The sequence below is a fragment of the Burkholderia sp. FL-7-2-10-S1-D7 genome, from assembly GCF_001524185.1.
GTDB lineage: Bacteria > Pseudomonadota > Gammaproteobacteria > Burkholderiales > Burkholderiaceae > Burkholderia > Burkholderia diffusa.
Genome location: NZ_LOWY01000011.1, coordinates 57,672 through 172,218, shown reverse-complemented (window position 1 = coordinate 172,218; position 114,547 = coordinate 57,672). Strand labels below are relative to the sequence as shown.

At 67.7% G+C, this 114,547-nt stretch carries 99 protein-coding genes and 4 pseudogenes (2 of these 103 only partly in view); 56 read left to right on the top strand and 47 right to left on the bottom strand.

Annotation, left to right across the window (positions count from 1 at the left end; all coding sequences use genetic code 11):
• Positions 1–558: the 3' portion of an SDR family oxidoreductase gene (locus WS75_RS03565; protein ID WP_059679189.1), read on the top strand. It extends 180 nt beyond the left edge of the window; the window shows 558 of its 738 coding nt (coding positions 181–738); its start codon lies off the left edge, out of view; the stop codon is at positions 556–558.
• Positions 559–589: 31 nt separating this feature from the next.
• Here WS75_RS03565 and WS75_RS03560 read toward each other — a convergent pair whose 3' ends face one another.
• Complete coding sequence (locus WS75_RS03560) at positions 590–1,567, bottom strand: LysR family transcriptional regulator (protein WP_059679292.1); 978 nt, start codon at positions 1,565–1,567, stop codon at positions 590–592.
• A gap of 133 nt (positions 1,568–1,700) precedes the next feature.
• On the opposite strand from WS75_RS03560, the gene WS75_RS03555 reads away from it, so the two are divergent.
• The 5 genes from WS75_RS03555 (at position 1,701) to WS75_RS03535 (ending at position 5,189) form a co-directional block, all read left to right on the top strand.
• Positions 1,701–2,417, top strand: coding sequence for an SDR family oxidoreductase (locus WS75_RS03555; RefSeq protein ID WP_059679188.1), 717 nt, complete (start codon positions 1,701–1,703; stop codon positions 2,415–2,417).
• Positions 2,418–2,689: 272 nt separating this feature from the next.
• Positions 2,690–3,025, top strand: a complete 336-nt coding sequence (locus WS75_RS03550) for a putative quinol monooxygenase (protein ID WP_059679291.1) — start codon at positions 2,690–2,692, stop codon at positions 3,023–3,025.
• A complete protein-coding gene (locus WS75_RS03545) occupies positions 3,022–4,179 on the top strand; it encodes an iron-containing alcohol dehydrogenase (RefSeq protein ID WP_059679187.1) in 1,158 nt (385 codons plus the stop codon). The genes WS75_RS03550 and WS75_RS03545 overlap by 4 nt, the downstream gene beginning before the upstream one ends.
• 84 nt (positions 4,180–4,263) lie before the next feature.
• The gene (locus tag WS75_RS33265) at positions 4,264–4,572 is read left to right on the top strand and encodes a hypothetical protein (RefSeq protein ID WP_156429697.1); all 309 of its coding nucleotides are present in this window, start codon (positions 4,264–4,266) and stop codon (positions 4,570–4,572) included.
• A 32-nt stretch (positions 4,573–4,604) separates the two neighbouring features.
• Positions 4,605–5,189 carry a putative glycolipid-binding domain-containing protein gene (locus WS75_RS03535; protein ID WP_059679185.1) on the top strand — a complete coding sequence of 195 codons (585 nt, stop codon included), beginning with the start codon at positions 4,605–4,607 and terminating at the stop codon, positions 5,187–5,189.
• A gap of 12 nt (positions 5,190–5,201) precedes the next feature.
• Here the strand turns inward: WS75_RS03535 and WS75_RS03530 are convergent, their stop codons facing one another.
• Together WS75_RS03530 and WS75_RS03525 are read right to left on the bottom strand one after the other, a co-directional pair.
• The gene (locus tag WS75_RS03530) at positions 5,202–6,194 is read right to left on the bottom strand and encodes a sulfonate ABC transporter substrate-binding protein (protein WP_059679184.1); all 993 of its coding nucleotides are present in this window, start codon (positions 6,192–6,194) and stop codon (positions 5,202–5,204) included.
• A gap of 211 nt (positions 6,195–6,405) precedes the next feature.
• Complete coding sequence (locus tag WS75_RS03525; RefSeq protein ID WP_059679183.1) at positions 6,406–6,813, bottom strand: DUF427 domain-containing protein; 408 nt, start codon at positions 6,811–6,813, stop codon at positions 6,406–6,408.
• Between the two features lie 264 nt (positions 6,814–7,077).
• Between WS75_RS03525 and WS75_RS35185 the strand changes: the two are divergent.
• Positions 7,078–7,149: pseudogene (locus WS75_RS35185) on the top strand (phage protein NinX family protein); the annotation flags it as partial.
• Between the two features lie 16 nt (positions 7,150–7,165).
• On the opposite strand, the gene WS75_RS03515 reads toward WS75_RS35185, so the two are convergent.
• The 4 genes from WS75_RS03515 to WS75_RS03500 all read right to left on the bottom strand — a co-directional run bounded on the left by WS75_RS03515 (position 7,166) and on the right by WS75_RS03500 (position 10,639).
• Complete coding sequence (locus WS75_RS03515) at positions 7,166–8,155, bottom strand: ABC transporter substrate-binding protein (RefSeq protein WP_059679290.1); 990 nt, start codon at positions 8,153–8,155, stop codon at positions 7,166–7,168.
• Positions 8,156–8,252: 97 nt separating this feature from the next.
• A complete protein-coding gene (locus tag WS75_RS03510; RefSeq protein WP_257129313.1) occupies positions 8,253–9,407 on the bottom strand; it encodes a LysR family transcriptional regulator in 1,155 nt (384 codons plus the stop codon).
• 24 nt (positions 9,408–9,431) lie between these two features.
• Positions 9,432–10,160 carry an aspartate/glutamate racemase family protein gene (locus WS75_RS03505; RefSeq protein ID WP_059679181.1) on the bottom strand — a complete coding sequence of 243 codons (729 nt, stop codon included), beginning with the start codon at positions 10,158–10,160 and terminating at the stop codon, positions 9,432–9,434.
• Positions 10,157–10,639 carry a cytosine permease gene (locus WS75_RS03500; RefSeq protein ID WP_059679180.1) on the bottom strand — a complete coding sequence of 161 codons (483 nt, stop codon included), beginning with the start codon at positions 10,637–10,639 and terminating at the stop codon, positions 10,157–10,159. The genes WS75_RS03505 and WS75_RS03500 overlap by 4 nt, the downstream gene beginning before the upstream one ends.
• Before the next feature lie 198 nt (positions 10,640–10,837).
• Between WS75_RS03500 and WS75_RS31410 the strand changes: the two genes are divergently transcribed.
• Positions 10,838–11,131, top strand: coding sequence for a hypothetical protein (locus WS75_RS31410; RefSeq protein ID WP_156429695.1), 294 nt, complete (start codon positions 10,838–10,840; stop codon positions 11,129–11,131).
• A 196-nt stretch (positions 11,132–11,327) separates the two neighbouring features.
• A complete protein-coding gene (locus WS75_RS03495; RefSeq protein ID WP_059679179.1) occupies positions 11,328–11,876 on the top strand; it encodes a DUF3005 domain-containing protein in 549 nt (182 codons plus the stop codon).
• 51 nt (positions 11,877–11,927) lie between these two features.
• Here the strand turns inward: WS75_RS03495 and WS75_RS03490 are convergent, their stop codons facing one another.
• Positions 11,928–12,692: a DUF4397 domain-containing protein gene (locus tag WS75_RS03490; RefSeq protein WP_059679178.1), complete on the bottom strand. Its 765-nt coding sequence runs from the start codon at positions 12,690–12,692 to the stop codon at positions 11,928–11,930.
• A 385-nt stretch (positions 12,693–13,077) separates the two neighbouring features.
• On the opposite strand from WS75_RS03490, the pseudogene WS75_RS03485 reads away from it, so the two are divergent.
• Positions 13,078–13,353, top strand: a pseudogene (locus WS75_RS03485) (cytochrome C); the annotation flags it as partial.
• 214 nt (positions 13,354–13,567) lie between these two features.
• Positions 13,568–13,900 (top strand): hypothetical protein, encoded by a 333-nt coding sequence (locus tag WS75_RS03480; RefSeq protein ID WP_059679176.1) that lies wholly within the window; start codon positions 13,568–13,570, stop codon positions 13,898–13,900.
• Between the two features lie 111 nt (positions 13,901–14,011).
• On the opposite strand, the gene mmsB is transcribed toward WS75_RS03480, so the two are convergent.
• The 3 genes from mmsB to WS75_RS03465 all read right to left on the bottom strand — a co-directional run bounded on the left by mmsB (position 14,012) and on the right by WS75_RS03465 (position 18,084).
• Positions 14,012–14,902, bottom strand: coding sequence for a 3-hydroxyisobutyrate dehydrogenase (gene mmsB / locus WS75_RS03475; protein WP_059679175.1), 891 nt, complete (start codon positions 14,900–14,902; stop codon positions 14,012–14,014).
• Between the two features lie 211 nt (positions 14,903–15,113).
• Positions 15,114–16,640 carry a CoA-acylating methylmalonate-semialdehyde dehydrogenase gene (locus WS75_RS03470; protein WP_059679174.1) on the bottom strand — a complete coding sequence of 509 codons (1,527 nt, stop codon included), beginning with the start codon at positions 16,638–16,640 and terminating at the stop codon, positions 15,114–15,116.
• A 124-nt stretch (positions 16,641–16,764) separates the two neighbouring features.
• Positions 16,765–18,084 carry an MFS transporter gene (locus WS75_RS03465; protein WP_059679173.1) on the bottom strand — a complete coding sequence of 440 codons (1,320 nt, stop codon included), beginning with the start codon at positions 18,082–18,084 and terminating at the stop codon, positions 16,765–16,767.
• Positions 18,085–18,240: 156 nt separating this feature from the next.
• Here WS75_RS03465 and WS75_RS03460 point away from each other — a divergent pair, with 156 nt between their 5' ends.
• Positions 18,241–19,194, top strand: a complete 954-nt coding sequence (locus WS75_RS03460; RefSeq protein ID WP_059679172.1) for a LysR family transcriptional regulator — start codon at positions 18,241–18,243, stop codon at positions 19,192–19,194.
• A gap of 122 nt (positions 19,195–19,316) precedes the next feature.
• Here WS75_RS03460 and WS75_RS03455 read toward each other — a convergent pair whose 3' ends face one another.
• Together WS75_RS03455 and WS75_RS03450 are read right to left on the bottom strand one after the other, a co-directional pair.
• A complete protein-coding gene (locus tag WS75_RS03455; protein WP_059679171.1) occupies positions 19,317–20,039 on the bottom strand; it encodes a haloacid dehalogenase type II in 723 nt (240 codons plus the stop codon).
• A 319-nt stretch (positions 20,040–20,358) separates the two neighbouring features.
• The gene (locus WS75_RS03450; RefSeq protein ID WP_059679170.1) at positions 20,359–20,997 is read right to left on the bottom strand and encodes a hydrolase; all 639 of its coding nucleotides are present in this window, start codon (positions 20,995–20,997) and stop codon (positions 20,359–20,361) included.
• A gap of 234 nt (positions 20,998–21,231) precedes the next feature.
• Between WS75_RS03450 and WS75_RS03445 the strand changes: the two genes are divergently transcribed.
• Together WS75_RS03445 and WS75_RS03440 are read left to right on the top strand one after the other, a co-directional pair.
• A complete protein-coding gene (locus tag WS75_RS03445) occupies positions 21,232–22,125 on the top strand; it encodes a LysR substrate-binding domain-containing protein (protein WP_059679169.1) in 894 nt (297 codons plus the stop codon).
• A gap of 244 nt (positions 22,126–22,369) precedes the next feature.
• A complete protein-coding gene (locus WS75_RS03440; RefSeq protein ID WP_059679168.1) occupies positions 22,370–24,619 on the top strand; it encodes a putative bifunctional diguanylate cyclase/phosphodiesterase in 2,250 nt (749 codons plus the stop codon).
• A 4-nt stretch (positions 24,620–24,623) separates the two neighbouring features.
• Here the strand turns inward: WS75_RS03440 and WS75_RS03435 are convergent, their stop codons facing one another.
• The 3 genes from WS75_RS03435 to WS75_RS03425 form a co-directional block, all read right to left on the bottom strand.
• Positions 24,624–25,724: a diguanylate cyclase domain-containing protein gene (locus WS75_RS03435; RefSeq protein ID WP_059679167.1), complete on the bottom strand. Its 1,101-nt coding sequence runs from the start codon at positions 25,722–25,724 to the stop codon at positions 24,624–24,626.
• A 55-nt stretch (positions 25,725–25,779) separates the two neighbouring features.
• A complete protein-coding gene (locus tag WS75_RS03430) occupies positions 25,780–26,784 on the bottom strand; it encodes a chemotaxis response regulator protein-glutamate methylesterase (protein WP_059679166.1) in 1,005 nt (334 codons plus the stop codon).
• Between the two features lie 393 nt (positions 26,785–27,177).
• Complete coding sequence (locus WS75_RS03425) at positions 27,178–27,402, bottom strand: hypothetical protein (protein WP_039357299.1); 225 nt, start codon at positions 27,400–27,402, stop codon at positions 27,178–27,180.
• 337 nt (positions 27,403–27,739) lie between these two features.
• Here WS75_RS03425 and WS75_RS03420 point away from each other — a divergent pair, with 337 nt between their 5' ends.
• The 4 genes and pseudogenes from WS75_RS03420 to WS75_RS31405 all read left to right on the top strand — a co-directional run.
• Positions 27,740–28,429, top strand: coding sequence for a DUF969 domain-containing protein (locus WS75_RS03420; protein ID WP_059679165.1), 690 nt, complete (start codon positions 27,740–27,742; stop codon positions 28,427–28,429).
• Positions 28,426–29,376 carry a DUF979 domain-containing protein gene (locus tag WS75_RS03415; protein WP_059679164.1) on the top strand — a complete coding sequence of 317 codons (951 nt, stop codon included), beginning with the start codon at positions 28,426–28,428 and terminating at the stop codon, positions 29,374–29,376. The genes WS75_RS03420 and WS75_RS03415 overlap by 4 nt, the downstream gene beginning before the upstream one ends.
• Before the next feature lie 55 nt (positions 29,377–29,431).
• Positions 29,432–30,454 carry a DUF2891 domain-containing protein gene (locus WS75_RS03410; protein ID WP_059679289.1) on the top strand — a complete coding sequence of 341 codons (1,023 nt, stop codon included), beginning with the start codon at positions 29,432–29,434 and terminating at the stop codon, positions 30,452–30,454.
• A 12-nt stretch (positions 30,455–30,466) separates the two neighbouring features.
• Positions 30,467–30,601 (top strand): annotated as a pseudogene (locus WS75_RS31405) (aldehyde dehydrogenase family protein); the annotation flags it as partial.
• A 45-nt stretch (positions 30,602–30,646) separates the two neighbouring features.
• Here the strand turns inward: WS75_RS31405 and WS75_RS03405 are convergent.
• Positions 30,647–32,884, bottom strand: a complete 2,238-nt coding sequence (locus tag WS75_RS03405; RefSeq protein ID WP_059679163.1) for a TonB-dependent receptor — start codon at positions 32,882–32,884, stop codon at positions 30,647–30,649.
• Positions 32,885–33,207: 323 nt separating this feature from the next.
• On the opposite strand from WS75_RS03405, the gene WS75_RS03400 reads away from it, so the two are divergent.
• Positions 33,208–34,272 carry an asparaginase gene (locus WS75_RS03400; RefSeq protein WP_059679162.1) on the top strand — a complete coding sequence of 355 codons (1,065 nt, stop codon included), beginning with the start codon at positions 33,208–33,210 and terminating at the stop codon, positions 34,270–34,272.
• Between the two features lie 81 nt (positions 34,273–34,353).
• Here WS75_RS03400 and WS75_RS03395 read toward each other — a convergent pair whose 3' ends face one another.
• Positions 34,354–35,328, bottom strand: a complete 975-nt coding sequence (locus WS75_RS03395) for a LysR family transcriptional regulator (protein WP_059679161.1) — start codon at positions 35,326–35,328, stop codon at positions 34,354–34,356.
• A gap of 154 nt (positions 35,329–35,482) precedes the next feature.
• On the opposite strand from WS75_RS03395, the gene aspA reads away from it, so the two are divergent.
• Both aspA and WS75_RS03385 read left to right on the top strand, forming a co-directional pair.
• Complete coding sequence (aspA, locus tag WS75_RS03390) at positions 35,483–36,889, top strand: aspartate ammonia-lyase (protein WP_059679160.1); 1,407 nt, start codon at positions 35,483–35,485, stop codon at positions 36,887–36,889.
• Positions 36,890–37,002: 113 nt separating this feature from the next.
• Complete coding sequence (locus WS75_RS03385) at positions 37,003–38,508, top strand: amino acid permease (protein ID WP_059679159.1); 1,506 nt, start codon at positions 37,003–37,005, stop codon at positions 38,506–38,508.
• 33 nt (positions 38,509–38,541) lie between these two features.
• Here WS75_RS03385 and WS75_RS03380 read toward each other — a convergent pair whose 3' ends face one another.
• Together WS75_RS03380 and WS75_RS31400 are read right to left on the bottom strand one after the other, a co-directional pair.
• Positions 38,542–39,231, bottom strand: coding sequence for an alpha/beta hydrolase (locus WS75_RS03380; RefSeq protein WP_059679158.1), 690 nt, complete (start codon positions 39,229–39,231; stop codon positions 38,542–38,544).
• Positions 39,232–39,400: 169 nt separating this feature from the next.
• Positions 39,401–39,628 carry a hypothetical protein gene (locus WS75_RS31400; RefSeq protein WP_082729479.1) on the bottom strand — a complete coding sequence of 76 codons (228 nt, stop codon included), beginning with the start codon at positions 39,626–39,628 and terminating at the stop codon, positions 39,401–39,403.
• Positions 39,629–39,685: 57 nt separating this feature from the next.
• On the opposite strand from WS75_RS31400, the gene WS75_RS03375 reads away from it, so the two are divergent.
• The 6 genes from WS75_RS03375 (at position 39,686) to WS75_RS03350 (ending at position 45,828) form a co-directional block, all read left to right on the top strand.
• Positions 39,686–42,079: an MCP four helix bundle domain-containing protein gene (locus WS75_RS03375; RefSeq protein WP_059679157.1), complete on the top strand. Its 2,394-nt coding sequence runs from the start codon at positions 39,686–39,688 to the stop codon at positions 42,077–42,079.
• Between the two features lie 2 nt (positions 42,080–42,081).
• Positions 42,082–42,822, top strand: coding sequence for a methyl-accepting chemotaxis protein (locus WS75_RS34860; protein ID WP_082729493.1), 741 nt, complete (start codon positions 42,082–42,084; stop codon positions 42,820–42,822).
• On the top strand, positions 42,819–43,403 hold the full coding sequence (locus tag WS75_RS03365; RefSeq protein WP_059679156.1) for a hypothetical protein: 585 nt from the start codon (positions 42,819–42,821) through the stop codon (positions 43,401–43,403). Before WS75_RS34860 ends, WS75_RS03365 begins: the two co-directional genes overlap by 4 nt.
• A gap of 22 nt (positions 43,404–43,425) precedes the next feature.
• Positions 43,426–44,394: a chemotaxis protein CheX gene (locus WS75_RS03360; protein ID WP_059679155.1), complete on the top strand. Its 969-nt coding sequence runs from the start codon at positions 43,426–43,428 to the stop codon at positions 44,392–44,394.
• Positions 44,395–44,435: 41 nt separating this feature from the next.
• A complete protein-coding gene (locus tag WS75_RS03355; protein ID WP_059607780.1) occupies positions 44,436–44,801 on the top strand; it encodes a response regulator in 366 nt (121 codons plus the stop codon).
• A 232-nt stretch (positions 44,802–45,033) separates the two neighbouring features.
• Positions 45,034–45,828: an enoyl-CoA hydratase gene (locus WS75_RS03350; protein ID WP_059679154.1), complete on the top strand. Its 795-nt coding sequence runs from the start codon at positions 45,034–45,036 to the stop codon at positions 45,826–45,828.
• 168 nt (positions 45,829–45,996) lie between these two features.
• On the opposite strand, the gene alr is transcribed toward WS75_RS03350, so the two are convergent.
• On the bottom strand, positions 45,997–47,118 hold the full coding sequence (gene alr / locus WS75_RS03345) for an alanine racemase (protein WP_059679153.1): 1,122 nt from the start codon (positions 47,116–47,118) through the stop codon (positions 45,997–45,999).
• A 303-nt stretch (positions 47,119–47,421) separates the two neighbouring features.
• Here alr and WS75_RS03340 point away from each other — a divergent pair, with 303 nt between their 5' ends.
• From WS75_RS03340 to WS75_RS03305, 8 genes are all read left to right on the top strand, one after another.
• A complete protein-coding gene (locus tag WS75_RS03340; protein ID WP_059607783.1) occupies positions 47,422–47,793 on the top strand; it encodes an MAPEG family protein in 372 nt (123 codons plus the stop codon).
• Positions 47,794–48,467: 674 nt separating this feature from the next.
• Entirely contained in the window at positions 48,468–49,220 is a 753-nt protein-coding gene (gene glnH / locus WS75_RS03335; RefSeq protein ID WP_059679152.1) for a glutamine ABC transporter substrate-binding protein GlnH, read from the top strand.
• A gap of 67 nt (positions 49,221–49,287) precedes the next feature.
• Complete coding sequence (glnP, locus tag WS75_RS03330; RefSeq protein WP_059607785.1) at positions 49,288–49,944, top strand: glutamine ABC transporter permease GlnP; 657 nt, start codon at positions 49,288–49,290, stop codon at positions 49,942–49,944.
• Positions 49,941–50,669 carry a glutamine ABC transporter ATP-binding protein GlnQ gene (glnQ, locus tag WS75_RS03325; protein ID WP_059679151.1) on the top strand — a complete coding sequence of 243 codons (729 nt, stop codon included), beginning with the start codon at positions 49,941–49,943 and terminating at the stop codon, positions 50,667–50,669. The genes glnP and glnQ overlap by 4 nt, the downstream gene beginning before the upstream one ends.
• A gap of 20 nt (positions 50,670–50,689) precedes the next feature.
• Positions 50,690–51,739 (top strand): C45 family autoproteolytic acyltransferase/hydolase, encoded by a 1,050-nt coding sequence (locus WS75_RS03320; protein WP_059679150.1) that lies wholly within the window; start codon positions 50,690–50,692, stop codon positions 51,737–51,739.
• A 15-nt stretch (positions 51,740–51,754) separates the two neighbouring features.
• The gene (locus WS75_RS03315; protein WP_059679149.1) at positions 51,755–53,089 is read left to right on the top strand and encodes an aspartate aminotransferase family protein; all 1,335 of its coding nucleotides are present in this window, start codon (positions 51,755–51,757) and stop codon (positions 53,087–53,089) included.
• A 25-nt stretch (positions 53,090–53,114) separates the two neighbouring features.
• A complete protein-coding gene (locus WS75_RS03310; RefSeq protein ID WP_059679148.1) occupies positions 53,115–53,669 on the top strand; it encodes a carboxymuconolactone decarboxylase family protein in 555 nt (184 codons plus the stop codon).
• Between the two features lie 424 nt (positions 53,670–54,093).
• A complete protein-coding gene (locus WS75_RS03305) occupies positions 54,094–54,789 on the top strand; it encodes a hypothetical protein (RefSeq protein ID WP_059679147.1) in 696 nt (231 codons plus the stop codon).
• A gap of 114 nt (positions 54,790–54,903) precedes the next feature.
• Here WS75_RS03305 and ahpF read toward each other — a convergent pair whose 3' ends face one another.
• Together ahpF and ahpC are read right to left on the bottom strand one after the other, a co-directional pair.
• A complete protein-coding gene (gene ahpF / locus WS75_RS03300) occupies positions 54,904–56,502 on the bottom strand; it encodes an alkyl hydroperoxide reductase subunit F (RefSeq protein ID WP_059679146.1) in 1,599 nt (532 codons plus the stop codon).
• Positions 56,503–56,627: 125 nt separating this feature from the next.
• Positions 56,628–57,191: an alkyl hydroperoxide reductase subunit C gene (gene ahpC, locus WS75_RS03295; protein WP_059679145.1), complete on the bottom strand. Its 564-nt coding sequence runs from the start codon at positions 57,189–57,191 to the stop codon at positions 56,628–56,630.
• A 320-nt stretch (positions 57,192–57,511) separates the two neighbouring features.
• Here ahpC and WS75_RS03290 point away from each other — a divergent pair, with 320 nt between their 5' ends.
• From WS75_RS03290 to WS75_RS03280, 3 genes are read left to right on the top strand one after another with little or no spacing between them, the layout of a single operon-like run.
• Positions 57,512–58,468, top strand: a complete 957-nt coding sequence (locus tag WS75_RS03290) for an ABC transporter substrate-binding protein (RefSeq protein WP_059679144.1) — start codon at positions 57,512–57,514, stop codon at positions 58,466–58,468.
• Between the two features lies 1 nt (position 58,469).
• The gene (locus WS75_RS03285; protein ID WP_059679143.1) at positions 58,470–59,774 is read left to right on the top strand and encodes a dicarboxylate/amino acid:cation symporter; all 1,305 of its coding nucleotides are present in this window, start codon (positions 58,470–58,472) and stop codon (positions 59,772–59,774) included.
• Positions 59,775–59,784: 10 nt separating this feature from the next.
• Entirely contained in the window at positions 59,785–60,486 is a 702-nt protein-coding gene (locus WS75_RS03280) for an aspartate/glutamate racemase family protein (protein WP_059679142.1), read from the top strand.
• Between the two features lie 24 nt (positions 60,487–60,510).
• Here the strand turns inward: WS75_RS03280 and WS75_RS03275 are convergent, their stop codons facing one another.
• Positions 60,511–61,404: a LysR substrate-binding domain-containing protein gene (locus WS75_RS03275; protein ID WP_059679141.1), complete on the bottom strand. Its 894-nt coding sequence runs from the start codon at positions 61,402–61,404 to the stop codon at positions 60,511–60,513.
• Between the two features lie 177 nt (positions 61,405–61,581).
• Here WS75_RS03275 and WS75_RS03270 point away from each other — a divergent pair, with 177 nt between their 5' ends.
• The 3 genes from WS75_RS03270 to WS75_RS03260 are packed head-to-tail and all read left to right on the top strand — an operon-like array spanning position 61,582 to position 64,554.
• Complete coding sequence (locus WS75_RS03270; protein ID WP_059679140.1) at positions 61,582–62,748, top strand: branched-chain amino acid ABC transporter substrate-binding protein; 1,167 nt, start codon at positions 61,582–61,584, stop codon at positions 62,746–62,748.
• 17 nt (positions 62,749–62,765) lie between these two features.
• Positions 62,766–63,305, top strand: coding sequence for an L-2-amino-thiazoline-4-carboxylic acid hydrolase (locus WS75_RS03265; RefSeq protein ID WP_059679287.1), 540 nt, complete (start codon positions 62,766–62,768; stop codon positions 63,303–63,305).
• Positions 63,298–64,554 carry a Zn-dependent hydrolase gene (locus WS75_RS03260; protein ID WP_059679139.1) on the top strand — a complete coding sequence of 419 codons (1,257 nt, stop codon included), beginning with the start codon at positions 63,298–63,300 and terminating at the stop codon, positions 64,552–64,554. The genes WS75_RS03265 and WS75_RS03260 overlap by 8 nt, the downstream gene beginning before the upstream one ends.
• A 21-nt stretch (positions 64,555–64,575) precedes the next feature.
• Here WS75_RS03260 and WS75_RS03255 read toward each other — a convergent pair whose 3' ends face one another.
• The 10 genes from WS75_RS03255 to WS75_RS03210 form a co-directional block, all read right to left on the bottom strand.
• The gene (locus tag WS75_RS03255; RefSeq protein ID WP_059679138.1) at positions 64,576–65,412 is read right to left on the bottom strand and encodes a c-type cytochrome; all 837 of its coding nucleotides are present in this window, start codon (positions 65,410–65,412) and stop codon (positions 64,576–64,578) included.
• Positions 65,413–65,671: 259 nt separating this feature from the next.
• Positions 65,672–66,970 carry a hypothetical protein gene (locus tag WS75_RS03250; protein WP_082729492.1) on the bottom strand — a complete coding sequence of 433 codons (1,299 nt, stop codon included), beginning with the start codon at positions 66,968–66,970 and terminating at the stop codon, positions 65,672–65,674.
• Positions 66,970–68,793, bottom strand: coding sequence for a glutamine--fructose-6-phosphate transaminase (isomerizing) (gene glmS / locus WS75_RS03245; RefSeq protein WP_059679137.1), 1,824 nt, complete (start codon positions 68,791–68,793; stop codon positions 66,970–66,972). Before glmS ends, WS75_RS03250 begins: the two co-directional genes overlap by 1 nt.
• Before the next feature lie 118 nt (positions 68,794–68,911).
• Positions 68,912–69,400 carry a hypothetical protein gene (locus WS75_RS03240; protein WP_059679136.1) on the bottom strand — a complete coding sequence of 163 codons (489 nt, stop codon included), beginning with the start codon at positions 69,398–69,400 and terminating at the stop codon, positions 68,912–68,914.
• Positions 69,378–70,649: a poly-beta-1,6-N-acetyl-D-glucosamine synthase gene (gene pgaC / locus WS75_RS03235; RefSeq protein ID WP_059679135.1), complete on the bottom strand. Its 1,272-nt coding sequence runs from the start codon at positions 70,647–70,649 to the stop codon at positions 69,378–69,380. The genes WS75_RS03240 and pgaC overlap by 23 nt, the downstream gene beginning before the upstream one ends.
• Entirely contained in the window at positions 70,646–72,739 is a 2,094-nt protein-coding gene (pgaB, locus tag WS75_RS03230; RefSeq protein ID WP_059679134.1) for a poly-beta-1,6-N-acetyl-D-glucosamine N-deacetylase PgaB, read from the bottom strand. Before pgaB ends, pgaC begins: the two co-directional genes overlap by 4 nt.
• Before the next feature lie 14 nt (positions 72,740–72,753).
• A complete protein-coding gene (pgaA, locus tag WS75_RS03225; protein ID WP_059679133.1) occupies positions 72,754–75,534 on the bottom strand; it encodes a poly-beta-1,6 N-acetyl-D-glucosamine export porin PgaA in 2,781 nt (926 codons plus the stop codon).
• 54 nt (positions 75,535–75,588) lie between these two features.
• A complete protein-coding gene (locus WS75_RS03220) occupies positions 75,589–76,323 on the bottom strand; it encodes a hypothetical protein (protein ID WP_059679132.1) in 735 nt (244 codons plus the stop codon).
• A 75-nt stretch (positions 76,324–76,398) separates the two neighbouring features.
• Complete coding sequence (locus tag WS75_RS03215) at positions 76,399–76,821, bottom strand: hypothetical protein (protein WP_059679285.1); 423 nt, start codon at positions 76,819–76,821, stop codon at positions 76,399–76,401.
• Between the two features lie 651 nt (positions 76,822–77,472).
• Positions 77,473–78,468: a LysR substrate-binding domain-containing protein gene (locus WS75_RS03210; RefSeq protein WP_059679131.1), complete on the bottom strand. Its 996-nt coding sequence runs from the start codon at positions 78,466–78,468 to the stop codon at positions 77,473–77,475.
• 794 nt (positions 78,469–79,262) lie between these two features.
• Between WS75_RS03210 and WS75_RS03205 the strand changes: the two genes are divergently transcribed.
• From WS75_RS03205 to WS75_RS03175, 7 genes are all read left to right on the top strand, one after another.
• Complete coding sequence (locus tag WS75_RS03205; RefSeq protein ID WP_059679130.1) at positions 79,263–80,678, top strand: circularly permuted type 2 ATP-grasp protein; 1,416 nt, start codon at positions 79,263–79,265, stop codon at positions 80,676–80,678.
• 64 nt (positions 80,679–80,742) lie between these two features.
• The gene (locus WS75_RS03200; protein WP_059679129.1) at positions 80,743–81,684 is read left to right on the top strand and encodes an alpha-E domain-containing protein; all 942 of its coding nucleotides are present in this window, start codon (positions 80,743–80,745) and stop codon (positions 81,682–81,684) included.
• Positions 81,685–81,692: 8 nt separating this feature from the next.
• Complete coding sequence (locus WS75_RS03195) at positions 81,693–82,667, top strand: transglutaminase family protein (RefSeq protein WP_059679128.1); 975 nt, start codon at positions 81,693–81,695, stop codon at positions 82,665–82,667.
• Positions 82,668–82,760: 93 nt separating this feature from the next.
• Positions 82,761–86,195, top strand: coding sequence for a transglutaminase family protein (locus tag WS75_RS03190; RefSeq protein ID WP_059679127.1), 3,435 nt, complete (start codon positions 82,761–82,763; stop codon positions 86,193–86,195).
• A 203-nt stretch (positions 86,196–86,398) separates the two neighbouring features.
• Positions 86,399–89,005 (top strand): circularly permuted type 2 ATP-grasp protein, encoded by a 2,607-nt coding sequence (locus WS75_RS03185; protein WP_059679126.1) that lies wholly within the window; start codon positions 86,399–86,401, stop codon positions 89,003–89,005.
• Positions 88,999–90,039: a transglutaminase family protein gene (locus WS75_RS03180; RefSeq protein ID WP_059679125.1), complete on the top strand. Its 1,041-nt coding sequence runs from the start codon at positions 88,999–89,001 to the stop codon at positions 90,037–90,039. Before WS75_RS03185 ends, WS75_RS03180 begins: the two co-directional genes overlap by 7 nt.
• Positions 90,040–90,235: 196 nt before the next feature.
• Positions 90,236–90,508: a hypothetical protein gene (locus WS75_RS03175; RefSeq protein WP_059607812.1), complete on the top strand. Its 273-nt coding sequence runs from the start codon at positions 90,236–90,238 to the stop codon at positions 90,506–90,508.
• Positions 90,509–90,567: 59 nt separating this feature from the next.
• Here WS75_RS03175 and pip read toward each other — a convergent pair whose 3' ends face one another.
• Entirely contained in the window at positions 90,568–91,500 is a 933-nt protein-coding gene (gene pip / locus WS75_RS03170) for a prolyl aminopeptidase (RefSeq protein WP_059679124.1), read from the bottom strand.
• A gap of 352 nt (positions 91,501–91,852) precedes the next feature.
• Here pip and WS75_RS03165 point away from each other — a divergent pair, with 352 nt between their 5' ends.
• Positions 91,853–93,004 carry an acyltransferase family protein gene (locus WS75_RS03165; RefSeq protein ID WP_059679123.1) on the top strand — a complete coding sequence of 384 codons (1,152 nt, stop codon included), beginning with the start codon at positions 91,853–91,855 and terminating at the stop codon, positions 93,002–93,004.
• Positions 93,005–93,032: 28 nt separating this feature from the next.
• Here WS75_RS03165 and WS75_RS03160 read toward each other — a convergent pair whose 3' ends face one another.
• A complete protein-coding gene (locus WS75_RS03160; RefSeq protein WP_059679122.1) occupies positions 93,033–93,848 on the bottom strand; it encodes a hypothetical protein in 816 nt (271 codons plus the stop codon).
• Between the two features lie 363 nt (positions 93,849–94,211).
• Here WS75_RS03160 and WS75_RS03155 point away from each other — a divergent pair, with 363 nt between their 5' ends.
• Positions 94,212–94,877: a hypothetical protein gene (locus WS75_RS03155; protein WP_059679121.1), complete on the top strand. Its 666-nt coding sequence runs from the start codon at positions 94,212–94,214 to the stop codon at positions 94,875–94,877.
• A gap of 528 nt (positions 94,878–95,405) precedes the next feature.
• Positions 95,406–95,789 (top strand): annotated as a pseudogene (locus tag WS75_RS03150) (ATP-dependent protease).
• A 39-nt stretch (positions 95,790–95,828) separates the two neighbouring features.
• Here the strand turns inward: WS75_RS03150 and WS75_RS03145 are convergent.
• From WS75_RS03145 to WS75_RS03110, 8 genes are all read right to left on the bottom strand, one after another.
• Positions 95,829–98,342, bottom strand: coding sequence for an EAL domain-containing protein (locus WS75_RS03145; protein ID WP_059679120.1), 2,514 nt, complete (start codon positions 98,340–98,342; stop codon positions 95,829–95,831).
• Positions 98,343–98,755: 413 nt separating this feature from the next.
• Positions 98,756–99,820 carry a 2-aminoethylphosphonate aminotransferase gene (locus WS75_RS03140; protein ID WP_059679119.1) on the bottom strand — a complete coding sequence of 355 codons (1,065 nt, stop codon included), beginning with the start codon at positions 99,818–99,820 and terminating at the stop codon, positions 98,756–98,758.
• Positions 99,820–101,001, bottom strand: coding sequence for a phosphonopyruvate decarboxylase (gene aepY, locus WS75_RS03135; RefSeq protein WP_059679118.1), 1,182 nt, complete (start codon positions 100,999–101,001; stop codon positions 99,820–99,822). Before aepY ends, WS75_RS03140 begins: the two co-directional genes overlap by 1 nt.
• Positions 100,998–102,683: a phosphoenolpyruvate mutase gene (gene aepX, locus WS75_RS03130; protein WP_059679117.1), complete on the bottom strand. Its 1,686-nt coding sequence runs from the start codon at positions 102,681–102,683 to the stop codon at positions 100,998–101,000. The genes aepY and aepX overlap by 4 nt, the downstream gene beginning before the upstream one ends.
• Entirely contained in the window at positions 102,680–103,447 is a 768-nt protein-coding gene (locus WS75_RS03125; protein WP_059679116.1) for a phosphocholine cytidylyltransferase family protein, read from the bottom strand. Before WS75_RS03125 ends, aepX begins: the two co-directional genes overlap by 4 nt.
• Before the next feature lie 36 nt (positions 103,448–103,483).
• Complete coding sequence (locus WS75_RS03120) at positions 103,484–104,485, bottom strand: HpnL family protein (protein WP_059679115.1); 1,002 nt, start codon at positions 104,483–104,485, stop codon at positions 103,484–103,486.
• Positions 104,482–105,291: a HalD/BesD family halogenase gene (locus tag WS75_RS03115; RefSeq protein WP_059679114.1), complete on the bottom strand. Its 810-nt coding sequence runs from the start codon at positions 105,289–105,291 to the stop codon at positions 104,482–104,484. The genes WS75_RS03120 and WS75_RS03115 overlap by 4 nt, the downstream gene beginning before the upstream one ends.
• A complete protein-coding gene (locus tag WS75_RS03110) occupies positions 105,288–106,046 on the bottom strand; it encodes a CDP-alcohol phosphatidyltransferase family protein (RefSeq protein ID WP_059679113.1) in 759 nt (252 codons plus the stop codon). Before WS75_RS03110 ends, WS75_RS03115 begins: the two co-directional genes overlap by 4 nt.
• A 635-nt stretch (positions 106,047–106,681) precedes the next feature.
• Between WS75_RS03110 and WS75_RS03105 the strand changes: the two genes are divergently transcribed.
• Positions 106,682–108,196 carry an acetyl-CoA hydrolase/transferase family protein gene (locus tag WS75_RS03105; RefSeq protein WP_059679112.1) on the top strand — a complete coding sequence of 505 codons (1,515 nt, stop codon included), beginning with the start codon at positions 106,682–106,684 and terminating at the stop codon, positions 108,194–108,196.
• Between the two features lie 37 nt (positions 108,197–108,233).
• Here WS75_RS03105 and WS75_RS03100 read toward each other — a convergent pair whose 3' ends face one another.
• Positions 108,234–109,769, bottom strand: a complete 1,536-nt coding sequence (locus tag WS75_RS03100) for an MDR family MFS transporter (protein ID WP_059679111.1) — start codon at positions 109,767–109,769, stop codon at positions 108,234–108,236.
• 135 nt (positions 109,770–109,904) lie between these two features.
• Between WS75_RS03100 and WS75_RS03095 the strand changes: the two genes are divergently transcribed.
• Entirely contained in the window at positions 109,905–110,345 is a 441-nt protein-coding gene (locus WS75_RS03095; RefSeq protein WP_059466290.1) for a MarR family winged helix-turn-helix transcriptional regulator, read from the top strand.
• A 172-nt stretch (positions 110,346–110,517) separates the two neighbouring features.
• Complete coding sequence (locus tag WS75_RS03090; protein ID WP_059679110.1) at positions 110,518–110,943, top strand: helix-turn-helix domain-containing protein; 426 nt, start codon at positions 110,518–110,520, stop codon at positions 110,941–110,943.
• Between the two features lie 87 nt (positions 110,944–111,030).
• On the opposite strand, the gene WS75_RS03085 is transcribed toward WS75_RS03090, so the two are convergent.
• Together WS75_RS03085 and WS75_RS03080 are read right to left on the bottom strand one after the other, a co-directional pair.
• Entirely contained in the window at positions 111,031–111,909 is an 879-nt protein-coding gene (locus WS75_RS03085; RefSeq protein ID WP_059679109.1) for a helix-hairpin-helix domain-containing protein, read from the bottom strand.
• A gap of 186 nt (positions 111,910–112,095) precedes the next feature.
• Entirely contained in the window at positions 112,096–113,655 is a 1,560-nt protein-coding gene (locus WS75_RS03080) for a sigma-70 family RNA polymerase sigma factor (RefSeq protein WP_059679108.1), read from the bottom strand.
• Positions 113,656–113,956: 301 nt separating this feature from the next.
• On the opposite strand from WS75_RS03080, the gene WS75_RS03075 reads away from it, so the two are divergent.
• Complete coding sequence (locus WS75_RS03075) at positions 113,957–114,382, top strand: hypothetical protein (RefSeq protein WP_059679107.1); 426 nt, start codon at positions 113,957–113,959, stop codon at positions 114,380–114,382.
• 33 nt (positions 114,383–114,415) lie between these two features.
• Positions 114,416–114,547, top strand: the 5' end (the start) of a protein-coding gene (locus WS75_RS03070; protein ID WP_059679284.1) for an SH3 domain-containing protein. 636 nt of this gene lie beyond the right edge of the window; only the first 132 of its 768 coding nucleotides appear in the window; the start codon lies at positions 114,416–114,418; the stop codon falls past the right edge of the window.

Here is a 114,547-nt window from a genome sequence, read left to right as displayed (position 1 = left end):
GTCGCGGTCGCGGACATCGCGGACCGGGCTGCCGTGCAGCGCGTCTTCGAACCGATGACGCGCGTCGATCATCTGGTCGTCACGGCCGGACGATTCATCGCGGGCAAGCTGGCCGACGCCGATCCGGACCACCTGCTCGCCGCGCTGCAGGAGCGTATCGCCGGGCCGGTCTATGCGATCCGCGCCGCGTTGCCGCTGATGGCCGAGACCGGCTCGATCGTGCTCACCGGCGGACAGCTGGCGGACCGTCCGTCCGGGCAAGGCACGTCGGTCATCGCGGCCGCCGTGCGCGGCGTCGAGGCGCTGGCCCAGTCGCTTGCGCTGGAGCTCAGGCCGATTCGCGTGAACGTCGTCGCGCCCGGTTTCGTCGACACGCCGCTGTACGACGCATTCGGCCCGCAAGCGCGCGACGCGATCCTCGGCGGGGCCGCGTCGTCGTTGCCGGGCGGCCGCGTCGGTCGCGCCGATGAAGTCGGGGAAGCGATCGCGTTCCTGCTGGGCAACCGCTTCATGAATGCCGAGATTCTGCACATCGACGGGGGCGGCCGGCTGGTGTGAGGCGCGGGTGTTGCGTGCGGATCGTGATGCTTCAGTCGGCGGCGCCGGTTTTCGTGCCGCGCGCCCGTGCGCGCGGTGCGCGGGCCGCCGGATACGCGCGTTTGCACACGTCGATGACGACATCGCGCAGGCGGCGATGCACGGGGTCGTGCTGCATCCGCGGATGCCAGAGCGCGGAGATCAGGATCTCGGGCAGCCGGACCGGTATCGCGAAGCTGCGCAGCCCGAGCGCGTCCACGAGCCCCGGCGTGAATGCGTTGCCGAGGCTCGAGCGCGGCACGAGCGCAATCAGGTCGGTGCCGGCCGCGACGCGCATCGCATCGGGATAGCCGGGCACCACGACCTGAACGATGTGGGCGGGCGCGAGCGTGTCTGCCGGACCGTTCGCCGGCCCGCCGAAGTCGCCGAGCTGCGACGCGATCACATGACGGCAGGCCGCGTAGCGCGCAGGCGTGATCCTGGCCGCCGCGAACAGCGGATGCCCGGCGCGTGCCACCGCGACGTGTCCGTCGTGAAAGAGCTCGCGCGTGTGCAGTTCGGGCGCGTCGTCGCCGCGCTTGCCGATTTCCAGGTCGACCCTGCCGTCGCGCAGCGGCCCCGGATCGCGGTCGAGCCTGGCGACGAAACGCACGCGCACACCGGGTGCGATTTCGCCGATCGCGGCGACCACCGGGCCGGCCAGCATGTCCATGAACGACGCCGCCGCACGGATGGTGAACGTGGACGACAGCGTGGCCATGTCGGGATCGGCCGTGGCCGGACGAAGCACGGCACGGGCATCGCTCGCGATGGCATGCACGCGATCGCGCAACGCCGATGCGTGCGGCGTCGGCACGAGCCGGCGTCCGGCGCGCACGAGCAGCGGGTCGCCCGTGGCGGTGCGCAGCCGCGTGAGCGTGCGGCTCATCGCGGAGGTGCTCAGTCCGAGCCGGCGCGCGGCGCCGGTCACGCTCCCTTCGGTCAGCAGCACGTCGAGCGCGGTGACGAGGTTCAGGTCGATGTCTTCCATCCGGACAGCATACGGCATCGCACGCCATGACAGGGCGTTCGATGCAACTATGGATTGTGTTCGGTGCGTCTGGTGCATGTGATGGTGCGCGCCTATAGTGGCCGGATGACGAACGCCGGCAAAGGTGAAATCCATGCAATCGACCGTATCGAACCAAAGGGCGCCCTCGATCCTGCTCGTCGCGGCCTCGCGCGGCCTCGGGCTCGCGATGGCGGAACAGTTCCTGAACAAGGGCTGGCACGTTATCGGAACCGTGCGCGCGGCATCGGGGCGCACGCAGCTGCACGCGCTCGCCGAACGCTTCGACGGAAGGCTCGAGGTCGAGACGCTCGACATCTGCGAGCCGGAACAACTGGCCGCGCTGCGCGTGCGCTTGTCGGGCCGGCGCTTCGACATGCTGTTCGTGAACGCCGGCACGACCAACGATCCGAACGAAACGATCGGCGAAGTCACGACCGACGAATTCGTGCGCGTGATGATCACGAATGCGCTGGCGCCGATGCGCGTGATCGAGGCGCTGCAGGATCTCGTGACCGCGGACGGCCTGATCGGCGCGATGTCGTCGGGGCAGGGAAGTGTCGCGAACAACGTGAGCGGAATGCGCGAGGTCTACCGCGGCAGCAAGGCCGCGCTGAACCAGTTCATGCGCAGTTTCGCGGCGCGCCAGGCCGGCACGCCGCGCGCGATGGTGCTGATGGCGCCGGGCTGGGTCCGCACGGAACTCGGCGGGCCCGATGCGCGATTGACGATCGACGAAAGCGTGCCGAGCCTCGTGAACGTACTGATCGAGAAACAACGGCGCGCGGGGCTCGAATACCTCGATTACCAGGGGCGCACCGTGCCGTGGTAGCGGCCGGAGCAGCGGCGTGCGTGACGCGCGCAAAGCCGGCCGGCCAGGGCATCGCGCCGGCATGCGACGGACCTGCCGCGAACCGATCGCGCGAAGCGCTGCCGTCGCGTGCATGACGATGCGCTGCGCGCACGGCGCCGATTCAATACAATGCGACGTCTGGGCGTCGGCATCCATCGTGTCGGGCCGCCGACCGCCACCTTCGACGATCAACCTCGCATTGTGGAATGGCGACCCGTCATGACGGGCCGCTGGCGAATACGGAGCGCAGCATGAACGAACCTTACCTGCAGGTCATCGCGCATTACTTCGCGAAACCCGGCAACGGCGACCGCGTGATCGAACTGCTGGCCGAGCTCGCGCCAGCCACGCGCACCGAGCCGAAAAACCTCGACTATGCGTACTTCCGGTCGCCGGTCGATCCCGACCACATCGTGATCCTCGAGCGCTACCGCGATGCCGACGGCCTCGACGTCCATCGGGAAACGCCGCATTTCCAGCGGATCGGTGTCGGCGCGATCTTTCCGTTGCTCGATCGTCGCGACGTGACGCGCTACATGGTGCAGCCGGACACCGGCACGGCGACGCCACCGGGAGACGCCCGATGAACCCGTTTCAATTCCGTACCGTTCCGACGCAAATCGTCGAATTCGGCGCCGCGCGCCGGCTCGGCCCGCTGTTGCGCGAACGCTTTCCGGCGCTCGCGCGGCTATGCGTCGTCACGGACGCGTTCCTGCATCGCAGCGGCGTGCTTGCGCCCGCGCTGGAGAGCCTCGCCGCGCACGGCTGGCAGGTGACCGTGATCGACGACGTGATCGCCGATCCGCCCGAGCACGTCGTGCTCGAGGCGACCGCGCGGGCGGTGGCGGCCGATGCGGAAATCGTGCTCGGCCTCGGCGGCGGTTCGTCGATGGACGTCGCGAAGCTGATCGCGGTGCTCGCGCCGGGGCGGCAGGCGCTGGCCGACATGTACGGCGTCGACAAGGTGGCAACGTCTCGGCTGCCGCTCGTTCAGATGCCGACGACGGCCGGCACCGGCTCCGAAGTGACGGCCGTGTCGATCGTCACGGTCGGCGAGGCGCGCAAGATGGGCGTCGTGTCGCCGCACTTGTTCGCGGACGTCGCGATCCTCGACGCCGAGCTGACGCTCGGGCTGCCGCGCGCGGCAACGGCCGCGACGGGCATCGACGCGATGGTGCATGCGATCGAGGCCTATACGTCGTCGAGGCTCAAGAATCCGGTGTCCGACATGCTGGCCGTGCAGGGATTGACGCTGCTGTCGCGCAACCTGCTGAAGGCATGTGACGACGGCCGCGACCGGCACGCGCGCGAAGCGATGCTGGTCGGCGCGATGTTCGCCGGCCAGGCTTTCGCGAACGCGCCGGTCGCGGCCGTGCATGCGCTGGCCTATCCGGTCGGCGGCATTTTCCACGTGCCGCACGGGCTGTCGAACGCGCTCGTGCTGCCGCATGTGCTGCGCTTCAACGCACCGGCTGCCGCGCCGCTGTATGCGGAGCTCACGGCGATCGTCGCGCCGTCGGCGAGCGGTAGCGACGAAGCGAGGACGCAGGCGCTGATCGACGAGATCGATCGCCTGATCGTCGCGACGGGCATTCCGCGCACGCTGCGCGAGGTCGGCATCGGCGAGGGCGACCTGCCGAGGATGGCGTCGGACGCGATGCTGCAGACGCGCCTGCTCGTGAACAATCCGCGCGAAGTCACGGAAGCCGATGCGCTGGCGATCTATCGGCAGGCGTGGTGATGCGGCGCGCGTGACTTGCCGTGCGCGCGCGCATTGACGCGGGCCGGTGCCTGCACGACGCCGAGGCCGCCGCCGGCCAGGATCGTGTCGAACATCGGGCGCCAATGGCTCGTCGTCGTCACTGTCTGGATCCGCGCTGATTCGAGCGTATTCGCGCGTCTTGTCTTGGCTTTGCAGCGGCAACTGCTCTTTCGCGAGGATGCCCTTGACGCGGATGAACGGGTGCTTCACCAGATCGGCCTTCGTTTCGATCGGGCCGAAGCGGTCAAGACAAGTGTGGGCGGCCACGAGCATGCGGTCGACTGTGCCGAGCGGATGCGCGACGAACCGATACTCGGTATTGGTTCGTCGGCACGCGCCAGAGGCGCATCAGATCACCGACACCGTGAGTGAAAATCCGGTTCATGCAATCGACGGGAGGCGACATGACGCAACGTGACGAAGCACCGCGCACGCGATGCGTCGCGTGGCAGGTCACGCAGACCTGGCACGCGGCCGAATGGTGCCGGCTCGTCGAGACGCGCGCGGGCATCGACCTGTCGGGCGCGGTGGCGGGCGCGATCGACGGCACGCCGTTTCGCGTCGACTATACGATCGCGTGCGGCGCCGACTGGCTGACGCGATCGGTGCACGTGACGGTCTGGCTCGGCGCAGCGCCGGCCCTGCGATTCGCAATCGAACGCGACGCGGGGCGCTGGACGATCGACGGCGTCGACGCGCCGGCCCTCGCGGGCGCGACCGACATCGATCTCGGCTTCAGTCCGTCGACCAATACGCTGCCGATCCGGCGTCTCGGGCTGGCGGTCGGTGCGTCGGCCGTCATCCACACGGCCTGGCTGCGATTTCCCGCGTTCGAAATCGTGCGCGGCGAGCAGCGCTATGCGCGCACGGCGGAGCACGTTTACCGCTACGAGAGCGGCACGTATGCGGCCGATATCGCGGTCGACGATGCGGGCCTCGTTACCGATTACGACGAGTGGCGGCGAACCGGCGCGACGTGTTCGCCCTAAAGCGACGCAGCGTCAGCGTGCGTTGGCCACCGTCACCTTGCCGGGAATCAGCTTCAGTGCGCTGAACGCGTCTGCGATGTTCTGCTGATACGCGAGCGTCGCATCGGTGATGGGCTGCACGCCATAGCCGGTGCGCTTGAGCGCGACTTCGAGCGTCGGCGCGTCGAGGCCGACGAGTGGCGACAGTTGCGCGGCGACTTCCTGAACGTGGTCGCGTCCCCAGCGATCGACCGCGTCGACTTCGTCGAGCAGCGTGCGCAGCACCTGCGGCTGCGCGGCGGCATACTTGCGCGCCGCGAGGTAGTACTGCGTGTTGCGCACGAGCCCGTCGCCGTTCGCGACCACGCGTGCGCCGAGCTGCCGTTCGGCGGCCGCCAGGTACGGATCCCAGATCACCCACGCGTCGACGTTGCGCTGCACGAACGCGGCGCGCGCGTCGGCGGGCGTCAGATAGATCGGCTGGATGTCGGCATACGTGAGGCCCGCATGCTCCAGCGCCTTCACGAGCAGATAGTGGACGTTCGAACCCTTGTTGAACGCGACCTTCTTGCCGCGCAGCTGCGCGACGGTTCGGATCGGCGAATCGGGCAGCACGACGATCGCCTCGCCTTGCGGCGCGGGCGGTTCGTTGCCGAGATAGACGAAGTCGACGCCCGCGGCCTGCGCGAAGATCGGCGGCGTCTCGCCGACCGTGCCGACGTCGATCGCGCCGGCGTTCAGCCCCTCGAGCAACTGCGGGCCGGCCGGGAACTCAAGCCATTGGACCGTCACGCCCTGGCTCGCGAGCCGCTTCTCGAGCGTGCCGCGCGCCTTGAGCACGACGAAGTTGCCGTATTTCTGGAAACCGATGCGCAGCCGCTTGTCGCTGCCCTGCGCCAGTGCAGGCGTGCCCGCGAGCGGGCCGAGCGCGAGCCCGGCCAGTCCGGCGGCCGCGCCGTGCAGCCACTGGCGGCGTCGCGGATTTGCCGGGGTCGTTTCAAGATCTGCGTGCGGTGTGTCGTTCATCGAGGCGTCCTGCTGGCGGGTTCATGGGAGCGCACTTGCGGCGCGACCGGCACAGGGCGCAGCCGGGTGCGTACGCTGCGCGCGGCCGGCCGGCCCGCGCCGGATGCACGACGATACGGCCGCGCGAATCGGCGGCCAACCAATGAATCCGCATATGCAAATCAGCGGCCGGACGATACGTGAACGACGAGCCGGCAGGGCGCCGCCGTATTCAATCGGTGCCGAGTGGGCTTTCCTCGATCGAGTCGACGCGATCAGGGTAAAACGCGAGGTGCGCGCGAATCGATTCGACGGCCGGGTGCGGGTGCTCGTACGTCCACACCGCGTTGGTCGCGCGTTCGCCGCCGACGGGAATCGAGTAATACGCGCAATCGCCCTTGTACGGGCAGTACGTCGTATGGTCGGTGCGTTGCAGCAGCGCCATGTCGGCGTCCTCGCGCGGAACGTACAGCACGACCGGATAGCTGGCCTCGCGCAGCGCCAGCGCGTGGCGCGTATCGGCGACGATCTTGCCGGCCACCTTGACCACGACGCGCGATGGATGCGGTTCGATCGTGATCGGGTGATCGGGGCCCGGAGACTTCACCGGACGAGAGGGCGTATAGGGGCTTTTCGACATCGTGGGTCCTCCAGGAAGGGGGTGCGCGCCGACGGGCACGCCGCGCCGCAACGCGCACGCGGGCGAATCCCCGCGCGCCGGTGCTGGCGTTGACGAACCGATACGATGCGCCAATTCCGGAGAACCTGCAGGGGGCCGGAAGACCGTGCGCGAATGGCGTCGCTGCATGACGCGGAACGGCGGTGCATGGCAGCCGGAATTCGCCCGCATGTCCTCGGCGCGCGCGCGGATACTTTCATGCAGCGGCAGCGGGATGCGTCCGTCGCGATGCGCACGCTGGTCGCGTCGACGTTCGGCGACGACGTGCCGGATCTCGACATGTCGAAGCCGCGTTGAGCGCGCGTGAAGCCGGTCATGCGGCCGACAGGTTGCGCACCGCGATCGACGCGACGTCGACGCGCTTTGGCAGGATCGCATCCGCGGCTGCGCGGTCGGCGACACGCTGCAGCACGTCGATATCCGCGCCGGTGACGCCGCGCTGCGCGAGCGCCGCCCGGCGCACGATGTCGGCGGCCGCATCGCGCGGCAGGCGCGTGAGCGACGCATAGACGGCCGCGTAATCGACAGGGTGCGACAAGGCCCACTGGCCGGCGCGAGTCAGCCGCGCAAGCACGTCCGACAGCGCCGCGCGCTTCGATCGATCGTCGAGCGTGTCGACCGGCGACGTGAGGAACGCGAGCCCCGAATTGATCCCGCTGCCGTCACGCACGATGCGCGCGCCGCGCCGCACCACGTGCCCGTAATACGGATCGAAGGTCGCCCAGATGCCGATCTGCTTCGCCTCGAACGCGGCGAACGCATCGACCGGCAGCACGAAGCGCACGTCGACGTCGCCCGGTGCGAGGCCATGTTCGCGCAGCGCGCCGTACAGCTGGTATTGCGAGATGCTGCCGCGCGCCGACGACACGACGACGGTGCGCCCCTTCAGGTCGGCGACGGTGCGCACCGGCGAATCGGGCTGCACGACGATGCCGAGCGACGCCGGTGAGCCGACGCGCGTCGCGACGATCCGCAACGCCGGATCGCCGAGCGCGGCCGTGAGGACGGGCAGGTCGCCGGCCGGCGCGAGATCGATCGCGCCCGCGCGCTGCGCTTCGAACAACGGTGCCGCGCCCTGGAAATTCGCCCAGCGAAACCGGTACGGTACGCCGTCGAGCACGCGAGAGGCGTCGGCCAGCGCGCGCAGGCCGCCGGCCTGATCGCCGAGCACCAGGGTGACGTTCGACAGATCGGGGCCGGCCGCGCGCACGGGCAGTGCGGCGGTGCCGAGCAGCGGTGCGGCGGTGAGGGCGGCCACGCGCAGCAGGGCGCGGCGGCGGGCCGGGGCGGGGGAAGAAGTCATCGACGGCGGGTCCTCGGTGATCCGCGCGCACGCCGCGCGGCTGCCGGGCAGGTTACGGAATCGGTTTCGCGCCGGCAAACATCGAATCGCGAAATACTTATTCGTTTGTTCGCGTGAGTGCGGTGCGTGGCGGCGGGGAGAAGCCAAGGTCGCGGCCGCCCCGGCGCCGTTCATGTCGAGCCTGCTGGCCGGCGATCGGCGCGTTCGTTCGCGTGTCCGCATCGGCATCCGCGTCCGAGTTCGCGGCGACCGCCACAACGGCCGGCTGTGCAGCCTCCGCGTCGAGCCAGCTGCGCGTCGCTTCGGCGATCAGTGCGCGCAGCCAGCGCACGCCGTCGACGCACGATCCCGATTCGTTCCACGTGATCCGGTACACGATGTCGGGCGGCTCGGCCGGCAGCGCAACCGCGCCGAGCGGCAGCAGCTTCGCGTAGTGGCGCGCGAGCCGGTGCGTGGTGGTCAGTATCAGATCGGAGCGCACCAGCGCATGCGCGGCGAGTTCGAAGTGCGGCAGCGTGACGACGATCCGCCGCTGCAGGCCGACGCGTTCGAGCTGCCGGTCGATCGCGCCGGATGCTTCGAGCCACGACGGCGTCGGGCACAGCTGCGGCGCCTGCGCGAATTCGGCGGCCGTCATCGCGCCACGCCGCGCGAACGGATGCGTCGCACGCATCAGGCACACGACGCGATCGTCGAACAGCTCGTCCTGCCGGAACCGCGACGAGCGGGCAGGGCGGTTGTCGATCACGACGTCGAGCTCGCCGTCGGCGAGTGCCCGTTCGTCGTCGAAGCCGTCGCCGAGCGGATGGAACACGAGCTGCGCGTTCGGTGCGCGTTCGCGGAACAGCGCGACGAGCTTCGGCACGAACAGCACGTTCAGGTAGTCGGGGCAGCCGATCCGGTAGGTGCGCACCGACGTGCGCGCGTCGAAGGTCGGCTGCTGGATGCGGATGAAGTCGATCACGCGCAGCGCGTTGCGCAGCGGCTCGATCAGCCGCGCGCCGAACTCGGTCGGCACCATCCCGTAGCGACTGCGCACCAGCAGCGGGTCGCCGAGCAGCGTGCGCAGGCGCTTGAGCGCCGCGCTCGTCGCCGGCTGCGACATGTTCAGCCGCACGGCTGCGCGCGACACGGTGCGCTCGGTGAGCAGCACGAGCAGGATGCGCATCAGCCGCGCGTCCAGCACGTCGAGCGCGCCCGTTGCGTCGGACGCGTCGAGGGCAAGGCCGTTCGGTTCCGGTGCGTCCCGCATGTCGCTACGCGTTCGCGCGGCCGGTCATTTAGCGAAGGTGCCCGACCAGCCGACGATCCGCTTCGGACGCGGCGGCGCATACGTGCGGACCTTCGACGTCTTCAGCTTCAGTCGCACCAGCGACTCGGCGAGGGCGACTGCGGCCGACACGCCGTCGACGACGGGCACGCCCGTGCATTCCTCGATCTGCCGGTCGAGGCCGGCCATCCCGCCGCAGCCGAGGCAGATCACTTCCGCGTGATCGTCCTTCACCGCGCGCGCGGCCTGGTCGACGATCGACTCGATCGCGCGGGCCGGGTTCTCCTCGAGTTCGAGCACCGCGAGACCGCTCGCGCGCACCGACGCGCAGCGCGCATCGAGTCCGGCGAGCTTCAGGCGATCTTCGATCAGCGGCACCGTGCGGTCGAGCGTCGTGACGACCGAATAGCGGTGGCCGAGCAGCATCGCGACGCTCGCGGCCGCTTCGGTGATGTCGACGACGGGCACCGTCAGCAGTTCCTGCAGCCCTTCGCGGCCGTGTTCGCCGTAGCCGGCCTGGATCACCGCGTCGTAGGGCTCGTCGTAGTTCAACACGCGGTCCATCACGGCGATCGCCGCGAGGTAGCTCTCGAAGTTGCCCTCGACCGACTCCGCGCCGAAGCGCGGCGTCAGCCCGACGATCTCCGTGCCGGGCGATGCGGCGGCGCGCGCCTGCGCGGCGATGGCGTCGGTGATCGATTCGGTCGTGTTGACGTTGACTACCAGGATTCTCATCGGTGCACTCCGTATGCTGCGTTCAGTGTCGGGCGCAGGCGACCGCGATGTGTTCGCCCGAGCGCTCCTCGTATTGCCGTTTGCGATCGGCCGTCAGCCAGTACACGCTGCCCGCGACGGCCGCGCCGAGCAGCCAGGAGAACGGCGTCATCGCGCTGAACCATGTAGCCGGTGAGGTTCATGAAGCAATACACGAGCACGGCGCCGATCGCGAGCGACGCGAGCATCTGCCAGCCCGACAGGCCGAGCGCGAACAGGCCGATCGCGAACGAGTAGTTCGCGATGTTGTGCACGTCGTTGGTCCACAGCGCGAAGATGCTGTAGCGGCCCCAGGTGCGGCCCTCGGCCTTGGTCGGCGCGAGATCGGAATTGTGTAGTCGCGGGCTCAGCGCGGGATCGCGGGCGGCCGTATCGGTTCGATGCAATGCGTCGTCCGCGCCGAGCACGATGTCCGCGCGGTGGGTGGCTTCCAGTTGCACGCCTTGTCTCCTTCCATGCGCGGCGCGCGAACCGGCAGCGTGTGCACGCAGCGCGGGTCCGGCCGCCGTGGACGTTATGTCTCGGATTTGTTCGCGAGTATGGGCGGCGGGCACGGCGATGGGAAATCAAATATTCGGCTGGGCGTCATTTGAAAAATGAATGGGGCTGGATCGGCGGCGAGGCACGCGAATTGCGAATTGAAGGGTTCCATCCACATCGACATCAGCGGAGGTGTCATGCAGCGATATTCCATTCGTCACGTATCGCGGGCCGTCTTCGCCGGCATCCTGATCGCCGGTCTGGCAGCGGGTGCGGGTTGTCAGAAAAAGAGCGACACCGGCACCAGTGCGAGTTCGGACACGAGTGCCACCGGCGGCATGGCGCCGGCGCCGTCCACCGCACCGTCGGCCATGCCGGGCAGCGGCGCGGCCGGCGGCGAGGCGAGCATGCCGGGCGCGGCATCCGCGCCAACGGGCGCAAGCGGTGGTTGATCGGCGGGTGCGCGCGGCGTGCGCGGGCGGGTTGCCCGTGCCCGGCCGTGACGGCATTCCGGCTCGGTACGTGCGTCCCACGCCGCGCGCGGACGGTGCGCTGCGCGTGAAAGATTTGCAAGGACCGTTGTAGCGATTCCCGGCGCGGCGCCGGCCTTGTCATGCCGGCGCATGCCGTCGGGACCAAGGAGGTGCGATGCAGAACGCGGAATCGAATCCAACCCCGCAACAGCAGCGGGAACAGATCGAGAAGAGCCCGGTGAAGACGCCGGCGGCCGGCGACATGCCGGATGCGGCGACCCAGGCTGCCGAGGTCGCGAAGCGGCCGCTGACCCCGGAGGCGGTCGCGGCGAAAATGCCGACCGGCCTGCCGCCGATCGACGTCGACGCACATCCAGTCGACAGCGGCGACCCCGTGCGTCGCGCGGCCGGCCGGATCGTCACGCTCGACAACGCGAACATGGCGATGACCGACAACACGGTCGACGTCGACGGCAAGGGCCTGGAGGCACGCGCAGGCGCGACCGAGTGGCACGACAACGTGATCTATTCGAACGCGTCGCTCGATGACGCGGTGGACACGCCCGACGAAGGGCTCGGCGGGATCGAGAGCCGGCCGAGCGGTAACGTGCCGCAGATCGCGACGCGGCCGGGCTGGCGCGTCCGGTACGTCGGCGACGTCAATGTCGAGCACGGTAACGGCTCGCGCGCCGAGCACGTGATCCGCCTCGAGCGGACCGACTGACGTATCGACGGGTGCCGGGCGGACCGCCGGCCGGCGGTCCGCCGATGGCCATTACTGCGGGCCGAGTTCCTGCGCGGACGTGTCCGCATCGTTGCCTTGCGCGACGAGCACGTGGATGTCGTTCGGTGTCACGTCGCCGATGCCGCCCGACGGAATCGTCACCAGCAGCCAGTCGGCGTTGTTGTTGATGCTCACGGGCGCGGTCTTCAGGATCGGCGACTTGCTGCCGGCCGTCGTGACGATCACCTGGTAGCTGCCGCCGTTCAGGTAGATCGAATCCTGTCCGGATGCCGGCACGGCGTTCTGATACGCGGCGCCCGCCAGCGTCGGGCTTTGCGTGTTGATGTCGGTGCCGGGAGGCACGACGTACACGTCGACGTTCTGCGCGTTCGGCGACGCGTTGAAGCTGCGCACGCGCGCCTTGTCGGACAGGAGCTGCTTGTCGAACGGATCGTCGATCACCGAAATCGCCGACGACGTGCTGGGCAACGCGATCGTGGTGTAGTGATGGCCGTTCGCCGCGCCGAATGATTGCGACGCGACCGTCGCGGTCGTGCCCGAGATGTCGTAGCTTGCGGTCGTCGTTCCCGAGTCGATGTCGTGATAGCGGGTCACGCCCTTGTACGCGACACCCGACGCATCGACCTTCGCATTCAGGTAGTAATCGAGATTCGGGCCGGCCGGCACCGCGTTGATGAAGCGCGCCTGCGGTTTCGAGATGCCGAGTTCGGTGCCGACGTCGTTGCCGTCTCCGCCGCATGCCGCGAGCACGGAAATGACCGAGCACAGGGCCGCTATCGTTCGAATGGATTTCATTGTTGTCCTCTCGCTCAGGGAGCCTGATTGCGATGCGGTGTCGCCGCGCGAGGCATCGCGCGGTACGCAGCGCCGGATTGAAGGAAGGAACTGCCGTCCGCCGGGGCGGCGGGCGCATGGATGTCGCAAGCGACATGCCCACGCGACGGAATCGGCGCGGGCGCCCGTATGGCGAAGGTGTGGCACGCCGGGCAGTTGCGTGCCGTGCCGGATCGTGCGAGTCGGCGTTGCATGCTTGTAAAAAGGCGATGCAACCAGCGAGACAGCGACGCGCGCAGCAAGAGCGTTTCAAACGTCGACCGTTGTGCGCCGCGGGCGACGACGTTCGCGCATATCGTTGCGTGCGCATCGATATGAGGAGAATCGTGCGGTCGCGCGACGACGTGGCGTCGCCGGTGATTTCGGCGTGCGTCCGCTGATGGGGCTCAACACGAGCGTCAGCGACGCGGTGCCCGACAACCTGCTGCGTGTGCTGCACGACGGGATCGATCATCCGGCCACCGACGCGCTCGGCGACATGCCGGGCTTGCGCGACGCGTTCGAATACCGGCAGATGGCCGAGCTTGCCGCATATATCCGCGCGCGCTACGCGCCCGGTCAACCGGCGTGGCAAAACCTGGCGGAAGCCTCGGCGAGAATCCGGCGGGCGCGCTCGCATTGACCGGCGCACGTGACGAAGCCGCTCGGCGGCCGGGAAAGGCGACTCACGGGGCAACGCCACGCGCGATGCGGCCCGTAAATCTTGCCGGGATCACCCATCGTTTAACCATTCGAAACAATGTGTTCACCGAAAAGGGCATGATCTTCGGCAATCCGGCAGGCATACTGTCGCCTATGTTGCTCAATGCCGTCGAATCGACGTGCGCTTGCCCCCCATGTCTATCCCTGTACCTTTTCGATCCCTGCGAGGGTTGACCATCGCGGCTGTTGCATGCTTGCTCGCCGCGTGTTCGACCGCTTCCGACGTGACCACGACGTCGAACCCGAATGTCTTCACCGTGACGACGCGCACGCTCGGCGTGTCGACGACGTGGGCCGACGCCCATGAAAAAGCCGTCAACGAAGCGACCAACTACTGCACGCAGCGCGGCATGCGCGCGAGCCTGAAGCAGGAGTCCGTGACCGGCGGCCGCCGCGTCGACGCGCGCTCGGAACTCGCGTTCGAGTGCCATCCGACCTTCGAGACGGCGTCGAACCCGCGCGGATAAGCGCCGCGTCGCCCGTGCGGCCGCGGCCTGCGCGCCCGCGCTGCTCCGGAAGTGAATCGACCCGCGATGCCGTGAAGGGCATCGCGGGTCGGCGCACGTCCGTCGGCCGCGTTACGCGGGGTGCGCCTCGTACAGCTTCACGCAGGCGGAGAAGTCGAGCGCGCCGAGCCCCTGCTGGCTCATCGACTGATAAAGCTGCTGCGCGAGCGCGCCCATCCATACCGGCTGCCGTGCGCTGCGCGCGGCTTCGGTCGCGAGCCCGAGATCCTTCAGCATCAGGTTCGCGGCGAAACCGCCCGAGTAGCCGCGCGCGGCGGGCGCCGCGTCGTTCACGCCCGGGTACGGGTTATATGCGTCCGAGCTCCAGCAGCGGCCGGTCGATGTGTTGATGATGCCGGCCAGCACGGCCGGATCGATGCCGAGCGCGGCGCCGAGCGCCATCGCTTCCGACACGCCCATCATCGAGATCCCGAGCAGCAGGTTGTTGCAGATCTTCGCGATCTGCCCGGTGCCTGTGCCGCCGCAGTGCACGACGTTCTTCCCCATGTCGAGCAGAACGGGGCGGATGCGCTCGAACAGCGCGCCTTCCGCGCCGACCATGAAGGTCAGCGTGCCGGCCTGCGCGCCGCCGGTGCCGCCCGACACGGGCGCATCGGCGAGCAGGAAGTCGCGTTGCGCGGCGGCGTCGGCCACTGCGCGCACGGTGCCCGGATCGATCGTGCTGCAGTCGACGAACGTTGCGCCGGCGCGCGCGCCGGCCAGGACGCCGTCGTCGCCGAGATAAACCGCGCGCACGTGCTGCGCGGCCGGCAGCATCGTGATCACCAGCGCCGCGCGGGCGGCTGCGTCACGCGGCGACGCGGCCGCCGTCGCACCTGCGCGTGTTGCGGCGTCGACTGCGTTCGCGTCGAGGTCGAACACCGTCAGCGCGTGGCCGGCCTTGAGCAGGTTGGCGGCCATGGGGCCGCCCATGTTGCCGAGTCCGATGAATGCAATTTCCATGTACAGGCTCCAGTGTCGACCGGACTTGGCGCTTCAGCGCCTAGTCCGGTCCCATGCTTCGCGGTCGACCGGACTTGGTGCTTCAGCGCTTTGTCCGGTCCCATGCTTCGCGATCAACCGAACTTGACGCTTTAGCGCTCGGTCCAGTCCCATGCTTCGCGATCAACCGAACTAGACGCTTAAGCGCTTCGCCCGGTCCCATGCTTCGCAATCAGCGCAGCGCGATCGTCGTGTTCACGCCGCCTGCCGTCGCGTCGTCGTCGAACCAGCGCGCGGTGACCGTCTTCGTCTGCGTGTAGAACTGCACGACCTGCTTGCCGTACGGGCCGAGATCGCCGAGCTTCGAGCCGCGCGAGCCGGTGAAGCTGAAGTAGGGGACCGGCACCGGGATCGGGATGTTGATGCCGACCTGGCCGACGTCGATCTCGCTCTGGAACTTGCGCGCGGCCGCGCCGCTCTGCGTGAAGAGGCCGACGCCGTTGCCCATCGGGTTGCGGTTCACGAGCGCGATCGCTTCGTCGAGCGTGTCGACTTCCATCACGACCACCACCGGCCCGAAGATTTCTTCCGTGTAGATCGACATGTCGGTCGTCACGCCCGAGAAGATCGTCGGGCCGACGAAGTTGCCGTGCTCGTAGCCCGGCACCTTCACGTCGCGGCCGTCGAGCAGCAGCGTCGCGCCTTCCTTCACGCCCGCGTCGATCAGCGACAGGATGCGCGCCTTCGCCGCCTTCGACACGACCGGGCCGACGTCCGTGCCGGCTTCGGCGCCGGCGTTGACCTTCAGCGCCTTCGCCTTCTCGACCAGATCGGGCAGCCAGTCGCGCGCGCGGCCGACCAGCACGACGACCGACGTCGCCATGCAGCGCTGGCCGGCCGCGCCAAAGCCCGCGCCGACCAGCGCGTTGATCGCCTGCTCGCGATGCGCATCCGGCAACACGACTGCGTGGTTCTTCGCGCCCATCATCGACTGCACGCGCTTGCCGTGCTGGCTGCCGAGGTTGTAGACGTGCGTGCCGACGCGCGTCGAGCCGACGAACGAGATCGCCTTGATGTCCGGGTGCGTGCAGAGGCGATCGACCACCGTCTTGCCGCCGTGCACGACGTTCAGTACACCTTGCGGAACGCCGGCCTCGATCGCGAGCTCGACGAGCTGCATCGTCGACAGCGGATCCTGTTCAGACGGCTTCAGCACGAACGTGTTGCCGCACACGATGGCCATCGGGAACATCCACAGCGGGATCATGCCGGGGAAGTTGAACGGCGTGATGCCCGCGCACACGCCGATCGGCTGGCGCAGCGTGTAGGTATCGACGCCGCCCGCGACGTTCTCCGCGAACTCGCCTTGCTGCAGCGTGCCGATCGAGCACGCATGCTCGACCACTTCGAGGCCGCGGAAGATGTCGCCCTGCGCGTCAGGCAGCGTCTTGCCCTGCTCGGCCGTCAGCGTGTGCGCGATCCGTTCGAGATTGCGGCGCACCAGATCCTGGAACTTCAGCATGATGCGCAGCCGCGCGCCGATCGGCGTCGTCCTCCAGGTCTGGAAAGCGCGCTGGGCGGACGCGATCGCGGCATCGACCTCGTCGAGCGTCGCGTACGGCACGCGGCCGATCACTTCCTGCGTCGCGGGGTTGACGATGTCGCCCCATTCGGCGCTTTGCGAATCGACGAACGCGCCGTCGATCAGCAGCTTGGCGGTGGGCAGGGCGAGGGTGGTCTGGGGAACTGCGGCGTTCATGGAACTCTCCGGAAAACGATGGTGCGACGAAAAAGAGGTGGCTTGCGTCCGTCGCGCGTGCAGCCACGGCGGACGGCAAGTCGAATGGAAACCGGGTAAGGACGGGCCGGCGTGCGTCGATGCGTCAGGGACGTGCCGGACGCATCAGCGCGGTGCACACGAGCGCGAATACGCCGAAGCCGACGAGGTACGCGATCACGTAGTGCGGCTGGCCGCCGCCGGCCTTGAGCAGCGACGTCGCGATCATCGGCGCGAAGCCGCCGCCGATCACGCCGGCGAGCTGCACCGACAGCGAGATGCCGCTGTAGCGGATCTCGGCGGGGAACTGCTGCGCGAACAGCAGCGACTCCGGCGCATAAAGAATCGGGAACACGACGCCGAGGCCGAGCACGATCGCCCACCATGCGTACGACGTCTGCTGCGTGCCGAGCATCATGAAGAACGGTGCCGCGAACGCGCACATCAGCACGAGGCCGATCGCGAACATCCGGCGCTGGCCGATGCGGTCGCTGAGATGCCCGCACAGCGGCATCGTGACGAGCGACAGCGCCGCGCCGGCCGTGATCGCGTGCAGCATTTCGGCCTTCGGCAGACGCAGCTGCTGCGTTGCATAGGCGAGCGCGAACGTGACGACCATGTAGAACCACGTGTTCTCGGCGGCGCGCGCGCCGACGATCGTCAGCACCTCGCGCGGATGGCGACGCAGCGCGGCCGTCACCGGCGACTTCTCGGCCTTGCCCTGGCGCTGCATCTTCTCGAAGTCCGGCGACTCGGGCACCTTCGCGCGGATGAACCAGCCGAGGCCGACGAGCGCGATGCTCGCGAGGAACGGCACGCGCCAGCCCCACGACAGCATGTCGGCTTCCGGCAGCGCGGCCACCGCGGCCATCGCGAGCGACGAGAGGATCAGCCCGAGCCCGACGCCCGTTTGCGGCAGGCTGCCGAACAGCCCCTTGCGACCCTTCGGCGCGTGTTCGACGGCCATCAGCACCGCGCCGCCCCATTCGCCGCCGACCGCCATCCCCTGCAGGAAGCGCATCGCGATCAGCAGGGCGGCGGCCCAGTAGCCGATGCGGTCGTACGACGGGATCAGCCCGATGATCATGCTCGGCACGCCCATCAGCAGCAGCGTGATCATCAGCATCGACTTGCGGCCGATGCGGTCGCCGAAGTGGCCGAATACGATGCCGCCCATCGGCCGCCCGATGAAGCCGACCGCGAACGTGCCGAACGCGGCGAGCGTGCCGACGACGGGGTCCAGCGACGGGAAGAAGATGCGGTTGAACACCAGCGCGGCAGCCGTGCCGTAGAGGAAGAAGTCGTACCACTCGATCGTGGTGCCGGCCATGCTGGCCCAGCCGGCCAGCAGGTAGTGCTTCGCGGTGCGGGCGGGGGCCGGCGCCGCGACGGCTGCATGCTCATCGAGGGTGGATCGTGTCTGCATGGTGTCTCCGTATTGATTGCCCGCGGCTCATGGTCCTCAGGTCACGGTCGAGTATAGTTATGCGCAGATCCACAATGTACCGACAAGAAAACCGGTTGGATGTGCATTTATGCATATCGACGGCCGGCCCGGAGATTCCTGCCCTTTTTCCCGCAAATGCGACATGCCACCGAGCCGGTTTCCGGCAACCTGAACTGGGACGACCTGCGCTTCTTCCTCGAGGTCGCCCGCACGCAGCGCGCGAGCGGGGCGGCGAAGCGTCTGGGCGTCGACTACACGACCGTCGCGCGGCGCATTCGCGCGCTCGAGGCCGCGATGGGCACGCTGCTGTTCGACAAGTCACGCTCCGGCGGTTTTACGCTGACGGCCGAGGGGCAGCGGCTCGTCGCGTATGCGGATGCGATGGAGACGACCGTGCAGTCCGCGTGCGATCAGGTCGCGAATACCGGCGAGGCGCTGTCGGGCCACGTGCGGATCGGTTCGACCGAAGGGTTCGGCTGCTTTTTCCTTGCGCCGCAGCTTGCGCGGTTTCGCGTCGCGCATCCGCACGTGACGGTCGATTTGCTGCCGGTCCCGCATTTCGTCAACCTGCCGAAGCGGGAGGCCGACCTGGCGATCACGCTCGAGCGGCCCGAACGCGGGCCTTACGTGGTCACGAAGCTGTGCGACTACCAGTTGCGGCTCTATGCGACGCGCGACTATCTGGCGAACCACGCGCCGATTACCTGCACCGACGATCTCGCGCACCATGCGTTCATCAGCTACGTCGACGATCTCGCGTTCAGCAGCGAGCTGCTGTACCTGGAGCGCGCGGTGCCCGGCGCGACCGCCGGATTGCGCACGACGAGCGTGATCGCGCAGGTGTTCGCGGCGTTGCAGGGCGGCGCGCTCGCGATCCTGCCGTGCTTCATGGCGGCCACGCAGCCGGCGCTGGTGCCGGTGCTGCCGGACGACGTGGTGGTCACGCGGTGCTTCTGGCTGACGTGTCGCGAGGACTTGCGCAAGCTGCGCCGCGTGACGGCGCTGTGGGATTACCTGCGCGCGGCGGCGGACGCGAATCGGGCATTGCTGATGGGAGAGTCGGAGGAATTGCGGTTCGTCGGGGACTGAGCGCGGCGGTGCGTCGCGGGCGATCCGTCCCGTGTCGATCAGCTACGACGACGAACTTGACCGCGCCGCGGTGACGCTTGCACGTTCACGTCGCGAACGACGTCCGGGCACGTGGCCGTGCGTCAACCCGGACAACCGAGCCGGTCCGCGAGTTCGTGCAGGTCCTTGACGTCGAAATCCCACGCGCCGTCGGCTTTCAGATCCGTCGTCTGGTTCGGCCCGTGTTCGGTCGGCCGCAGCACGAACGCGGTCGCGAGCCCCAGTTGCTGCGCGGCGGCCAGATCGCCGTTGTGCGCGGCGACCAGGCACAGCTCGGCCGGCGCGACGCCGAGAATCTCGACCGCATCGGTATAGACCTTCGGCGACGGCTTGTACGCGTGCGCGACTTCGGCGCCGAGAATCGCGTCCCACGGCAGGCCGCCGTGTTTCGCGACGTCGACCATCAGCCGGATGTTGCCGTTCGACAGCGGCGCGATCACGTAGCGCTGTTTCAGCCGCTGCAGCGCGGCGACGGAATCGGGCCACGGATCGAGCCGGTGCCACGCGAGGTTGAGCGCGTCGATCTCCGCGTCGGGCACGCCGTCGATCCCGTAGCGGTCGAGCGTGCGCACGAGGTTCTCGCGATGCAGTACGTCGAGCCGCACGTAGCGCCTGCGCCCGCTGCGGATTTCCTCCATCGACGGCGAATATTCGCGGCGCCATGTATCGGCGAATTCGAACGGATCGCGATCCGGCGCATGGCGCGCCAGGAACGTGGCGGCTTCGCGCGCGACGCCGTTTCTCCAGTCGACGATCGTTCCGAACACATCGAAAACGAGCGCCTTGATATCGGCAGGGTTCGTCATGGGATTCCGTGCAGGTCGGTCGAGGGAGGCGCGATGCGCGGCGGGGTGGCAACGCGCGACGCCGGTTCGAACCACATTGAAGCACGTATCCGCGAACGCGGTTGGCCGTGTCGCCGCGAGTGAAGCGCGCGGTCCGGCATCGAAGGTGCCCGGGGAAGGGCGCACGGCGTCCGGCGCGGAGCTCGGGGCCGCGCTGGAGATGGCTTACCCGTTGGCGAGCGACCCGCCTGGGCCGACCGGATCGGGCCGACGGGCTCGGGCGGGTCACGTCACGCAACGCGCGCTTGCGGCCGCGGCGCGTATCGGGTTCGCGCCGGAATCAGCTCTTGTCGTACGCGAACTGGATGCCCGCGGTGCCGCCGGTTTCGATGAACAGCTTCATGAACGCGGGAACGGTTTCACTGCGCGCCCAGTCGCGCTGCAGTTCGCAGAACAGCTGCGCGACGCTGATCATCTGGCCGCCGGCCTGCTCGATGCGACGCAGCGCGGCTTCGTGCGCGGCGACCGACGTGCCGCCGACCGCGTCGACGACCACATAGACTTCATAGCCGGCCTTCAGCGCGTCGAGTGCCGGGAAGGTCAGGCATGCCTCGGTCCACAGCGCGGTCATGATCAGTTTCTTGCGGCCGGTGGCCTCGACGGCCTTGCGGAACTCGACGTCTTCCCACGAGTTGATGCTGGTGCGGTCGTAGGTCGGATAGCCTTCGAGCGCGGCGCGCAACTGCGGGATCGGCGGCTTGTTCAGGCCGGTCTTCACGTTGACGGTCGAGTGGACGATCGGCAGGTTGTACGCGACCGCGGCCTTCGATGCGCCGACGATGTTGTTGATCAGCAGCTGGCGATCCATCGACGCGATGGAGTTCACCTGGACCGGCTGGTAATCGATGACGATGAACGCCGCGTTCTGCGGGGTGAGCAGGTGGTCGTTCGCGGGATCGCGAATCGGTTCGCTTGCCATGGTTGCCTCCAGAGACAGAGCAGGAAGTGAGAGAAATCCCGACGGTCCGGGGGTGGGCCGCCGCGGCGTCGGGATCGTCGTCGCGGCGGTACGCCCGTGCCGTCGCAGACGTCCGATGCGGTTGCACGGCGGGCGAATGCTGCCGGCTTGGCCATCGAATAAAGATGCTATTCGCGCAACAACCGGCTTTCCAGCCCCTTAAAATGCCGTCAGTGTTCTATGAGTGGAACAATCATGGATGACCTGAACGACCTCTACTATTTCGTGAAGGTGGTCGAGCACGGCGGATTCACGCAGGCGGGGCGCGTGCTGAATGTCCCGAAGTCGACGCTGAGCCGGCGCATCGCCGCGCTGAAAGCGCAATACGACGTGCGGCTGCTGCAGCGGACGACGCGTCGTTTCACGGTCACGGAAACCGGCCGCGAATTCTACGAGCGTTGCCTCGCGGTGCTGGTCGAAGCCGACGCGGCACGCGAGGTGATCGAGCGCCGGCACGCGGAGCCGCGCGGGATCGTCCGGGTGAGCTGCCCGACCGCGCTGCTCGAATATCGCGTGAGCGAGCTCATCGCGCGCTTCATGGCGATCCATCCGGCGGTGCACGTGCATCTCGAAGCGACGAACCGCCGCGTCGACCTGTTGAGCGAAGGCTTCGACCTGGCGCTGCGCGTGCGTTTCCCGCCGCTGGAGGACAGCGATCTCGTGATGCGGATCCTCGGCGACAGCCCGCAGCGGCTGGTGGCCGCGCCGCAGTGGCTGAACGGGCGCGCCGTGCCGGCCGAACCGGCCGAGCTGGCCGGCGAACCGAGCCTCGACTGGGGGCCGCCGCGGCATCATGTGTGGCAACTGATCGGGCCGAACGGCGAGCAGGCGCAACTGCGTCATCACCCGCGCTACATCTCCGACGACATGCACGCGTTGCGCGACGCGGCGGTGCACGGCGTCGGCATCGTGCAGCTGCCGTGCATGGTCGTCGAGGATGCGCTGCGCGACGGCACGCTGATCGACGTGCTGCCCGGGTGGGCGCCGAAGGGCGGCGTGATTCACGCGGTGTTTCCGTCCCGGCGCGGGCTCCTGCCGCGCGTGCGGTTGCTGATCGACTTCCTCGCCGAACATATCCGCAAGGACTGACGGCGGCGCAACCATCAGACGAATCGGGTTCCGGCGGCAGGCCGGCCGCGACCGCGCGTAAGCCCTGATGCGCAGGGACGCGCAGGGCTTCACGGATTGGTGTTAAATGTCTTTTGGTGCGCAGCAGGGGCGCGCCCGAATGGGGACGCACCGGGGTCACATGAGACCGGCGCGGAAAACGGCACGAAGCATCGCTCACGAATCGGGCGCATCAGACCCGGTCGAACTGACGGCAGGATTCAGCTTGAATACCGAACCGCAAAGTTCTCGCTACAGCCTCGGCCTCGCGGCGGAAGTGCTCGCATCCGAGCAAAGCGTGCTGAGGCTGATCACGCGCAACACGCCGCTGCCGGAACTGCTCGTCGAAGTGTGCCGGCGCGCCGAGGCACTGCTCGGCGACGGCGCCTCGTGCACGATCCTGCTGCTCGACGCGGACGGCGTGCATGTGCACGTCGGCGCCGCGCCGTCGCTTCCCGCGCAGTACAGCGCGGCGATCGACGGGGCATCGATCGGGCCCGCCGCGGGCTCGTGCGGCACGGCGATGTTCGAGCGGCGGATGATTGCCGTCGAAGACATCGAAACCGATCCGCTGTGGGCCGACTTTCGTTCGCTCGCGTTGCCGCTCGGCCTGCGTGCGTGCTGGTCTGTGCCGTTTCTGGACGACGCGGGCACCGTGCTCGGCGCGTTCGCCGTCTATCACCGCGCGCCGCGGCGGCCCACCGACGCGGAAACCGACCTGTTGCGCGATATCGGCAACAGCGTCGGCCTCGCGGTGCATCAGGACTCGATCGCGCGGCAGCTCGTGCGCAGCGAGGAACATCACCGCCTGGTCGTCAACAGCCTGAACGAAGGGATTCTCGTCGTGTCGCCCGACGGCGTGGTGGTCGCGAGCAATCCGAGCGCGAACCGGATGATGCGCGTGAAGGGCGACCTCGTCGGCCGCCGGCTGTCGACGGTGATCCTTTTCAAGCTGTACGAGGACGGCACGCCGGTCGCGCCCGGCGACTGGCCGAGCCGGCGCGCGTTCACCACGGCCATGCCGCAGCTCGACTACACGGTCGGCTTCGGGCTCGCCGACGGCGACGTCATCTGGGTGCGCGGCAACGCGGTGCCGATCGTGAAGCCGGGCGAGACGCAGCCCGAATCGGTGCTCGTGTCGTTTCACGACATCGGCCCCGTGCGCGAAGCGCAGCAGCAACTGCGCTACCTGGCGACGCGCGACGCGCTGACGGGCCTCTACAACCGGCGCTGGCTCTCCGACCGGATGCGCGAGCTGTTCGGCGCGCGCGATGCGGCGGCCGGGTCCGCGCGTGTCGCGATCCTGTTCATCGATCTCGTCGGCTTCAAGAAGGTCAACGACACGGCCGGGCACGACGCCGGCGACACGCTGCTGCGCAGCGTCGCGGCGCGCCTCGCGGCCTGCGCGGGCGGCCGCCATTCGCTCACGCGCGTCGGCGGCGACGAGTTCGTGATCCTCGTCGACGACTGCGACGATCCCGACGCGCTCGCCGTGCTCGCGCGCGAGGTGATCGACACGATCGCGAAGCCGTTCGCGATCGCGAACAACGAGTATTGGCTCGGCGTGTCGATCGGGATCAGCGTCGCGCCGCGCGACGGCGACGATGCGGCCACGCTGATGCGCAACGCCGATTCCGCGATGTACGACGCGAAGCAGCGCGGCCGCAACCACTTCACGTTCTTCACCGCGCAGCTGAACCTGCGCCTGCAGCGCCGCTTCGCGATCGAGCAGTCGCTGCGGCGCGCGATCGCTTCGGATGCGCTGCGGCTGGTCTACCAGCCGGTCGTCGACGCGCGCAGCGGCCGCACGGTCGGCGCCGAAGCACTGCTGCGCTGGACGAGCCCGGAGCTCGGGCCGATGTCGCCTGCGGAATTCATCCCGGTCGCGGAAGATTCCGGGCTCATCGTCGCGATCGGCCAGTGGGTGCTCGAAACGGCCTGCCGGCAGGCCGCCGAATGGCGCCGCACGATCGCACCCGACCTGATGCTGGCGGTCAACCTGTCGCCGCGCCAGTTCCACGAGGGGCTCGTCGAGTCGGTCGACCGCTGCCTCGAACAGACGCGCCTCGATCCGGGCGCGCTCGAACTGGAGATTACCGAAGGACTGCTGATGAACGACACGGACACGGTGCTGCCGATGCTCGAGGCACTCACGAACATGAACGTGCGGATCTCGGTCGACGACTTCGGCACCGGTTATTCGTCGCTCGCATACCTGAAGCGTTTTCCGCTGCACAACCTGAAGGTCGACCGTTCGTTCGTGTCGGGCGTGCCCGATCATCGCGACTCCGTCGCGATCACGCAGGCCGTCGTCGCGATGGCGCATTCGCTCGGGATGAAGGTCACGGCGGAAGGCGTCGAGACCGAGGCGCAGTCGTGGTTCCTGCAGCAGATCGGCTGCGACATGCAGCAGGGTTACCTGTTCGGCAGGCCGCTCGATCCGGCCGACTACGCACGCCGGCTCGTCACCGTCTAGGGGTTCACGCGAAACCGCCGCCGTCCGGTGGGGCAGCGGGAGCCGGCGGTGCGGGAGGCGCATCGATCTCGACGCGATTCTTGCCGTCGTGCTTCGCGCGGTACAGCGCGCGATCGGCCGCCTCGATCAGCGACGTCGTCGGCAGGCCGGCGGCCGGCACGATGCTCGCGCCGCCGATGCTGATCGTCACGTGGCGACCCGTCGGCGAGTGCACGTGCTCGAGCCGCAGCGACTCGACCGCGAGGCGGATCTTCTCGCCGAGCAGCCGCGCGGCGCCCGGCGACGTGGCCGGCATCACGACCGCGAACTCCTCGCCGCCGAAGCGCGCGGCGAGATCGCCGGACTGCCCGAGACAGCGTTCGATGGTGGCCGCGACCTGTTTGAGCACGCCGTCGCCCGACACGTGGCCGTACGTGTCGTTGTACAGCTTGAAGTTGTCGACGTCGATCATCAGCAGCGACAGCTCGCTGCGCTCGCGCGTGCCGCGCCGCCATTCGTCGGCCAGATATTCGTCGAGATAGCGGCGGTTCGACAGCCCGGTGAGGCCGTCCGAATGCGTGAGGCGCCGCAGCTCGAGATTGGCCTCCAGCAGTTGCTGCTGCGATTGCCGCAGCGCGCGGTAGGCCTCGTCTCGCTGAAGCAGGTTCATGTACGAGCGCGAGTGATAGCGGATCCGCGCGATCAGCTCGATGCGGTCCGGCAGTTTCACGAGGTAGTCGTTCGCGCCGGTCGCGAACGCGGCGCTCTTGATCACCGGCTCTTCCTGCGTCGACAGCACGATGATCGGCACGTCGCGCGTCGCCGGATTCGCGCGGTACGTCTTCACGAGGCTCAGCCCGTCGGTGCCGGGCATCACGAGATCCTGCAGGATCACGGTCGGCCGCGTCTCGATCGCGGTCGCCAGCGCGTCGTCCGAGCGCGGGCAGTAGTGAAAGTCGATGCCGTCCTCGTCGAGGAGCGCGCGCCGGATGGCTTCCGCGACGATCGTCTGGTCGTCGACCAGCAGGACCATCGCGGGGGCGTCGACATGCGGCGCGGGTGCCGCGTGCGCGGTGTCGAACGCGGCATGCAGGCCGCCGGGCGCGCGGGTGAAGTCGCTAGTCATGATTGATGCGGGGTTGCGCCAGGGCAGCAATGGGTGTGACAGGGTTTCATCGGGATCAGATCCGCGCGAGTGCCACCAGCTCGCCCGCGATGCGCTCGAGCGGCAGGATCGCGCGCGCGGCGCCGAGCGTCGCGGCCGCCTTCGGCATGCCGTAGACGGCGCTGGTCGCCTCGTCCTGCGCGATCGTGTGACAGCCTTTCATCCGCAGCGCCTTCAGGCCGATCGCGCCGTCGCGTCCCATGCCCGTGAGCAGCACGCCGATCACGCGGCCCGGCCAGCGCTCGGTCAGGCTGTTGAAGAATACGTCGACCGACGGCCGGTACGGCGTGGCGGCCGGTTCGCGCGTGTATTCGAGCGTGCCGGTGCGCGTGATGCGCAGGTGATCGTCGGTCGCCGCGAGCAGCGCGACGCCCGGCTGAGGGCGGTCGCCTTCGTGCGCGACGCGCACGGTCAGCGGCGTCTGGCCGTGGAGCCATTGCGCCATTCCTTCGGCGAACGCGCGATCGACGTGCTGGACGATCACGATCGGCGCGCTGAAGTCGGCCGGCAGGCTGCCGAGGATCGACGCGAGCGCGCCGGGGCCGCCGGCGGACGCGCCGATCGCGATCAGCGGGCCGCCGCTCGCGCGCGAGGCCGTGCCGGGCGCGCGGACACCGCCGGGCGCCTCGAGCAGCCGGCCGATCTGGTCGATCTTCGCGAGCAGCAGCCGCGCGGTGTCGCCGCCCGCGCCTTCGCCGAGGCGCGGCGTGTCGACCGCATCGAGCGCGCCGGCGCCCATCGCTTCGAACACGCGCCACGCGTTCGCGCCGATGCAGCTCGTCACGATCAGGATCGCGCACGGGCGGCTGGAACGCATGATCCGCCGCGTCGCCTCGATGCCGTCGAACTTCGGCATGATCAGATCCATCAGCACGACGTCGGGCGGTTGCGCGGCGCACAGTTCGACGGCCTGCGCGCCGTCGGTCGCGACCCACAGCACGCGATGTTCGGGCCGGTGCGCGAGCGCACGGCGCATCGCCTCGACGGCAAGCGGGAGGTCGTTGACGATGCCGATGTTCACAAGCGGGATACTCCGGTCGGTTCGTAGTGTTGGATGTGGGCCGGGTTCATGAAAGGCAGTGCCGGGTCGGCGCCGCCGAACGGCATCGGCGGGCGGACGGCACGGAATTCTTTTGGACTGGCGACGCCCCGAATGCTGTCATGCGGCGCGAGCGGCGGCAATCGAAAAAATTGCGCATTGCGTCGATTCCGACCCTTACCTCTATGGCCAAGTGGCATTTTTTGCCGCCCGGGAGGCCGGACAGCGACGTGCCGGATGATGCTGCAGCGCGGCGATCCGTCGCCGACGCGTTGGTGACGGCGGGAAGGGCGGCGCCCGGCACGGGCGCACGCGCAGGCACCGGCGAGCCGGCCGAGCAGGCCGGCACACCGCGCCCGGTGCGCGTTCAGTCGTTCAATGGCTGCGCGCGTACCCCTGGATCAGCGCGCGCATCATCCCTTCGACCGTTGCGTCGAGCAGGTCGGCTTCCTGCTCCGATTCCTCGACGAGCGCGGCATAGGCGGTCGCGAGCGTCACGCGATCGACTTCATGGCGTTGTTCCATCAGCGTCACCATCCCGTCCTTCGCCAGATGAGCGGAGAACGCGCGGCTGCCGATGGTCTGGAATACGTCAATCATGGCGGCTCTCCCGAACGTTGCGATGCCTTCCAGTGTAGTCGTCGCACCGACGCTCCGCCATGCGCGGCGGGGCGCGGGCCGTCCCCGCACGTCGGCCGGAATCGTGCGCGCAGCGCGCGCGTTGCCGGCGCCCGCCGCCCGCCGCGAATCGTTCCGCCGAAACACCGCGGACACACGGGCGACGCAACGTGGCGTTGATTTCAACGTTTACCCCAAGCCGCAAATTGTCGACTTTTTATCGATAAAGTCTCGTGTTAGATTTTGCCGCCTGAACCCGGTCGAAACCGGGCTGGCGGCGCGCCTTCACGGCGCCGCGCATCCATCACAAGGAGGGGCAATGCTGGTGCTGATTGGGGTGCCGATCGTCGTGATCGGTTTCGCGCTGCGCTTCAATGCGCTGCTGGTGGTCACGATCGCGGGGCTCGCGACGGGGCTGGCGGGCGGGCTGAATCTCGTCGACATCGTCAGCGCGTTCGGCAAGGCGTTCACCGAAAACCGCTACATGGGGCTGATCTGGCTGACGCTGCCGGTGATCGCGCTGCTCGAGCGCAACGGGCTCAAGGAGCAGGCGAAGCGGATGATCTCGCGCGTGCAGGCGGCCACCACGGGCCGCGTGCTGATGCTGTACTTCGTGCTGCGCCAGGCGACGGCCGCACTCGGCCTCACGTCGCTCGGCGGCCATGCGCAGATGGTGCGGCCGCTGATCGCGCCGATGGCCGAGGCCGCCGCCGTCAACCGGCACGGCGAGCTGCCGGAGTCGGTGCGCCAGCAGATCCGCGCCCACGCGTCGGCCGCCGACAACGTCGCCGTGTTCTTCGGCGAGGACATCTTCATCGCGATCCAGTCGATCCTGCTGATCAAGGGCTTTCTCGAGCAGAACGGGATCGCCATCGAGCCGCTGCACCTGTCGGTGTGGGCGATTCCGACCGCGATCGCCGCGCTGCTGATCCACTGCGCGCGCCTCGCGCTGCTCGACCGCCGGCTGGCGCGCGGCTGCGGCCTGCTGGCGCAGGAGGGCGCGCGATGATCGGCCTCGAATCGCTGTACACGCTCGCCGGGCTGATGTTCGCCGCATTTGCATGCTTCAACCTGACCGATCGCACGAACCCGCGCCGCGTCGTCAATTTCGCGTTCTGGGCGATCTACGCGCTCACGTTCCTGTTCGGTGCGCTGCTGCCGCATTTCGTGACGGGTTGCCTCGCGATCGCGCTCGCGGTCATTGCCGGCTCGGGCAAGCTCGGGCGCGGCAAGTCCGACGAAGCCGGGGAGGCCGCGGCCATGCGGCGCGAGACGCTCGCACAGCGTTTCGGCAACAAGTTGTTCCTGCCCGCGCTGCTGATTCCGGTCGTCACGCTGATCGGCACGTTCGCGCTGAAGCGCGTGCCGTTCGTCGACCAGAAGAGCGTGACGCTGATCTCGCTCGTACTCGGCACGCTCGTCGCGTTCGCCGTCGCGCTCGCGATGCTGCGCGATTCGCCGGTGCATGCTGTGAAGGAGGCGCGCCACACGATGGACGCGGTCGGCTGGGCCGCGATCCTGCCACAGATGCTCGCGGCGCTCGGCGCGTTGTTCGCGGTCGCGGGCGTCGGCGGCATGGTGTCGGGGCTCGTGAAGGAGTGGGTGCCGATCGATTCGCCGTTCGCGGTGGTCGCGGCCTACACGGTCGGCATGGCGTTGTTCACGATGATCATGGGCAACGGCTTTGCCGCGTTCCCGGTGATGACGGCCGGTATCGGCCTGCCGCTGATCGTCCACCAGTTTCACGGCAACCCGGCGATCGTCGGCGCGATCGGGATGCTGAGCGGCTTCTGCGGTACGCTGATGACGCCGATGGCCGCGAACTTCAACATCGTGCCCGCGGCGCTGCTCGAGCTGAAGGACAAGAACGGCGTGATCAAGGCGCAATGGCCGACGGCCGTGCTGCTGCTGGCCGTGAACACGCTGCTGATGTACGCGTTCGCTTTCCGCTTTTGACTCCGCTTCCGAGTCCGCTTCCGACTCCGCTTTTGACCCGATGGACGAGATGCTCATGACTGACCGACTCACACCCGAACTCGCCTCGACATTCGCGTCGCTCGCACTCGCGCACCTGACCCGCGAATACCCGAACAAGCTCACGCATTCGCTCGAAGGGCCGCACGACGTGCAGGGGCCGCGCGCGCTGCACCCGATCTTCTACGGCAGCTACGACTGGCACTCGTGCGTGCACGGCTACTGGCTCGTGCTGCGCATGCTCGAACGCTATCCGGCGTTGCCCGAGGCCGAACGCATCATCGCGATCGTCGATGCGCACTTCACCGATGCGAACGTCGCCGGCGAGCGCGCGTATCTCGCGCTGCCGCACAACGCCGGCTTCGAGCGGCCGTACGGCTGGGCGTGGCTGCTCGCGCTCGCCGCGCAGCTCGAGCGGCTCGCGCTGAAGGGCGCGCTGCCGCAGGCCGCGCGCTGGGCGAAGACGATGGCGCCGCTCACCGACCTGTTCGTGGCGCGCTTCGAAACCTTCCTGCCGAAGGCGACCTATCCGCTGCGCGTCGGCACGCACTTCAACACCGCGTTCGCGCTGGCGCTCGCACTCGACTTCGCGCGCGCCACGCAGCGCGACGGGCTTGCGGCGCTGATCGTCGATACCGCGAAGCGCTGGCACCTGAACGACGTCGCATGCCAGGCGTGGGAGCCGTCGGGTGACGAATTCCTGTCGCCGGCGCTGATGGAAGCCGAGCTGATGCGGCGCGTGTTGCCGGCCGCCGAATTCGACGGCTGGTTCGCGCGTTTCCTGCCCGATCTTGCGCGCGGCGAGCCGGCGACGCTGTTCGAGCCGGCAACGGTCAGCGATCGCAGCGACGGCAAGATCGCGCACCTCGACGGGCTGAACCTGAGCCGCGCGTGGTGCCAGCGTTCGCTCGCCGGCGCGCTGCCGGAAGGCGATGCGCGACGCGCGAAGCTGCTCGATGCGGCCGACCGGCATCTCGCGAGCGCGCTCGCGCACGTGGCCGGCGACTACATGGGCGAGCACTGGCTCGCGACGTTCGCGGTGCTCGCGCTGGAGGCGTAGCGCGCGAAACCCCGCGAGGCGCCGGGCTACCGGCTCGAACCGACGCCGTTCGGCGGCGTGAAGGATTCGGGGCTTGGGTACAAGGAAGGCGTGCAGGAAGCGATGAAGCGCTTCACGAACGTGAAGACGTATTCGCTGCCGTGGTGAGCGAGGCGGGGAGGGGCGTGCCACGCCCTCCCGCCGTCAATGGCGTTACTGATAGAAGTTGAGCGTGACCATCGCCGAACGGCCCGGCGCCCACGTCGCGTAGATCGGATACGCGCTCGCGTAATACTTCTTGTCGAACAGGTTCTGCACGTTGAGCTGCACGTCCATCGTCTTGTTCACGCGCCACGTCGCGGCCGCGTCGAAGCGCGCGTAGCCGGGCGTCCATTTCTTCGTCGTCGCGGATACCGACGCGTAGGTCTGGCTCATCACCGTCGCACCGGCGCCGAGCGTGAGCTTCGGCATCACGTCGTAGCTGGTCCACAGCGTGAAGTTGTGCTTCGGCACCATCACCATCGGCAGGCCCGATGCGCCCGGGCTGCCGGGGCCCGCGTCGGTCGTGATCGCGTTCAGGTACGAGTAGCCGCCGAACACGTGCCACTTCCGTGTCAGGTTGCCCGCGAAGCCGAATTCGAAACCGCGCACGCGTTGCTTGCCGGCGTTGACCGTGTGACCAAGGCCGTCGCTGACGCGCGCATTGGTCTTCTCGGTCTGGAACAGCGCCGACGTCAGCGACAGCTGGTCCTGCAGCACGTCCCACTTCGCGCCGATCTCGATGTTGCGCGAGCGCTCGGGGGCGAGATCCTGGTTCGTCGCGGTGATCTGGTCGGTGCCGCCGCCGAGGCCGCCGTTCGACCCCGGCGGGTTCGACGACGTGCCGTACGACGCATACAGGCTCACGTTGGTCACCGGCTTGAACACGAGGCCGAACTGGTAGCTGAACAGGTTCGACGTGTTCGACAGGTCGGCCACGCCGGCCTGCTTGCCGGTTGTGTCGTAGCGGTCGAAGCGCAGCCCGGTGTTGAACTGCCAGCGCTCGGACAGCTTCACGGTATCGAAGATGTACGCGGACACCGTGTCGGTGCGCGTGTTCGTCGTCGGGCCGGGGAAGCTCTTGTCGCCGTTCAGCACGATGCTGCCGGTCCACGGCATGTTCGGGTTCCAGCCGCCTGCGAGCGGCGTGCAGTTGCCGGCCACCGAGCACGGGCCGCCCGAGCGGATGTTGTTGCCGGCCGAATCCGACACGAGGTAGCCCTCGTAGCGCGCCTGTTCGTGGCTGAACTCCACGCCGGCCGTCATCGTGTGCTTCATGCCGAACAGGCTGGCGCTGCCGGTCACTTCGGTCTGGTTCGAGAAGCCGTTGAGCGCGTACTTGCCGCTCTTCGCCTGCAGCGCGAGCATGTTCGGGTTCGACGCGAGGATCTGCGGATTCGTCGCGACGTAGTCGAGCGTCGAGCGCCCGAACATCGTCGTGTTCTTCAGCTTCCAGTCTTCGTTGATCTTGTGCTCGACGCGCACTTCGGCGGTGTCGGTCTGCCCGTAGCGGTAGTCGCGCGTGTTCAGCCCGAAGAACTGCCCGCGATCGGTCGGCACCGGCGTGCCGCCCGTCGAACGGAACGGCACGCTGAAATCCGGCATGTCGTACGAGTTCATGTGGTAGTAGCTGACCGTGACCGTGGTCGGCGTGTTCAGCCCGAACACGATCGACGGCGCGACGCCCCAGCGCTTGTTGTACACGTCGTTGCGGCCGGCCTGGTTCGCGTCGTGGCCCATCACGTTCAGGCGCACGGCCGTCGTGTCGTTGATCTTGCGGTTCGCGTCGACCGTCGCGCGCTTGTAGCCGTCGGTGCCGAAACCGATGCTGCTGTTGATGAAGTCGTCGTTCTTCGGCGTCTTCGTGACGATGTCGATGCTGCCGCCCACCGAACCGCGGCCCGCATAGACCGAATCGGGGCCCTTGATCACGCTGATCTGCTCGACCGCGAAGGTCTCGCGGTTCTGCAGCCCCGAGTCGCGCATCCCGTCGACGAAGATCGAGTTGCGCGATTCGAAGCCGCGGATCACCGGACGATCGGCCGACGGGTTCGCGGCGGCGTCGCCGCCGAGGAACGTGATGCCCGGCACCGAACGCAGCGCATCCGCGAACGACGTGACGTTCTTTTCCTTGATCAGCTGTTCGGGGATCACCGTGACCGAGCGCGGCGTGTCGAGCAGCGGCGCGGTGAACTTGTACGACGGCGAGCGCTTCACCTGCATGTCCGACAGCGCGGACGACTGGACCGCGATCGTCGGCAGCGTCGCCGACGTATCGGCGGCGGCCGGCTGGGCGGCAGGGGAGTCGGGTGCGGGAGCGGTTTCGGCGGAAGCGAGCAGCGGCGTCAGGAAAACGGAGCAGGTCAGTGCTGACACGAGGGCACGGGGCCTCGTCTTGAACTGGGCAGGCATGGCGAGAGGCAGCGGAAGTATCGGTGATCGGATGCGTCGTCGCGATGCCGGCGGGCAGGCCCGCGACATCGGAAAACGTCAATGTAAATGCAAATGATTCGCGTTAGCGATCGCAATTGTACGAATTATAGTGAGATATGTAAACAATCGAATGGTCGTTGTATTGAACCTGTCAGGCTTGCGTGGCAGGCGCGACGGCTTTGCATCCGACGCAATACCGCTTTCCACGGGGCGTCCGGCTCGACCCGGCGGCAGAGTCGATACACTGCCGTACCGGTTGCACGGGCCCCGGCAATCAGGCCCCGACGAAGGAGACAGAACAGATGGACACTCAACGCGCTGCGGTCGTGACGTACCGCGGCAATGCGATCGAGAACACGCACGTCGCCGATGTGGCGGTGGTGGATGCCGGCGGCAGGCTGCTGTTCCGGCTCGGCGATCCGTTCCGGATGACGCTCGCGCGCTCGGCAGCGAAGCCGGCCCAGGCGCTGTCCGTGATCGAGACGGGCGCGCCCGAGCGGTTCGGCTTCGACGAAGCGGACATCGCGCTGATGTGCGCATCGCACAGCAGCGAGGAGCGGCACATCGCGCGCACGCGGGCGATGCTGGCGAAGGTCGACGCGCAGGAGTCGGATTTGCGGTGCGGCGGCCATGCGCCGTTGTCGGACGCGGTGTACCGGTCGTGGATCAAGCGCGACTACACGCCGACCGGCGTGTGCAGCAACTGCTCGGGCAAGCACGTCGGGATGCTGGCCGGCGCGCGGGCGATCGGCGCCGCGATTGCCGACTACCATCTGCCGGCGCATCCGATGCAGATGCGTGTGAAGCAGGTGGTCGCCGATGCGTGCGGCCTGCCCGACGACGAGGTCGACTGGGCGATCGACGGCTGCAACCTGCCGACGCCGGCATTCCCGCTCGATCGCCTCGCGCGTCTTTATGCCTCGCTGGCAGACGGTGCGGACAAGGTTGAAGCCGGCGGCGCGGCGACGACCGATCGCGTGCGCGCGCTGGCGCGCATTCATCATGCGATGACGGGCCATCCCGAGCTGGTCGCCGGAGAAGGGCGCTACTGCACGGTGCTGATGGAGGCCTTCGAAGGGCAGGTCGTCGGCAAGCTCGGCGCGGATGCGTGCTACGGGATCGGCGTACGCGCATCGGCGCGCACGCGGGAACTCGGCGCCGACGGCGCGCTCGGCATCTCGGTGAAGATCGGGGACGGCAACATCGACGTGCTGTACATGATGGTCAGCGAACTGCTCGAACGGCTGCGGATCGGCACGGACGCGCAGCGCGCGAGGCTCGCCGCGTTCCACCGGCCGCGGATGCTGAACACGCAGGGCGTCGAGATCGGGCACGCGACGTTCCCGTTCGAACTGCAGCCGGCCTGACGGGGGCGGTCGTGCCGATGCCGCGTGCCCAACGTGCGCGCGGCATCGGTGCTGGCTTGCCGGCCCGCGCGACGGCAGCCGCTACGCGCCCGCGTCGCGAATCTTCGTCAGCTCGACCTCCGACAGCTCGCCGATGTGCGCGAGATGCTCCGCGAGGAATTCCTTCAGCACGCGCAGCTTTGCCGAGCTGCGCCGGTTCGCCAGATATGCGATGTAGATGTAGTCGCCCGTGAGCTTGTTCTGCAGCCGGTAGCGCGGCAGCACGGCTTCGAGCCGGCCGCTCGCGAGCAGGTCGCGCACCAGCCAGATCTCGAATTCGGCGATGCCGAGGCCCGAGCAGGTCGCGTCCAGCAGCAGTTCCGAATGATCGGTGACGAGGTTGCCGGCCGGCAGCACGCTGTGCCGTGCATTGCCGCGCACGAGCTCCCAGCGCGGATCGCCCTCGGGGTGCACGTAGCGCAGGCAGTTGTGATGCTGCAGGTCGTCCGGCGTCGCGGGGCGCCCGCAGCGATCGAGGTAGCCGGGCGTCGCGCACAGGATGCTGTCGTTGCGCGACAGCCGGTGCACGACCAGGTTGTCCAGGTAGTTCTCGCCTTCGTGAATGTCGAGGTCGTAGCCGCCGGCGACGAGGTCGTTGTGGTTGTCGGTGAGCCGCACGTCGAGCTGGATCGTCGGGTAGCGCGCGAGAAACGGTGCGATCAGCGGTGCGAGATGACGGCGACCGAACGCAACCGGTGCGGTGAGCTTCAGCGGGCCGCTCGGCTGCGAATTGAGCTCGGCGACGACGCGCAGCGTGTCGTCGAGATCGGCGATCAGCGTGACCGCGCGTTCCAGGTAGATGTGGCCGGCCTCGGTCAGCGTCACGCTGTGCGTCGAGCGATGCAATAGCGCGACGCCGAGGGCGTCCTCGATCGCCGTGATCTTGCGCGCGACCGTCGACGTCGACACGTGCATCTCCTTCGCGACCGCGGAAAAACTTCCCATTTCGACGACCCGCACGAACGCGCGCATCGCGCCGAGGTGATCGATGCCGGTGTCTCTCGCCGTTGTTTTCATTCGTCTCTCGCTGTTGCGTCCCACGCAAAACCGCTTTCGATAATACAGAAGCGAGGTTCTTTATGCAAAGGCATAGAATGCGATCCCGTCGCACGGGGAAGCGGTGAACGCAGCCGGTTTTCCGCGACGGCAGAGACAATTCAGGAGGGGCACCATGACGGAAAACGGCTTCCGCATCGAGGCAGATCTTTTAGGGAAACGAAGCATTCCCGATTCGGCGTACTACGGCGTCCATACGCTGCGCGCGAAGGAGAACTTCAATATTTCGGGGCGCACGATCGCGTCGCTGCCGTACCTCGTCATGGCGCTCGCGGCGGTGAAGGAAGCCGCGGCCGATGCGAACTGCGAGCTCGGGCTGCTGCCGGACGCGTATCGTGACGCGATCGCCGCCGCCTGTGTCGAGATCCGCGAAGGCCGGCTGCACGATCAGTTCGTGGTCGACATCATCCAGGGTGGGGCCGGCACGTCGACCAACATGAACGCCAACGAGGTGATCTGCAACCGCGCGCTCGAAATCATGGGGCATGCACGCGGGCAGTACGAATACCTGCATCCCAACGAGCACGTCAATCTCGCTCAGAGCACGAACGACGTCTATCCGACCGCGATCCGGATCGCGACCTGCTTCGCGGTCGAGCATCTGCTCCACGCGATGGCGCGCCTGCGCGATGCGTTCGCGGAGAAGGCCGACGCGTTCTCGGGCCTCCTGAAGCTCGGCCGCACGCAACTGCAGGACGCCGTGCCGATGACGCTCGGCCAGGAATTCTCGACCTACGCGGTGATGGTGACGGAAGACATCGCGCGCCTGCAGGAAGCCGGCAGGCTGATGCGCGAGATCAATCTCGGCGCGACTGCAATCGGCACCGGCATCACCGCGCATCCGCAGTACGCGGAGAAGGCGCTGGCCGCGTTGCGGCGCATCACCGGCCTGGACCTGAGCACCGCCGCGAACCTGATCGAGGCGACGCAGGACTGCGGCGCGTTCGTGCAGATCTCCGGCGTGCTGAAGCGGATCGCGGTCAAGCTGTCGAAGATCTGCAACGACCTGCGGCTGCTGTCGAGCGGCCCGCGCGCGGGGTTCGGCGAAATCAACCTGCCGCCGGTGCAGGCCGGCTCGTCGATCATGCCGGGCAAGGTGAACCCGGTGATTCCGGAAGTCGTGAACCAGGTCGCGTTCGAGGTGTTCGGCAACGACCTGACGGTGACCTTCGCGGCCGAGGCCGGACAGCTCCAGCTCAACGCGTTCGAGCCGGTGATCGCGAGCGCGCTGTTCAGCAGCTTCAGCCACCTGACGGCCGCGTGCACGACGCTCGCGGGCCGCTGCGTGAGCGGCATCACCGCGAACCCCGAACGGCTGCGCGAAACGATGGAGCGCTCGGTCGCGCTCGCGACCGCGCTGAACCCGTACATCGGCTACAAGCGCGCGACGGCCGTGGCCGCCGAAGCACACGAGAGCGGCAAGTCGATCCGCGAGGTCGTGCTGGATCACCAGCTGATGACCGCCGCACAACTGGACGAAGCGTTGCAGCCCGAAGCGCTGATCCGCCCGCGCACGTACTGATTCCGGCCGTGCGGCCCCGGCGCATGCCGCCGGCGGGCCGCGCGCGGCCGTTCCCGCAGCGTCCTGCCGACGGGCGCGACACATCAACACACATCAAGAAACGGAGACATACCATGAAGCAAGCCAGCGAGCGCCCGGTCGACCCGGCCGGCGGCGCCGATCCCCGTCATGCCGACCGCGATGCGATGTTCGCGTCCCACGAGTCCGGCTACGAGCAGAAGTTGAAGCCGCGACACGTGCAGATGATCGCGATGGGCGGTGCGATCGGCACTGGCCTCTTTCTCGGCGCGGGCGGCCGCCTGCAGAGCGCGGGGCCCGCGCTCGCGGTCGTGTATCTCGTGTGCGGCGTGTTCGCGTTCCTGATCATGCGCGCGCTCGGCGAGCTCGTGATGCACCGGCCGACCAGCGGTTCGTTCGTGTCGTACGCGCGGGAGTTCATGGGCGAGCGCGCGTCGTTCGTCGCGGGCTGGATGTACTACCTGAACTGGGCGACCACCGGCATCGTCGACATCACCGCGGTCGCGATCTACATGAAGTACTGGGCCGTGTTCACCGACGTGCCGCAATGGGTGTTCGCGCTCGGCGCGCTGGGGATCGTGTCGGTGATGAACATGATCGGCGTGAAGGTGTTCGGCGAGATGGAGTTCTGGTTCTCGATCGTCAAGGTCGGAACGCTCGCGCTGTTCCTCGCGATCGGCGCCGTGTTTCTCGCGAGCGGTCATCCGGTCGCCGGGCAGATGCCGGGCCTGCACCTGATCGCGGACCACGGCGGGATCTTTCCGCATGGCATCTTGCCGGCCGTGCTGATCGTGCAGGGCGTCGTGTTCGCGTATGCGAGCATCGAGCTCGTCGGCGTCGCGGCGGGCGAGACCGCCGATGCGCGCAAGGTGCTGCCGAAGGCGATCAACAGCGTGATGTGGCGCATCGCGCTGTTCTACGTCGGCTCGGTCGTGCTGCTGACGATGCTGCTGCCGTGGACCGCGTACAGCGCGCACGAAAGCCCGTTCGTTACGTTCTTCAGCAAGCTCGGCGTGCCGTACGTCGGCACGGTGATGAACGTCGTGGTGCTGACCGCCGCGCTCTCGAGCCTGAACTCCGGCCTCTATTCGACCGGGCGCGTGCTGCGTTCGCTGGCAATGGGCGGCTCGGCGCCGCGCTTCGTGTCGCGGATGAACGCGCGCGGCGTGCCGTACGGCGGGATCCTCGTCACGGTCGCGGTCAATGCGATCGGCGTGCCGCTGAACTACATCGTGCCGGCGCAGGCGTTCGAGATCGTGCTGAACATGGCGTCGCTCGGGATCATCACGACCTGGGGCTTCATCGTGATGTGCCAGATCCTGTTCCGCCGCGCGGTCAATCGTGGCGAGCTGAGCCCCGTGTCGTTCCGGATGCCCGGCGCGCCGTTCACGTCGTGGCTCACGCTCGGGTTCCTGGTCAGCGTGCTGGTGATGATGGCGTTCGATTACCCGGGCGGCACGTGGACCGTCGGGATGATCCCGGTCGTCGTGCTCGCGCTCGTGGTCGGCTGGAAGCTGGCGAAGCGCGGGGCCGCGCGGGAAGCGGCGGCTGCCCATGCCGCCGGCGCGCCGCTCGGCGTTGATCCGGCGAGCAACGTCTGACGAGACGCACGGGCGGGTCGACCGCCCGCGCGCTCAGTTCGATCCGGTGCGTGCGCCGACCCAGCGGCCGAAGTCGCCGGCCATCTCCGCCGTGAGTTCGTGGCCGGCGTCGTAGAGGCGCGTGTCGTGCGCGACGCCGAGCGCCGTCAGCTTCGCGTCGGCGGTTTCGGCCCACGCGACCGGCAGCTTGTCGTCGAAGCGGCCATGCATCACCAGCGCGTGGAGCGCGCTCAACGCATCGCGCGATGCGATCAGCGGATCGATCTCCGGCAGGATGCGGCCGCACAGCACCGCGAGCGCCGCGACGTCGGCCGGCGACGTGAGCGCGACACTCGCGCTCATGATGCCGCCCTGGCTGAAGCCGGCGATCACGGTGGGCAGTGCGGCGTGTTCGTCGTCGGTGCCCCGCGCGCGCAACGCGCGCAGCAGCGCGATCAGCTGCACGCGGCTCGCATCCGCGCGGGCCGCATCGATCTCGGGGCCGTTCGGGCCGAAGCGCACCGGAAACCACGCGTGCTGGTTCGGGCCGAACGTCAGCGGGCCGCGCACGAACGCGATTTCGATGCGCGGGTCGATCGTGCCGGACAGGTTCAGCAGGTTGGTTTCGTTCCCGCCGACGCCGTGCAGCAGCAACAGGCGGGCCGCCGGGCGGCCGGCGGCCGGGCGCAGCAGGTACTGGAGGCCGGATTCGGAGTCGGTGGTCAGCGGCAGGACGTCGGTCATTGCAAGGGTCCGGTGGGGAAGTGATCCGACAGTCTAGAACGCGCGGCCGAAGAGGTGAATCGCCGGATGGCGATTGATTGTTTCCTGGTAGGAATGAATCGGCTGCCGCGCAGCAGAAGGTGCTTAACCGATTCGATTCGTCGATAATGCGCAAACGTTTTACCGGTATTCAACCGGATCGAATTGCCGGATCGCAAATAAAAGGATGAATATCCGGATTCGATTTATCGAGGCTGCCAGGAAGACCCGCCGGGTCGTTAAGACCAGAGGTTAACGGTCGATTCGAGAAAAACTTTAGGAATTTCTCGCCACAATTATTCATTGCGATTTTTTCAATGACCGATTGATTTTCAGTCATCGGACGGTCATACACCATCCCCGATAATTCGGCGCTCACATTCTTTCAATAGGCCAGAAGGCGATCGAAGTCGGATTGCTGCGGGGAGCTGTACTCATGACCATTCGTCATCGCATTACGCTGCTAGTCGTCCTGACGTTTTTCGCGCTGTCCGCGATCGGCGTGTACGCCGTGTACCAGACACGCAAGAGCGCGTCCGAGGTGCGTCAGGTTACCCAGGGAATCGTGCCGAGCGCGCTCGCGTCGGCGGATCTCGTCGCCGACGTGAAGAACATCCAGATCGCGACGATGACGCTGGTGTATGCGCCCGACGCGAACACCGCCGCGCAGGCGGGCGACGAGCTGAAGGCGAAGCAGGCCGCGCTGCGCGCCGCGCTCGACGCACAGGCGAAATCGGCGGTCGGGCAGGCGCAACAAGGACTCGTCGAGCAGGCGAAGGACAGCGCGGCGAACTACTTCGCGGCGATCGGCGACACCGTGAAGATGAAAGCCGACGGCAAGCCCGAGATGGCGCAGGCGTACCTGTTCGCGAACGTCGCGCAGTATCGCGACGAGCTCGAAAGCATCGTCGACACGCTGCGCGTCGAGAAGAACCGCCAGAAGGACGACGCGATCCGCGCGCTGAACGGCATGCTGTCGACGACGGCGACCGCGATCGCGGGCGTCGCGGGCACGGTGGTCGTGCTGCTGACCGCGCTCGGCTTCGTGCTGTATCGCCAGATCACGCGCCCGCTGATCGGGATGCAGACGGCGATGAGCGAGATCGCGACGAGCCAGGACTTCACGCGCCGGGTGCCGGTGGGCCGCATGGACGAGATTGGTCATTCGATCGTCGCGTTCAACGGGATGATCGAGAAGATCCAGGAGAACGCCGCGCAACTGAAGCAGAAGACGGCCGACATCCAGGCGATGCTGCAGAACATGCAGCAAGGGATCCTGACCGTCGTCGAAGGCGGCGTCGTGCATGCGGAGTATTCGGCATACCTCGAGACCATCTTCGAGACGAGCGACATCGCGGGCCGCGACCTGATGGCGCTCGTGTTCGACGATTCGAGCATCGGCTCGGACGCGCGTTCGCAGGTCGACGCGGCCGTGCATGCGTGCCTCGGCGAGGACAGCATGAACTTCGCGTTCAACGAGCACCTGCTCGTCAACGAAGTCGCGAAGCGGATGCCGGACGGCCGCGAGAAATGGCTCGACCTGAGCTGGTCGGCGATCACCGACGAGACCGACACGGTCGTGCGGCTGATGCTGTGCGTGCGCGACGTGACCGAGATCCGCGAGCTGACCGCGCAGGCCGGCGAGCAGCAGCGCCGGCTCGAGATGATCGGCGAGATTCTGTCGATCAGCCAGGACAAGTTCCACGACTTCGTGCACAGCGCGAAGGGTTTCCTCAGCGAGAACGAGCGGATGATCCGCCAGCACGAACGCGCGGATCACTCGATCGTCGCCGCGCTGTTCCGCAACATGCACACGATCAAGGGCAATGCGCGCACGTACAGCCTGCAGCATCTGACCAACATCGTGCATGAGGCGGAGCAGGCGTACGAATCGCTGCGCCACGCGGACGGCGGCCCCGAGTGGAACCGCGATGCGCTGATGGACGACCTGGCCCGCGTGCGCGAGGCGGTCGAGCATTACGCGACGATCAACGCGGTCACGCTCGGCCGCCAGGGCGAAGCGGTGCAGCACGGCGGTGCCGACTACCTGATGGTCGAGCGCGCGCACATCAGCGAGAGCCTGCGCATGCTCGACGGCGCCGATCTGGCGAACGCAAGCGACTGGCACGCGGCGCGCGATTCGGTGCGCCGCCTGCTGAGCCAGTTCGGCACGCAGGGCATCGGCGATGCGCTGGGCGGCGTGATCGAATCGCTGCCGTCGCTCGCGGCCGAACTCGGCAAGCCGGCGCCCGTCGTGCATATCGACAGCAACGGCCATCGCGTGCGCAGCGAGATCGGCGCGACGCTGAAGAACGTGTTCATGCATCTGCTGCGCAACGCGATCGACCACGGGATCGAAACGTCGGAAGAGCGGCGCGCCGCCGGCAAGGCGCCGGCCGGCAAGATCGACATCGCGGTCGATGTCGAGAATGACACGTTGCGTTTCGTGCTCGGCGACGATGGCCGCGGCCTCGCGCTCGACCGGATTCGCGGGATCGCGCGCGAGCGCGGCTGGATCGACGCCGGCAACGAAGCCGCGCTGACCGATGAGGCGGTGGCTGAGCTGATCTTCCGTCCGGGGTTCTCGACCGCGCGTGCGGTGACCGAAGTGTCGGGGCGCGGCGTCGGGATGGACGCGGTGCGCAACTTCCTGAAGCGCGACGGCGGCGACATCGCGCTGCGCTTCACCGACGATCGTACGGGCTCGCCATATCGCGCGTTCGAGACGATCGTGTCGCTGCCGGCACGTTTCGCGGCGGACAGTGGTGCGGTGCAGGACGTGGGGCAGCCGGCCCGCACCGGCATCGCGAACGTCGACGCAACGGAGTGATCGTGCAAGCGTGGATGATTCCGGTCGGCGCCGCGCTGGCGGGCGGCCTGGCTGTCGCGGTGATCGCCGCGATCGTGAGCCGCATCGCGCGCGCGCGGCTCGTTGCCGCGATGACGCGCGAAGCGGACGCATTGCGCGATGCGCTCGGCGCAGCCGACGCGCGTGCCGCTGAAGCACGGGCGGCGCATGCCGAGGCGGCCGACGCATGGGCACGCCGCGAAGCGGAGCTCGAGCAAACGCTGGCGCGCGAGGCGGCCGGTACCGGCGAGCAGCGCGACGCGCTCCAGGCGCTCGCGGCCGAGCGGGCCGTACTGTCGCAGCAGGCGACGAAGCTCGCCGACGAAGCCGCGCGACTGCGCGGGCTGGCCGGCACGTTCGAGCGCTGGCACGAGCAGATGATCTCGCTGACCACGCAGAACCAGGACATGCGCACGAAGAACCAGGAGCTGTCGGCGATCGTCGCGCACGTGTCGATCGTGTCGCTGAACGCGTCGATCGAGGCCGCGCGCGCCGGCGCGGCAGGGCGCGGCTTCTCGATCGTGGCGAGCGAGGTGCGCGGGCTCGCCGCGCGTTCGCAGCAACTGTCGAACAGCTATCGCGACAGCCTGAATCGCAACGATCTCGTCACGGCCGCGACGTTCCAGGACATCCAGGCCGGCGGCAAGATGATCATGGCCGCGCTCGCGACGCTCGAGACGCTGGCCGGGCAGTTGCACGCGCGGCTGGAAGGAGCGGCGGCGTGATCAGTGCGCAGGCCCGGGCCGGCTTCGAACGGATCTTCTTCGACGCGGCGCGCACGCGGCTCGCGTCCGGCGGTGCGTGCGAGATCCGGCCGGCCGCCGGCGATGCGCACGACGCGTCGCATGATCCGTCACGCGCGAAGTCGCGCGCGACGCCGAAGCTCGCCGAGCACGTTGCCGTGCTGACGATCTCGGCGCTGCACTTCCGGCTGCTGCTCGCGCTGCGCTTTCGCGACGACGATGCGACGCGCCGCCATTTCGCCGCGGCAGCGTCGGGCGCGAGCACGCAGCGGCCGCTGACCGAAGCGTTCATGGAAGTCGCGAACCTGTGCTGCGGCGCGATCAACCAGGCGCTGACCGCTCCGTTCCCCGATCTCGGCATGTCGACGCCTTACCTGCTGAGCGGCGCGAGCGTCGACTACCTGCTGGCGCTGAACCCCGATCACGTGGCCGCATACGACGTGACGCTCGACGGCGACGTGCGGATCGGCGCGACGCTGTGCGTGTGCGCGAACGCGCCGGTCGATTTCCACGTGCCGGAAACGGCGAGCGTGGACACGGGCGGCGAGCTCGAACTGTTTTGACCGATTCAGAGGATTTCGTGAGATGACCGTAGACCAACCCGTCAGCAAGGTGCTCGTGCTCGACGACAGCCGCGCGCATGCGGCGACGATCAAGCGCTTTTGCGACGAGCACAACCTGGTCGGCCTGACCGTGCGGCGCAACCGGCTGCTCAAGGTGCTGCGCTCGAACATCGATCTCGGCGCGATCCTGCTCGCCGAGGACTACGGCGGCTCGCCGGCCGAGAGCGCGATCATCGCGACGCAGATCGATGCGCTGCGGCCCGAGCTGCCGATCATCCTGCGCCGCACGTCGGATGCAGCGGACGCGTCGCGCGACGCGCTGCCCGATGCGCTCGCGCGCGTTGCATGCGCGGCCTACGTCGCCGACGACCTGACACCGCTCAAGCGCGCGATCGACGAATACCTGTTCGGACGCGACTACCCGAATGCGCTCGTGCGCGGCATCGCGGAGATCACGGAGGCGCGGCTCGACAGCCTGTTTCCGGGCATGACGATCGAGTGCGACAGGCCGTGCATCGTGCGCGACCAGATCATCTTCGGCGAGGTGTTCAGCCTGATCGCGCTGGAAAGCGCGTGGTGCCGCGGCTACATGTTGCTGCAGACGAGCGAGCAGCCGCTGCTCGACATGATCGGCGGCACTCGGGACGACGGCCGGGCACCCGATTTCCGCGACGTGAACAGCATGCTCGGCGAGTTGACCAATCTCGTGTGGGGCGCGTTCAAGAACCGCTATCTCGGCGACGCCGAGGCGCTTGCGCGCCATCCGGTGCAGGTTCCGCTCGTCGTCAATCACAAGCAGAAGTTCATTTCGTTCGGCGGCGACTGTCCGCAACTCTGCTTCAAGTACCAGATGACCGATCCCGCCTCGGGGCGGTCGGTGCGGCTCGACCAGCGCTTCGTGTTCAGCCTGAGCTGGTCGCCTGAGGATTTCCGCGAATTGGTGCAGGACGTCGGGCCGATGGTCGAGTCGGGCGAACTCGAACTGTTTTGAATTTCGACTGTTGAAGTCGGCAACAACGAAAGGGAAAGACGATGGCAAAGATTCTGGTGGTTGACGATTCGGGCACGGTGCGCGACGAAGTCGCGGGTTTCCTGCGCAATCACGGGCTCGACGTCGCGACGGCGGTGGACGGCAAGGACGGGCTTGCGAAGCTCAAGGCGACGCCCGGCGTGCGCCTCGTGATCAGCGACGTGAACATGCCGAACATGGACGGCCTGACGATGGTCGAGAAGATCCGCGGCGAACTGGCGAACACGTCGGTCAACATCGTGATGCTGACGACCGAAAGCAGTCCGGCGATGAAGGAGCGGGGCAAGGCCGCCGGCGTGAAGGGCTGGATCGTGAAGCCGTTCAAGGGCGACGCGGTGCTCGACGCGCTGAAGAAGCTCGCGGGCTGAGCCCGCACGCGGGCGATGCGTCGCCGTTGCGCGGCGATCAACGGGCAGCCGGCGCGGCCTTCGCTTCGCGGGGAGACGGCGTGCGAGCCGGCTTCGCCGGCCGGCCGGGCGGCTCCGCTGGACGCCGCGCGCAATGTGGAGGACGATTCGTGATCATGTCGATCGCGAATCCGGGCGTGTGCCGCCCGTGCTATCGGTTCGCGCTCGATCGAACCCCGTCGAGCGGAGCATCATGGAATCCCGTCACGAAACACCCGAGCCGATCCTGTTGCGCGACGTGCGCGACGGCGTCGTCACGCTGCGGCTGAACCGGCCGCAACAGTTCAACGCGTTGTCGGAGGCGATGCTCGCGAGCCTGCAGGACGCGTTCGATTCGCTGGCTGCCGATCCGCACGTGCGTTGCGTCGTGCTCGCCGCGGCGGGCAAGGCGTTCTGCGCGGGCCACGACCTGCGGGAGATGCGCGCCAGGCCCGAACTCGATTACTACCGCGCGCTGTTCGCGCAATGCAGCCGCGTGATGCTCGCGATGCGGGCATTGCCGGTGCCGGTGATCGCACGCGTGCACGGCATCGCGACGGCTGCCGGCTGCCAGCTCGTCGCCGCGTGCGATCTCGCCGTCGCAGCCGACACCGCGCGCTTCGCGGTCTCCGGAATCAACGTCGGGCTGTTCTGTTCGACGCCTGCCGTCGCATTGAGCCGCAACGTGTCGGCGAAGCGCGCGTTCGACATGCTTGTCACCGGGCGTTTCGTCGATGCGGCGACGGCTGCTGCCTGGGGGCTCGTCAACGAGGCCGTGCCCGAGGACGCGCTCGACGCGGCCGTCGCGCGCAAGGTCGCGGAGATCGTCGCGAAGAGCCCGGCGGCCGTGCGCTACGGCAAGCAGATGTTCTACCGGCAGCGCGAACTGCCGCTCGACGACGCGTACGCGTTTGCGGGCGACGTGATGGCGCGCAACATGATGGAGGAGGATGCCGGCGAGGGCATCGATGCGTTCCTGGAGAAGCGCGAGCCGGTGTGGCGTTCGTAGGCGCACGCCGCGGATGTGCCTGTCAAGCGGCGCGGAAGCGCCGTAACCAGCGCGTTTTTTTCGGCGCGGGTTTCCCGTCCGCCGCAACGCAAACGGGCCGCCCGAGGCGGCCCGCATGTGAGGCGGCACGCGCGGCGGCGCGCTAGTGCGCCGCAGCATCGGCGTCGATCAACGCCCGTGGCTGCCCGTGCGCAGCGCCGGCTGCACCGCCGACGCGCCGAGCGGCACGGTCACGACCGGCACGCGGAGCGCGAGTGCGCACATCAGCTCGTAGCCGATCGTGCCGCTGGCTTCCGCGACGTCGTCGACCTTCACCTGATCGCCCCACAGCTCGACGCTCGAGCCGATGCCCGCGTTCGGGCACGGCGTCAGGTCGACGGTCAGCATGTCCATCGACACGCGGCCGACGACGCGCGTCATCACGCCGTCCACCGCGATCGGCGTGCCGGTCGGCGCGTGGCGCGGATAGCCGTCCGCGTAGCCGCATGCGACGACGCCGATCCGCATCGGCTGGTCTGCCTTGAAGCGACGCCCGTAACCGACCGTTTCCTCCGGCGCGAGCGTCTGCACACCGATGATCTTGCTCGTCAGCGTCATCGCGGCGATCAGCGGCGTGTCGGCGATGTGCCGCGCCGCGCCGGTCGGCGACGCGCCGTACAGGATCGTGCCCGGCCGCACCCAGTCGCGATGCGCGCGCGGATGCCACAGCACGGCCGCCGAATTCGATGTCGAGCGCTCGCCCGGAATCCCTGCGGTGGCCGCATCGAACTGCTCGAGCTGCCAGTCGACTTCGCCTTCGTCGGCGTTCGCGAAATGCATCATCAGCGTGATCTTGCCGATCGACGGCGCGGCCGCCGCGCGTTCCCACGCGGCGCGGAATGCGTCGGGCCGGTAGCCGAGCCGGTTCATCCCGGAGTTCATCTTCAACTGGATGTCGATGGGCTGCCGCGGCTTCGCGGCAATCAGCAGGTCGAGCTGCGCGTCGCAGTGCACGGCCACCGTCAGCCGGTGGCGATCGGCCAGTTCGACGTCGGCCGGCTCGAAGATCCCTTCGAGCAGCAGCACCGGCTTGTCCCAGCCGAGCTCCCGCACGCGCACGGCTTCGTCGAGATCGAGCAGCGCGATGCCGTCGGCGGCCGCGAGGCCCGGATAGATCCGCTCGATCCCGTGACCGTATGCGTTGGCCTTGACCACGGCCCACACGCGCGATTGCGCGGCGGTGCGGCGGATGAAGTCGAGGTTGTGGCGGACGGCGTCGGGACGGATATGGGCGACGATGGGACGGGGCATGGGCGGGCTCGGTTCGAAAGTCGTTCGGCGCGCGCAGTGGCGCGGCGCGGGTAAGCAGGCTGGCGCGGCAACACGCCAAGCCAGTGGTGAGCGCTATCTTATTGGTGTTCGACCAGTTTTAATTAACGTTTTTATCGGCGATTTGGTGGAAATTGTGGCACCAGATCCATGCCGCCACAGCCTTCGGCAGGCTGCCTTGCTGAGGCTCCCGTCTAGAAAACCGGTGCGCGAACAGTTCGACGCAATGCTAAGCTCTGCGCGACCCTGTCATTGATCAATGTAATCATAAAGGAGGAGACTTTGATGACGACGTCCCAGATTTGCCTGTTCATCGTGGCGCTGTTGCCGTTCCCGATGACGTTCCTGGCCAAGGCTCGCAAAGGCTACGACAACCACGCGCCGCGCGAGTACCTGGCGAGGCTCGAAGGCTGGCGCGCGCGGGCGCAGGCCGCGCACCAGAATGCCTGGGAAGCGCTGGCGCTGTTTACGGCCGCATTGGTCGTCGCGTGGCACAACGGCGCGAATGCGCATCACGTCGACCAGCTCGCGATGGGGTTCGTCGCGATTCGCGTCGTCTATGCGCTGATGTACCTGCTGAACTGGGCGTCGCTGCGCTCGCTCGTGTGGTTCGCGGGGATGGCCTGCGTCGTCGCGCTGTTCTTTGCCGCGCCGTGACGCGAGGATGAACGGGGGCGCCCGCGCGGGCCTGGCGCGCGGGCTCGCTACGCACCGCCCGCGCCGCGCGCGTGACGGTCGTTGGATGCGGGCGCAACGATCTTCGCGAGCGGGAACGGCAGGTTGGCCGTCGCGGTGCCTGCGCGCGCTCGCGAAGGAGCCGGTGACGGTGGCGGTACACGCCGTTCGTTGAGCCTCGCCAGCGGTGGCCGGCATCACGATCGCCGCGGTGCCGGTGCGCATGGGGCCCTCCGGTCGCGCCGAATGACCGGGCGTGCGCCCGTCCGATCATGCGGCGGCGCACACCATCGTTGTCGTCGCGCGCGAGCCGGCACGGCGACACGTCCACTCGCCGAGGCGGACGGCCGCGCCGCACGTTTCCCGCTTCCACACCATTGCACCCTCGCCGCGTGGCGCAATCCCGCAGCACATTCCCGCCACGGCTGCCGCACGCCCGTCCGCGCACACCTTTCCTCCGATCAATCCCGTCCGTCCGGTTCGGGTTTCTCTCAACGCATTTTCCTGTTGAGTATTTTTTTGTTGTCGTAGTATCCGTGTTGACAACACTTGTTGCACTAATGTTTAATTCAACATCGCATGTTGCGGTGCGGCTTGATGTCGTCGTTCCCCGGCCAGCCGGCCGGTTACCTCGCTCAACCATGCGGAGAAAAGTCATGAGTCGCCGTTCCTTCCTGAAAGCCGTCGCGGTGGTTGCCGCGCTCGGCGCCAGCATCGCGCACGCGGATACCAGGACGCTCGTCGTCGGGACCGATACGTCGTTCATGCCGTTCGAGTTCAAGCAGGGCGACAAGTACGTCGGCTTCGATCTCGACTTGTGGGCGGAGATCGCAAAGGACCAAGGCTGGAAATACACGATCCAGCCGATGGATTTCGCCGGTCTGATCCCGGCGCTGCAGACGCAGAACATCGACGTCGCGCTGTCGGGAATGACCATCAAGGAAGAGCGGAAGAAGGCGATCGACTTCTCCGCGCCGTACTACGACAGCGGCCTGGCGGCGATGGTGCAGACGGACAACACGACGATCAAGTCGATCGACGACCTGAACGGCAAGGTGATCGCCGCGAAGACGGGCACCGCGACGATCGACTGGATCAAGGCGCACCTGAAGCCGAAGGAGATCCGCCAGTTCCCGAACATCGACCAGGCGTACCTCGCGCTCGAGGCCGGCCGCGTCGACGCGGCGATGCACGACACGCCGAACGTGCTGTTCTTCGTGAACAACGAGGGCAAGGGCAAGGTGAAGGTCGCGGGCCAGCCGGTCAGCGGCGACAAGTACGGGATCGGTTTCCCGAAGGGCAGCGCGCTCGTGCCGAAGGTCAACGCGTCGCTCGTGAAGATCCGGGCCGACGGCCGCTACGCGCAGATCTACAAGAAGTGGTTCGGCGCCGAGCCGCCGAAGATGTGAGCGTGACGGCACAGCATGGCGCGGCGCAGGTGGCCGCGCCGGTCTTGAATCGGACGGGGAGCGACACGTGAATTTCGATTGGTCTGCGATCTGGGCGGCGTTGCCGGACCTGATGGACGGGGTCCGGCTGACGGTGTTCATCGCATTTTTCGGGCTGGTGGGCGGATTCGTCGTCGGGATGATCGCGGGCATGTTCCGCGCATACGGACCGAAGGCGATGAACGTGCTCGCACAGGTTTATATTGAATTGATCCGCGGCACGCCGATCGTCGTGCAGGTGATGTTCCTGTACTTCGCGTTGCCGCTGCTCGCGCATATCCGGATCGACGGCCTGACGGCCGCGATCATCGCGATCACGGTGAATTCGGGCGCGTATCTCGCGGAAGTGGTGCGCGGCGCGCTGCTGTCGATCCCGAAGGGGCTGACGGAAGCGGGGCTCGCGATGGGCCTGTCGATGCCGCGCGTGCTGCTGAAGGTGGTTGGGCCGCTCGCGTTCCGGCGCCTGATTCCGCCGCTCGGCAACCAGTGCATCGTGAGCCTCAAGGACACGTCGCTGTTCATCGTCATCGGCGTCGGCGAATTGACGCGCAAGGGGCAGGAAATCATTGCCGGCAATTTCCAGGCGGTCGAGATCTGGACCGCAGTGGCTGTCATCTACCTGCTGCTGACCGGCGCGATGACGCTGACGCTTCGGCTCGTCGAAAAGAGGATGCGGATCTTATGAGCATGATCGAATTCCAGAACGTGTCGAAGAGCTTCGGCCATGTGCCGGTGCTCAAGCATATCGACCTGAAGATCGATGCGGGCGAGGTGGTCGTCGTGATCGGTCCGTCGGGCTCGGGCAAGTCGACGATGCTGCGCTGTATCAACGCGCTCGAGAAGATCACCGGCGGCGAGCTGCTGGTCGACGGCCAGAGCGTGCGCGGCAACGCGTCGACGATCCGCAACATCCGGCTCGAAGCGGGCATGGTGTTCCAGCAGTTCAACCTGTTTCCGCAGATGACCGCGCTCGAGAACGTGATGTTCGGGCCGATCCAGGTACGCGGCGCATCGCGTGCCGATGCGCGGGACCAGGCGATGGCGCTGCTCGACAAGGTCGGCCTCGAATCGCGCGCGAATCATTACCCGTCGGAGCTGTCGGGCGGCCAGCAGCAGCGCGTCGCGATCGCGCGCGCGCTCGCGATCCGGCCGCGGCTGATGCTGTTCGACGAGCCGACGTCGGCGCTCGATCCGGAATTGCGCCACGAAGTGCTGAAAGTGATGCAGGATCTCGCGAACGAAGGGATGACGATGATCGTCGTCACGCACGAGATCGGCTTCGCGAAGCGGGTCGGCACGCGGTTGCTGTTCATGGATCAGGGCGGCATCGCCGAGGACGGCCATCCGGTCGACCTGATCGACCGGCCGCCGACGCCGCGCCTGAAGGAATTCCTGAAACACGTGTCCTGAACGAAACCGAACCATCCGACATGCCGCTTTCCCTTTCTCCCGTCATCGCCGGCGCGCCGTTCGACATCGGCGTGCGCCTCGGCGAGCTTGCCCGCCCCGTGTTCGATGCGTACATGCAGCAGAGCAGCGCATGGCAGGCCGTGCGCCGCTGGCGCGGCCATCCGTTCGTGGCCGCGCTGCGGCAGGCCGCACTGGCCGCGTACCCGGAACTCGTCGCGGAGCTGGACGGGATCGCGGCAGGCGTCGGCTGGCCGGCCGAAGACATCTTTCTGTGGAACTGCCGCGGCGAACTGATCCATCACGCGCCGGACGGCTGCACGACGCTCGCCGGACGCGACGCGCACGGCACGCGCTGGATCGCGCACAACGAGGACGGCGATCCGTACCTGCGCGAGCGCTGTCTGCTGGTCGACGTGCAGCCGCAGGGCAAGCCGGGCTTCATCAGTTTCTATTACCCGGGCTCGCTGCCCGGGCATACGTTCGCCGCGAACCGCGCCGGCATCGCGCAGGCGATCAACAACTTGCGGATCCGCACGCCGGCGGCCGGCGTGCCGCGGATGATCCTCGCGCGCGCCGTGCTCGACGCGACGTCGCTCGATGCGGCCGCCGACGTGCTGCGCACGCATGCGCGCGCAAGCGGCTTTCACCACACGCTCGGCGCAACCGGCGATACGAGGCTCCTGAGCATCGAGGCGAGCGTCGCGCGCTGTTCGGTCGTCGACGTTGCGCGTCTTGCCGGTCATGCGAACCATCTCGTGCATCCGGGATGCGAGGGCGAAGCGCAGATCGTCACGCAATCGTCCGGTGATCGTCAGCGGCGTGTCGATGTGCTGACGCCGGGCATCGACGCGATCGACGAAGCCGCGCTGCTGCGCGTGCTCGGCGACCGCGCACCGCAAGGGCTGCCGATCTATCGCGACGATCCGGCCGACCCCGACCATGAAAACACGCTGGCGACCGCCGTATTCGCGATTCGCGACACCGCGATCGACTTCGCCATTCACCAGCACGGCACGCAGCGTTTCGCGACGCGCATCGTGCCGACCGCGCACGCGCGCAGCGCGTCCTGATCCATGAGGCAACGCATGACGACCGTTTTTCATCGCGCTCCACGCGCCACCTTGCCCGTCGCCGTCGCAGGCGACGGCATCGAGATCATCGATTCGACCGGCAAACGCTACATCGACGCGTGCGGCGGCGCGGCTGTATCGTGCCTCGGCCACAGCAACCAGCGCGTGATCGACGCGATCAAGCGGCAGGTGCAGCAACTGCCGTACGCGCATACGTCGTTCTTCACGACCGACGTGGCGGAAGAGCTGGCCGACCGGCTCGTCGAGGCCGCGCCGGCCGGTCTCGAACACGTGTATTTCGTGTCGGGCGGCTCCGAGGCGATCGAAGCCGCATTGAAGCTCGCGCGCCAGTATTTCGTCGAGAAGGGCGAGCCGCAGCGCCGCCATTTCATCGCACGTCGCCAGAGCTATCACGGCAACACGCTCGGCGCGCTCGCGATCGGCGGCAACGCATGGCGGCGCGAGCCGTTCCTGCCGCTGCTGATCGAAGCCCATCACGTGAGCCCGTGCTATGCGTATCGCGACCAGCACGCGGGCGAAACCGACGAAGCCTATGCGGAGCGCCTGGCTGACGAGCTGGAGCAGAAGATCGTCGAACTCGGTGCGGAAAACGTCGCGGCATTCGTCGCGGAAACGGTGGTCGGCGCGACGGCCGGCGCGGTGCCGCCGGTACGCACCTACCTGAAGAAGATTCGCGCGGTGTGCGACAAGTACGGCGTGCTGTTGATCCTCGACGAAATCATGTCGGGGATGGGGCGCACCGGATACCTGTTCGCATGCGACGAAGATGGCGTCGCGCCCGACCTGCTGACGATCGCGAAAGGGCTCGGCGCAGGGTACCAGCCAATCGGCGCGACGCTGGTGAGCGATCGCATCTACCGGACGATCGTCGACGGATCGGGTTTCTTCCAGCACGGCCACACGTATCTCGGTCACGCAACGGCCTGCGCGGCCGCGCTCGAGGTGCAGCGCGTGATCGCCGAAGATAAGCTGCTCGACAACGTGAAGGTGCGCGGCGAGCAACTGCGTGCGTCGCTGCGCGAGCATTACGGCGCGCATCCGCATGTCGGCGACGTGCGCGGCCGCGGGCTGTTCGTCGGCGTCGAGCTCGTGCGCGATCGCGACAGCAAGGCGACGTTCGATCCCGCGCTTAAGCTGCATGCGGCGGTCAAGCGCGAGGCGATGCAGCGCGGCCTGATGGTGTATCCGATGGGCGGCACGATCGACGGCGTGCACGGCGATCACATCCTGATCGCACCGCCGTTCGTCTGCACCGCGCAGCAGATCGACACGATCGTCGAACGGCTGTCCGGCGCGATCGATGCCGCGCTCGCCTCGGCCGGCGCGTGAACCACGACCTCACTCAATCCTCACCATGACCGACAGACTGCCTCCCTTCGATCCCGCATCGGCCACCGACGAGCAGAAGGCCGTGCTCGCCGACATTCTCAGCGGCCCGCGCGGCAACCTGAACGGGCCGTTCCTCGGCTGGATCGCGAGTCCCGAACTCGCGCAGCACGCGCAGCGGCTCGGCGCATTCTGCCGCTATCGCACGGGTTTGCCGTTGCGCCTGTCGGAGCTCGCGATTCTCGTGACGGCCGCGCGTTGGCGCTCGCAGGCCGAGTGGCACATCCATCATCCGATCGCGCTCGATGCCGGTGTGCCGGCCGCCACGGCCGACGCGATCCGCCGGGGCGTCGAGCCGGCGTTCGAATCGGACGACGATGCGCTGATCCATGCGTTCGCGACCGAGCTGTATGACACGCGGCGCGTGAGCGATGCGACGTTCGCGCGCGCGCAGGCGCGTTTCGGCCACGAGACCGTCGTGAACCTCGTCGCGCTGCTCGGCTATTACGCGCTCGTGGCGATGACGCTCAACACGTTCGGTATGCGCGCGGACGGACAAACTGATCTGCCGTTTCCGGAGTAATCGCACGCTTGCGCGTGCGTCGGCAGCCTGCCGCGTGCGCGTTCCGATTGCGTCGAAAAGCCGGTCTGCATGGGATTTTTGGTGTTTTGGCACGGGCTGAGTGACATCCTCGCGACGTCTTGCCGATGCACGTCGCATCGCCTGCACGTCAGCGCGGGAAGTCTCCCCCGGACCGTCCGATGAAATATCGTAAGGTGCAACGCATCAACGACACGGGCGACCGCACGGGCAGGCTCAATCGTGCATGCAAGTACCTGCGTGTGCGATTCGCGGTGTCGAACCGTCTGACGATAGGGCGGCGCGGTGTTGCAAGGCCTCGCCGCGCTGGGGTCGACATCAATGAAACGAATTGTATTCGTGCGGGATCAGCCGCGATCGCACGCGTATGATGGCTTGTTCACGTCGATCAGATCGGTGAGCAAGCATGACTAGTACCCGCAAGACATTGATGATCGCCGGCGGCCTGCTGGTTGCCGCGGCTGCCACAGGCTACGTGATGCTCCTGCGTGCGGACCACCGCGCGATCGCGGAGGCCGGCATCGGCGATTCCGCGGCCCCTGCTGCCGCCGTGGCGGCCGCGAACGACGGCCACGTCGCGCAAGGCGCGATCGCGCCACCTGCGCCCGTCGTCGCCGCGCCGGCGGCACCGGCCAAGACGAGTGCGCCGCCGCCGATCGTTCACGTCGTGACGGTCGAGCCGGAGGATGCGACCCCGCCGAAAGCCCAGGCCGCTCAGCCGGCCAAGGCGCCGGTACAAGCGGCGCAACCCGTGCAATCGACCCCGCCGGTCCAGGCGACGCAGGCTGCTGGGCCGAGTCAGCAGGCCGAGCCGCCGACCCAGCACGCGGCGCGCAAGCGCGACGGGCTCGAGCGGCACGTGGCCGCGACACCCGCGAGGAAATCCGAAACGCCTGAAACCGCCGCACTCGTGCGGGAATCGGCAAAGCTCGATCCGTCGTTGCCGCCGCCGCAATACGTGGCGACGCCGAGCGCCGATCGGCAGCACGCGTCGACGGGCGCGAATCCGGTTGCCGCCGCGATGACCGATCAACTGGTCAGGCAGTCGAGCAGCTTCAAGTCGGCTACACCGGCGAGTGCCGGGCCCGGCGGGGCTCAGTGAGAACGGAGCGGCCGCGCGCGCGCAGCGCCGCTCGACGCCGGATGAAAAAGGGCCCCGCACGCCGACCAGGGCATGCGGGGCCAAGAGAGACAAGCCTGTGCGGTGCGTCGCGCGTTACGCGGCGATCGCTTCTTCGGCCTGCGGCGCGTCGGCGGTAGCCGGCGTCGCGTCTTGCCGGATCAGGTGATCGAACGCGCCGAGCGATGCCTTCGCGCCTTCGCCCACCGCGATCACGATCTGCTTGAACGGCACCGTCGTCACGTCGCCGGCGGCAAACACACCCGGCACCGACGTCGCACCGCGCGCATCGACGACGATCTCGCCATGCTTCGACAGTTCGATCGTGCCTTTCAGCCACTCGGTGTTGGGCACGAGGCCGATCTGCACGAACACGCCTTCGAGATCGACGCGCTTCGTTTCACCCGAACGCAGATCCTTGTAGACGAGCCCGTTCAGCTTGCTGCCGTCGCCGGTCAACTCGGTCGCCTGTGCCTGTGTGACGATCGTCACGTTCGGCAGGCTGCGCAGCTTGCGCTGCAGCACTTCGTCCGCGCGCAGTTGCGCGCCGTATTCGATCAGCGTGACTTCCTTCACGATGCCGGCCAGATCGATCGCGGCCTCGACGCCCGAGTTGCCGCCGCCGACCACCGCGACGCGCTTGCCCTTGAACAACGGGCCGTCGCAGTGGGGGCAGTATGCGACGCCACGGTTGCGGTATTCGCGCTCGCCCGGTACGTTGATTTCGCGCCAGCGCGCGCCGGTCGCGAGAATGATCGTCTTCGCCTTCAGCACCGCGCCGTTCGCGAGGCGGATCTGGTGCACGTCGCCCGGAATCAGCGCGTCGGCGCGTTGCACGTCCATGATGTCGACGTCGTACTGCTTCACGTGCTGCTCGAGCGCCGTGGCGAACTTCGGTCCCTCCGTTTCCTGCACCGACACGAAGTTCTCGATCGCCATCGTGTCGAGCACCTGGCCGCCGAAGCGCTCGGCGACGACACCCGTCGCGATGCCCTTGCGCGCCGAGTAGATCGCGGCGGCCGCACCGGCCGGGCCGCCACCGACGATCAGCGTGTCGAACACCGGCTTGTTTTCGAGCGACTTCGCGGCGCGGGCGCTCGCGCCGGTGTCGAGCTTCGCGAGGATTTCCTTCACGCTGCTGCGGCCCTGGCCGAACGATTCGCCATTCAGGAACATCGTCGGCACGGCCATGATCTGGCGCGCTTCGACCTCGTTCTGGAACAATGCGCCGTCGATCGCGACGTGGCGAATGCGCGGGTTGATCAGCGACATCACGTTCAGCGCCTGCACGACTTCCGGGCAGTTCTGGCACGACAGCGAGAAATACGTCTCGAACGCGTAGTCGCCGTCGAGCGCGCGGATCTGTTCGATCACGTCGTCGTCGAGCTTGATCGGATGGCCGCCCGTCTGCAGCAGCGCGAGCACGAGCGACGTGAATTCATGGCCCATCGGTATGCCGGCGAAGCGGATACCGGCCGGCTTGCCGGGTTCGCCGATCGAGAACGACGGCTTGCGTTCGGCATCGTCGCGGCGTTCGGTTACGGTCACGCGCGACGTCAGCGACGCAATCTCGTTCAGCAGCGCAAGCAGTTCCTGCGATTTCGCGCTGTCATCGAGCGATGCGACGAGTTCGATCGGGCGCGTGATCTTTTCGAGGTACGCCTTCAGTTGGTTCTTGAGATTGGCGTCGAGCATGGCGTTTCGGATTCCGTATTGATTATACTGGTCGGGCACGTCGTGCCGGAGGAGGGTGCGGGCCGCACGAAGCGGCCCGCATTCGCGTGACGCGCGCGCCTCGTGCGAGGCGCGCGGCGCGATCGTCAGATCTTGCCGATCAGGTCGAGCGACGGGGTCAGCGTCTCCGCACCCGGGGTCCACTTGGCCGGGCACACTTCACCCGGGTGCGCCGCGATGTATTGCGCGGCCTGCACCTTGCGCAGCAGTTCGCCTGCGTCGCGGCCGATGCCGTTGTCGTGGATTTCGCACAGCTTGATCTCGCCTTCCGGGTTGATCACGAACGTGCCGCGCAGCGCCATTCCTTCTTCCTCGATCAGCACGTCGAAGTTGCGCGACAGCGTGAGCGTCGGATCGCCGATCATCGGGTACTTGATCTTGCCGATCGTCTCCGACGTGTCGTGCCATGCCTTGTGCGTGAAGTGCGTATCGGTCGACACGCCGTAGATTTCGACACCCAGCTTCAGGAATTCCGCGTAGCGGTCGGCGAGGTCGCCCAGCTCGGTCGGGCAGACGAACGTGAAGTCGGCCGGGTAGAACACGACGACGGACCACTTGCCCTTGAAGTTCTCTTCGGACACGGGCACGAAATCGCCGTTGTGGTATGCGGTTGCCTTGAACGGTTTGATTTGGGTGTTGATGATCGGCATCTTGCGAGTTCCTTTGCTTGGGTGTTGATGAAGTGTTGCCAGTATCCGGGTTCACCCCTGGTTTGTGAAATTGCTTGTGTTAATCCGCGGCATCGGGAATTTCTATCTGCTTCCGGCCCCGTCGCGGCGGGCCGTCCGGTCGGCCCGTGCCATCCGGGCCGGGCCTTCCGGCGGATTTCGGCCCGAAGGCGCTTCTGACACATTGGGCGTGCGGGAGGGCGCGGCGCCGGGCGATGGCGACGCGCCCCGCGCAAGGGCCCGGCGCCCGTTCGGCACGAACGGTTGCGCGGTCGTCAGACACTCTCCGTCCCACTGCCGCCATGAATCTCTTTTCCGGACGCGCAATGCGTGCACTGCCCGCATGGTTCCGCGAGATCGCTCTCGAGGGGCGATGCCTGCATCGGCTCTTGCGCGGTGTGGCCTGCGTACTCGTGACCGTGTCGTGCGCCGCGCCGGCGCTCGCCGTCGATGCCTCCACGCCGGCCGCGACGGCGACACCGGCCACCACGTCGACCGGGCTCGTGCAGATGCCCGACGGCCGGCTGCTCGCGCCCGAGTTCGCTCGCATCGTCACGCGCGGCACGCTCGTCGTCGCGGTGCTCGGCGTGGATCAGCCGCCGTTCTTCATGTCGCGCAACGGCGCATTGGCGGGCGTCGATATCGATCTCGCCGACGAACTCGCGAAAAAACTCGGCGTGTCCGTGCAGTTCGACCGCGCTGCGCGCACCTTCGACGACGTCGTTCAGCTGCTCGCGACCGGGCAGGCCGACGTCGCGATCAGCAAGCTGTCGCGGACGTTGCCGCGTGCACAGGTGGTCCGCTTCAGCACGCCGTACATCAACCTGCGGCGCGCGCTGCTGATCAACCGCGTCAGCTTCGCGGAACTCGCGAAAGGGCGCCCGCTGCCGGAAGTCGTGCGCGATTACCGCGGCACGATCGGCGTCGTCGCCGGGTCGGCCTACGCGGAATACGTGCGCAACGACTTCCCGGCTGCGCGGGTGCGCACCTACCCGAGCTGGCCGGCGACGCTCGACGCACTGAACGCGGGCGCGGTCACGGCCGTGTATCGCGACGAACTCGCGATCAAGTTCGTGATGCAGGGCGACCCGACCGCGCCGATCCGTTTGCGCGTCGCGACCTTCGACGACCTCACCGACGCGCTTGCCGTCGGCGTGCCGGTGTCCACGCCGACGCTGCTCGCGTTCGTCAATCAGTTCCTGGCCGAGCGCAGCAAGCGGCTCGACGTGAAATCCTTGCTCGACGCGATGGGCCGCTGACATGAACATGGACGAGAACATCAGGATCATGCCCCGCGTCGCGCGGCTGCATGCGCTCGCGATTCATCCGTTGACGGTCTTCGGCAGCCTCGCGCTCGGGATCATGGCGGGCGTGCTGTGGCCGGCCGCCGCGCCGCAGTTCGACTACGTGGGCCAGGTGTACGTCGGCCTGCTGAAGATGACCGCGCTGCCATTCATGACGGCCGCCGTGATCTTCAGCCTGCAGCGACTGCTGCGCGATGGCAGCGCGTCGGATCTCGTGATGCGCGTGATCGCGATCTTCGGCTGTGCGTCGGTGTTCGTCGTGGCGGTCGGCGCGGTCGTGCTGGTCGCGATGCGGCCGGGCGAGCATCTGTCGAACGCGACGCTGAAGGCGTTCGGCGCGCTGGTCGGCAGCGACGGTGCGGCGAGCGACACCGTGATGACGCTGTACGGCTCCGATCCCGCGGAGAAGTCGTCGGGCCTTGCCGACATGCTGATCGCGCTGGTGCCCGGCAACTTCTTCGCGGCGCTCGCGAGCGGCGACACACTGAAGGCGCTGGTGTTCTCGCTGTTCTTCGGCTTCGCGTCGGGACGCGTGCCGGCGAGCATCTCGGCGGCGCTGAGCCAGACGCTGGAGACCGTCTATTTCACGTGCCAGAAGATCATGCATTGGCTTGCGTATCCGACGCCGATCGTGCTGTTCTGCGGCGGCGCGGCACAGATCGGCACGTCGGGATTCGGGCCGCTCGAGGCGATGGTCCGCTTCGTCGCCGCGTTCGCCGTCGTCGCGCTCGTGCTGATCGCGGCCGCGATCGTCGTGATCTGGAAGCGCTCGGGCGCGACGCTGGCCGGGACGCTCGCCGGGTTGCGCACGCCGTTCGCGATGGCCCTCGCCACGCGCAGCAGCGTGGCGTGCATGCCGAGCATGATCGAATGCCTGGCCGACGGCTTCGGCTTTGCCCGCGCGCGCGTCGAGTTGGTCGTTCCGCTTGCCGTGTCGCTGCTGCGCGTCGGGCCGATGGTGTATTACGCGAGCGCGACGCTGTTCGTCGCACAACTCTACGAACGGTCGCTTGGCCCCGGCGAGCTTTGCGTCGTGTTGGTCGCGTCGGTGCTCGCCGGATTCGCGTCGACGGGCACGTCGGGCGTCGTGACGGTGTCGCTCGCCGGCATGGTGTGCGCGGCGCTGCACTTGCCGTTCGAGGCCGCGTTGGTCTTGTTCGCGGCGATCGATCCGTTTTGCGAAATATTTCGGACGCTGTTGCTGGTGATCGGCAACGCAGCCGTCGTATCCGCGATCTGCGCGCGGCCGCCGCGCGCGTGAAGGAGGCATCATGGCGCTCGTCGGTGTACTGGGCGGAATGGGACCGCTGGCCACGGTCGACTTCATGCATCGCGTGATTTGCCTGACACGCGCGCGCTGCGATCAGGAGCACCTGCCGATGATCGTCGCGAACCTGACGCGAACGCCCGATCGCTCGCGCGCGATCATCGACGGCGGGACCGATCCGCTGCCGGCGCTGCTCGATGGCATCGGGCTGCTGAACCGCTGCGGCGTCGACGTGATCGCGATTCCGTGCAATTCGGCGCATCACTGGTATGCGCCGCTGCGCGAACACAGCGCGGCGCCGATTCTGCATATCGTCGATGCGTCGGTGGCCGCGTTGCCGGCAGGCGTGCGGCGCGTCGCGGTGCTCGCCACGGGCGGCACGCTGGTGTCGGGCTTCTACCAGGCGGCGCTGCGTGCGCGCGGGTTCGAGCCGGTGATGCCGGGCGTGGCCGCGCAGCGCGATATCGCCGCGTGCATCGCGGCGGTCAAGGCGGGGAAGATCGCCGCGTCGGTGCGGTGCCTGTCGCGCTCGCTCGCGGCGCTGGCAAGACGGGACGTGGGTGTGGCAGTGATGGGCTGTACGGAAATTCCGATCGCGGCGCGCGCGTTGCGCGATGCACCGTTCGCGCTGGTCGACAGCACGCAGGAGCTGGCGCGCGCGACGGTCGCCCATGCGGTCGAGCGCGGATGGGGGCGGGCGGTGTGACGCAACGGCGGGCGGCCCGCGCGCTTATGCAGCCATCCGCCTGAGCCATTCCGCCAGCCGTCTCGCGCCGTCCGGCATGTCCGCGTCCGCGCGCGTGCACAGGTAGTAGTCGCGCCCGTCGTCGAGCGCGTGGTCGAACAGCTTCACGAGTTCGCCGTTCGCCAGTTCGCGCTGGACCAGCGGCGCGCGCAGCAGCGCCGCGCCGAGATCCGCGCGTGCCGCGCTCAGCGTCAGTTGGCCGTCCTCGAACATCGGCCCCACCGCGTGCGACACGTGCCGCACGCCGGCGCCCTGCAGCCAGTTGACCCAGGCGCTGCGATCCTCGTCGTGCACGAGCGGCGCCCGCGCGAGATCGGCCGGTGTGCGGAACGGCCCGTGGCGCTTCAGGAACGACGGGCTGCACATGGGCACCATCGCGCCCGGCAGCAGCCGCTCGCAGCGGTAGCCGGGCCAGTCGCCGGTGCCGAAGCGGATCGACAGGTCGGACGCGTCGCTTCGATAGTTGCGGTGATGCGCATACAGCACGGTCACGTCGACATCGGTGTTGTCGGCGAGGAACGCGTGCAGCCGCGGAATGAACCAGCCGATGCCGAGCAGCGGAATCAGGCTGATCGTGATCTGCCGCAGCGACGACCGGTCGCGCACGAAGCGCGTCGCGCTGCGCAGCACCGAGAACGCGGCGCTGATCGAGCGGTAGTAGTCGCGCCCCTCATCGGTGAGCGCGAGCAGCCTGCCTTCGCGCACGGTCAGCGGCGTCTGGATGAACGCTTCGAGCAACTGCAGCTGGTGGCTCACCGCGGACGGTGTGATGTCGAGCTCGTGCGCCGCCGCGGTGACCGAGCCGAGACGCGCGAATGCCTCGAACGCGCGGACGGCGCGTAGCGGTGGATCGTGAGGCAATTGTTCGATATTTTTCATGTGTCGAATTTTATCGAAAAATCAGGGTGAACCACAACACGAAAATATCCTGTATTTACAGTGAATTACGTTATTGTGTCGGGAATGGCATAAGCATCCAACAATTGAGTATTTGGGGTGCCGATGATGAATATTTAATATTTTTCATGTTTTGAGCCAAATCACCGATCTCCGCACATGAAAATCGCTTTTCTTCCCGCCGGCCTCGCATTCTCCGCGGCCGCGCTGATCGCCGCCGCTCCCGCCTACGCGCAGTCCGCGCCGCTGACGATCCTGATCGGTCTCGCCGCGCCGCTCACCGGCCCGTCCGCGCGGATCGGCAAGGACTTGCAGAACGGCGCGCAGCTTGCGATCGACGACGCGAACGCGAAGCATCCGAGCATCGGCGGCAAGCCGGTCGTCTACAAGCTCGTCGCGGCGGACGATCAATCCGATCCGCGCACGGCCGTCGCGGTCGCGCAGCAACTCGTCGACCAGCACGTGATCGGCGTCGTCGGACACTGGAACACGGGCTGCAGCGTGCCGGCGTCGCGTATCTACCGCGATGCGGGCATTCCGCAGATCGCGCCGGCGTCCACCGGCCACCCGTACACGCAGCAGGGCTACGCGACGGCCTTCCGCATCATGGGTCACGACGATGCGGGCGGCAACTTCACCGGCGCCTATGCGGTGAAGACGCTGAAGGCGAAACGCATCGCGGTGATCGACGATCGCACGTCGTTCGGCGCGGGGCTCGCCGACCAGTTCATCAAGGGCGTGCAGGCGAACGGCGGCACGATCGTCGATCGCCAGTACGTGAACGACAAGACGACCGACTTCAGCGGCGTGCTGACCGCGATCAAGGGCAAGCGCGCGGATCTCGTGTTCTTCGGCGGGCTCGACGCGCAGGCCGCGCCGATCGCGCGCCGGATGCGCCAGCTCGGCGTGAACGCGCCGCTGCTCGGCGCCGGCGGCTTCGTGAGCCAGACCTTCCTGTCGCTCGCGGGCAAGGACGGCGACGGCGTGACGGCGCTCGAACCGGGCTTGCCGCTCGACCGGATGCCGGGCGGCAAGGCGTTCGACACGCAGTACCGCGCACGCTTTCACGCGCCGATCGAGCTGCACGCCCCGTTCGCGTACGACGCGGCTGCCACGCTGATCGCGGCCGCGCAGAAGGCCGGCACGACGCAGCCGGCGAAGCTGGTCGCGGCCGTGCACGCGATCGACCGGCCCGGCGTGACCGGCCGGGTTGCGTTCGACGCCGAAGGCAACCTGAAGGACCCGGCATTCACGATCTACCAGGTGCGCGGCGGCAAGTGGACCGTCGTCGACGTGCTCGGCGGTGCACACCCGGCAACGAAATGACGACGGAGACGAATCCCATGACCAACACGACACATGCATCCACGGCGGCACCCGAGGACACGCGGCTCGGCATCCTCGCGCGGCGCCGCATCGAAGCGGAAATCATCAAGCCGATCTACGAGTTCATGAAGCGCGAATTCGGCACCGAGCGCGCGCAGGCCGTGATCGCCGAAGCCGTGCGCGGCGCGGCCGTCGACGCGGGCCGCACGTTCGCCGCGCAGGAGCCCGACGGCACGAGCGTGCGATCGTTCGTCGCGCTGCAGGTGCTGTGGGAGAAGGACGATGCGCTCGACGTCGAGGTGCATCGCGCGGACGACACGCACTACGACTACGACGTGCATCGCTGCAGCTACGCGGAGATGTATCACGCGATGGGGCTCGGCGAGATCGGCCACCTGCTGAGTTGCGCGCGCGACAGCTATTTCATCCAGGGCTATGCGCCGGACATCGCACTCACGCGCACGAGCACGATCATGCAGGGCGGCAAGCGCTGTGATTTCCGTTATGCGCTGCAGGCGGCGCCGCGCGACGATGCCCCGGAGGCCGGCAATGCGTGACGATCTCGCGGGCGCGCCGCGCGTCGACGGTGCGCGGCTGTGGGCGTCGCTCGAACGGATGGCGCAGATCGGCGCGACGCCGAAGGGCGGCGTCTGCCGTCTCGCGCTGACCGACCTCGACCGCGAGTCGCGCGACCTGTTCGTGCAGTGGGCGCGCGATGCCGGCTGCACGGTGCGCGTGGACCAGATGGGCAACGTGTTCGCGCGCCGCGCGGGCCGCAATCCCGACGCCGCGCCGGTCATGACCGGATCGCACGCCGATTCGCAACCGACCGGCGGCCGCTACGACGGCATCTACGGCGTGCTCGGCGGCCTCGAGGTCGTGCGCGCGCTGAACGATGCGGGCATCGAGACCGAGCGTCCGATCGACGTCGTGATCTGGACCAACGAGGAAGGTTCGCGCTTTGCGCCGGCGATGATATCGGCCGGCGTGTTCGCGGGCGTCTATCCGCTCGAATACGGGCTGTCGCGCACCGACGGCGCAGGCAGGACGATCGGCGAGGAACTTGCGCGAATCGGCTACGCGGGCGCCGAGCCCGTCGGCGGCTATCCGGTGCATGCGGCGTACGAGCTGCATATCGAACAGGGCGCGATTCTCGAACGGGCCGGCAAGACGATCGGCGTCGTGACGGCCGGGCAGGGGCAGCGCTGGTACGAGGTGACGCTGACGGGCGTCGACGCGCACGCGGGCACGACGCCGATGGAATTCCGGCGCGACACGCTGGTGGGTGCCGCGCGGATGATCGAATTCGTCGATGCGCTCGGCCGTCGCCATGCGCCGCATGCGCGCGCGACGGTCGGGATGATTGAGGCGCGGCCGAATTCGCGCAACACGGTGCCGGGCGGCTGCTTCTTCACGGTCGAGTTTCGTCATCCTGACGATATGGTGCTCGACGAGCTCGATACGGCGCTGCGTGCGGAACTGGCGCGCGTCGCGGCCGACGCCGGCCTCGGTGCGCGGATCGAGCAGATCTTCACGTACCCGCCGGTGCCGTTCGCGCCGCGCTGCATCGACGCGGTGCGCGATGCGGCCCAGGCGCTCGGGCTGCCGCACATGGACATCGTGTCGGGCGCGGGTCACGACGCGTGTTACATCGCGCGCGTCGCGCCGACCGGCATGATCTTCGTGCCGTGCGTCGACGGCCTGAGCCATAACGAGGCCGAGGCGATCACGCCGGAATGGTCGGCGGCGGGCGCCGACGTGCTGCTGCGCGCGGTGTTGCGGAGCGCGCAGGAGCCGGGTGCGTGATGAGCGCGTGACGGGCGCGGCTTATTTGCCCGCCTTGCGCCGCGCCATATACGCGAGATACGCGACGATCTGGTCGAGTTCCCGGTCGCTCAGTTGATCGGTCGGGAACGCCGGCATCACGCGGCCCGGCCAGTCGCGCACCGATGCCGGGTTGCGGATGTAGCGGCGCAGCGCGGCGGGCTGGAAGTAGTCGACCGGATTCATCGGCGCGTTCAGGTCGGGGCCGGCATGGCTGCTGCCCGCGCCGTCGAGGCGATGGCACGCGAAGCATTGCGTGACGAACAGGCGCTGGCCCGCTCGGGCCGGATCGTTCGCCGGCAGCGTCGGATCGACGGCGAGCGACGGCCAGCGCGCGAGCGGCGACGATTCGATCGTGACGCGCACGATCTGATACGGCCACTGCTCGCCGCGCACCGACGACGCGTCCGGCCCGAGCCACACGAGATAGAAGGGCCCGGCGCCGACCTGCTTGCCCGGCAGCTTCGGCCACGGATGCGCCGGGTCCTCGATCGCGAGCCACGCGACGGCGCCGCCCGGCGCGCGGCGGCGCACGAGATCCAGCGGCAGTTGCGCGGCGAAACCGTCGGCTGCGCGTGTTTCGAGCACGCCGTTCGCGGGAAGCGGCGTGTCGCCGAGCAGGGCGGCGAACGGCACCGCGCGGAACGTCATCGGCCGGCCGTACGCAATGTCGTGCGGCACGTGGATGTCCGTTGCGTCGACGCGCGCGAGCAGCGCCTGGCGCGTCAACACTCGAGGCGTGCCGTCGGTCTCGAGTTCGAGCGCGTCCTGCGCGGACGCGCGCGTCGCGATCAGGCACACCGTCATCAGCAACAGCGAAAACCACCGGCGCTTCAGCATTCGTTCTCCGTGGGGGCGTACCGGCGGCGGCAGGGGGCGAGCACGCGGCCGATGGATGGAATCGGGCGACAGTCTATCCGGTACGGGCGCCGCTGGCGACTTCGACGCGGGGTCGGCGCAGTGGCAGGGATCGCGCCGGCTGGCGGGAGCGTGCGGGGCTATCGAGTTGCCTGACGCGAGAGGGATCGTGTTGCGCGATTCGGCCGGCCGCTCAATCTCACGGGGCGTCCGTGCCGGTCCGGACCCGTTCGCGTTGCCGTCAATGCGTCGAACACTGCGCGTCGGCCTTCGGCAAAGGCGTTTCCCGTGCCGTATCGAAATCGGCCTCGCGCGTCCCGGATGGCGTCAGCGACACGAAATGCATCGTCCCACCGCGTGCCGTGAACCCGGCGATGCCGGTCGTGCCCCACGGAATCGGCGAGCGCTGCGCGCCGCTCACCGACATGCCGGTTGGCGAAAGCGCTAGCGTCAGCAGCCGTCCGTCGCGCGTCGGCACATACGCATGCGTGCCGTCGACGCCGATCCCGGATTCCCGCACCGACGCCGGCAGGCAGTCGAGCGTCGCGAGGCGGCGGCCGTCCGGGTCGATCAGTGTCGCGACGCCGCGATTGTCCGCCGTCGTCGTGACGACGACGAAGCGGTCGATCGCCGGCACGTAGGCGGACGAATACACGTAGTACTGGATCGCGTCGCTCAGCGGCCCGAGCTTGTCGAGCTTCGCCGTGACCGGATCGAACATCGCGTATTCGAGCGTCGCATCCGTGCTGCCCTCGATGTATTTCTGCCAGACGAGCAGCGCGCGGTGCGGCGAGCCGGCGACCACGGGCCACCATTCGCGGTGGTGCGGCGCGACCGGCACGTGATTCAGCACGCGTCCGTCGGCATCGTAGGTTTTCACGTAGACGCCGTTGCCGGTGCCGAGGTTGTCGACGCCGCCGCCGTCGATCCAGTCGGTCGAATAGAACACGACGAAGCGTTCGCCCACCGAGGCGACATGCCCGGAGTGACCGCCCGCCTCGACGTCGTTCGGGTAGGGCTTGATCGGCTTGAGGTCGCGCCGATAGACGCCATAGCGCTGGCTGACCTCCTGCGGCGTATTCCAGCCGTCCTCGAACGTGACGAAGATGTCGCCGCGCGGATTCTGCGCGATCGACACGGGCTCCTGCGCTTCCGGACGGCTGATGAATGGATGGACGCGCAGCAGGCGCGGCTTGCCCGGCAGCCATTCGCCGACGTACACGTCGTGCGGCCAGTTGCCGTTGCGCAGCGCGCCGCGCGGCACGATGCCCGAACTGCTGAAGAACACCCAGCGCCGGCCGTCGCCGGCGTCGGCGACGCCGATTCCGTGCATGAAGCGCCGCGGGTCGCCGCTGTCCTGCGGCGATGCGGGCGCCTGCACGGTGACGGTGTGCACGACCGGCGTGCCGGCAATCGCGCGTGTCGGTGCCGCGACGGCGCAACACGCGCCGCAGAGTATGGTCGCGACACGCCACGCGGCGGCGCGCCCGCGCGCATGCGAGCGCACGGTGGCGACCTGCGTCGTGACCGGCCGTTGCATCATTCGACGGTGACCGATTTCGCGAGGTTGCGCGGCTTGTCGACGTCGGCGCCGCGCGCGCACCCGACGTGATACGCGAGCAGCTGCAACGGGATCACGTTGACGATCGGCGACAGCGCGTCGCCCGATTCGCGCACGCGGATCAGGTGCGTGTCGCGGTCGGCGTCGATCTCGAGATGATGGCCCGCGAGCACGTACAGCCGTCCGCCGCGTGCGCGCACCTCGGCCATGTTGGACTTCAGTTTCTGGAAAAGGCGATCGTCCGGCGCGATCGTCACGACCGGCATCGCGCTCGTGACGAGTGCGAGCGGGCCATGCTTCAGTTCGCCGGCCGGATAGCCTTCCGCATGGATGTACGACACTTCCTTGAGCTTGAGCGCACCTTCCAGCGCGATCGGATAGTGAATGCCGCGCCCGAGGAACAGCGCGTTCTCGGTGCGCGCGAACTTGGCGGCCCAGCCCATGATCTGCGTTTCCAGGGCGAGTGCGTGACCGATGCGCTCTGGCAGTTCGTGCAGTTTCTTCAGGTGCATCGCGACATGCGCCGCATCGAGCCGGCCGCGTTGCTGTGCGAGCGTCAGCGTCAGCACGAACAGCGCGACGAGCTGCGTCGTGAACGCCTTGGTCGATGCGACGCCGAGCTCGATGCCGGCGCGTGTCAGGAAGCTGAGTGGCGCGCTGCGCGCGATCGAGCTGGTCGCCACGTTGCAGATCGCCATCGACAGATCCTGGCCCATCGCGCGCGCACGCTCGATCGCGCCGATGGTGTCGGCGGTTTCGCCGGACTGCGAAATACCGACGACCAGCGTGCGCGGATCGGGCACGGTGTCGCGGTAGCGGTATTCGCTCGCGATCTCGACCTGTGCCGGAATGCCCGCGATGCTCTCGAGCCAGTATTTCGCCGTCAGGCCCGCGTAGTAGCTGGTGCCGCAGCCGAGCAACAGCACGCTCCGGGTCTTCGACAGCAGCGCACGCGTGCTGTCGCTGCCGCCGAACAGCGCGGGCGAGATCGTGTCGATGCCATCGATCGTGGCGGCGATCGCCTTCGGCTGTTCGAAGATCTCCTTCTGCATGAAGTGCTGATACGGGCCGAGCGCGGCGTCGTTGTCGCGCGCCTTGACCAGGCACAGCGGACGCTGTACCTCGCTCCCGATCGCGTCGACCACGTCGATGCGGTCCGGCGTGATCAGCGCGACGTCGCCGTCTTCCAGGTAGACGAAGCGGTCGGTCAGGTCGCCGAGCGCCGCGCAGTCCGACGCGAGGTAGTTCTGTTCGGCGCCGATGCCGATCACGAGCGGCGAGCCGGCGCGCGCGGCGACGAGGCGCTGGGGCTCGCGCGCGCTCAGCACCGCGATCGCATACGCGCCGTGCAGCCGCTTGGCGGCATGCCTGACCGATTCGAACAGGTCGTCGCGATAGAGGCTGTGGATCAGGTGTGCGATCACCTCGGTGTCGGTCTCGCCGCGAAACGTGTAGCCGCGCGCCTTCAGTTCGGCGCGCAACGCATCGTGGTTTTCGATGATCCCGTTGTGCACGACCGCGATCGTGTCGCCCGACATGATCGGATGCGCGTTCGTTTCCGACGGCGCGCCGTGCGTCGCCCAGCGCGTGTGCGCGATGCACGTCTGCGCTTCGAGGCCCAGCGTCAGCACGCGGTCCTGCAGGTCCGCCACGCGCCGCAGCGTGCGTTCGCTGCGCAGGCGGCCTTCGTCCTGCACGGCGATGCCGCACGAATCGTAGCCGCGATACTCGAGTCGGCTCAGTGCATTGACGAGTTGCGGCACCTGATTGTTCAGGCCGCTTGCTCCGACGATTCCGCACATGATTCACCTCGTCTAAAGGAAGTTGCCGGCCGACGCACGACACGCGACGGCGCGAATTCAGGAGCGGTGTCGCGTCGCGCGGCACGCATCGCGTCCGGCGCGGCGCGTCTCCGCTGACTTACTCGCGGGGCTGCGGCCCCGCGTGGGCTACCCATTCGATGCCGGAGATCGAGCCGTTCGCGTCATGCGACGCGACGAGAATGCGCGTCGTGCGCCGCGCGCCGCGCCGGTGGGCGCCCGCGAGCGCGGTCGGCGGCAGCGAGCGCATCTTCACGCTGGCCGAGCGCCGCAGCATCTTCGATACGCGCAGCCGGTACGCGAGCGGATGCACGACGCGTCCCGCGATCAGCCACGTGACGATCGTGCCGGCGATCAGCGCGATGCTCGTCACGTAGAACACGATCTGCTCGATCGGCATCTCGGCCTGGTTGAACGGCAGCAGGTAGCGGTACGTATAGATGCAGATCGACGCCCACACGCCTCCGACCAGCGCGGGCCGCACGAGGCGGAACCACACGACGAGCACGGGCCCGACGACGCTGCCGTGTTCGGCGATCAGTTCGCTCGGGGCGCGCAGGGAAAGGTCAATAATCGGTGCGTTCTTCATGTTGAATGCCTCGGTCGGGACTGATCCAGACGGCGCGCTTGCCGCGGCCCCGCAATACGACGGCGGGCAGGGCGACGACGGTGGTGATCATGCTGATCAGCCAGAACGCGACGGGGTACCAGACGGTGTCAAGGAAATACATCAGGAGTTTTTCGTCGTAACGACGATCGATCATGCTGCCGACGATCAGCTGCAGGATGCAGGTCGCGACCAGCAGCATCCCGTGCCAGTGCGGCACCACGGACACGTGCCAGTTCTGCGGAAGCGGGTAGACGATGTCGACCAGCGCGAGCAGCAGGATGAACGACATCGAATAGGCCCACGCGATGCCGATCAGATACTCGACGAACAGCGGCCACATCATCATCTGCGTCGGTCGCGCGAGCGTGCCTGCGTACTTGAGCAGCACCTGGATGCCGCCCTTCGCCCAGCGCAGCCGCTGCCGGTAGAGCCCCTTCAGCGTCTCGGGCATCAGGATCCAGCTGAGCGCGTGCGGCTCGTACACGACGCGCCAGTCGCGGCACTGCAGTTTCCAGCTGATGTCGATGTCCTCGGTCAGCATGTCCGAGCTCCAGTAGCCGACATCGGCGAGCGCGGTCTTGCGGAACATCGTGATCACGCCCGACACCGTGAAGATGCGGCCGTACACCTGCTGCGTGCGCTTGATCAGCCCGACGATCGACGAGAATTCGCCGACCTGCATGCGCCCCAGCAGCGACGTGCGCGTGCGGATGCGTGGGTTGCCGGTGACCGCGCCGACGCCCGGATCGGTCAGGAAATGCTCGAGCATCCAGCCGATCGCGTCATGTGCGAGCAGCGCGTCGCCGTCGATGCAGAGCAGGTATTCCGCATTCGATACCGCCGCCGCGGTGGTGAGCCCGACCGCCTTGCCTTCGTTGCGCGCGTGATGGATCACGAGCAGCCGCGGAATCTCGACGGCCAGCTCGTTGAGGATCTCGCCCGTGCGGTCCTTGCTGCCGTCGTTGACCGCGATGATGTCGTAGTTCGGGTAGTCCATCGCGTTCAGGTGGCGGATCACGCTGCGCGCGTTCGCCGCCTCGTTGAAGCACGGCACGACGATCGAGATCTTCGGGATGCCGCTCGCCGCGATCGTGCGCGTCGACAGCTCGCGGCCTTCCTCGAGCAGGAAGTAGTGAACGACGCCGCCGATCATCCACAGGTACGACATGAAGAACGGGTAGTAGAAGACGAAATCCTGCAGGCGCTGGATGATGTTGTGGGTGGTCATGGCGTCTTGGTTCCCTGCGCATGCTGCATCTGCATCAGCGCGTTGATCGACGTCGGATCGAGGCGCGACTTCAGCGACATCACGTCGCGCATCGCGTCGAGCTCCGGCAGGCCGTTCAGGAAGTTGTCCGGGTAGTAGCCGAAATTCACCGCGCCCTCGCTGCGCAGCCGCTGCATCTGTGCGAGCAGCGTGCGGGCCGGCACGTCCTTGTGCGCGTGCCAGTCGTACGACTGCAGCTCGAACACGGTGCGCTGCAGGCCGCGCTGCTTCGCACGGACGGCGCGCACGAGCTGGTCCAGCCAGCCCTCGGGGTCGTTCGCCTGCTCCATGTACGGCATCGCCATCAGCGCGACGTAGTCGTAGTTGGCAAGGAAATCGTCGTAGTTCTGCGCGTACCAGGCTTCCGACTCGGGCTTGAGCACCGGCATCGCGAAGATGTTGCGCGCGCTCAGCACGTCGCCCACGTTCTGGTGCGCCAGCACGATCTGTTCGAGCTGGTGCGTCAGGTCGATCAGGTAACGCGATTTCTGGCGCGTCCAGCGTTTCATCAGGTCGGGGTTCTCGCGGATCTTGCCGACGTCGGCCGGCAGCCCCCATTGCGAATAGGTGTGCAGCGCATGCCGGCCCGCATCCTCGTAGTCGTCGAGCACGGCGTCGTCGCTGAACAGGATGCCGCTGAACGACGCGTACTTGCTGAGATCCTCGTAGATCTGCTGGATCATCAGCCGCGCTTCCGGATCGAACGGGCTCAGCCGGAACACGCGCGTGCCGTTCTCGCGGGCCGGCGCGCCGCCGTATGCGCTGACGGCCTCGAGGCCCTGACGCTTGTCCGGCGGCGGCCGGAACGCGAGCACCGGCATCCACGCGTACACCTGCACGTTGGCGCGCGTGCTCAGCTGCCACGCGGCGCGCGAGAACAGGTCGGCGCGCATCGGCAGGTGCCGATTCGGGAAATACACGGCTTCGGCCACGCCCGTGCCTTTCGGGTCGGCATAGGCCTGCAGGTACACCGATTTCGGCTGCATCCGGTAGATGCGCTCGATCAGCTTTCCGAGATTCACTTCCTGCCGCGCGGGATCGGGATCGTAGACCTGGTCGAGATCGACCTGCACGATGCGCTCGGGCACGTCGACGTCGCCGCGGTTGGACGCCGGTTCGCGCATCGAGCGCTCGAACCCGCCGATGTCGACGTCGTACATCATCAGGATCCGCCTCAGCCGGTCCAGCGGCACGTCCGGCGTATTCGGGCCGGCATCGAGGCTGAACTGGATGTCCATGCCGAGCGACGTCGATATCTTGCGCACGGGCTGGTTTTCCGCGCCGTATGGCCACACCATCGAGCGTGCAACGATGCCGGTGCGTTCGCGGATCTGCCGCACGCATGTCTGCAGGTCGTCGTGCACGCGTGCTTCGAATTCGGCGTCGGTTTCATAGCGCTTCTCGTTCTGCAGGTAGAGGTGCGACGTGGTCGCCGGCAATTCGTTGCCTTGCGGATTCGCGACCGCGCCGTGATGGAGGTTGTGGGTGTGGCAGCCGAGCTCGACGAGGTGCGATTCGCCGAGCTTCTGCACCTCGTCCCACGACATGAAGTAGTCGCGCGGCACCTGGACCTTGTCGCTGATGCGGATCGGCGCATCCAGCGGCGCATCGATCCACGCGGTGACGATGCCCATCACGGCCGGATACTTGAAGCGTTCGAGCAGCGGCAGCACTTTCGTGTAGTGGCTGCGGTAGCCGTCGTCGAACGTGAGGAGCACCGCGCGCGGCGGCAGCGGTTTGCCGCCGTGCCGCGATTCCTCGATCTGCCTGACCGTGATGGTGTGGTAGTTGTTGGTCTGCAACCATGAAAAGATCGCGGTCAGCGTGCCGGTGTCGACCGCGAACGGGTCGACCATCGCCGACGCGGCGGAAAACGACGCCATCAGGTTGTCGCGCACGTCATGCATGCAGATCACGCGAAACGTCTTGCCGTCGGCCGGGTCGGACGGCGGCAGCAGGTCGATCATGCGGGCGTTCGACACGCCCGGGAACAGCGAACAGGCGGCGAACGTGCCGAGGCATCCGCACATGAAGGTCCGTCTGGTTTGCATTCGCGATCTCCTTGCTAGAACGGCAGGTTGACCGACATGAAGCCGGTTTCGGAGCGCTCGCGCTGGCCGTCGTACGCGTGGCTGCTGACCTCGACGCCATAGCTCAGCGTGATGTCGTGCTTGAACGTCCACGCGTGCTCGAGGCGCGCGCTCCACAGCGGGCTGGTGCCGAAGCCGCGCTCGTTGTACGCGCCGCCCGACACCGATATGCGTTGCTGCAGCCCCATGTCGCCCTTCTTCCACAGCGTCAGCTGGTGCATGACGGTCGCCGCGGCCGCGTAGTCGCGGCCCGGGCTGAAGTAGGGCGCGTCCTGGCGCGTGTTGCTGTCGGTGCCGAGGTCCAGCGATACGTTGACGAGCTGGTTGGCGGTCGTATACACGCGCTGCGTGGCGGTTGCCGAGATCTCCTGGTGCAGGTTCGAATCGCTGTAGCGGCTCACGCCGTAGCTCAGCTTGACCTCGCGGCGGTCGTTCTGCCTGTATACGACCGAGACGTTCGCGGAGCGGCCCCAGATGTGCGCGGCATACGCCTTCCACGGCAGCGAGTTGTCGTTGGTGTCGAGCCCGGCGCTGACCGTCCAGTAGTCGTTCAGCGCGTACGCGATGGACCCGCGGCCGCCGGTCCGGCCGTCCGAGCCGAACGAGCGCGTGACTTCGCCCTGCACGGTGAGCGGCCCGTGCCGGTAGTCGCCGCCGACGCCCGTGCGCGTGCGGCTGACGTTGCCGGAGTCGGTCTGCGCGTGGCCGAAGAAGGTGTGCGAGAAGACGCGCCAGTTGTCGCCGAACGGTTGCGAGTACACATAGCTGTCCGACGTGAAGCTGTTGTCGGCCAGCGCGCTGTTGCCGTGCTCGTAACTCAGGTCGGTCGTGAACACGGGGCTGCGGTATGCCTTGTAGTCGCGCTTGAAACCGCGCACGGCGCCGCTGTCCGGAAAGACGTCGTCCACGGTCTGGTCGACGTACTTCGCGGTCGCGTAGTCGTCCGCCACGAGCGCCGCGCGGCCGAGGCCCGCCAGCATTTCGACGCTGTCGGGGTGGTCGGTCAGCGAAGCGCGATACATCGCGATCGCCTGGCGCGGATGCGCCTGGCCCGACACCGCGTCGGCATGCGCGGCCCGGACCTCCGCGTTGAACGGCACCTGCTGCTCGAGCTGCTCGAGCGCGGCGATCCCTTCGTCGACGCGGCCCGTGTAAATCAGGTATTGCGCGCGCAGCCGGTAGTAGCGCAGAAAGTCGCTTTCTTCCGGACCGTAGTTGCGCACCTCCTTGGCCGGCGGCAGCGACTTGCCGATGTCGTCGAGCACCTGCTGCGCGTCCGCGGCGCGTCCCTGGTCGACGTATGACCAGAACAGCCCTTCGCGCAGTTCGATCGGACGCGTGCGCGCGCCGTACTGGAAGCCGCGGGTCGCGCGGTCGGTCGGCGCCGCGGTCGCCTGCTTCAACGCGCGCTGGTACACGGCGTTCGCCTTGGCCGGTTCGCTCAGGTAGAGGTAGGCGTCGCCGACGGCCGCCAGCGCGTCGATCGAGATCTCCGCGTCGGGCGGAATCGTCTCGAACGTCGCGACGGCCGTCTTCATGTCGCCGCGCGCCGCAAGGGCGACGGTGCGGTCGCCCGCGAGCGCCGTCCTGACCGGCGAATAGTCGGGCGTGGCCGGCATCCGCTTGTCGAGGTCGTCCGCCGCGCGCAGCGCGCTGTCGAGGCCGTCGAAGCGGTCGGAACTCGTCATCGAGCGGGATTTGTCACGTCCGCCGCGCACCTGCTGGCGAATCGCCAGTTCTTCCAGTTGTGCAACGTCGACGGCGGAGAACGCATCGGGCCGTGCCTTCGCTTCTTCGAGCGCCTTGATCGCGCCGCCGCTCGCCGCGAGGCCGAACACGTCGTTGCGCACGGTCGCGACGTCGGCGGTCCGCAGATTCGGCGCCTGCGCATTGGGCGCTTCGACGTCGGGGCCTTGCGATCGTTGCGTCGGTTCGCCGGGCAACTGGGCGCCGGGCGTCTGTGAATTCGGCGCCTGGGACGACGGGGACGGTGAGCCCGGCATCGGGGTTCCGGAGGCCTGCGCGGTTTGCGTCGGTGCAGTCGGCGGCGTAATGGTTGCGGCCTGCGAAGGCTGCGGTGGCGGCTCCGGCGTGTGCGCGTCCGGGGCGGGTGAACTGGACGCAAGTGTGCCGGACGTTGTCGCGGTGGTTTGCACTGGCGTTTCGGGCGGCTGCGGGTTCGCGGCCTGCGCGATCCCGATCGGCGCGTCCGATGCATGCGCGACGGGGGCCGGCGTGTTTGACGGCGCGGTGTCGGATGCCTGGGCCGGCTGCATCGCGGCACTCGGCGTCGGTTCGGCCGGTGGCGGCCTGCCTGCCGGCGCGGTATCGGTCGCCTGGGCGATCGGGATCGGCGCGCTCGACGGCTGCGCGCCCGGCGCCGGTTCGCTCGGCTGCGCGACGTCCGGGTCCACCACGACCGTGGTCGGCATCGTCTGCGGTTGCGCATCCGACGCCTGCGCGATCTGCATCGACGCATCCGATGCCTGCGCGATCGGCGTCGGCGCTTGCGGGGGCAGGGCGCTTCGACCCTGGGCGACCTCCCGCGCCGCCGCCATCGGTTGCATGTCCGACGGCAGCGTGTCGGGCGCGCCGCGGGCCCCGGCGATTTCGCTCGTGCCGCCCGGTTCCGCATCGCCTTCGGCGGCAAGGCAGGAGCCGGACGCAACGAGCAGCAGCAGCAATGGCGCATGCAGGAGGATCCGCCGGTTGGGCGGAGCGGCGATGGTGCATTGTTGTCTACGATTGTTGGCCACGATGCTCCTCACTTTGAAACGATCACATCGGTTGCACGCCCGGCGACGCCCGGTTCACAGGCGATTGCGGATCGCTTGTCCGAGCAGCGCGCGCGATTCGCTGTTCGTCGGGTCGATGGCGAGCGCGCGGCTCGCGTTCTGCTCCACGCAATTCCATTCGTCGATCCGTGCGCACCAGCGCGCCCGGGCCAGTGCGCGTGCGCCTTCCAGTTCGCCGTGCGTGACGCTGGTGGCCTCCATGTGCGCCGAATCGGCGATATACGATTGCGGCTGCCGTCGCGGCGTGCGGTCGGTGTGTTTTTCCATGCGCGCCAGCGTCTGCGAACGCGACGTCCGGTACGTGTCGCCGGGGCGCGCCGCGCGGCCGCTGGCCGATGCGGCGTGCGCGCTGGCCGCGAGCGTCGTGGACGGCACGTGCGCGGGATGCGGGTGTTTCGCGGCGGCGCGGGCGGTCGTTCGTGGCGGCACGGTCGATGTTGCCGACGCATACCGCGTACCCGGCACGGCAGGCGTAACCGGCTCGGCCTGCGCGAGGGTCGACGCCGCGCCGGAGGCGCTGGCCGTCGCAGTCGCGATGGCGTTGCGATACTTTCCGACAGCGGTGCCGATCATGTCGGCAATGTCGTGCGTCATGGTTGCATGGCCGACTCCCGCGTCGCGCTGGACGTACGCAAAGCCGCCGAAGATCGCGGCAAATGCAACGATGCTGAGCGCCGCATTCTTTCCGGGGCCCCAGGCAGGTTTCGGCTGACGGTTGGGCGAGCCGTCCGGTCGTTCTGCACGAGTCATTCAATCCTCCTCGATTCGACGGATTGCAATGCACGAAGCGAGCACGTGCCATCGCCACGCGGATTCGACTGACCTTCACCACCGCAACTGCGTGGTGAGTGCGCCCGTTTCGACGACCGCGAACTGGGTGGCGCCCTGATAAGTCCCTTCGACCCGATAACTGGCATCGGGTACGCTGAACAGACAGCGCGGCCCCGTTGCCTTGAATTCGACGAGCACGCGTCCATGCCGTCGCAGCCGCACCTGCACGTTCGACAGCGGTTGCCCGCTGGCGCCCGACACGAACGAAACACCGAGGTTGTAAGGACGGCCATCGGGGGGAAGCGGCGCGGTACCGTCGATTCGCGCGTCGCCGCAGATATACGAAATCACGTATCGGCCGGAGCCGGGGTCGGACGCGGGTGCCGGGGCCTGGGTCTGTGCCACGGCATTGATGCAGAGTGCGGATACGACGATGCCGAAGAGCGGGCGAGCATGCTGTTCAAACGGGGAAGACATTGCAACCTCCATCCGAAATCGCTGGCAGCGTATTTATTCAGATTTGAAATTGGCGACGTTCTTTTCGCGACACGGTATTGATACACGATGGATTTTGAACAAACAACCGCGTGTGGCTCGAATGGGACATGCTTTAAATGTCTTATTTAAATAGGATTGTTGATGATTCGATAAAATGAATTGAGACTGAACAAAGTCGATATTGCCGGACATGAAATTTGCTCACCGGTCGAGATGACCATTTCGCAAATTTACGACGTAAGTGGTATCGAATTTTGTGCCGAAAAATAACGACTGATAAAAGGAAGAATTGCCTCCGTCATTGAGGCTTCGCGATGAATTCGGGCGCGTACGGTCAGGTAAATCGAAAGGGCTGGTATGACGTTTCTGGCGAGAATGTCGTCACATGAAAATAGAAACTTTTGATATGTTGTGTAACAGGGTATTTCCGTCATGCGAGCCGGCAATTCACCGGGATTCGCAAACGTTTGGCATTATTGCGGAATCGATCGAGCGTGCGGAACGAATATTGAAGACGAAGCGGGATCAAAGAATGCTTCGCCATCGCGAAAATGGAATAACGGAGCGCCGCGCGAATGGCATCCGCGCGGCGTTCCGGCGAGTCGGGCGATGAGGGAACGGTGAAGGGCGTTACCGGCTGCCGCCGGCGCTGCGGCGCGCGATGCGCACGGCCGGCTCGATCGACTGCCCGGGCGCACGCGTGCCGTCGGCCGCGACGCGCGGGCGGTTCATGATGTAGGTCCACAACTGTTCGGCCGCGAGCCCGCGCTTGCGCGCGGACCGGTACAGGCGAATCTCGAGCTCGGTGATCCAGTCCGCCGAGCCCGCACGAACGAGCGAACCATCCGCGAGCTCCTTCGCCACGCAGCTTTCGGGCAGCCAGCCGATGCCGTGCCCGGCCACGACCATCCCCTTCAACGCCTCGGACATGTGCGTCTCGAAGCACCGGTGCAGCGCATACGATTCCGACGCATTCAGCAGCAGCATCTCGACGACGTTCCCGAGGAACGCGCCCGACGAATACGCGAGGAGCGGCAGCGGCGCGTCCGGCGTGCCGGGCAGTTCGAATACCGGCTTGCCGCGTGCGTCGGGCGTCGACACCGGCAGGATTCGCTCGACGCCGAGCGTGACGAACGGGAAGTGGTTCGGATCGAGCACGATCGGCAGTTGCGGATGGTGATAGCCGAGCAGCAGGTCGCATTCACCTTCGACGAGTTGCTGCACGCCTTCGGGCACGTTCACCGCGTTTACGCGCGCGGTCACGTGGCCGACTTCGCCGTTCAACTGCTTGAGCCATTCGGGGAACAGCGTGAACACGAGCGTATGCGCGACGGCGAAGCGCACCACCTGGTCGCTTGCCGCGAACTGGTCGTAGCCGTTCACGAGGTTGCGTGCCGCATACATGCTGCGCAGGATGTCCGCGGCCAGCCCGCGGAACATCTGTCCGGCCGGCGTCAGCGTGATCGGGTTGATGCTGCGGTCGACCAGTTTCGCGTCCATCCATGTTTCGAGCGCGGCGATTCGTCTGCTGAATGCCGACTGCGTGAGGTGCCGATGACGCGCGGCCCGGGAAAAGCTCTTGGTATCCGCAAGGCTCAGGAAATCTTCCAGCCACTTTGCTTCCATGTTGATCTTCGCTTTTTATAGTCGGCGCCGGAACGCGGCGGCGCCATTTCACTGAACCGCTTTGGTAGCGTACCGCGCCTCGCGCATCGGGGCCGATGTTTTTTTTCGATTGGTGTCAGTCGAAATATGCATGGGCGTTGTCGGCGGTATTACGGCTACATACGGTTGAGGTGCCGGACCCGGCTAACTGGTTAGTTCACCGCGTCGAACTGCCCGACTTGCCGCAGACGGTACTTCCCCCCAGGGCCGGCCGCGCACCTGCGCGCGCCGGCTCGCCTTTCCGCTATTCCGCCCGGGCAACCGAAGGAATGTGGCGCAATCCCCGTCGCGGTGCAGGGCGGGCCGCCGCAACGGGTCGCCGATGCCGCGTCGCGCTTCGCTGCGGTGCGGCAAGACCGGGCGGGAAGGTGGCGGGGCGCGGGCGACCGCACGGCGGCGGGAAGCCCTGCCGACGCGGGCGCGGAACCGCTGCCGGCCGGCAGCGCGGTAATCGAGGAGGCCGCCGGGCGGGGAAGGAATGGTGCAGTGCAGATTGCACAGTCGTGACACGCAGGGGAACTATGTTTGACAGGCGCGGTGCAGCAGAGGCCGTGTGCGGGCATGGCACGCCTCTGGCGCGTCCAGTGTCGTGCGCATCGCACCATCATGGTGCGGCATGCCGCGGGGGCGTGCCGGCTGCGCGACAAAGGGGGGAACCTGAGGGGATATCGCAAGGCACGTTCCTTGCAAGGCAAGTCAGTACGCCGGTCCGGCATGCGCAATGCCGGGGAAAACGATCGATGGAGAAAAGATCGATGAAGCCATTCGATGAAATGCTGCAATCCGGCGACATGGTGAGGGCGCCTTACGCGCGCCTCAAGCAGTGGCTCGACACGCAGAATCCCGCGAGCCTCGCCCAGAAAGCTCACGACGCGGAAGGCGTGTTCCGCAGGACGGGCATCACGTTCGCCGTGTACGGGGACGCGCAGGCCGCCGAGCGGCTGATTCCGTTCGATATCGTGCCGCGGATCATCTCGGGCGCGGAATGGAGCCGGCTGTCGCTCGGCATCGAGCAGCGCGTGATGGCGCTCAACGCGTTCCTCGACGACATCTACCACCGTCAGGAGATCGTGCGCGCCGGCATCGTGCCGAAGCACCTGATCGCGCACAACGAGGCGTTCATCCCGGAGATGATTGATTTCCGGCCGCCCGGGAACGTTTACACGCACATCATCGGCGTCGACATCGTGCGCACCGGCGAGAACGAGTTCTATGTGCTGGAGGACAACGCGCGCACGCCGTCGGGCGTGTCGTACATGCTGGAAAACCGCGAGACGATGATGCAGCTCTTCCCCGAGCTGTTCCAGCAGGTCAAGGTGCGCCCGGTCGAGACCTATCCGCAGATGCTGCGGCAGTCGCTCGCGGCCGTGTGCCCGCCGGGCGGCAACGCCGACAACCCGACCATCGCCGTGCTCACGCCCGGCATCCACAACTCCGCGTACTACGAACATTCGTTCCTCGCCGACCAGATGGGCGTGCACCTCGTCGAGGGCAGCGACCTGCAGGTGGTCGACGGCCGCGTCGCGATGCGCACCACCGAAGGCTTCCGACCGATCGACGTGCTGTACCGCCGCGTCGACGACGCGTTCCTCGATCCGCTCACGTTCCGCCCCGATTCGGTGCTCGGCGTGGCCGGGATCATGGACGTCTACCGCGCCGGCAACATCACGATCGCGAACGCGCCCGGCACCGGCATCGCCGACGACAAGGCGATCTACTCGTACATGCCGGAGATCGTCGAGTTCTACACGGGCCGCAAGGCGCTGCTGGAGAACGTGCCGACCTGGCGCTGCGGCGAGGCCGACAGCCTGAAATACGTGCTCGAGCACCTCGACGAACTGGTCGTGAAGGAAGTGCACGGCTCCGGCGGCTACGGGATGCTGGTCGGTCCGTGTGCATCGAAGGCCGAACTCGAGGCGTTCGCCGCGAAGTTGCGCGCGCGTCCCGCGAACTACATCGCACAACCCACGCTGGCGTTGTCCACGACGCCGATCCTGACCGAAGCCGGCCTCGCGCCGCGCCACGTCGACCTGCGGCCGTTCGTGCTGGTGTCGGACCGGATCCGCATCACGCCGGGCGGGCTCACGCGCGTGGCGCTGCAGGAGGGATCGCTCGTCGTCAACTCGAGCCAGGGCGGCGGCACCAAGGACACCTGGGTGCTGGCCGACTGAGCCGGGCACGACCGCGCGCGCCGCAGCCGGCGCGCGAACCGAACGAAGACGGAGTGGACACGAGATGCTTCTGGGACGAACTGCGAGCGGTCTCTACTGGATGTACCGCTATATCGAGCGCGCGGAGAACATCGCGCGCATCGTGGATGCCGGGCTGCGGATGGCGCTCACGCGCACGTCCGACGCGCCGGCCGAATGGTCGTCGGTGCTGGTCAGCTCGGGCGCGGACGACGGCTATCGTCAGAAGTACGACGCATATGCCGCCGATACCGTGACCGACTACCTGCTGCGCGACCGCGACAACCCGTCGAGCGTGCTGTCGTGCATCGAGGCTGCGCGCTCGAACGCGCGCATGGTGCGCACGGCGCTCACCCGCGAGGCGTGGGAAAGCGTGAACGGCGCGTGGCTCGCGCTGCGTCACGCGCTCGCGCAGCCGGTGCCGGAGAGCGGACTGCCGGCCGTGCTCGACGGCGTGAAGCGTGAAACCGCGCTGATCCTCGGCAGCTTCTACAGCACGATGCTGCGCAACGAGATCTTCGATTTCGCGCAGATCGGCGCGTTCGTCGAGCGCGCGGACAACACCGCGCGGATCATCGACGTGAAATACCACCTGCTGCTGCCGTCAGTGTCGCACGTCGGCACGATCCTCGACAACTACCAGTGGGAGACGATCCTGCGCTGCGTGGCCGCGCACCGGTCGTACCGCTGGGTGTACGACGTGCAGTACAAGCCGATGAACATCGCCGACTACCTGATCCTGAACGGCCGCATGCCGCGTTCGCTGCGCTATTGCTACGGGCGCGTGGTGTCGAGCCTGAACCTGCTCGCGAAGGATTACGGCGTGACACACCCGTGTCACGACACGGCCGCGAAGATTCTGCAGATGCTGTCCGACACCTCGGTCGAGCGGATCTTCAAGAGCGGCCTGCACGAGTTCCTGACCGACTTCATCGGCCGCAACAACAGCCTCGGGATCGATATCGCCCAGGCCTACAACTTCGACTGAGACTTGCCATGCGACTCGCCATCCGACACATCTCGCGTTATCAGTTCGACGATCAAGCCACCCATGCGCTGCAACGGCTGCGGCTGCGCCCGCAATCGGGCCCCGGGCAGACGGTGCGCGCGTGGCAGGTCACGATCGAAGGCGTCGAGCCGGCGCTGTCCTACACGGACGGGCTCGGCAACCGGATCGACCTCGTGCGCCACGACCGCGGCGCGAAGAACGAGATCGTCGTCGTCGCGGCCGGCGTCGTCGAGACGCAGGACCGCGCGGGCATTCTCGGCAATCCTGAGGGCTATGCGCCGCCGTGGATCTTCGAGCGCGAGACCGAGCTCACGAAGGCCGGCGACACCGTGCGCGAACTCACGCAGGCGCTGCCGATCGAGCCGCACAGCCTCGACGCGCTGCACTGGCTGATGACGGAAGTGCACGGCCGCATCGCGTACGCGCCGAATCTGGCCGACGCGCCCGTCGATGCCGAAACCGCGCTGCAAAGCGGCGAGGGCACGAGCCGCGACCACGCGCATGCGTTCATCGCGGCCGCGCGTGCGCTGAAGGTGCCCGCGCGCTACATCTCGGGCTACGTGCTCGCCGACAGCGCGATGCAGCGCATCGCCGACGCGAAGCAGAGCGCGGCGGGCGACGAGGCAGAGGAGGCGCTCGCGCTGCAGAGCGGCGACGGCATGCAGCAGGCGCTCGGCGCATCGCACGCCGCGCAGTCGCAGGGCTTGCCGCAGGCGGCGCTCGGCGCGCAGCCGCAGGCCGCCGCACTGATGCAGCAGCCGGCCGGTCATGCGTGGGCGGAGGCCTACGTCGAAGGGCTCGGCTGGGTCGGCTTCGATCCGTTCATGAACCGCTGCCCGGACGAGCGCTACGTGCGCATCGCGGTCGGCCTCGACTACCGCGACGCGCAGCCCGTGACGGGGCTCGGCGCGAGCGCGGTCGGCGTCGAGATCAGCGTCGTGCAGTCGCCGGAACTGGTCTGACGCACCCCTTCGTCGAATCCGCCGTGCCGTGCCGCCGCAGCAACGGCGACGCGGCGCGCGCGGCCGGCCCAACCCGAACCGAGCGGCTCTCCCATGCCCATCCACGTCGCGCTGCATCACACCACCCGCTACCGCTACGACCGGCCCGTCAACCTCGGCCCGCAGATCGTGCGGCTGCGGCCCGCGCCGCACTGCCGGACGCCGATCGTCGCGTATTCGATGACGGTCGAGCCCGCGCAGCACTTCATCAACTGGCAGCAGGATCCGTTCTCGAACTATCTCGCGCGGCTCGTGTTTCCGGAACGCACCGAACACTTCGAGATCACGATCGACCTGGTTGCCGAGATGTCGGTGTACAACCCGTTCGACTTCTTTCTGGAAGCGAGCGCGGAGCAATATCCGTTCAACTATGACGATGCACTGAAGACCGAACTCGCGCCGTACCTCGCGTGCGATCCACAGACGAGCGCGGCGCCGCTGTTCCGCGAGTATCTCGACGGCGTCGACCACACGCCGGCCGGCACCGTGAACTTCCTCGTCGCGCTGAACCAGCAGCTGCAGCACGACATCGGCTATCTCGTGCGGATGGAGCCCGGCGTGCAGACGCCCGAGCAGACGCTCGAACTTGCGTCCGGGTCGTGCCGCGACAGCGCGTGGCTGCTCGTGCAGCTGTGCCGGCACCTCGGCATCGCCGCGCGCTTCGTGTCCGGCTACCTGATCCAGCTCACGCCCGACGTGAAGGCGCTCGACGGCCCGAGCGGCACGTCGGTCGACTTCACCGACCTGCACGCGTGGTGCGAGGTCTATCTGCCGGGCGCGGGCTGGATCGGCTTCGATCCGACCTCGGGCCTGCTCGCCGGCGAGGGGCACATCCCGCTCGCTTGCACGCCGCAGCCGACCAGCGCCGCGCCGGTCGAAGGGCTGATCGACGAGTGCGAAGTCGCGTTCGAGCACGAGATGGTGGTGACGCGCGTGTACGAATCGCCGCGCGTGACGAAGCCTTATACCGAGTCGCAGTGGGACGCCGTGCGCACGCTCGGCGCGCAGGTCGACGGCGCGTTGACGGCCGGCGACGTGCGGCTCACTCAGGGCGGCGAGCCGACCTTCGTGTCGATCGACGATCGCGACGGCGCCGAGTGGAACACCGATGCGCTTGGCCCGACCAAGCGCGGCTACGCGACCGAACTCGTGCAGCGGCTGCGCGCCGAATACGGCGAAGGCGGCTTCCTGCATTTCGGGCAGGGCAAGTGGTATCCGGGCGAGCAGTTGCCGCGCTGGGCGCTGTCGATCTTCTGGCGCGCCGACGGCCAGCCCGTGTGGCACGATCCGTCGCTGTTCGCCGACGAGCGCGAGCCGTCCGCGTGCACGACCGACGACGCGAAGCGCTTCATCGACGCGCTGGCCGCGCGCCTCGGGCTGACCGACGAATTCGTGCGGCCCGGCTACGAGGATGTCTGGTACTACCTGTGGCGCGAGCGCAGGCTGCCCGTCAACGTCGATCCGTTCGATTCGCGCCTCGACGACGAACTCGAACGCGCGCGGCTGCGCAAGGTGTTCGAGCAGCAGCTCGACAGCGTGGTCGGCTACGTGCTGCCGATCAAGCGCGCGGATGATGAGCCGGGCCGCGATCGGCCGGGCCTCGACGGCCCGCGCTGGCAGACGGGGCCGTGGTTCTTCCGCGACGAGCGGATGTACCTCGTGCCCGGCGATTCGCCGATGGGCTATCGGCTGCCGCTCGATTCGCTGCCGTGGGTCGCCGGCGCCGACTTTCCGTACCTGGTCGAACGCGATCCGTTCGCGCCGCGCGCCGCGCTGCCGGACGCGGCTGCGTTCCGTGCGCGTCATGCGGGCACGGCCGACGCGCCGCGCTACCTGGCCGGCGCGCATCGCGAAGCACCCGTGCAAACGGTCATGCAGTGGCGCAGCGATGGCACGGCTGCGGGTGGACGGCACGCGCATGGCGCGCCGGACGCGCAGCGCCGCCCCGAGCGCTTCGAATCGGCCGCGTGGATCACGCGTACCGCGCTGTGCGCCGAAGTGCGCAATGGCATCCTGTACCTGTTCATGCCGCCGCTCGCCGCGCTCGAGGACTATCTCGACCTGCTCGCCGCGATCGAGCTGACCGCGCACGCGCTCGGCGTGAAGCTCGTGCTCGAAGGCTATCCGCCGCCGCGCGACGCACGGCTCAAGCTGCTGCAGGTCACGCCCGATCCCGGCGTGATCGAGGTGAATATCCACCCGGCGAAGAGCTTCGACGAACTCGTCGGCCAGACCGAATTCCTGTACGACGCTGCCTGGCAGTCGCGTCTTTCCAGCGAGAAGTTCATGGTCGACGGCCGGCACGTCGGCACGGGCGGCGGCAACCACTTCGTGCTCGGCGGCGCGACGCCGGCCGACAGCCCGTTCCTGCGCCGCCCGGACCTGCTCGCGAGCCTGATCGCTTACTGGCACAACCATCCGTCGCTGTCGTACCTGTTCTCGGGGCTGTTCATCGGTCCGACGAGCCAGGCGCCGCGTGTTGACGAGGCGCGCAACGACCAGGTCTACGAGCTCGACATCGCATTCGCGGAAATCCAGCGCAACAAGCTGCTGTACGGGCAGGACATGCCGCCGTGGCTCGTCGACCGCGTGCTGCGCAACCTGCTGATCGACGTGACGGGCAACACGCACCGCAGCGAGTTCTGCATCGACAAGCTGTATTCGCCCGATTCGTCCACCGGCCGGCTCGGCCTGCTCGAACTGCGCGCGTTCGAGATGCCGCCGCATGCGCGGATGAGCATCGTGCAGCAACTGCTGCTGCGTGCGCTGGTCGCGCGCTTCTGGGCCGCGCCGTACACGACGCCGCTCACGCGCTGGGGCACCGCGCTGCACGATCGCTTCATGCTGCCCGCGTTCCTGAAGATGGATTTCGACGACGTGCTGGCCGAGCTGCGCGACGCCGGTTTCGCGTTCGACCCGGCCTGGTTCGCGCCGCACTTCGAATTCCGTTTCCCGCTGTTCGGGCAGATCGCGGTGAACGGGATGCAACTGTCGCTGCGCGGCGCGCTGGAACCGTGGCACGTGATGGGTGAGGAGGGCGCGCCCGGCGGCACGGTGCGCTACGTCGATTCGTCGGTCGAACGGCTCGAAGTGCGCGTGACGGGGCTGAACGACAACCGGCACGTCGTGACGGTCAACGGCCGCGCGCTGCCGCTGCAGCCGACCGGCACCGTCGGCGAATACGTCGCGGGCGTGCGCTACAAGGCATGGGCGCCGCCGTCGGCGCTGCACCCGACCATCGGCGTGCATGCGCCGCTCACGTTCGACATCGTCGATACGTGGCTGCAACGCTCGCTCGGCGGCTGCCGGTATCACGTCGCGCATCCGGGCGGGCGCAACTACGCGACGTTCCCGGTCAACGCGTACGAGGCCGAGAGCCGCCGGCTCGCGCGCTTCGTCGCGATGGGGCACACGCCGGGGCGGATGGACGTGGCGGCCGCCGCGCCGAGCCGCGAATTCCCGTTCACGCTCGACCTGCGACGGCCCTGATCGTCGGATGAAAGGGCGGACGACGATGCGCGGTTCGCGACCTCCCGGCGCGCCGGCCGGAGTGCTAGGATGCGGGCTGAACGCGGCCGTCCGCCGTGCCCGGCCGCCGGTGCGGCGGCGCGCGGGCGCGTCCGCCCCCTGACGACGGAACGATACCGACCGTGCCGCCCATTCACCCCGACGATCTCGCCGACGCCGACGCGATGCCCACGCTCTTCGATACCGGCGCGCAGCCGGATGCCGCGGAACTGGCCGCCGCGCTCGCGGCGCCGGCCGCGGCCGGCCGCTACGACGAACTGCGCGGCAGCGCCGCCGGCCTCACCGCGCCGCTGCTCGCACCTGCGTGGCGCAGCTTCTTCACGTCGATCGGCAGCGACGGCGTGGCCGACCTCGACCGCCGCGCCGACGCGCTGCACCGGCGCATGCGCGAGAACGGCCTGTTCTACCAGTTGCACGAGCAGCGCGCGGGCGACGGCGCGGCCGGCCCGTGGTCGCTCGACCTGCTGCCGCTGATCGTCACGCCCGAAGACTGGGTCGCGATCGAACGTGGCGTGCTGCAGCGCGTGCGGCTGCTCAACGCGACGCTGGCCGATCTGTACGGGCCGCAGACGATCCTGCAGCGCGGGCTGCTGCCGCCCGCGCTCGTCACGGGCCATCCCGGCTACCTGCGCGCGATGCGCGGCGCACGCGTGCCGGGCGATACGTGGCTGCATGTCGTCGCGTTCGATCTCGCGCGCGGCCCGGACGGGCAGTGGCGGATCGTCGCGCAGCACACGCAGGGCGCGGCCGGGCTCGGCTACCTGCTCGAAAACCGGTTGATCGTGTCGCGGCTCTTTCCGCGCGGGTTTCGCGGGCTGCGCGTGCAGCGGCTTGCGTCCGCTTACCGTGCGCTGCTGCAGAGCATGCAGTCGCTCAGCCCGGCAGCGAAGAATTCGCGGATCGTGCTGCTGACGCCGGGGCCGCGCAGCGCGACCTACTTCGAGCATGCGTATCTCGCGCGCTACCTCGGCCTCACGCTCGTCGAGGGCGGCGACCTGACCGCGCGCGACAACCGTGTCTTCCTGAAGACGCTGCGCGGGCTCGAACCCGTGCACGGAATCCTGCGGCGCGTCGACGACGCATGGCTCGATCCGCTCGAACTGCGGCCCGATTCGCTGCTCGGCGTGCCGGGGCTGCTGCAGGCCGTGCGCGCGGGCAACGTGCTGCTCGCGAATGCGCCGGGGTCGGGCTTCCTCGAATCGCCGGGCGTGCTCGGTTTCATGCCGCGCCTCGCGGAAGGGCTGCTCGGTGAAACGCTGACGCTGCCCGCCGTGCATTCGTGGTGGTGCGGCGAGGCGGCAGCCTGCGACGACGCGCTGCCGCAGCTCGCGCGCAGCATCGTGAAGCCGTCGTATCCGCCCGACGCGCAGGCCGGCGGCACGTTCGATCCGGTGATCGGCGCGCGGCTCACACCGGCGCAGCTGGCCGAATGGCGTGCGCGAATCCTGGCCCGGCCCGAGCATTACACGGTCCAGGCCGACCTGCCGCTGTCGCAGGCGCCGACCTGGCCGGGACAGGACGCGCCCGACGGGGCCGGCGGCGCGCGCATCGTGCCGAAGCCGCTGCTGCTGCGCGTCTTCGCGCTCGCCGATGGCGCGCAACGCTGGCGGCTCCTGCCGGGCGGGCTGTCGCGGGTCGGCACGCGCGATACGCTGTTCAACGCGCCGATGCCGCGCGGCGGCAGCACCGTCGATACGTGGGTGATGACCGAAGGCATCGTCGATTCGACGACGCTGCTGCAGACCCGTCTCGGCCCCGACGATCTGGTCGAGCGCCCGCGCGCGATCGCGAGCCGCGCGGCCGAGAACCTGTTCTGGCTCGGCCGCTACACCGAGCGCGCGACCAACCTGATGCGTCTTGCACGCGCCGCGCTGGAGCGGCTGCGCGGCGAGGACGACGTCGACAGCCCCGCGCATCTGGAGTTGATCGACACGCTGTGCCGCGACACGGGGCTGATCGCGCCCGACGCGCCGAACGCCGTTGATGCGCCGCGCGCGTTCCAGCACGCGCTCGCGACGTCGCTGACGCGCGGCGCGGACCGTACCTCGGGCATCGCGTCGTGCCTGTTCGGGATGCGCGCGGCCGCCGCCGCGATCCGCGAGCGGTTGTCGAGCGATCAGTGGCGGCTGATCGACGACGCGACGCAACTGTTCGCCGACAGCGCCGATCATCCGGAAGCCGAGGAGCAGATCGGCAACGAGGCGCTGCAGCTGCTCGAGCGGCTGGGACTGCTGCTCGGCGCCATCACCGGCGCGCAGACCGACAACATGACGCGCGACGACGGCTGGCGGCTGCTGTCGATCGGCCGGCAGATCGACCGGCTGGACTTCCTGTGCTGCGTGCTGAAGTTCGCGTTCGACGAAGGCGTGGTGCACCGGCAGGACGGCTTCGAACTCGTGCTGGAGCTGTTCGACAGCACGATCACGTTCCGCTCGCGTTTCCAGCGCGGTTTCGACGTCGCGCCGCTGCTGTCGCTCGTGGTGCTCGACACCGACAACCCGCGCTCGCTCGGCTGGGTCGTGCAGGCGCTGCGCGGCCGGCTGACGAAGGTCGAACGCAGCGAGGGCTATGCGCTGTCCGAACTGGCCGAGACGATTCCGGACGTGCCCGCGTGGTCGCTGCACGAGCTGTGCGAAACCGGCGACGACGGCCGGCACGGCAAGCTGCTCGATGCGCTCGACGCGACCGTGAAGGCCGTGTGGGAACTGTCGAACCGGATCGGCGAGCGCTATTTCAGCCACGTGCGCGAGGCGGGCAGGACGCTATGGTGACGACGAAACACGCGGCGAAGGCGCCGGCCGGTTCCGGCAACGGACGACAGGCCGCGGCACCGGCATCGGCCGCGCCGGCCGCTGGGCCGCCCGGCCGCGTGCTGCGCGTCACGCACGACACCGAATACCGTTACGCGGCGCGCGTCGAATCCGCCCAGCACCAGGCACGTCTGCAACCGCTCGCGACGCGGCGTCAGCAGGTGCTGTCGTTCTCGCTCGACATCGAGCCTGCGCCGGAATCGATCTGCACGGAAATCGACGCATTCGGCAACGCGCGCGCATCGTTCGCGCTGAACCAGCCGCACGACGCGCTGCTCGTTCGCAGCCGCAGTACGGTGCGCGTGACGCCGCCCGTGTGGTCGCTCGGTGCGCGCGGCGCGCCGCCGCCCGCGATCGCGCATCCCGACGGAAAACACACGACTGCATGGGAAGCCGTGCGCGACCGCTTGCGGTTCCGCGCGGGGCAGCCTTACGACGCGGCGAGCGAATTCGTGTTTGATTCGCCGCACGTCGCGTGCGATCCCGAACTCGCCGCGTATGCGGCCGCGAGCTTCACGCCGCAGCGGCCACTCGTGCAGGCCGCATGGGACCTGATGCGGCGCGTGCACGCCGATTTTGCGTACACGCCGAACAGCACCGACATCACGACGTCGGCACTCGATGCGCTGCGGTTGCGCAAGGGCGTCTGCCAGGATTTCGCGCACGTGATGATCGGCGCGCTGCGCTCGCTCGGGCTGGCCGCGCGTTACGTGAGCGGTTATCTGCTGACGCAGCCGCCGCCCGGGCAGCCGCGATTGATCGGTGCGGACGCATCGCATGCATGGGTCGAGGTGTACGACCCGGCGTGGCCCGAGGACAACGGCTGGCTACAGCTCGATCCGACCAACGACCGCGCACCGGGCGACGACTACGTGATGCTGTCGATCGGCCGCGACTACGCGGACGTGACGCCGCTGCGCGGCGTGATACGCGGCGGCGGCGCGGATCAGGAGCTGAAGGTCGGCGTGACGGTCGAGCCGCTCGATACGCCGTAAGCCACGCGGCATCATCAGGCCGGCGCCGCGCTCGCCGGCCGTTCAAGCGTTTAAGTCTTCGTTAATTCTGCCCGCCTAGCATGGGGATGCCGGCGAACGGACCGAACTCTGGTCCGCGCCGGCGGCACGCACGGGTGCGTCGACGTCACGGCGCCGCGCCGTCGCGCGTGGCCATTCCCTTGCAACGGCGGCAGACATGATCAAGAACTTCGACTACACGCTCGGCAACGAGACGATCGCGCTCTGCGCGAGCTTCGGCGCGGGCCCCGCATTCCGTCGCGTGCTCGTGAGCCGCGCGGATTCGATGGAGACGCTCGTGGTGCTCGACGCGCGCGGCCTGTCGGGCCTGCTGAAGGTGGCGACCGAGCAGCCGGAAGGATTGCTCGACGATGCGATCCGCAAGGTCGGCGACGAACAGCTCGTCGAGCGCGCGATCAGCGGCCGGACGATCGTCGAAGCCGCGCTTTGAGCGGGCGGCGCGTGCAGGCCGGTGTTGCCGGCTGCAACGCGCCGCTTGGGCGTGGCAGCTTACGCGGCGAACCGGTCCGTCGCGGCGAGCAGTGACTTCAGGATGCCCGGTTCGTTGTACGCGTGCCCAGCGTCCGGCACGATCTCGAACGTCGCGTCGGGCCATGCCTTCGCGAGGTCCCACGCGGTGCGTGCGGGCGTCGCGATGTCGTAGCGGCCTTGCACGATCACGCCCGGAATGCCGGCGAGACGATGCGCGTCGCGCAGCAACTGGCCTTCGTCGACGAAACCGCGGTTCACGAAGTAGTGGTTTTCGATTCGCGCGAACGCCAGCGCGTAGTGGCCGTCCGCGAAGTGCGCGGCCAGCGCCGGATCGGGCAGCAGCGTGATCGTGCGGCCTTCCCAGATGCTCCAGGCGCGCGCGGCTTCGAGCTTCGCGGCTTCGTCGTCGCCCGTCAGCCGGCGATGGTATGCGGCCATCAGGTCGCCGCGCTCGGCTTCCGGAATCGGCGCGAGGAATTCCTCCCACAGATCCGGGAACAGCCACGATGCGCCTTCCTGGTAGTACCACAGCAACTCCGCGCGGCGCATCGTGAAGATGCCGCGCACGACGAGCGCGCTCACGCGCTGCGGGTGCGTTTCCGCGTAGGCGAGGGCGAGCGCGCTGCCCCACGAGCCGCCGAACACGAGCCATTGTTCCGCGCCCACCATCTCGCGCAGGCGCTCGATGTCGGCCACCAGATGCCACGTCGTGTTGTTGTCGAGGCTCGCGTGCGGCGTCGAACGCCCGCAGCCGCGCTGGTCGAACAGCAGGATGTCGTAGCGCTCGGGATCGAACAGGCGGCGATGGTCGGGGCTGCAGCCGGCGCCCGGGCCGCCGTGGAGGAACACGGCGGGCTTGCCGGACGGGTTGCCGCAGCGCTCCCAGTAGATGCGGTGGCCGTCGCCGGTGTCGAGGTGGCCGTGGGCGTAGGGTTCGATCGGTGGGTACACAGGCAGGCTCCGGGTGAGGTCGGCAGGAGGCGGACGAGGCACGGGCCGGTGTGCGATCGGAATCCCTCAGCGCCAGTATCGCGGATATTGCGGCGCCGCAAGATTCGTTGTGTCTGCATCGGACCGGCCGCCGCCGGACAAGGCTTGTCATTATGCCCATTCATTCCGGCCGCCGTGCGCTGGCGGGCACCGGGCGTGCGGCGCGGCATGTCGGCCGACAGGCGCACCGAGATTTTTTGAAGCAATTTCGTTCCGATATTTTTCAGACAAAATCCCGGCGACAAATCGGCGAGCCGATCGCGGGTGCCGGCCTTCATACCGTTCCTCCACCGTGCCAACGGGAAACGAACCGATGAACCATCGCGTCAAGCAGCTGACCGGGTTGCGCGCCGTCGCGGTCACGATGGTCGTCGTCGGCCATGCGGAGCACGTACTGCCGGGCGGCTACACGGGCTGGTTCGCGCCGCTGCGGCTGATCGCCGACGGCCGGCTCGGTGTCCTGATCTTCTTCGTCCTCAGCGGCTTCCTGATCACCAACGTGCTGCGCGCCGAATTCGCGCGCACCGGCGGGATCGCGCTGACGTCGTTCTACGTGCGCCGCGCGTTGCGCATCTGGCCGGCCTGCTACGTGTATCTCGCGACCGTCGGCGTGCTCGCCATCTCCGGCTGGCTCGACGTCGATCGCCATCAGTGGCTGTATGCGGCGCTGCATCTGTGGAACTACTCGGCGTGGTTCGGGCTGACCGGCGACAACGCGCTGCGTCCGGCCGGCGCGTGGTATCTCGGCCATTTCTGGTCGCTCGCGCTCGAGGAGCAGTTCTACTGGTTCTGGCCGCTGTTGTTCGTGTACGGCACCCGCTGTCGCGGCACGCGCTGGCTGGCCGCGTTGATCCTGGCCGTGCCGCTGGTGCGCGCGCTCACGTATTTCGTCGCGCCGGCGCTGCGCGGCCAGCTCGGGATGATGCTGCATACGGGCGTCGATCCGATCCTGATCGGCTGCTACGCGGCGCTCAACCGCGAACGGATCGAAACATGGATCCGCTCGTGGCGCGGCGAGACGCGCATCGTGACGGCGATTGTCTTCATCGTGCTGTTCGGGATGCCCGTTGCCGAGCATCGGCTCGGTGGCTTCTGGAATGCGACCTACGGGGTGACGCTCGAGGCCGCGCTGATCGCGATCGTGATCGTCGTGCTGAATTTCCGCAGCGAGTTCTGGTGTGCGCGGTGGCTGCGCGCTGCGCCGGTCGTGTTCGTCGGCACGATCTCGTTCAGCCTGTATCTGTGGCAGCAGCCGTTCGCGAATCCGGATCTGGCCGTTCCGCACGCGTTCCCGCTCGGGATCGTGTGGGCGCTGCTGGCCGCGACGGCGAGCTATTTCCTCGTCGAGAAACCGTTCCTCCGGCTGAAGGATCGCTACACCGCGCGCGGGACGCGACGCATGCGCGACGATGCACTGCGGATGCCGGTGCAGACCGATGCGATCGGGCCGAAGGTGGCGGAGTAGGCGGGCGTGGCGTGCACGGCCTGCGGCTTCACTTGAAACGCGTAAGCGCCTCGGGGGAATACCAGAAGGTCCGGAACATGTCGATCCCGTACGACTTGCCGTCGTATTTGACGATCGTGCGTGCGGTTCGCTTGCCCGTATCCGAATAGTTGCCGTCTGTGCGCTTCGTCTCCGTGACGTGCGCGGTGATCGACAGGTCGGCGAAGCCGTGGCTCGACGCTTGCTCGACGGCGATCGTCATCTTCGCATCTTCGCTGCGAGCGTTGCCCGCGCCGGCGCCGCACGCGTCGCCCTCGACGCTGACCCAGCCGTACAGGTTGGTGCCGAATACCGGGCGGATACGATTGCCTTCGCGAACCCACAGCGTCAGCTCTTCGCTTGCGTTTGCATCGGGACAGCTCGGCCCGCGTGCGCTGCTCGTGAAGACGATGCCGAACGCACGCACGTCGCGTGACAACCGGTACGGCGCGGTATCGATGCGATAGCTGTTCGGGCCGACTTCCGTGGCGGCATCTTCCTCGACGATCGACTGCTCGGCCGCGACGACCTTGCCGCCCTCGACGAGCGCGACGACCTGCAGCTTGCTGCTGTCGTCTGGGTTCTTGCTCTTCGGCAGCGAATCGAACGCGACGGCCGCGATCGTCGTCTGCGGCGTGTTCGGCATCACCTTGCATGCCGTTGCGACCACGAGCTGGTCCGCGCCACGCGTGGCGTCCGCGATGCCGGCCCAGCGGGCGACGGCCGTGACGGCGGCGGCGTCGCAAGGTTGATCGCCGGCAGCCTGAACCAGGGGGGAGGCGGCAAGCGCCAGAAGCGGGGCGAAATTGAGGATTCTCGGGGGCATGTGGGGGGATGGTCTTTGGGGTAGTGGATGTCGCTGAACGGCCAGAAGCGGGCATCCATCGCAGGCAAAAAGCGGTCATGCCGATGACCGCTTCACCGCGTCGACGGCCGGACGTGCTTCCGCAAGATCGACTTTTTGCGGCTAGAGGCGCGGTAGAATTTGCTGACCGAGCACCAACGAACGGGGGGGGGGCAAGGAATGACGCTAAATGTACGGCATCTGGCAATGATTGGCGTCGCGTTGCTTGGCGGTTGCAGCAGTGTGGGGCCCGGGTTCGCAAACCACCCGGGTGATTGTGCGCTTGGCATTCCTTGGGCTGACTGCCTGCCAGGCACGCGCGGGTATGCGAATGGAGGTGGTAGCTTGCATAGAAAGGAAGCCGCTGACGCGGCTAAGGCACAGCGCGATGCTATCCAGGCACAGTTCGATGCTGTGCGGAAGGCGTGCGAAGCCGACTTCGCGACGCCAGAGCTCGACCCGATTCGGCACAAAGTCGAATTTATGCGTCAGCAAGACGAAGCGCCGCCGTTCGAGTTTGCATCTCTCGACCAGTTTCCGACTGCTGCTGAACAGCCTCTCCTTGGGAAGTGGGCAACGCGCCGAGATGCGTGCCTCAAGCGTGCACACGGCGTCAACGTCATACCGCCTAACGCGGGCCCGATGGATGTAACGTACATCGAGCTGGAACGGGCCTACACGACCGAAGCTGAAGGCCGGGTCAGCGAGCTGATTGTCGCGCTTTATCAGCAAAGGGTCACCTACGGCGAATTTGCGCGGCGCCGATATGAGATCGGCAAGGCCGCCTCCGATGCTCAGCGCCAGTATCGTGAGGCTCGCTTAATTCAAGACCAGGACCGGCAACTTCAAGCGCAGCAGATTGCCAATCAGCAGTTCGCAAACAACCTCAACGCTTGGGCGAACTACATGCACGCAGTCAATGCTCGCCAGCCGCGGTCGGTGCATCTCAACTCCAGTTTGCATTGCACGTCGACGCAACTAGGTGCATTCACGAACACGAACTGCAACTGATGGCTGAACAATGGGAAGGCCCGGCTGCCGCTGGGTGTTGCCATTTTTCGGAGGTGTCTTCCATACGGCCCTCAGGAAGCTTGACCATTCGGCATGCACGGGTCTGCCTTGGTCTCCTAGATTGAGCCTCTTCCACTGGCACTCAAAAAGCCGACGTTCGTCTCGCGTGTGGTTGAATGACCGCTCCGGGTCGTTTTGAGCCGGTAACGGACCATCGGGGAGGTATCCGACAGCGCCCGTTTCGGCCACTACGAGCCATGCACGACCGGCGCCCGCATTGGAGCTTAAGTGCCGGAGTGACGCTCGCGGCGATACGTTCGAAACTTGTTCTGCGATTTGCCGCACCCAGTTGTTTTCCTCGCTGTACCTCCGGCGCAGCAAAATGCGTTTCCTGTTGCTCGGGCGGCCACGATGAGTGGCGCATTAAAACGGGCCCTTCGACCGCGGCGTCTTGCTCGGTCCGGATGCGAGGCACCTGCCTGGATGCGGCCCGCGCGATGATGTGCCGTGACTGACACGAGGGATGGAATGACGACTACATTCGACGAGGCGACAACGGCGGCGATCGCCGCGTTTGCCCAATTGGATTTCTACACGGCTGTGTAAGCGATGCGCGCCGAAGCCGATTACGATCGCGAACGAGACCAGTGGGTCTCGCGCTATATCGACGAGCACGGCGGCGGCGCGGACGATGCAGAATACGACGCCCTGCACGCGCAGGCCCAGACAACCCCGGAATACGCGCAGTTCATCGACGCGGTTCGCCGGGAAATCCTGGAATACTTCAGCGTGACCGACGATCAGCTGGACAACATGGGCCTGTTGCGCGATAACGACAGCGGTGAGCTTTGGGCGGAAGTCACCCGCCAGCGGAGCGCGCTCGGAACCGGTGAAGTGCGTGCAGATCTCTGACCGCTGCTTGCATCCGCATGTGCCCGCTACCTGGAAGGTTCACTCCGCCAGCAACGTCGCGCTGTGTTGCGACAAGATCCCGACGAGCTGGTCGGCGGGCTGTGGCCGCGCGAACAGGAAACCCTGCCCCTGATGGCAGCCGATCTCCTTCAGGAAGGCCAGTTGTTTTTCCGTCTCTACGCCCTCCATCACGACATCGAGCCCCAGCGCGCGGCCCATCGCAACGATCGCGCGCACGATCGCGTCGTCCGTGCTGCCCGAACCGCAGTCCTTGAGGAACGACTGATCGATCTTCAGCGTATCGACGGGCAGATCCTTCAGATACACCAGCGACGAATATCCCGTGCCGAAATCGTCGATCGCCAGGCTGATTCCCCGGATCGCCAGTTCGCGCAGCAGGATGCCGATTTCCTCGCGGGTGTTCATCGCCATGCTTTCGAGCAGCTCGAGCTGCAGGCACTCGGTCGGCAACGTGGTTTCGCTGAGGATGGTCGTCAGGTCGCTGAGGAAATGGTCGGTAAGGCATTGCCGTGCCGACACGTTCACCGCCACACGTCCGAACTCGAAGCCCTCGTCGAGCCAGCGGCGCGCCTGGCGGCAGGCTTCGTGGAGCACCCACCGGCCGATCGGGACGATCAGCGCGGACCGCTCCGCGAGCCCGATGAACTCGCCCGGCGGTACCAGCCCCCTGCGTGGATGCAACCAGCGCAGCAACGCCTCCATGCCGACGATCCGGCCGCTGGCCAGATCGTATTGCGGCTGGTAGAACAGGCGGAATTCATTCTGCTCGAGCGCGCGGTGCAACTCGCCGAGCATATCCAGCTGCTCGATCGCCGACGACGTCATCTTGCTCTCGAAGAACTGGAACACGTTCCTGCCGCGACTCTTCGCGCCGTACATCGCCTGGTCCGCGAGCAGGATCAAGTGCTCGGCCTCGATCCCGTCGTCCGGATAGATGCTGATGCCGATGCTCGGGGTGACGAAGATCTCGCGACCGCCGATATCGATGGGCCGCGCCACTTCGTCCAGCAGCGTGCGCGCAATGCGCCCGACGTCGCGGACGTCGTCGAATTCCTCGAGCACGAGCGCGAATTCGTCGCCGCCCATGCGTGCCACGGTGTCGTTCGCGAGCACTTCGGCGACGATGCGTCCCGCGACGATCTTCAACACCTCATCGCCGGCGTTGTGGCCGAGCGTATCGTTGACCAGCTTGAAGCGGTCGAGATCGAGGTACATCACCGCGACCTTGCGGCCGAGTCGCTTCGCCTGGACGATCGCGTGCGCGAGCCGCTCCTCGAACAGCGCCCGGTTCGCGAGATTGGTGAGCACGTCGTGCGTGGCGAGATAGCCCAGCCGCTCCTCCGCCTGGCGCCGCTGCGTGATGTCGGAAAAGATCGCCGCGTAGTGGGATATCTCGCCTGCGTTGTCGCGAATGCTGGTGATCGTCAGGTATTCGAGAAACAGCTCGCCGGTCTTGCGGCGATTCCAGATTTCGCCTTGCCAGTGGCCATCGGTCGTCAGCGAATGCCACAGCTGCTTGTAGAATTCGGGCGTCTGGCGCCCTGAACTCAGCAGGCCCGGGTTGCGCCCGATCACTTCGTCCTCGGTGTACCCGGTCAGGTGAGTGAAGGCCCGGTTGACGCGCTCGATCTTCGCATGCCGGTCGGTCACCATGATGCCTTCGAGCGCCGATTCGAACACCCGATCCGCCATGCGCAGGTTGAAGCGGGCGAGCCCGAGCGCTTCGTCGCGCTCGCGCAAGGCGCTGCGCAGCTCGTTCGCGTATTCGTGCTCGATGCTCTGCAGCACGTCCGCGAAACAGAGCAGCCCGGTGAGCCTGCCATCCTCGTCCTCGATGCCGACGTGCCGCATGTTGTGCTCGGTCATGAAGCGCTGCGCGGCATACAGGCTCTGCCGGGCGGACAGCATCTGCAGCGGCCTGCTGGCGAAGGCCCCGACCGCGCCTTGGGCCCCGCCGTCCGCCAGGAGCCGGACGACGTCCCGTTCGGTCAGGATGCCGCGCTCGCCGTCGTCGTAGCCGACGAGGATCGCATCGAGCCGTTGCGTGCGCATCTGCGTGATGACTGCGTGCAGCGCGGCATGCTCGGGCACGACGACGGGGGGATGGACGGAGATCGATTCGATCGGCTTCAGGTGGAGGAAGAATTCCGGCCCCTGGTTCACGACGACGTCGGTCTGCGTCAGCACACCGATTGCTGCGCCATCCCGAACCACCACGAAGTGCCGCACGCCTGACTGCGTGAACTTCATCGCAGCTTCACCCAGCGGCGTACTGGCCTCGAGCGTCAGCACCGGATGGCTCATCACTTCGCCGACCGGCCGATCGAGCTCGCGCGGATCGTCGCCGGCCGACAGCGCATCGTGCTCGGTCCAGATCCCGACGACCTGGCCGTCCTGCATCACGACGATCGAGCTGCAGTGCTCGGCGAACATGCGTCGTGCGACCTCTCGGACCGGCGTGGCAGGTGCACAAGATAGAATCTGACGCGCGACCAGGCGCGCAATCGGCACATCGTAACTGTTCGGATACATTCTCTAACCAACACGAAAAACCTTGCCGGCGCATTGCGATCCGGCAACCTGCGGGCTCGTCTGCGGCGGCAGGCAAGATCCGATGTCGCTCGCCTCGAATGGTTACGTACTCATCGAACTTGCAAGCGGGGTATTGACCGGTCGTTCGAGGCGGCGAGCGCGGTGCCGTGACCGTCGGCACGACATTCGGCGATCGCACGCCCAGTGCATCCAGACGCGGAAGCATCGCCCTCCCAAGGGCAGCCACCCTGCGTTAACGACAAGTTCGGACAAGAGTTGAGTGCCGTGACGACATCCGGGCGGCGTGGCGGCAAGTCGAACGACTGCGGGCAGGGGGGCGGTCGATACTCCCGCTACTTCTCGAACAACAAAAAAAGGCCCTTGCGGGCCTTTCGTCGACGAAGCGGGCGGCGTTACTGCGTCAGCGCTGTAAACCCTTCCAGCAACCGCTCGACATCGGTCGCGCCGATCGCACCCATCGTCGAAATCCGGAACAGTTCTTTCGACAGCCCGCCTTGCCCCGCATAAATGACGAAGCCGCGTGCCTTCAGGCCATCGTGTAGTGTCTCGTACGTGACGCCCTGCGGCAGCCGATACGCGCGCAGCACGACCGACGATGCGCCTTCGGGCAGCACGAGCGGCATTCCGCGCGCCGCGAGCCCAGCCTGCGCCTGGTCGGCGAGCGCCTTGTAGTGCGCATGGCGCGCACGCCAGCCACCGGCTTCGTCGAACTCGCGCAGCGCCTCGACGAGCGCGTAATACGCGTGCACGGACGGCGTGAACGGCGTGTTGCGCTGATCCTGCAGCTTCGCCAGACGGCCGAGGTCGAGGTAGTAGGTCCGGCTCGCGGCCTTCGCGAGCGCGCTGCGGCGCACGATCACGAACGCGGCACCCGGCACGCCGTGCAGGCACTTGTTCGCGGTCGCGGCGACCGCGTCGATCACGCCGCCGGCGAAATCGATCGCTTCGGCGCCGAAGCTGCTGACGCCGTCGACGAGCATTTTCACGCCGCGCGCACGGCACACGTCGGCGATCGCGCCGAGGTCGTTCAGCCGGCCGGTCGTCGTTTCGTGATGAATCACCGCGACGTGCGAATAACCGCCCGCGTCGAGACGCGCGGCGATCTGCGCGAGATCGGGTGCCTGCATCCATTCGTGCTTCAGCACGTCGTGCGCGATTCCGTACTGCGTCGCGATCTGCGTGATGCGCTCGCCGTACACGCCGTTCTCGATCACGAGAAGCTTGCCGTCCTGCGGCACGAGCGCCGCGATCATGCTTTCGACGGCGGCGGTGCCCGAGCCCGTCATCAGCACGGCGGCCCATTCGGCCGGATCGAGCGCGTACGCGGCGACGAGGCGCGCACGCGCTTCATCCTGCAGATCAAAGAATTCGCTTTCGCGATGGCACAGGTCGGGTTGCAGCAGGCTGCGGCGCACGCGTTCGGTGAGCGTGACGGGGCCAGGGTTCAGCAGCAGCATCAATGGGCTCCTTCAACGTGGGCTTCGGTCTGCGCGGCGCCGATGTGCCGCATCAGGCGGGTCTTGACCTCGACCGGCGTGACGGTCGGGCGGGGCAGGCCGTCGGGCACGCCCGTGCGGATCGCCACGCGCACGAACTGCACGCCGTCGGCTTGCGTTGCGAGCGTCGCATCGAGAACGTCGAGCGTATCGCCTTCGACGGCCGATGCGTAGCCGCACGCGGCCGCGACGCCCGCGAACGACACATGCCGCGACACGGTTGCCTGGCCGCCGGTCGATTCGTGTGCACCGTTGTCGAGCAGCACGTGCGTGAGGTTGGCCGGACCGTAGGTGCCGAGCGTCGCGAACACGCCCATGCGCATCAGCGCGGCGCCGTCGCCGTCGACCGCAACGACACGCAGGTCGGGGCGCGCGAGCGCGAGGCCGAGCGCGAGCGGCGTCACGCAACCCATCGAGCCGACCATGTACAACTGGTTCGGGCGATCGTCGATCGCGTAGAGTTCGCGGCCGCAGAAGCCGGTCGATGCGAGCACGACAGTCGAATCGACCGGCGTGTGCGCAATCACGCGCTGCAGCGCGTCGTGGCGGGTCGGCCACGCGGCGGGCGCTTCGGCGCGCGACGACGATTGCGCGGCGACATGCGCACGCGGCTGCGCGGCCGGGTTCGCCTTCAGCTCATACGGCGCGACGCTGCCTTTCTGCATCACGAGCGCGTACGGGCGGCCCGTCGCGTCCATGTGCGCGATCGCGCGGTCGAGTGCCGGGCCGACCTGTTCGGGGTCGGTCGGGAACGTCTCCCACGGGATCTCCATCGTGTCGAGCATCGCGGGCGTGATCGGGCCCATCAGCGCGTGCTGCGGCTCGTCGGCCACGCCCGGCTGGCCGCGCCACGTGACGATCAGCAATTGCGGCAGGCGGAACGTCCAGGTCAGCGACGTCAGCGGGCTCACCGCGTTGCCGAGCCCCGAGTTCTGCATCATCGCGATGCCGCGCTTGCCGCCGAGCGTCGCGCCCGCGATCAGCGCGACCGCGTCGCCTTCGTTCGCGGCCGACACGTAATTCAGCGTCGGGTCCTGCAGCACGTAGTTGATGAACGGCGTCAGGTACGAGCAGGGCACGCCCGCGTACCAGTCGAAGCCGCGTTCGCGCGCGGCCTCGACAAACTGGGCCGCTTCGATCATTGCGCGCTCCCGTTGCCGGCACCCGGCTCCGACAGCGGCGTCTGGCCGTGCGCGAAGTCGCCCGCGCGGCGGAAGTCTTCGAGATCGTTGACGCCGCGCCAGTGGCCGTGCACGTACTGCACCTCGATCTTCTCGCCGGCGGCGATCAGTTCGTTGAGGAGCGTGGGGATGTCGAGCGTGTCGAAATCCGGGCGCGCCTGCAGCGTCGCGAGCATCGCCTTCAGGCGATCGACGCCGGCGCCGCGCACGTTCAAGAGGCCGATCCAGCGGCCGTGCGGCGTGCCTGCGGCGACGTCGCTCGATACACGTTGCAGATACGTCTTCTGGCCGAACAGGCCACGATCGTCTGCCGCCGAGCAGAGCGCGAAGTCGCGCACGCTCTGGTTGGTCTCCGTGAGCGACGAATCGACGACGACGCTGAACTCGGCCTCGCTCTCCGCCAGGTCGCGCAGGATGTAGCTGCGGAACAGCAGGTCGCCGTACGAGATCACGGTGTCGCCCGTCAGGCGTTCGGCCGCGCATGCGAGCGACGTGAGTTCGCCCGTCTGCGCATGGCGTTCGTTGACGACGAGCTTGATGCCCGACGTGTCGATCGCGTCGGCGCGATAGCCGCCGACCACGGTGATGTCGTTCACGCCGTGCTTCTTGAAGCCGTCGACGAGCCAGCGCAACAGCGGCTTGCCGGCGACCGGCAGCATGACCTTGGGCTTGTCTTCGGTCACGGCTTCCAGCCCCTTGCCGCGGCTCGCGGCGAGCACGATCGCCGCGTTCGATGCGCGCGAAGACGACGACAGGTAGATGCGCTCCGCTGCCGAGTATTCGTCGGCGTCCTGCAGGCGGAAGATTTCGTTGACCGACGCGACGCGGTCCTCGACGTTGATCAGCGTCTGGTTTTCGTGGATTTCGCGTGCGACGGACTGCATCGCCGATGCCGACGCACGGATCAGGTGGTTCGCCCAGATCACGGTGCTGATACCGGCCTGGCGGAACACGTCGGTCGGCGTGCTGTAGTACTTGGTCGGCACGATCACGAGCGGCGCCTTGCCGCTCCATTCGCGCGCGAATTGCAGGATTTCGTCCGGGCGCGACAGCTTGCTGTGGATCAGGATCGCGTCGGCACCGGCTTCCGCATACGCGTTCGCGCGGCGCAGCGCCTCGTCCATCCCCCAGCCGGCGATCAGCGCCTCGACGCGCGCGACGATCGAGAAATCGGGATCGCTCTGCGAATCCTTGCCGGCCTTGATCTTGCCGCAGAACTCGTCGATCTCCGCGAGCGGCTGGCGCTCGCCGTCGATGAAGCTGTTCGTCTTCGGGAACTGCTTGTCCTCGATGCACACCCCGGCGATGCCGCGCTGCTCCAGCTTCTTCACGAGGCGGCGCACGTTGTTGAAGTTGCCGTAGCCGGTGTCGCCGTCGAGCAGGATCGGCAGGTCGCTCGCGTCGGCCATGAACTCGAGCACGTCGACGACCTGTGTCCAGCTCGCTTCGTTGTTGTCGCGCACGCCGAACTGCGCGGAGATCGCGAGGCCCGATGCCCAGATCCCCTTGAAGCCGGCTTCGCGGACGATCCGCGCCGACAGGCCGTTGTGCGCTTCCATCAGGAATTCGAGGTCGCTGCTGACGAGCATGCGGCGCAGGCGTGCGCTGCGCGATTCGGAGAAGTTGGGTTCGCGTGCGTTCATCGTGCGGCTCCTGCGGTCGTGCGTTGAATCAGGGGGAGAATTTCTTGCGTGGCGCGTGCGACGTCGTTCGGGAAGTCGATCTCGATCCACGGCGAGCCCGTGACGTCGGCGACGTCGAACGAATGACCGCCTTCGAGCAGCAGGTCACGCACGGCTTCCTCGTGCGGCATGTTTGCGCGGCCGCTGTCGACGTAGCCCGCGACGATCGTCGCGAGGCGGCGCGCGGTGCCTTCGGTGAAGCGGAAGAAGCCGACCGACTCGCCGATCGTGTCGTAGTCGAGGTCGACCGCGAGCTGCTTGCGCAGCTCGACCGGCACGCCGTTCTTCAGGCACAGCTTGACGGGCTCGTCGCCGGCCTCGAAATCGCGGTCGATCAGCAGGCGGTCCACCGCCTTGTCCGGATCGGCGACCAGCGCGTGGAGGATGTTCTCGTCGTACAGCACGTCTGCGTCCATCAGCAGCACGTCGCCGCCGCGCGTCATCGCATCGGCGACGGTGTGCACGGTCAGCACGCTGCCGAGGTCGTAGCGCTCGTTCAGCACGATCTCGGCGCTGCGGCCGAGGCGCTTGAGTTCCTGCTCGACCTTCCCGGACTGGAAGCCGAGCCCGAGCACGATTTCATCGACGCCGGCGGCGTCGAGCACGCGCAGATGGCGCTCGAGCAGCGACACGTCGTCGAAGCGCAGCAGGCACTTCGGGAATTGCGCCTCGGGCGGTTGTTGCAGGCGCAAGCCTAGGCCTGCCGCAAGAATGATGGCTCGCATGGGTTCTCCAACCAAAAAGCCGGCGGATCTGAACGATCAGTCGGCGATGGGCTGCGGCGCGCGGCGCCGCTGCCAGTTTCTTTCACTGAAATGCAGATAGAGCAGGCCGGGCAGACCGAGCGCGAGCTCGCGCGCGCGCTTCGCGAGCGACAGCGCGAGCGCCGCGTCGGGCGGCAGGCCGACCAGCGGGGCGAGTAGCAGGTAACCGCCTTCCTGTGCGCCGAGCGAGCCCGGGATCGCGAATGCCGCACCGCGAATCGCCTGGCCGACGCTCTCGAGCAGCAGCGCGTCGAGCCAGCTGACCGGGTGCCCGAGGAAGTGCAGCGCGAGCCACACTTCGGCGGTGCCGACGATCCAGCCGACGAGGCTCAACGCGAAGGTCTTCGCGACCTTCGCGCGATCGCGGTACAGCGCGCCGACGGCGTCGTCGATCGCGTCCGCGCGGGTCGCCAGCGACGACCAGTCGCGCGGGCCGAGCAGCTTCGATGCGAGACGCAGCCCGCGGCCGAACAGCCCGCGCCGCTGCGCCACGTAGAACGCGACGGCGAGGGCGCCGAGCACGCCGGTGGCGATCAGCGCCGGCGTGCGCAGGTGGGCGACGGACTCGTGCGTCGCATACAGGCTGAACGTGGCGATGCCGATCAGCGCGAACGCCATCTGCGCGAGCGCCTGCATCGTCGTGCTGACGGTGACCGCGGCGGCTGCTTCGGCCATTCGCGTGCCGCGCTGCGCGAGGTGGCGCACCATCAGCACCGGGCCGCCGATCTGCCCGGCGGGCAGCAGGCTGTTCACCGATTCGCCGACCCAGCGCGCGCGCAGCGCGTTGCCAAGCTCGGCGCCCGGCTGGCCGCGGCGGAACATCACCGAGATCGCCAGCGCGTCGATCACGAGCGGTACGACGTGGAACGCCGCGACGAGCGCGAGGCCCCAGCCGGCCGCGAGAAACGTCGACGCGACGGCGCCGACGCCCTGCCACGCGAGCAGGGCGACGAACAGTGCCGTTCCGAGGGACAGCAGGATCAGGCCGGCGCGTGTCATGACCCGGTCGACCGTCGCGTGGCCAGCTGCTTGAACACCTGGCGGAAACCGAAATACGCGATCGCGTCCTTCATGTTCGAGATGAAGCGCTTCCACGGCCGCATGCCGGGGTTGGTCACGTATTCGAAGGTGAGCGACACGCGCGTCTCGTTCTGGCCGAGCGGCGTGACGCGATGGCGCAGCTTGTCGCCGTCGAACAGCACGATGCCGCCGTCGGCGATCTGCACGGAGCCCGGCTCGTCGGGCACGTCCGGATTGCGCGTATGCAGCTCGTAGTCGAGCCGGCACGACGACTCGTCGATCACGCCGATCAGCAACGTGTAGCGGCGGCCGTCGTAGTACGACGTGTCGTAGTGCCAGCCGATGTGGTCGCCCGGCTTCGTGTAGTAGTACAGCGCGTACGCGTGCGGATCGTCGTCCGGCGACAGCATCAGCTTGTCGCCGGTGATCTTCTCGAGGAAACCGATCAGCGCCTTCGAGCGGTACAGCTCGGCGATGTACGGCGCCTGTTCGTCGATCGTGTGCCGGCTCACGCTGCCGCCCTGCTTGTGGCCGGGCAGGTAATTGCGGTTCAGGCCCGCCTGCATCGCGCGGGCGGCGGCCGCGAGCTTCGCGTGCGCGTCGGTCGGGAGGAATGCGTCGAGGTACAGGAACGACCCCTGGCGCGTGTAGTCGCCGCGCAGGCGCGCGAGGTCGAGACGGCCGACGCAGTCGGCCACGGTGCGATCGGGATCGGCCGCTGCCGCGCGCGCAGGCGCGGGGCGTGCCGGGCTCAGCACGGAGTCGTCGCGCGTGCTAGGAGTCATTTGGAAGCCTGGATTTCAGTTGAACTTTGAGTGCCCCCGGACCTGTCGCTGCGCGCCAGGCCCCCCGAGGGGGACACGAAAACTTGGGGCGGCACGGCGTTTTCGTGCGGGAGGTTGCCGCGCCGAACGATGCGCCACCAGTCGATCACGACCCACGCGGCGAACAGCGGGGCGCCGATCGATGCCGCGAGCAGGAACGGCTGGACGCCGTCGACGAGCGTTACGATCGGCAGCAGGTAGAGCACGTCTTCCGTCTCGAAGCCGCCGGCGAACGCCTGCTTGGTGCCGGCCTTGCCGGCGATCGATTCGATCCGCATGCGCAGGAAGAAGATCAGCGCGACGGCCGCGCCGGCCACCGCGCCGAGCAGTACCGGCGACGCGGCCATCTGGCCGCCCTGGGCGACGATGCCGAGGCCCATGCTGACGAACAGCGCGACCGTCACGAGCGCGTCGGCCGCGAGGTCGTAAAAGTGGCCGATCTTGCTCGACTTGCCGCTGATGCGCGCGAGTTCGCCGTCGGTGTGGTCGACGAAGTTCGACAGCACGATCAGGAATGCGCCCGCGTTGCTCCAGCCGAAGCCGCCGTGCGCAAGGCACCAGGCACCGGCAAGGCCGATCAGCAGACGAAGAGTGGTGAGGTGATTCGGGGTAACGGGCGTGTCGATCAGCGGGCGGACGAGCGCGCGCGCGAGCCGCGCATCCCAGGTGCGCGGCAGGGGCGGTTCGGAACGTGTAGCGGTTTTTCTTTGGTCCATCGGCGAAATATATACGGAATTGTAATTTGTTGCTTTTTATTCGACCAATGTCCTGACATACGAGAGTGTTACCGCGCATTCCGGGCATCGGCAGGTTGCAAACCGGATGCGCGATACGGCGTTCGCACAGGCGGACCTTACCTGATCCAGTGTGGTTCGCATCACGCGGCTGTCAAGGGCGGACGGGCCTTGCGCGCGGGTTTGGCGGCGATTCGCATGCGTCGATGCGTTGATGTGCATCAGGCCTGCGAAAGCCGCGTCGGGCGACAATCGGTCGCGGCGATCGCCGATCGTCCATCGCATGCGGATTCATCGCGTTGACGCGGTTAATCCGGAAAGGTATCGGTCGATTGACGTTCAGCCGTTCGTAATTTTCACGCGGCAAACTGGCAGTCTGCTTTCGTGCGGCTTTCGGACGCATGCGTTTGCGGCTGTCACAGAACTGTCGTTCGATACCCGGCGCATTCAGCAAGAATCTTTTGCATCCAGCGGACATTTCGCGGCGATGGCCTCTGCGATACTCCGACCGTGCCCGTGGTGCCGGGCCGCCCCTCGCGGCCCCAAGGGCTTCGCGTCGCTCAGGAGACACCCCCCCGCGACGTCAACGACAGACCAAAAGCGTCAGATATACAGCCATGTCTTCTTCACGCATCCTCGCTCCCGCCCTGCGTTCGCTCGTCCGCACCGCCGACGAAGCCGCCGCGCTGATCCGTCCCGGCATGACCGTCGCCATGAGCGGCTTCACCGGCTCGGGCTATCCAAAGGCCGTGCCCGCCGCGCTCGCCGCCCACATCGACGCGGCTCACGCGCGCGGCGAAGACTTCCGGATCAACGTGCTGACGGGCGCATCGACCGCGCCGGAACTCGACGGCGCGCTCGCCCGCACCAACGGCATCTCGATGCGCCTGCCGTACCAGTCCGACCCGACGCTGCGCGACAAGATCAACGCCGGTGAAGTCGACTACCAGGACGTCCACCTGAGCCACGTCGCGCAATACGCATGGTTCGGGCTGTACGGCGACCTCGACGTCGCGATCGTCGAAGTCGCGGGCATCCGCGAGGACGGGCTGCTGATTCCGTCCGCGTCGATCGGCAACAACAAGACGTGGCTCGAGCAGGCGAAGCACGTGATCCTCGAAGTCAACTCGCGCCAGCCGCTCGGCCTCGACGGGATGCACGACGTCTATTACGGCACCGCGCTGCCGCCGCACCGCAAGCCGATTCCGCTGACGAAAAGCGACGACCGGATCGGCGAGCCGTACCTGCGCTGCCCGGCGGAGAAAATCGTCGCGATCGTCGAGACCGACGCGCCGGACCGCAGCAACGCGTTCTCCGCGCCGGACGCCACGTCGAAGCAGATCGCGCATCAGCTGATCGACTTCCTGCGCCACGAAGTGAAGCGCGGCCGCCTGCCGGAAAACCTGCTGCCGCTGCAGTCGGGCGTCGGCAACATCACGAACGCGGTGCTCGCGGAACTGAGCTCGGCGGGCTTCTCGAACCTGACCGCGTACACCGAAGTGATCCAGGACGGCATGCTCGACCTGCTCGACGACGGCACGCTGAGCTTCGCGTCGGCCACGGCGCTGTCGCTGAGCCCGGCCGCCGTGCAGCGATTCGCCGACGATATCGCGACGTTCCGCGAAAAGATCCTGCTGCGCCCGCAGGAAATCAGCAACCATCCGGAACTCGTGCGCCGCCTCGGCTGCATCGCGATGAACGGGATGATCGAAGCCGACATCTACGGCAACGTGAACTCGACGCACGTGATGGGCACGAAGATCCAGAACGGCATCGGCGGCTCGGGCGACTTCGCCCGCAACGGCTACCTGTCGTGCTTCATGTCGGCCAGCACCGCGAAGGGCGGCGCGATCTCGCGGATCGTGCCGATGGCGAGCCACGTCGACCATACCGAGCATGACGTCGCGGTGGTCGTCACCGAGCAGGGGCTCGCCGACCTGCGCGGCCTGTCGCCGAAGCAGCGCGCACGCAAGATCATCGCGACCTGCGCGCATCCCGACTACCGGCCGATGCTCGAGGACTACTTCGAGCGCGCGTCGCGCGAGAGCTTCGGCAAGCACACGCCGCACCTGCTCGCCGAGGCGCTGTCGTGGCACGAACGCTACGTGCGCACCGGGACGATGAAGGCCTGACGTTGCGGCCCGCGGCGGGCATGCGCCCGTCGCATCGTCAATCCATCGCCGCGTGCACGACGTCGGCGCTCGCCGTTTTCTGCGGCGGGCGGATCAGCAGCAACAGCGGGATCATCAGCAGCGTCGCGACGAACATCAGCTTGAAGTCGTTCAGGTAGGCGATCATCGCGGCCTGCTGGTTGATCGTGCGGTCGAGCAGCGCGATGTCGACGTGGCTGCCGGCCATCGCCTGCACGGCCGGGTCGAACGGCGTGATGTGGGTCGCGAGGTCGGCATGCGCGACCTGCGTGTTGCGCGTCATCAGCGTCTGCACGATCGAGATGCCGATACTGCTGCCGATGTTGCGCATCAGGCTGTAGGTGGCCGTGCCGTCCGCGCGCAGCTCCGGCTGCAGCGTCGAGAACGACAGCGCGCTCAGCGGCACGAACACGAGCCCCAGCCCGAAGCCCTGGACCACCCCGGGCCACACGATGTCCGCCTCGGACAGCACGATCGTGTACTGCATCATCTGCCACAACGCGAGCGCGGAAATCGCCAGCCCGGCGAACAGCAGCGCACGCGCATCTACGTATTTCAACAAGCGTCCGACGAACAGCATCGCGATCATCGTGCCGGCGCCGCTCGGCGCGGTGACGAGGCCCGTCGTCGCGACCGGATAGCCCATCAGGTTCTGCAGCATCGGCGGCAACAGCGCGCGCGTCGCGTACAGGACCGCGCCGACGACGAAGATGAACAGCGTGCCGGTCGCGAAGTTCGGGTCGCGCAGCAGCTCCGACTTGAAGAACGACGCCTTGCCGACGGTGGCCGTATGCACGAGGAAGAACGCGAAGGCGAGGGCGGCGACGAGCGCCTCGATGCGGATTTCGTACGAGCCGAACCAGTCGAGCTGTTCGCCGCGGTCGAGCATCGCCTGGAACGCGCCGATCGCGAGCGCGAGCGTCGCGAAGCCGAACGCGTCGAATTTCACGTGCGGCCGCGGCGCGCGCGCGGGCAGGAAGGTCAGCACGCCGGCCAGCGCGAACGCGCCGATCGGCACGTTGATGAAGAACACCCAGCGCCAGTTGTAGCTGTCGGTGAGCCAGCCGCCGAGCGTCGGGCCGAGGATCGGGCCGACCATCACGCCCATCCCCCAGATCGCCATCGCCTGGCCCTGTTTCTCGCGTGGATTGATGTCGAGCAGGATCGACTGCGACAGCGGCACCAGCGCGGCGCCGAACACGCCCTGCAGCAGCCGCGCGCCGACGATCTGCACGAGCGACTCGGACAGCCCGCACAGCGCGGACGCGATCGTGAAGCCCGCGATCGAGAGCGTCAGCAGCCGCTTCATGCTGAGGCGGTCGGACAGCCAGCCGGTCAGCGGCGTCGCGATCGCCGCGGCGACGATGTAGGAGGTCAGCACCCAGGTGATTTCGTCCTGCGACGCGGACAGCGTGCCCTGCATATGCGGCAGCGCGACGTTCGCGATCGTGCTGTCGAGGGTCTGGATCAGCGTCGCGAGCATGATCGACAGGGTCAGCATCGGCCGGTTGAGGGCGGGTGGCGAGGCGGCGTCGTCGTCGGCGGCGGGATTCAAGCGGGGGGTCTCCGTGGGGCGGTCGCCGTGGACAGCGATCCGGTACGGCTCGAATTATAAGCATGCTTATTATGTTTGTGCTTATCGCTTGCCCCGAGCCGCGGGCGATTCGTGGCCTGCCCCTATAATCGCCGCATGGACAAGACTTACGAGAACCGGATCGGCTACCTGATTTCCGACGTGGCCCGTCTGCAAGGACGCCTGTTCGACCGACGCGCGAAGCGCCTCGGACTGACGCGCGCGCAAAGCCGCGTGCTCGCGTACCTGACGTGGAAGGGCGAGATGAATCAGGCGCGGCTCGCGGAATGGCTCGAGATCACGCCGATCTCGCTGACGCGGTTGCTCGACCGGATGGAAGGCTGCGGGTGGATCGAACGCATCGCGAACGACGACGATCGCCGCGCGTTCGTGATCCGGCTGACCGACAAGTCGCGTGACATCTTTCCGCAGATGCTGGAGGTGGGCGACACCGTCACCGACGACGGTTTGCGCGGCTTCACGCGCGACGAGCGCGACACGCTCGTGCGCCTGCTCGGGCGCGTGCGCCACAACCTGATCGACAGCGGCGGCGAATGAACGCGGTGCGCGGTGCTCGACGAGCCAGCGCCGCCGGCTCGAACGGTCGCGGCGACGCGGCGTGTCGGGACGTCGGGACGCGAGTCGGTTTCGGCGGGTGCATGGCGGTTCAGGCTTGTGTCGAACGAGTCGAGCGGCCATCTTGCAACTTCCAGTTCACTTGAGATCGAGCATGAGCCGTCTGGACATTGCCGAAGTCGCGCGCCGCTCGGGATTGCCCGCGTCGACGCTGCGCTATTACGAAGAAAAGGGATTGATCGTGCCGAACGGCCGTCACGGGCTGCGGCGCCAGTACGACGAGTCGGTGCTGGAGCGTCTTGCGCTGATCGCGCTCGGCCGCGAGGCCGGTTTTTCGCTGGACGACATCCTCGCGATGTTCGGCGCGGACGGCCGGCCCGCGATCGATCGCGCGAAGCTCGACGACAAGGCCGACGAGCTCGACCGTACGATCCGCCGTCTCGGCGCGGTGCGCGACGCGTTGCGGCACGCAGCCGTCTGCCCGGCGCCGAGTCATCTCGAGTGTGCGTCGTTCCGCAAGCTGTTGCGTATCGTGGCGCATCGTCATCCGGCGCGCCGCACGAAGGCGGAAGGCGCGTGAGCGGTCAGGCGGTCCGGTGTGTCGAAGCGTGGGCGCTCGAGCGCGCCACGGGGCGGCCGTACTGCCGCGGCTGGCGTCCCGGGTGACTCATCCCGCGTAATACACGCGGCATTCCATCTCGCGGCCGCGCACGATGCGCTTGCCGACGAGCGAGCCGAGCGTTTCGGTGACGACGGTCCGCTGGTTCTCGCATTGCAACGCATCATAGAAGTAGAGCGCGACCCAGTCCGCGGTGCCACCGGACGCCTGCGGACGCACGGGATACGGGCACAGCGCGGTGAAATGCCAGCCGCCTTTCGTCATGTGCATCACGGGTGGCTGAATGCTCACGTCGGCGTTCAGCCGACGTGACACGAGCGTGGGCAGGATCCCGGCGGCGGCCTTGTTGCGGTACAGGCGGTCGATGTAAAGCAGCAGTTCGACGGGGGGCTCGGCGCCGAGGCTGGCGTCGCGCGCGTGGCCTTGCCAGCGCCGGCGCCGGCTCAGCACGTCGTCGAGCGCCGCGCGGATGCCGGCCGCGCGCCGCGGGCCGACGCCCGGAATCGCTTCGAGTTGGCCGCTGCGGGCCGCGCGTTCAAGCTCCTCGAGCGTGTCGATGTGCAATTGGTCGTGAATCCGCAGCGCGAGCGCGTGGCCGATGCCGGGCACGGCTTCGAATGCGGACGCGCGCTCCGCGTCGCCGCGCAGCCGGTCGAGCAGCCGCCAGCGTCTCGTCACCAGCAGTTCGGCGATCGCCTGCGCGACGCCCGTGCCGATCTCCGGCAGTGCGCCGAGCGCATCGACGCCGCCCGCGTCGAACCGCGTGCGGATACCGTTTTCTAGCGACTCGATCGTATCGGCCGATGCGCGGTAGGCGGCCACCCGATAAGGATTCGCGCCCTGGTCGGCAAGCAATTGCGCAGCCTCGCGCAGGCAGGCCGCGATGTGCCGGTTTTCCTCGTGTGTTTGGCCGATGGTCGTTTGCATGTGCGGAGCCTGGGGATGTGCAAACGGAATGGACCCGGCGCGCAACGCCCCGGGTCCAATTGTTATTTCAGCACATTGTCACGGCAAGCGACGAGCAAAATTTGATGCGCATCAATGGCAAACGTTGCACAGGCGGAGCCGGTCCGCGCACGTTCGTGCCGGCGTGCAGCACGAACGTGCGGCCCGTTACGCATCGAGGAACGACTGCGCGCCCTCGGCCTCCGCGGCCATGCGCAGCGTGGCGAGCGCGCGCTTCTCGATCTGCCGCACGCGTTCGCGCGACATCCCCGCGTCCTGCGCGATCGCATCGTAGGTGTCGGGTTCGGCGCCGCCGAGGCCGAACCGCCGGCGCAGCACGTCGGCCTCGGCCGGCGTGACCGAGCGCAGCAGCGACGTCACGCATTCACGCATGCGCGTGTCCGCCAGACGCTCGAACGGGCTCGCCGATGCCTGATCCTCGAGCAGGTCGACCAGTCCGGTATCCGCGTCGGGCAGCGGCGTGTCGAGCGACATCGGCTCGGCCGGCAGCGCGAGCACCGCGCGCACCTTGTCCTCGGCGAGCCCGGCCTCGGCCGCGAGTTCGGCCGGCGTCGCGCGGCGGCCCGTGCGCTGGCGAAAGCGCAGCGCATGGCGTTGCACGCGCTGGTACTGGTCGCTGACGTGCACGGGCACACGGATCGTGCGCGAGCGGTCGGCCACCGCGCGCGCGACCGCCTGCCGGATCCACCAGGTCGCGTAGGTCGAGAACTTGAAGCCGCGCCGGTATTCGAATTTCTCGATCGCGCGCATCAGGCCGAGGCAGCCGTCCTGCACGAGATCGGGCAGGTCGACACCACGGTTCATGTACTTGCGCGCGATCGACAGCACGAGGCGCAGGTTCGCCTCGAGCATCGCGCGCGTACCGTCGCGCACTTTTTGCTGGCCGTCGCTCAGCGCGGCGCCGAGCGCGCGCCGCGCGACCGGGTCGAAGCACGTGGCGTCGGCGCACGTGGCGGCGTCCGTCCCGGCTTCGACCGGTGCGGCGGCGAGTGCGCACAAGACGCGGCTCGCTTCGTCGACGGCCGGTGCAACCCATGCGAGCGAACCGAGCAGCGCGGCCAGACGGTTACGCGCGTCGCGATACTCGGCCGAACGGCAGCCCTGCGCGTGCAATGCGTCGCGCACGGCCGCGATCGAGTCCTGCAGCGTGTCGTAGCGCGCAGGTGCCTGCACGTCGCCACCGTCGTCGACGTCATCGCCGTCGTTGGCGGCCGCGCCCGTTGCACGCGTTGCGGCATGGCGCGCGAGCAGCGTCTCGACGGCCGCCGGACAGCCGGCGAGCGCGTGCAGGATCTGATGGCGGCCCGTTTCGATCTCGCGGGCAAGCACGATTTCGTCCTCGCGCTTGAGCAGCGGCACCGCATGGATGCGCCGCATGTAGAGCGCGAGCGGGTCGGTCGATGCACCGGTGCCGCGAGCGAGATCGCCGAGCAGCGCGCGGCCCTCGTCGAGGGCGTCGCGATCGACGTCGACCGGTGCCGCGCCCGCGAACGGCGCCGGCGCGGCGGGTTCGTCGAGCACGGCGATGCCGATGTCCGCGAGCGCGGCGCGCACGACGTCGAGCGCGTCGGGGCTGTCGCTCTCCGGCGGCAGCGCGTCGACGAGGTCGGCGTGCGTCAGATAACCCTGTTCGCCGGCAAGGGCCAGCAACTGGATGATCGGATCGAGGGGCGTGTCCGCCCGAAGCGTGGGGCGTGGCGTAGTCATGTCGATGGCGGCGCGAGCCGCGTTCCTGTCTGGGCGGGCCGAAGTCCGCGGGTTTCAGGCTCCCGGAGGCCGCGAACGCCCGTCCGCGCCGGCCAGCCTGACTCGATACTCAACTTGAGGGCATTTGCGCCAACTTCAACGCCGGCGCGGCTGACGCGCGAGCATGCGGCATGCCCGCGCCCCTTTCTTTGTTGCCGCGAAACAAAAAGTAACGGATCAAACCCGCAGAAATATGCAGGGGACGTAAGCTAGAGTCAGGCGCGCGCCACGCGGCGACGCGCCATTCCCTGCGGAGCCTCGAATGAACCCGATTCCCGCCGCGCGGCCTGCCGTCATGGCGCTGGCCATGCTCATGCTGAGCGGCTGTTATTACACTGGCCCATACGGCTATGTGCCGTATTACGCGCCCGTGCCTGCCACGATGTCGCAGCGCGAGATCCCTGCGGCGCCGGCAACCGCCGGACCGGTCGCGCCGCCGACGCCCGCCGTGCCGCCGCCGGCAGACGATAACACCTATGTACCGGCCCCGGTGTATCTCGCGCCGGCCTACGTGCCTTACCCGGCCTACTATCCCGCGTACTACCCGGGCTGGTATGGGCCGCCCGTCACGATCGGCCTCGGTTTCTGGGGGCATTGGGGCGGCGGCTACCGGGGCGGGTACTGGCACCGTCCGTGGGGCGGCGGCCACTGGGGAGGCGGCCATTGGGGCGGGGGCCATCGACACTGAATGACGCGCGGTGGCACCGCGCGGGAGAGCATCATGAGCAACACGATCATCCGAAGTCTCTGCGTCGTCCTGTTCGGCATCGCCGCGGTGCCGGGCGTTGCCGACGCGCAAAGCAGCGCCTACACGAACTCGGCGGCCGAAATCTATGCGGGGCCGGCACCCGAT

What these genes read in the sequence shown, in the direction of transcription:
- WS75_RS03560 (WP_059679292.1), bottom strand. Translation starts at nt 1,567, where the DNA reads ATGGAAGACATCGACCTGAACCTCGTCACCGCGCTCGACGTGCTGCTG.
- WS75_RS03555 (WP_059679188.1), top strand. Translation starts at nt 1,701, where the DNA reads ATGCAATCGACCGTATCGAACCAAAGGGCGCCCTCGATCCTGCTCGTC.
- WS75_RS03550 (WP_059679291.1), top strand. Translation starts at nt 2,690, where the DNA reads ATGAACGAACCTTACCTGCAGGTCATCGCGCATTACTTCGCGAAACCC.
- WS75_RS03545 (WP_059679187.1), top strand. Translation starts at nt 3,022, where the DNA reads ATGAACCCGTTTCAATTCCGTACCGTTCCGACGCAAATCGTCGAATTC.
- WS75_RS03535 (WP_059679185.1), top strand. Translation starts at nt 4,605, where the DNA reads ATGACGCAACGTGACGAAGCACCGCGCACGCGATGCGTCGCGTGGCAG.
- WS75_RS03530 (WP_059679184.1), bottom strand. Translation starts at nt 6,194, where the DNA reads ATGAACGACACACCGCACGCAGATCTTGAAACGACCCCGGCAAATCCG.
- WS75_RS03525 (WP_059679183.1), bottom strand. Translation starts at nt 6,813, where the DNA reads ATGTCGAAAAGCCCCTATACGCCCTCTCGTCCGGTGAAGTCTCCGGGC.
- WS75_RS03515 (WP_059679290.1), bottom strand. Translation starts at nt 8,155, where the DNA reads ATGACTTCTTCCCCCGCCCCGGCCCGCCGCCGCGCCCTGCTGCGCGTG.
- WS75_RS03510 (WP_257129313.1), bottom strand. Translation starts at nt 9,407, where the DNA reads ATGCGGGACGCACCGGAACCGAACGGCCTTGCCCTCGACGCGTCCGAC.
- WS75_RS03505 (WP_059679181.1), bottom strand. Translation starts at nt 10,160, where the DNA reads ATGAGAATCCTGGTAGTCAACGTCAACACGACCGAATCGATCACCGAC.
- WS75_RS03495 (WP_059679179.1), top strand. Translation starts at nt 11,328, where the DNA reads ATGCAGAACGCGGAATCGAATCCAACCCCGCAACAGCAGCGGGAACAG.
- WS75_RS03490 (WP_059679178.1), bottom strand. Translation starts at nt 12,692, where the DNA reads ATGAAATCCATTCGAACGATAGCGGCCCTGTGCTCGGTCATTTCCGTG.
- WS75_RS03480 (WP_059679176.1), top strand. Translation starts at nt 13,568, where the DNA reads ATGTCTATCCCTGTACCTTTTCGATCCCTGCGAGGGTTGACCATCGCG.
- mmsB (WP_059679175.1), bottom strand. Translation starts at nt 14,902, where the DNA reads ATGGAAATTGCATTCATCGGACTCGGCAACATGGGCGGCCCCATGGCC.
- WS75_RS03470 (WP_059679174.1), bottom strand. Translation starts at nt 16,640, where the DNA reads ATGAACGCCGCAGTTCCCCAGACCACCCTCGCCCTGCCCACCGCCAAG.
- WS75_RS03465 (WP_059679173.1), bottom strand. Translation starts at nt 18,084, where the DNA reads ATGCAGACACGATCCACCCTCGATGAGCATGCAGCCGTCGCGGCGCCG.
- WS75_RS03460 (WP_059679172.1), top strand. Translation starts at nt 18,241, where the DNA reads ATGCGACATGCCACCGAGCCGGTTTCCGGCAACCTGAACTGGGACGAC.
- WS75_RS03455 (WP_059679171.1), bottom strand. Translation starts at nt 20,039, where the DNA reads ATGACGAACCCTGCCGATATCAAGGCGCTCGTTTTCGATGTGTTCGGA.
- WS75_RS03450 (WP_059679170.1), bottom strand. Translation starts at nt 20,997, where the DNA reads ATGGCAAGCGAACCGATTCGCGATCCCGCGAACGACCACCTGCTCACC.
- WS75_RS03445 (WP_059679169.1), top strand. Translation starts at nt 21,232, where the DNA reads ATGGATGACCTGAACGACCTCTACTATTTCGTGAAGGTGGTCGAGCAC.
- WS75_RS03435 (WP_059679167.1), bottom strand. Translation starts at nt 25,724, where the DNA reads ATGACTAGCGACTTCACCCGCGCGCCCGGCGGCCTGCATGCCGCGTTC.
- WS75_RS03425 (WP_039357299.1), bottom strand. Translation starts at nt 27,402, where the DNA reads ATGATTGACGTATTCCAGACCATCGGCAGCCGCGCGTTCTCCGCTCAT.
- WS75_RS03420 (WP_059679165.1), top strand. Translation starts at nt 27,740, where the DNA reads ATGCTGGTGCTGATTGGGGTGCCGATCGTCGTGATCGGTTTCGCGCTG.
- WS75_RS03415 (WP_059679164.1), top strand. Translation starts at nt 28,426, where the DNA reads ATGATCGGCCTCGAATCGCTGTACACGCTCGCCGGGCTGATGTTCGCC.
- WS75_RS03410 (WP_059679289.1), top strand. Translation starts at nt 29,432, where the DNA reads ATGACTGACCGACTCACACCCGAACTCGCCTCGACATTCGCGTCGCTC.
- WS75_RS03405 (WP_059679163.1), bottom strand. Translation starts at nt 32,884, where the DNA reads ATGCCTGCCCAGTTCAAGACGAGGCCCCGTGCCCTCGTGTCAGCACTG.
- WS75_RS03400 (WP_059679162.1), top strand. Translation starts at nt 33,208, where the DNA reads ATGGACACTCAACGCGCTGCGGTCGTGACGTACCGCGGCAATGCGATC.
- WS75_RS03395 (WP_059679161.1), bottom strand. Translation starts at nt 35,328, where the DNA reads ATGAAAACAACGGCGAGAGACACCGGCATCGATCACCTCGGCGCGATG.
- aspA (WP_059679160.1), top strand. Translation starts at nt 35,483, where the DNA reads ATGACGGAAAACGGCTTCCGCATCGAGGCAGATCTTTTAGGGAAACGA.
- WS75_RS03385 (WP_059679159.1), top strand. Translation starts at nt 37,003, where the DNA reads ATGAAGCAAGCCAGCGAGCGCCCGGTCGACCCGGCCGGCGGCGCCGAT.
- WS75_RS03380 (WP_059679158.1), bottom strand. Translation starts at nt 39,231, where the DNA reads ATGACCGACGTCCTGCCGCTGACCACCGACTCCGAATCCGGCCTCCAG.
- WS75_RS03375 (WP_059679157.1), top strand. Translation starts at nt 39,686, where the DNA reads ATGACCATTCGTCATCGCATTACGCTGCTAGTCGTCCTGACGTTTTTC.
- WS75_RS03360 (WP_059679155.1), top strand. Translation starts at nt 43,426, where the DNA reads ATGACCGTAGACCAACCCGTCAGCAAGGTGCTCGTGCTCGACGACAGC.
- WS75_RS03355 (WP_059607780.1), top strand. Translation starts at nt 44,436, where the DNA reads ATGGCAAAGATTCTGGTGGTTGACGATTCGGGCACGGTGCGCGACGAA.
- WS75_RS03350 (WP_059679154.1), top strand. Translation starts at nt 45,034, where the DNA reads ATGGAATCCCGTCACGAAACACCCGAGCCGATCCTGTTGCGCGACGTG.
- alr (WP_059679153.1), bottom strand. Translation starts at nt 47,118, where the DNA reads ATGCCCCGTCCCATCGTCGCCCATATCCGTCCCGACGCCGTCCGCCAC.
- WS75_RS03340 (WP_059607783.1), top strand. Translation starts at nt 47,422, where the DNA reads ATGACGACGTCCCAGATTTGCCTGTTCATCGTGGCGCTGTTGCCGTTC.
- glnH (WP_059679152.1), top strand. Translation starts at nt 48,468, where the DNA reads ATGAGTCGCCGTTCCTTCCTGAAAGCCGTCGCGGTGGTTGCCGCGCTC.
- glnQ (WP_059679151.1), top strand. Translation starts at nt 49,941, where the DNA reads ATGAGCATGATCGAATTCCAGAACGTGTCGAAGAGCTTCGGCCATGTG.
- WS75_RS03320 (WP_059679150.1), top strand. Translation starts at nt 50,690, where the DNA reads ATGCCGCTTTCCCTTTCTCCCGTCATCGCCGGCGCGCCGTTCGACATC.
- WS75_RS03315 (WP_059679149.1), top strand. Translation starts at nt 51,755, where the DNA reads ATGACGACCGTTTTTCATCGCGCTCCACGCGCCACCTTGCCCGTCGCC.
- WS75_RS03310 (WP_059679148.1), top strand. Translation starts at nt 53,115, where the DNA reads ATGACCGACAGACTGCCTCCCTTCGATCCCGCATCGGCCACCGACGAG.
- WS75_RS03305 (WP_059679147.1), top strand. Translation starts at nt 54,094, where the DNA reads ATGACTAGTACCCGCAAGACATTGATGATCGCCGGCGGCCTGCTGGTT.
- ahpF (WP_059679146.1), bottom strand. Translation starts at nt 56,502, where the DNA reads ATGCTCGACGCCAATCTCAAGAACCAACTGAAGGCGTACCTCGAAAAG.
- ahpC (WP_059679145.1), bottom strand. Translation starts at nt 57,191, where the DNA reads ATGCCGATCATCAACACCCAAATCAAACCGTTCAAGGCAACCGCATAC.
- WS75_RS03290 (WP_059679144.1), top strand. Translation starts at nt 57,512, where the DNA reads ATGAATCTCTTTTCCGGACGCGCAATGCGTGCACTGCCCGCATGGTTC.
- WS75_RS03285 (WP_059679143.1), top strand. Translation starts at nt 58,470, where the DNA reads ATGAACATGGACGAGAACATCAGGATCATGCCCCGCGTCGCGCGGCTG.
- WS75_RS03280 (WP_059679142.1), top strand. Translation starts at nt 59,785, where the DNA reads ATGGCGCTCGTCGGTGTACTGGGCGGAATGGGACCGCTGGCCACGGTC.
- WS75_RS03275 (WP_059679141.1), bottom strand. Translation starts at nt 61,404, where the DNA reads ATGAAAAATATCGAACAATTGCCTCACGATCCACCGCTACGCGCCGTC.
- WS75_RS03270 (WP_059679140.1), top strand. Translation starts at nt 61,582, where the DNA reads ATGAAAATCGCTTTTCTTCCCGCCGGCCTCGCATTCTCCGCGGCCGCG.
- WS75_RS03265 (WP_059679287.1), top strand. Translation starts at nt 62,766, where the DNA reads ATGACCAACACGACACATGCATCCACGGCGGCACCCGAGGACACGCGG.
- WS75_RS03260 (WP_059679139.1), top strand. Translation starts at nt 63,298, where the DNA reads ATGCGTGACGATCTCGCGGGCGCGCCGCGCGTCGACGGTGCGCGGCTG.
- WS75_RS03255 (WP_059679138.1), bottom strand. Translation starts at nt 65,412, where the DNA reads ATGCTGAAGCGCCGGTGGTTTTCGCTGTTGCTGATGACGGTGTGCCTG.
- WS75_RS03250 (WP_082729492.1), bottom strand. Translation starts at nt 66,970, where the DNA reads ATGCAACGGCCGGTCACGACGCAGGTCGCCACCGTGCGCTCGCATGCG.
- glmS (WP_059679137.1), bottom strand. Translation starts at nt 68,793, where the DNA reads ATGTGCGGAATCGTCGGAGCAAGCGGCCTGAACAATCAGGTGCCGCAA.
- WS75_RS03240 (WP_059679136.1), bottom strand. Translation starts at nt 69,400, where the DNA reads ATGAAGAACGCACCGATTATTGACCTTTCCCTGCGCGCCCCGAGCGAA.
- pgaC (WP_059679135.1), bottom strand. Translation starts at nt 70,649, where the DNA reads ATGACCACCCACAACATCATCCAGCGCCTGCAGGATTTCGTCTTCTAC.
- pgaB (WP_059679134.1), bottom strand. Translation starts at nt 72,739, where the DNA reads ATGCAAACCAGACGGACCTTCATGTGCGGATGCCTCGGCACGTTCGCC.
- WS75_RS03220 (WP_059679132.1), bottom strand. Translation starts at nt 76,323, where the DNA reads ATGACTCGTGCAGAACGACCGGACGGCTCGCCCAACCGTCAGCCGAAA.
- WS75_RS03215 (WP_059679285.1), bottom strand. Translation starts at nt 76,821, where the DNA reads ATGTCTTCCCCGTTTGAACAGCATGCTCGCCCGCTCTTCGGCATCGTC.
- WS75_RS03210 (WP_059679131.1), bottom strand. Translation starts at nt 78,468, where the DNA reads ATGGAAGCAAAGTGGCTGGAAGATTTCCTGAGCCTTGCGGATACCAAG.
- WS75_RS03205 (WP_059679130.1), top strand. Translation starts at nt 79,263, where the DNA reads ATGAAGCCATTCGATGAAATGCTGCAATCCGGCGACATGGTGAGGGCG.
- WS75_RS03200 (WP_059679129.1), top strand. Translation starts at nt 80,743, where the DNA reads ATGCTTCTGGGACGAACTGCGAGCGGTCTCTACTGGATGTACCGCTAT.
- WS75_RS03195 (WP_059679128.1), top strand. Translation starts at nt 81,693, where the DNA reads ATGCGACTCGCCATCCGACACATCTCGCGTTATCAGTTCGACGATCAA.
- WS75_RS03190 (WP_059679127.1), top strand. Translation starts at nt 82,761, where the DNA reads ATGCCCATCCACGTCGCGCTGCATCACACCACCCGCTACCGCTACGAC.
- WS75_RS03185 (WP_059679126.1), top strand. Translation starts at nt 86,399, where the DNA reads ATGCCCACGCTCTTCGATACCGGCGCGCAGCCGGATGCCGCGGAACTG.
- WS75_RS03180 (WP_059679125.1), top strand. Translation starts at nt 88,999, where the DNA reads ATGGTGACGACGAAACACGCGGCGAAGGCGCCGGCCGGTTCCGGCAAC.
- WS75_RS03175 (WP_059607812.1), top strand. Translation starts at nt 90,236, where the DNA reads ATGATCAAGAACTTCGACTACACGCTCGGCAACGAGACGATCGCGCTC.
- WS75_RS03165 (WP_059679123.1), top strand. Translation starts at nt 91,853, where the DNA reads ATGAACCATCGCGTCAAGCAGCTGACCGGGTTGCGCGCCGTCGCGGTC.
- WS75_RS03160 (WP_059679122.1), bottom strand. Translation starts at nt 93,848, where the DNA reads ATGCCCCCGAGAATCCTCAATTTCGCCCCGCTTCTGGCGCTTGCCGCC.
- WS75_RS03145 (WP_059679120.1), bottom strand. Translation starts at nt 98,342, where the DNA reads ATGTATCCGAACAGTTACGATGTGCCGATTGCGCGCCTGGTCGCGCGT.
- WS75_RS03140 (WP_059679119.1), bottom strand. Translation starts at nt 99,820, where the DNA reads ATGCTGCTGCTGAACCCTGGCCCCGTCACGCTCACCGAACGCGTGCGC.
- aepY (WP_059679118.1), bottom strand. Translation starts at nt 101,001, where the DNA reads ATGATCGAAGCGGCCCAGTTTGTCGAGGCCGCGCGCGAACGCGGCTTC.
- aepX (WP_059679117.1), bottom strand. Translation starts at nt 102,683, where the DNA reads ATGAACGCACGCGAACCCAACTTCTCCGAATCGCGCAGCGCACGCCTG.
- WS75_RS03125 (WP_059679116.1), bottom strand. Translation starts at nt 103,447, where the DNA reads ATGCGAGCCATCATTCTTGCGGCAGGCCTAGGCTTGCGCCTGCAACAA.
- WS75_RS03120 (WP_059679115.1), bottom strand. Translation starts at nt 104,485, where the DNA reads ATGACACGCGCCGGCCTGATCCTGCTGTCCCTCGGAACGGCACTGTTC.
- WS75_RS03115 (WP_059679114.1), bottom strand. Translation starts at nt 105,291, where the DNA reads ATGACTCCTAGCACGCGCGACGACTCCGTGCTGAGCCCGGCACGCCCC.
- WS75_RS03110 (WP_059679113.1), bottom strand. Translation starts at nt 106,046, where the DNA reads ATGGACCAAAGAAAAACCGCTACACGTTCCGAACCGCCCCTGCCGCGC.
- WS75_RS03105 (WP_059679112.1), top strand. Translation starts at nt 106,682, where the DNA reads ATGTCTTCTTCACGCATCCTCGCTCCCGCCCTGCGTTCGCTCGTCCGC.
- WS75_RS03095 (WP_059466290.1), top strand. Translation starts at nt 109,905, where the DNA reads ATGGACAAGACTTACGAGAACCGGATCGGCTACCTGATTTCCGACGTG.
- WS75_RS03090 (WP_059679110.1), top strand. Translation starts at nt 110,518, where the DNA reads ATGAGCCGTCTGGACATTGCCGAAGTCGCGCGCCGCTCGGGATTGCCC.
- WS75_RS03085 (WP_059679109.1), bottom strand. Translation starts at nt 111,909, where the DNA reads ATGCAAACGACCATCGGCCAAACACACGAGGAAAACCGGCACATCGCG.
- WS75_RS03080 (WP_059679108.1), bottom strand. Translation starts at nt 113,655, where the DNA reads ATGACTACGCCACGCCCCACGCTTCGGGCGGACACGCCCCTCGATCCG.
- WS75_RS03075 (WP_059679107.1), top strand. Translation starts at nt 113,957, where the DNA reads ATGAACCCGATTCCCGCCGCGCGGCCTGCCGTCATGGCGCTGGCCATG.